Genomic DNA, 113,784 nt, shown 5'->3' with positions numbered 1-113,784 from the left:
TGGTGCGCTGCAGAGCCGTCCATTCAAGGAGCCGTTTCATGCGTGACCCCTTCTTCGCGCATCTGCGCAGCACGCTCGACCAGATTCGCGCCGATGGTTTCCACAAGACCGAGCGCGTGATCGCGAGCCCGCAATCGTCCGATATTCGTCTCGAGAGCGGCGCCGACGTGCTGAACTTCTGCGCGAACAACTATCTCGGCCTCGCGAACGACGCGCGCCTGATCGCCGCCGCAAAAGACGGGCTCGACCAGGACGGCTTCGGCATGGCGTCGGTGCGTTTCATCTGCGGCACGCAGACCGTGCACAAGCAACTCGAACGCGCGCTGTCCGCATTCCTGAAGACGGACGACTGCATCCTCTACTCGAGCTGCTTCGATGCAAACGGCGGCCTGTTCGAAACGCTGCTCGACGATAACGACGCCATCATCAGCGACGAACTCAATCACGCGAGCATCATCGACGGCGTGCGTCTGTCGAAAGCAAAGCGTTACCGCTACAAGAACAACGACCTCGCCGATCTCGAAGCGAAGCTGCGCGAAGCCGATGCAGCGGGCGCGCGCTTCAAGCTGATCGCGACGGACGGCGTGTTTTCGATGGACGGCATCATTGCCGATCTCGCGGGCATCTGCGATCTCGCGGACCGCTATGGCGCACTCGTGATGGTCGACGATTCGCACGCCGTCGGCTTTATCGGCGAACACGGACGCGGCACGCCCGAACATTGCGGCGTGCTCGATCGCATCGACATCATCACGGGCACGCTGGGCAAGGCACTGGGTGGCGCATCGGGCGGCTACATCGCGGCGCGCCAGGAGGTCGTCGATCTGTTGCGGCAGCGCTCACGTCCCTATCTGTTCTCGAACACGCTAACGCCGAGTATCGCCGCCGCATCGCTGAAGGTGCTCGAACTGCTCGCCAGCGACGAAGGCAAGCAGTTGCGCGAACGCGTACGCGCAAACGGCGCGCATTTCCGTCAGGCGATGAGCGCGCACGGCTTCACGCTCGTGCCGGGCGAACATCCCATCATTCCCGTGATGCTCGGCGATGCGCAACTTGCATCGAACATGGCCGACGCGCTGCTCAAGGAAGGCGTGTACGTGATCGGCTTTTCGTATCCCGTCGTGCCGAAAGGCCGCGCGCGCATTCGCACGCAGATGAGCGCCGCGCACACGGCGGAACAGATCGATCGGACCGTCGATGCATTCGCACGCGTCGGCCGTTCGCTTGGCGTGATTTGAAACGGGGCATCACTAGCAATGAAAGCACTGGCAAAACTCGAACGCGCACCGGGCCTCACGTTGACCCGCGTGAAGAAACCCGAAGTGGGCCACAACGATGTGATGATCCGCATCACGCGCACGGCCATTTGTGGCACCGACATCCATATCTGGAAGTGGGACGACTGGGCGCAGAAGACCATTCCCGTGCCGATGCACGTCGGTCATGAATATGTTGGCGAAATCGTCGAAATGGGCCAGGAGGTGCGCGGCTTTTCGATCGGCGACCGCGTGTCGGGCGAAGGGCATATCACGTGCGGATTCTGTCGCAACTGTCGCGCGGGACGTCGTCATTTGTGCCGCAATACGGTTGGCGTTGGCGTGAATCGCGAAGGCGCGTTTGCGGAATATCTCGTGATTCCCGCGTTCAACGCGTTCAAGATTCCGCCTGAAATCTCCGACGATCTCGCCGCGATTTTCGATCCGTTCGGCAACGCGACGCACACAGCGCTGTCGTTCAATCTGGTTGGCGAAGACGTGCTGATCACGGGCGCGGGACCGATCGGCATCATGGCCGTCGCGATCGCGAAGCACGTGGGCGCGCGCAACGTCGTGATTACCGACATCAACGATTACCGCCTGGAGCTTGCTCGCAAGATGGGTGCGACGCGCGCGGTGAATGTGGCGCGCGAATCGCTGCGCGACGTGATGAGCGACCTGCACATGACGGAAGGCTTCGACGTGGGCCTCGAAATGTCGGGCGTGCCGAGCGCGTTCACGTCGATGCTCGAAGCGATGAACCACGGCGGCAAGATCGCGTTGCTCGGCATTCCGCCTGCGCAGACTGCGATCGACTGGACCCAGGTCATCTTCAAGGGCCTCGAAATCAAGGGCATTTATGGCCGCGAGATGTTCGAGACCTGGTACAAGATGGTCGCGATGCTGCAAAGCGGACTGGATCTCTCGCCGATTCTCACGCACCGCTTCGCCGTCGACGATTACGAACAGGCGTTCGCCACGATGCTGTCAGGCGAAAGCGGCAAGGTGATCCTCGACTGGACCGTCTGACAGCACCACGCGCGTATAAATAGAATCAACTCGCAGCGCGCGGCCGCTCAGCCTCTGCCTGAATGATGAAGTGAATATCGTCGCCCACTGCGGGATACCACGTCGTCAGACCAAACTTCGAGCGGCTGAACTGGCCGTCCGCTGAAAAGCCGAGCGTATCGGCTTTCGTCAGTGGATCGACGCCGTAGCCATTGAACGTCACATCGAGCGTCACGGGCTGCGTCACGCCGCGTATCGTCAGATCACCCGTCAGCTTGCCGCGCGCGTCGCCCGTGCGCTCGAAACGCGTGCTGACGAAGCGGATCTGCGGATTGCGCTCCGCATCGAGCATATCCGTCCCCTTCACCATTTTGTCCAGCTGCGGGACATTCGTGTCGATGCTCGCCGCGTCGATCGTCACCGCGACCTGGCTCTTGTCGAGCCCGCCTTCCTTCCAGTCGATCTCCCCCGTCACGCGATCGAAGCGCATCGTGAAGCGCGTGTACTTGAAGTGATCGACGTTGAACGTGACACTCGTGTGATGCGGATCAAGCTTGTACTGGCCGACAGGCACGCGGGCCTCCGTTTGCGTGACCGTATGCGTGACGACCTGCAACGGCGTACATGCGCCCAGCGCCGCTGTCATCGCAACCGCGGCCACGGCGCGGCGAAAAATGATGCTCATGACACTCATCCTTTTGAACGGTTCTCCAACACGATAATGCCTGAAGCGCCGAAGTGACCGCAAATGCGAAGCGAGCGAATACTTGACGAAGGAGAATGATCGTTCTACCCTTCGCGCATGGCTACTCTCGACGACACGACTGGCAGCGCGCGCGAACGGCTGCTCGACGCCGCGGAAGCGCTGATTTACGCGGGCGGCATTCACGCAACGGGCGTGGATGCGATCGTCCGGCAATCGGGCACGGCGCGCAAAAGTTTCTACACGCATTTCGAATCGAAAGATGCGTTGGTGGCGGCCGCGCTCGAGCGGCGCGACGAACGCTGGATGAAATGGTTTATCGAAGGAACCTTACGCCGTGGCAAGCATCCGCGCGCGCGCATGCTCGCCATGTTCGACGTATTGCGCGAATGGTTCGTATCGGAAGATTTTCATGGCTGCGCGTTTCTCAACGCCGCGGGCGAGATCGCTTCGCCTGACGATCCGATTCGCGTCGTCGCACGCGAACACAAGGAGCGTCTGCTCGCCTTCGTGCGCGCGCAATGCGACGAATACGTCGCATCGACGGGCGGCGATAGCCGGCGCGCGGCGCGGCTGTCGCGGCAATGGCTGATCCTGATCGACGGCGCGATCGGCGTCGCGCTCGTGAGCGGCGACGCCGATGCCGCGCTCGACGCGCGCGCCGCAGCCGGGCATCTGCTCGATTCCAACAGTGCAAGCACCCGCTCGTCCAATGGGCGAGCGTCCACCTGACGCAGTTCAACGAGGAACCATCATGGCTGATATCGAAAGACGTCCTCCCGTCCCGCCCTTCACGCGCGAGACGGCCATCCAGAAAGTGCGCGCCGCTGAAGATGCATGGAATACGCGCGAGCCTGAGCGCGTGTCACTGGCTTACACGCCTGATAGCAAATGGCGTAATCGTGCGGATTTTCCCACGGGACGTCCGGAGATCGTCGCGTTCTTGCAGCGTAAATGGGCGAGGGAACTCGACTACCGGCTGATCAAGGAACTGTGGGCCTTCACCGACAACCGCATCGCCGTGCGCTTCGCCTATGAGTGGCACGACGACTCGGGCAACTGGTTCCGTTCGTATGGCAACGAGAACTGGGAATTCGACGAGAACGGACTGATGGCGTTTCGCCACGCGAGCATCAACGACAAGCCGATCCGCGAAGAAGATCGGCTGTACCGCTGGCCGCTGGGCCGCCGTCCGGACGATCATCCGGGGCTGACGGAGCTGGGCTTGTAATCCACGGTCATATCGACGGTGAACGCGCGCGCGGCGCGTTCACCGGACCGTAACCGTTTGTTCGCTATCGTTGGCGTTTGCGCGCGTGCTGTCGTTCCGAGCGCACACTCCATCTCACTGCAAGATTTGTGGGGTAGAGTGCGCGACTGGAGAGGAATTCGACACTAATCGCGACATTCAGACGCCGGCGCGCGACCGGTTGCGGAGAGCACATGCCGTTTGGAAAGATCAAGAACAAGATTCGTCGAGCATGCGCGGCGGCAGCGGTAGCAGGCATCGGTTTGATGGGAGCGTCGGGTGTGCAGGCAGCCGACTGGTGCAGCGGCGGCGTGTGGGTCGATGCCATGCTCGGCTCATATCACATCAACCCGGACCCGGGCACCGACTTCGAGCAGTTCAATCCTGGTCTTGGCGTCGAGTGCTGGCTCAACGGGCAATGGGCGCTGACGGCGGGCGGCTTCCGCAATTCGTTGCGTCGTCCATCGTGGTACGGCGGCGGCGTGTGGGCGCCCGAGTTCGTGCACTGGGGCTTCATTCGCCTTGCCGTGATGGGCGGCATTATCTCCGGCTACAACTACGGCAACTGGGGACTCGGCCACGATCACACGATTGGACCCGTGGCCGCGCCGATCGTGATGGTCGAATACAAGCGCGTCGGGGCTAACTTCATTGTGATTCCGCCTATCCCTTCCGATAACCTGCCTTTCACAATCGGGTTTCAGGTGAAGGTGAAGTTCTGAGATCGGTTCACTCGTCGTGATGGGTGAGGCTTTTCGGGAGTCACACATTCGGTGAGCGGGCGACGCAATAGTTGCATCACCTGACGCGCCAAAACCCCGCTATAAAGGCTGCAAAAGCACGCGCGGCATTCAAACAGGTGGCCTCGCAACGAGCATGCGCTCATCAAAGGTGAGGTTTTGCGGGATGCCAGATACCCATCCGACGTGCTCCTGAAACCTCTCACCTTCACGAGGCAACTGTGCAAATCCAGCGAGCACGACGATCACCGCAAGCTCGCCGACGCCGTTCATAATCGCAGGCAACGCGACCTATCGCATGCGGCTGAAGGCGTCTATGAATGATTCGAAACTGGACTGGAGCGACGTGCGGATCTTCCTTGCCGTCGCGCGCTGCGGCACGCTGGGCGCGGCCGCGCGCCAGCTAGGACAGACCCAGCCGACCATGGGCCGGCGTCTGCGCGCGCTCGAGGAAGCCGTCGGCCACACGCTGTTTCAGCGCACGGCTGAAGGCTTCGTGCTGACCGACGAAGGTCATGCCGTGTTGACCTACGCCGAGCGCATGGAAGAAGAAGCGCACGCGTTCATGCGTTCGCTTGCGGGCAACGAGCAGCAACTAACGGGCGCGCTGCGTGTCTCGTCGTCGGACTGGTACGGCATTCATGTGCTGACGCCGGTGTTCGCTGGCTTTCTTGCGCGCCATCCGCAGATGTCGATCGAACTGATCACCGATTCTCGCCGCTACAACCTCGCGCGCCGCGAGGCCGATCTGGTGTTCCGCATCACACCGTTCGACGAACCCGACGTCATCCAGCGCAAGCTGATGCACATGGACTACGCGCTCTATGGGCGCATCGATCTCGTCGCGCCCGCGCGCGGTGATGGCGCAGGCCAGTCGCTCATCACCATGGATACCGCGTTCGGCGAGTTGCCCGACGTCGCGTGGATCCGGCAGATGCTGCCGAACGCGCACATCGCGTACGCAAGCAACAACCGCGGCGTGCAGGCGCGCATGTGCGCCGAGGGCGGCGGCTTTGCGGTGCTGCCGTGTCCGCTCGGCGACAACACGCCGGGCCTGCGGCGCATCGATCTGGGCGAAGCGCCGCCGGGCCGCGACGTTTGGCTTGGCTACCATCGCGACCTGAAACGTCTCGCACGTCTGCGCGCGTTGCTCGATGTCGTGATCGAGCGGCTCGCGAACGTGTGAGCCGACCCGCCACCTTCATTCGATTTCAACCACGATCTTGCCGCGCGCAGTGCGCTCTGTGATCGCGTCATACGCGCGTTCCGCCGATGCGAGATCGAAGCGGCGCGGATCGAGATACGGCGCAAGCTTGCCCTGTTCGGCAAGACGCGTCGCCTCGGCGAGCATCTCGCCGTGATGCGCGCGATGCTGACCGGTGAGCAACGGATGCAGCGTGAACACACCGGAATACGTGGCCTCGCGGAACGACAGCGGCGCGAGCGCATGCGTGCCCCAACCGAGCGCGCTCACGACATGCCCGAAATGCCGGACGGCCGCGAACGATGCATCGAGCGTTGCGCCGCCGACCGTATCGACGACGAGATCGAAGCCTTCGCCCGCGGTCAGTTCGCCAACATATTGTTCGACCGTGCGCGCCGCGTAGTCGATCGGCGTCGCGCCGAGTCGCACGACGAGATCCTGATCGCGCGCGCTCGCCGTTGCGAAGATCCGTGCGCCGAGCGCGCGCGCCAACTGCACCGACACGTGCCCGACACCGCCCGCACCGCCTTGCACGAGCACGGTTTGACCCGCCTGCAAGTGCGCGCGGTCGACGATGCCCGCATACGAGGTGATGAACGCGAGCGGCAACGCAGCGGCTTCGCGCATCGACAGATTGGACGGCTTGTGTGCGAGCAGTTGCGCGTCGACGGCCGCGTATTGCGCAAGCGAACCCTGGATGCCGCCGACACCGCCCGTCATCCCATAGACCTCGTCGCCGATCTTGAAGCGCGTCACGTCCGCGCCGAGCGCGACGACCACGCCCGCGAGATCGATGCCGAGCACGAGCGGCAACGGATGACGCGCATGCGCGGCGCTGCCCGCGCGAATCTTCGTGTCGAGCGGATTGAGGCCGCTTGCGCTGATCCGCACGAGCACTTCGCCGCATGCCGGTTCGGGAATGGGCATCGTGGTCGGTACGAGGGGACCTTTGTACTGGCTGAGAACGAGGGCTTGCATGGACATGTTGTGCTCCGGCAGAAGATGAACGCAGTTGACGGAAGACATGATCGGCGAATCCAGAACCCTGGTAAATCAACGATTTAGCACGACGACCAAACAGAATTGCATGGTCGTGGACAAGCAAGTGGAAGCGCAGTTCATTACCTGGGTCTGCGAACAGAAGACAGCGGCAAGCGCGCCGCGTGGCGTAAAGGTGAGAACTTACGGGAGTGAGCGAAAAGCCCTCGGAACGCGCAACGCCACAAAGTGCAAGCCCTTGATGGATAAGGCTTTGCGGGCATCGTCAAAGATGCCGTGACGAGTGCGGATCGATCAATGGTGAGAGTTTGCGGGACCTCTGCAAAGTGACGTCGACGCGCACGTCCCGGCTCACCTTTAGCGCAAGCGGGATTAACGTCAGACAAGACCGCTGATGTTCCGGCCATCGCGATGCGACAGCACGTCGGCGAGCCGTTCCATCGAAACAGGCTTGGTCAGGTGATAGTCGAAGCCTGCCGCGAGCGCGCGCGACTTGTCGGATTCGGAGGAGTAGCCCGTCAGCGCGATCAGGAACATGTGCGCCAGCGCCTTGTTCGAGCGGATGGCGCGCGCCACTTCGAAGCCGTCCATCTCCGGCATGCCGATATCGATGATGCCCACCTCGGGCAAGGCCTGCGCCGCGACCTTCAACGCATCGCGGCCGCTGCGCGCGATGATCACATCGTGACCTTCGAGTTCGAGCAGCAGATGCAGCGCGTCGAGCGCGTCGGCGTTGTCGTCGACGAGCAGGATACGGCTTGGCTCGGCGCTCGCCGCGGCCGACGCCGCCGTTGCATCGTGCGCGACGCGCGTCTCACGGTCGAGTATCGGCAGCCGCAGGACGACGCGCGTGCCGAGCCCGACGCCCTGGCTGTCGAGCGTAATGGTGCCGTCGTGCAGTTCGATGAGCCGCTTCGCGACCGCGAGCCCGATGCCGAGTCCGCCTTCTGAGCGGCGCGCGCTCGATGGCGACTGCGCGAACAGTTCGAACACATGCTCGAGCGCGTCGGGACTCATGCCGACGCCGTTGTCCTCGATGACGATCGACACCATGCCGCTGTGCGCTGCCTCATCGGCGGCGCTATCCGTGTCGGTTTGCACGCGCAGTTGCAGTGTGCCGCCCGCAGGCGTGTATTTCGCCGCGTTCGACAGCAGGTTGCCGACCACCTGGCTCAGCCGTACATGATCGGCGCGCACATAAACGGGCTCATCGAGCCCTTCGATCACGAGGCGATGCTTGCGTGCGTCGATGTGATGCTTGAGCGCCGTGATCGCGTCGTACACGATTTCGTTCAGCGACGTGCGGCTGTACTTGATCGCGAGCTTGCCGTGCCGCAGGCGCGCGGCATCGAGCAGGTCGTCGACGAGCGTGCGCAGCTGGCGCATCTGCCGTTGTGCGATGGCGAGGACATCGTTGGCCTGCTCCTGGCCTGCGCACAGCAGCTTGAGCGCGGCAATGGAACTGTCGATGGGCGCCATCGGATTGCGCAGTTCATGGCCGAGCATCGCGATGAATTCGTCGCGCCGATGCGCTGCGTCTTCCAGCGCGCGCCGCGCCTGTTGCGCGGCCTCGGTTTCCGCTTCGGCGGCCTGTTGCGCGTCGAGCAGCGTGAGCGCCGCGCCCGCGAGCACGGCGAGATTGCCGAGCAGGCGCACGTCTTCGCGATCGAAACGATGTGCATCGTGTGACGCTACCCAGATCGCGCCGAGCGGCTTCGACGCGGGGCAACGAATGGGAATCGGCGTGATGATGCCTTCCGTGATGACCGCGCCCGCATCGCGCAGGCTCTTGAAGAAGGTGTGCGGCTCGACGAACAGCTGCGGCGCGCCGAGTTCGAGCGTCATCCCGCACGGACATTCGGCCCACGCTGTGGTTTTGCCTTCGAACGCCGCGCACGCGCCGGCGACCGCGCGCCAGCGGAAGACGGCTGCGCCTTCGGTCGTCGTTTCAAGCAGGCTGATGCCCGCGCTGCCTGCGCGGCACGCGCCGAGCGCCGCATCGGCGATGGCTTGCAGCAAGGTGTCGCGGCGTCCCGTTTGCGCGCTTGCGACGGTGACGAGCGTGCGGACTTCGGCGGCATGATCGGGTGCGCGCGCCGGCCGGTCTTTCAGATCGTCCGTGCGCAGTACGCCCGCCCGGCGGGCGCTTTCGATACCGTCACTCATAATGTGCGATAGAGAATGGTTCGCCGGGTGCCGTCGCGCCGGCACCCGGCGAACCGGAGTTTATCGATGCAGTATAGGCGTTGCGTCCGGGATGATTGCTGCGGAATTTCGCGGCATCATCATTGGTATGTTCCCTGCGTGTCAACAAAGCTCAACCTCAACGGAGAGACGCGATGAACCAGCAAAAGACGTATGGAGGCGGGTGCGCGTGCGGCGCCGTGCGTTTCCGCGCGATCGGTTCGCCGATGCGCGTCGGGATGTGTCATTGCATGACATGTCGGCAGGTGCACGGATCGGCCTTCAGCTCTTACGCGATCTTCGACCGCAGCGCCGTCACGTTGACGGGCGACACGCGCGAGTGGCGAAGCTCGGAACAGGGCCGGCGTCATTTCTGTCCGCTGTGCGGATCGGTGGCGTTCATGATGTACGCCGATCGCGATGAAATCGCTTTACCGCTTGGCGCTTTTGACGAGACGGGACTGTTCGAGCCCACGTATGAACTCTGGTGCAAGCACAAGGAACCGTGGCTGCCGCGCGGCGTGCGTCCCGAATACGACGAGGAGCGTGCGCACTAGTCTGTGCGGAACCACTTCACGCAGGCGCTGCGCGACCGGATCGATCCGCCCGCGCAGCGTCACATCGGATATCTAGCTGTGCTTCTTCGGAATCTTTGCGCCTGACTTGCGCGCCTGATTCAGCGCAATGGCGACAGATTGCTTCTGCGATTTGCCCGCCTTCTTTTCGGCCTTGACGTTGTGCCCGATCGTTTCCTTCGATGTGCCTCGCTTGAGTGGCATGTCGCTCTCCTTTTCCCATTGCAAAGACGCATGGCGTTGCGCTGCGGCTCATCTATTCGAGCATGCGCCGTTCCTGACGAGCGCCGTGCACATCGCACATGCGGCCAGACGTGCCGCGCATCGCGCTCGTGAAGCGTCGGCCGAAAAGCGGTACGTCGCTTGCTGAAAGGGAATGCAAGGACGTCAAACACAGGAGCATCTCGTGAATACCGTTTCGACAGCGGGCGTCGCGACAGCGGCAATTTTTGCCGCGTCGGCATGAACCGTCGCGCATTCGTGTGCATTCACTGCGCAGAGGAATGCGTCATTTCAACCGGTATGCCGACGAAAGCGCCGAGTCCGGCATCCACAGGGAGGGGAGTTGCAAGATGACAAGGCCACGGATGATTTTCCCGAAAGCGCGCAATGCTGTGGCCTCGAAACCTGAGTCGACGGACGACTATCAGATCTACGCCACGTACCGCCGCACGACTGAAGGTTCGTACATGGGCCAGTTGAAGGTTGTCCGCAAGACGGATGGCCGGTTGCTGTTTCCGTTCACGGGCGCGCCCGACATCGGTCCGTTCACCGACGGCGACCAGGCGCGCGAAGCCGCGCAACGTCACGGCGAAACCGTCGTGCAGTCGGATCTCGACAATCCTGAACCGTGAGGTCCCGGCACTAAACGGCCACTAGGCCGTCGCAGTCATGGCCGGCTGTGGATGGCTGGCCGGTTCGAGGGTCGAGAAAAAGCAGAGGTTGTTCTTGCCCATGTTCTTCGCGACATACATCGCACGGTCCGCCCGCAGAAGCAGTTGTTCCGCGTTGGCAGCGTCGTCGGGATACAGGCTGATGCCGATGCTTGGTGTGACGCTCACTGCGGCGCCGGGAAGCGCGATCGGCCGGCCGACTGCATTGAGCACTGCCCGCGCCACGGGTTCGATCTGCCGCATGCTCCCGACCTCTTCCAGAATGACGACGAACTCATCGCCGCCAAGCCGCGCGACCGTATCGCTTTCGCGGACGCTATGCACGAGCCGCTCGGCGACGGCTTTCAATACGTCGTCGCCGACGGCGTGCCCGCGCGTGTCGTTGACCTGCTTGAAGCCGTCGAGATCGATGAACATGACGGCGATGTGCATTCCATGGCGTTTCGCGCGGGAGATGGCGTGCTTCAGACGCTCGTCGAGCAGCACGCGGTTGGGCAGTCCCGTCAGCACGTCGTGCGTGGCGAGGTTGCGCAGACGCTGCTCGTGCTGATGGCGTTGCGTAATGTCGCTGAGGATCGCCACATAGTGCGTGTATCCGCCGTCGCGTCCTTGCACGCCTGCAATGGACAGCGCCTCCAGATAGATGTCGCCGCTCTTCTTGCGGTTCCACACTTCACCGTGCCAGTGACCCGTTTCCTTCAGGCTTCGCCAGAACACGCGATAGAACTCGGGCGACTGACGGCCCGAGCTCAGCAGCCTTGGATTGCGCCCCAGCACGTCCTGTTGCGTGTAGCCGGTGACCCGCGTGAAGGCAGGGTTCACCCGCTCGATATTGCCGTGCGAGTCAGTGATCATCACGCCGTCGCGCGTCAGGTCGAACACGCGATTGGCCAGCCACAAGTGATAGCGCGATTCGCTCAATGCGTCATCGCGCTGGCGCATGAGCCAGATCGACACGCTGACCGCGCCCGCCACACAGATCACGATGCACGCGAACGTCGCCCAGAACATCGCGCGAAAGATGGATTCGCTTTTGCCGGCAAGCTCCGTCGCCTGCAACGTGTTGGTGTCGATGCACTTGCCTACGAGCACATCGAAACCGTTGAGAAACTCGATGTTGCCGTCGAACCACTTGGCCGCCGCTTCGTAATCGCCTCGTTCCAGTAACGCGACAGCTTTTCGGAGAATCGCGCGGAACGTCGGCAGACTGTTCGCGATCTTGCCAGCGAGCAATGCTTCGGGCGGGGAACTGACGCCGGACGGAAAATACGCCCTCCATGCGTTCTCGATGCGCACCTCGTCTGCCTGGACCACCTTCAGCGATGCGGCCGTCCTCATGGGATCGCGAAACTGGTTCGCCTTCCAGAATTCGCGGCGCGCATCGAGCGAGGCCGCGCGGAGCTCGTTCAATTGCGCGATGGGAAGCATGTTCCCCCGATACAGCGTGTCCGTGTGCGCGTCGAGCCTGGAGAGCCCCGCCAGGCCGCAACTCGCGAGCGCAATCAGCACGGCGACGCTGGCGAACAGTATGCCGGCAATCCGGAAACGGTAGAGACGCGTGATGGTTTTCATGCAATGTCTAAAGGCGAGGGCAATACGGTGCGCGGCGGCGCGCAGTCCGCTCACGGCTTGCGTCGGTACGGTCGAAAAGGCCAGAGTGTCAGTGCGTGTGGTGCGAGGCCGCGAGAGGCGTCGCTGTTCGCATCGTGATCGTGCTGCTTACGAGGGTCTTTGCGAGCTGACCCTTTCATTCCCCCGCGAACCGGCGCGGACGGCATCGAGCGAACATGAGATTGACGAAAAATCGGGCAACGCTCAATGATTTTTGTCACTTCGCGGACACTGTGTGCATACGCGCTGCGCTCTCGCAGACACAGATCAGATTCGAGGCGCTGATGGGAGCGTGCAGTTCACGGGCAGCCGCTTGCATCCGCTGCCTATAATCACGCGACGATTCCCGCGCCGCATGCGCGAGAGGACAACGGAGACACACGATGAAGCGAAACAGCGCACTGGTGATCGGCGTCGGCGCGGAACTCGGACTGGGCGCGGCGCTGTGCAGGAAGATCGCCGCGAACGGGTATCACGTGTATGTCGCGGGCCGCACGCAGGCCAAACTCGACATCGTGACGAACGGCATTGCGAGCGGCGGCGGATCGGCGGAGTCGTTCGCGATGGACGGCACATCGGAAGCGGACATCATGCGTCTTTTCGACCGGGCGATGTCGCCGCCCGACGATATCGATGTGCCTTCGCTCGTCATCTATAACGTCGGCAACAACCGGCATGTTCCGTTTCGCGACCTGACGGAAGCGCAGATGCAGGACTTCTTGCGCTCCGGGCCGGTCGGCGGCTTTCTGGTGGGGCGCGAAGCGGCACGGCGTCTCGCGCCGCTCGGCCGTGGCACGGTGATCTTTACGGGCGCATCGGCGAGCTTGCGCGGCAAGCCCGGCTTCGCGCATTTTGCCGCGGCAAAAGCCGGGCTGCGGATGGTCGCGCAAAGCATGGCGCGCGAGTTCGGGCCGCTCGGGCTGCATGTCGCGCATGTGGTGATCGACGGCGGCATCGACGGCGAGCGCTTGCATGTCTCGCGTCCGCAGGCTGCCGCCGAGCGCGGCGAAAACGGACTGCTGAATGTCGACGCCATCGCCGAAGCATACTGGCAGCTCCATCTTCAGCATCCGTCCGCATGGACGCACGAAATCGATCTGCGTCCTTTTAAAGAGCCGTTCTGACCGCGCGGACGAGGCGCGCGCAGTTGCGATCAGCCCGTACCCATGCGGGTCTGATCGACGAATTTCTCGGTTGCGTCGTCGATCTTGCGGCCTTTGCGTCCCGCCGGGCCGTGCACATACAGCACCTTGACGTTGCTCTCTTCCGGCAGTTGCGCGGGCGGCGGCGTCATCTCGTAGCGCACTTCGCGCGCGTGATCGCTCAATTGCAGATTCGGATTGAACACCGAGTTGAAGCGCCACAGCATGCGCACGAAGTTGGTCTGTCCGCGCATCAGCAGCGAAGCCGCTTCGCCCGCCGCGCGATACAACGCGCCCCAGCCGAGATGTTTGCGGTTGAGCACCTGTTGCGTGCGTACCAGTTCCGCGTAGAACTCGGCTAGCGGCAGCTTGGTCGGCAGCACGGCATGCTGGATGTCGTAGAGCCGATAGTCGAGGCTCGTCAGTCGCCGTTGTTCGCGCAACCATATTTCCGTGCCCGGATACGGCGTGGTCACGCTGATGTTCACGATCTCGGGAATCTCCAGACACCATTGCCGGATCGTTTCGAAACGCTGGTGATCCCAGTCGGGATCGGCGATCAGATTGATCGCGACCGTGATGCCGAGCGAGCGCGCGAACGCGAGCGCCTCGAAGTTCTTGTCGACATCGATACGCTTGCGAAACGCCTTCAGCCCTTCGGCGTCGACGGCTTCGAGTCCGATGAACATGTATTGCAGACCGAGCGTGCGCCAATACTCGAACACTTCCTTGTTGCGCAAGAGCACGTCGCCGCGCGTCTCGAGGTAATACTTCTTGCGGATGCCGCGCCGCTCCACTTCGCGTCCGATCGCCATGCCGTGATCGGCATGTACGAAGGCGACGTCGTCGACGATGAACACGCCCGGTTCGCGAATCGACGCCAATTCGTCGGCAATGACTTCGGGGCTGCGCGAACGATAGCTACGTCCATAGAAGGTCCACGCGCTGCAGAACGTGCAGTCCCACGGGCAGCCACGCGCAAACTCGATCGACGCACACGGATCGAGCACGCCGATGAAGTACTTGCGCCGGTGTCGCAGCAGATCGCGCGCGGGGCGAATCTGGTCGAGGCTTTCGGTGAAGCCAGGCGGCGGACCTTCGCCCTTGCTCGTGACGACGCCCGGAATGCGTAATAGCTCGCCCTTGCGCGCAACGGCAGTGAGCAGCTCGACGACCTTCGCTTCGCCTTCGCCTTTGAGGATGCAATCGATCGCACCTTCCGCGTGTTTCAGCATGTCGCGCGCGGTGAACGACGCGCTATGTCCGCCGACAAATACGAAGCAGCCCGGCAAATGCGCCTTGATCGCCTTCGACAGATCGATGATTTCGGGGATATTCGCGAGATAGTTGGCCGAGAAACAGACCACGTCGGGCCGCCACGTGCGGACGAGATTGTGCAGCGCGCGATGGGATTCGACCTGCAGGTCGATCAGGCGGATATCGTGGCCGGCTTCGCGTATCACGGCGGCGACCGTTTCGAGTCCGAGCGGCTCGAGGCGCAGATACACGCGGGTGTACATCAGGCCACTGGGGTGAACAGCGAGCACCTTCATGAGATCTCCTTGCGGCGGAAAGGGCGCGCCTGCGTGCTGGGACGCTGCGTGCCGGGCTTTCGTGCTGGTATCCCTGGTACGGGTCGACTGCTGAGCCTGTGCGTCCTGCCGGACCTCACCGCAGTGGGCTCTACCCAATTCTACTTGTCATCGGGTGGGCTTGCTCGGTGGGGGCGTAGTGGGGAGGTGAGGGTTTTCGGGAGTCAAAGGGTGGCTTGCATGTGGCGGGCGCCGGCGGGGCAACCCTTTGCGTCAAACTCAGTCCGGCCTCCCGTCATGGTCGCCGAGCGGTCTGGTCGGCCAGTCCACCCAGCGATCCGGGCGAGTACGTTCATGCGCTTCGTTGAGCGGATAACGAATACGGTTATCGTCGCGCGGACGTTCGCCGATCACCATCAGCCTGACGTCCTCCTTCGTATTGTTGATGAAGGTATGGCAGATGCCAGTGCCTGCCGGAAACGCGACGGAATCGCCTTCAGCAATGGGATAAAGCGTGCCGTCGATCCATACGTCGGGCTTGCCTTCGAGCACGTACACGAACTCCTGCTCGGTACTTTCGGCATGTGGATACGACGTCCTTCGGCCAGGCAGAAGCCTTACGTGATGAATGCCAATACGCGTAATGCCGAGTGCGGCGGAAAGCGGCGCGTCCAGCGCCATTGGCTCGGTATCGCCGGGATAGGAATGCGCATCCGGTTGTTCGAGTTCAGTCCAGTGTTTGATGAAATCCGGTCGGCTCATCAGTGGTTCTCCTTTGGATTGAATTTCGATAATAGCGGCTTGCGGGAAGGACAAGACGCCTTCGTAGCGCGGGATCTTGCGTGCCGGTCAGGATGGTGAGATATCGCACCGCGATGCGGACTGAGAAACCCAGACGACCGGGCTCGCGCGGAGCAGAATCAGCACCTTTACGCATCGCAGCAGGATCGCAAGCGATGCCGAGAGTTCCCTCCCTCACTGAGCAGGATGCCGCCAGTCCTCCCACGCATCCCGCACCCGCAGCGCAATACGCTTCCACGGCGGATCGGCGAACAGGATCAGCGCCCCAAGCGCGAGGCATCCACAGACGAGAAACGTCCCCCGATAACCAAGACCCGCGACCAGCACACCCGACAATACACCCGACAGAATCGACCCAACCCGCGAAGCGTTGAAGAACAACGCCGTCGCCGCGCCGGGCGAACGCGGAATCAGGTCCTGCATATACGTCATGCCAAGACACGACGTGACGGCCACGACGAATGCATTGAAAGCCTGCATGGGGATCAGCACGTTGACCGTGCCCGCAGCCGCGACTGCAATGAAATACACCACATGCACCGCCGCGCACGCCGCGAGCCAGTTCAGCTTGTTGAGCGTCGAGCCGCGCGCGCCGAGCGCGAGCATCATCGGAATTTCGAGGAATGCGCCGAGCCCGAGCATGATCGACACATCGAGCCGCGTGCCCTTCAGGCCATGCACGACGTAAAGCGGCAGTACGATCATCGTCGCGTTCGCGGCGAGGCCGATCAGGGTCAGCGCGACGACAGAACGCCAGATCTGCCGCTGCGTGCCGGGCGCATGAGGCGGCGCGGGCGGCGGCGGCTCAGCGGGCTCGGTGACGGTCGTCACTTCAAGCGACGAGGCAGGGTCCCCCGCATAGTGCGCCGGCGTGCTGTGCGGATCGCCAGCGGGCGATTCGCGCATGCGCCACACGATCGCGCCGCATGCCGCGAAGCATGCCGCCGCGAACAGAAAGAGCCCGTAAAAGCCCGCGCCCGCCAGCACCAGCGCGCCGACGGACGGCCCGAACACCCACGCCATCGACAGCACCGTGCGCAGCGTCGCCAGCGCGAACGAGCGCTCCGCTTCGTCGTGCACGGGCAGCGCCGCGCGACCGAACGAGAACACCAGCGACATCGCCGAGCCGCCCGCGCCGAGAAACGCCACACCGATCACGAGTAGCGCCAGATAGTTGCGCACGAAACAAAGCAGCAGAAAGCCGAGCGAGGCCGCGATCAACGCCGCGAGCAACAGCGCGCGATGATGCCCATGCTTATCCGACCATTTACCCGCCCACGCGCTTGCGACCACACCGCTCGCCGCAATCAGCGTCATGAACAGACCGAGTTGCAACGGCGTCATGCCCGTCTGCTCGACGCCGAACAACGACAGATATGGCGCGGTGAACGACATCGCGATGCCCAGCATCAGCGTCGCGCCGGCAAGCGGCATGAAAGAATGAATGCGCGTGAGACTGGCGAAGCGGGAGTTCATCGAGGGCGCGTGTTCGAACTGTGGGATGCGGGCGCAAGTGGGGAATCGCACACGGAAGAGGCATTGTCGAACGCAAAGCGCATCGCGCGCAACGCAGTTTCGTCATGTTGTGCAAAGAATGCGCGCCGCATGCGTGAAAACAGCAGAAGCCCGCCCGGCATCAAGGGCAAGCGAAATGCAGCGACGTGAAGCGCTTAGACTGATTGGCTCGTTACGTTGACACGCTTTGACAGATGACTGAACTCAAAGGCTCGATCGAATCCTACATATTGGCGAAGGACGGCAACCGTCCGCATCTGTTGACGGATGCATTCGCGCACGATGCGTCTTTGGCGATGACCGTGAAAACGGCCGCCATCGCGTTTCCGCAGGAAACGCATGGGCGCGATGCGATTGCGTCCGTGCTGGTGAGCGACTTCGCGCTGAAGTACGAGAACGTGTACACGTTTTGCGTCGGCGCGATGCCCGCCGCTAACCAAAGCGAGTTCTCGTGCGACTGGCTCGTCTGCATGACGGAAAAAACGACGGGCGCGGCGCGCGTTGGTTATGGCCGCTATGAGTGGACGAGCGATGCGCGATCGTCGCGAGTGACGCGGCTGCACATCACGATCGAAGAGATGTCGACATTGCCCGCAGAATTCGCCGGGAGCATATTGAATTGGGCGAACCGCTTGCCATACCCGTGGTGCGCGCGCGACGCGCTGAGCAAAGACGCGCCCGGCATCGACACCGTTCAGCGCGTCATCACGCATCTGACGCGCTAACGCACCAGTTGATCGCCTTCGAGCGCTGCCGGCGCGCCATACGTCCACGCGTGATTGCGCGAACCGTGGCCGATCGGAAAGCCGGCGTAAATCGGCACGCCGTACGGCTTCAACAGATCGACCATCATGTCGTGTAACGTGAAGTCTGCATTCTCAGGCAGCGGACAGCGGATGAAATCGCCGAGCACGAAGGCACGCGCGCCATCGAACACACCCGCTTCGCGCAACTGCATGACACTGCGGTCGATTCGATAGGCAAGCTCGGTCACGTCTTCGAGCAGCACGATCGCGCCGTCGCAGCGCGCCTGCCATTGCGTGCCCGCAAGACTCGCGAGCACGGTAATGTTGCCGCCCCCAAGATGTCCTTCGACACGACGTGCATCCGAGCCATACAGAAGCTGCAACGGCACGGGCGCGGCGCGCTCTTCGTGCAGCTCGGCGAGCATGCTGGCGCGCGAAGCGTCGTCGAGTTTGGTCGCGAGCCCGTTCAACGTGGGACCGTGAATCACGCGCACGTTCGGCATGCCATGCAGCGCACCGAATAGCGCAGTCGCGTCGGAAAATCCCACGAGCGTTTTCGCGCACGGCACAGCATCGGGCAGCGCATGCAGCGTATAAATGCTGCCGTAGCCGCCGCGCGCAACCCAGACGATATCGATGGAAGGATCGGTCAACGCGCGATGCAGATCGGCGGCGCGGTCTTCATGCTTGCCCGCGTGATAGCGATAGCGGTCGCGCACATGCGCGCCGACCTGCACGCGCAGGCCCCAGCTTTCGAGCAATGCGATGCTTTGCTCGACGTGCTGCATGTCGGGCACGCCCGCCGGCGCGACCACGGCGACTGTCTTGCCTTCCAGCTTCATGCGCCCGCCTTTTTCGCGAGCAGCGCGGCCGTTTCCGGCGCGCCCATGCGGCTTGCGGCATCGGCGGCCGACACGCCGTTCGCATCGCGCGCGTCGGGATTTGCGCCATGCGCGAGCAACAGTTCGACCATTTCCGTGCGATTGAACATTGCGGCGATCATCAACGCCGTGCGTCCGTCCGGCGACGCGCCTTCGACGTCCGCGCCATGCGCGAGCAGTGTCTGAACGACATCCTTGAAGCCCTTGAAGGCCGCGCCTGCGAGCGGAGTCTGTCCGTTGTCGTTACGCAGGTTCGGGTCCGCGCCGCGTTCGAGCAGCACGCGCACAGCGTCCGCATGGCCGTGATAGGCGGCGAGCATCACGAGGCTGTCGCCTTTCTCGTTGCGCAGATTGGGTGGCGCACCTTTCTCGATGACGGCAGCCAGCATGTTCGCTTCGCCGCGCCGGGCTGCGTCGAATATTTCGCGCGCCACTTCGAGCAGATCAGGATCGATGTCGTCTGGGCTGCGCTTGTCGTCTGTCATGAAGCTTCTCCACTGTCGAACGAACGTCGCCGTTCGCACGGCGCGTCAGGTACAGCAGAGGATACAGGCAATGCCTGCTTGATGTTGCCCTTGGCCGGGTCACGCGTTGCCTGGCAAAGGGATGCGCAACGAAGACGGAAAGAAGCGTTGGTTCGCGCGTTTCGGTGACGGTGAGCGTTTTCGGGAGCTGGCGTCCCACAACCGTTACGCCTGCTTGCGGATGGTCGGCTCCGCGTCGCCGTTTGCCATGATGCGGTCGAGCCGGGCGCTCGCATCCGTCAGCGCGCTGAGCGGCGCGCGCTGCAATTGCGCGTCGTAAGTGCTGACGATGTGCGAGAGCAGCTCGATATGCGCTTCGTCGATACGCCACTCGTCGCTCGTACGGCCGCGCTCGAACGTGACGGCGAGCGCCTGATCCGCGGTGCGCAGCTGATCGTATGTCATCTCACCGTAGCCGAGGTCGCACAGAAAGCCGGTCAGCAGCATCGTCTGCGTGAGCGTCTGCGCGGCACTCATGCTGCCTGCGCCGCGACGCAGCGCGTCGAGGGCAATGTGCACGGGCAGGATCAGCTCGACAGCCATGCTGCGTGGGATGGGCAGAAGCATTGCTTTTGCTTGCCGCGCGCGCGTTGCCTGATTGCTGCCGGGAAACGGGATGGTCTTAGCCATATCGCCTGAGAAAAAATTGGGAATGCTCTAGCGATAACGGCGCAAGGCGGAAAAGATTAAGGGCTGATTTCCCTAATCCGCAAACGTTTGTCAAATCTCATATTTCCCTTTTTTGCGTAACGGTCGAGCGGCTGCTTTAAAGATGCTTGAAATAGAAGGTCGTGCCGCAGGACGATCCATCCGGCATCAACGCATAGTTCGGCACTTCACCGACGCGCTGCCAGCCCGCACGCTCATACACGCGCTCGGCCTCGCCGCCCGTCACGGTATCGAGGACGAGCACGGTCTTGCCTTCGTCGCGGGCCACGGCATCGGCGGCGGCCATCAGCCGATGCGCGACGCCTTGCCGACGCGCGCGGCGATGCACGAGCATCTTCGCGAGATCCGCGCGATGCGGCTGGTTGTCGGGCTGCGCGAGCACGAGCTGCACCGTACCGGCGATGCGCCCGTCCGCGTCTTCCGCGATCAGCAGCGCGCGCTCGCCGCGTTCGACGCCCGCCGCCACCATCTGCCAGAACGCGATCGCCTTGTCGCGCGCGAGCGGCCACATAAAGCTGACGGAAGCGCCGCCCGCGACGCAATCGATCAGCACATCGGCAAGGCTGTCGATGCACTGCGCGGCTTCGTGCGCGCCGACGCGCCGCACGCTAATCGTTTCCGTCATGCGTTTCTCCTCACAGATGAAAAGGGCAGCGTCGACAGCGCCACCAGATAGCGCGCCGGTTTGCGCGTCGGGTTGTGAAACACGGTCGGGCAATCGAGACGCATCGCCACGCAGTCGCCCGCTTCGAGCCGCCAGTGCGCGTCGCCGGCGCTGATTTCCATCGCGCCTTCGATGAGCCAGATCTGCTGATGGATTTCGGCGTCGCGCGCACCGGTCTCGTAGGCGACGCGCTGGCCGGCGGGAAAGTGAACCTCCACTAACTGGATCGGCGACGGCAGCGCCGGCGACAGACTGCGCCGCACATAGCCGGACCCGGGATCGGTCCAGACAGCCTGCTCTGCGGCGCGTGCGAGTGGCGATGGCGCCTCGGCGGGCGTCGCGGACGCTTCGAACAGCGACGCGAGCACGACGCCGAGCGCGGTGGCGAGCTTGTCGAGCACGGTTGCCGTCGGGCTGCTTTGTGCGCGCTCAATCAGCGAGATAGCCGAGCGGCTCACGCCGCTGCGTTCGGCGAGCGCTTCGAGCGACAGCCCGTGGCTGTCGCGCAGTTGGCGCACGCGGCGCGCAATCAGTGCGTTGATATCCATGGCGTCTAGCATACTGGATCAAAATTCCAGTATGTTGGATGGTCAGCGCTTTCGTTACAGTCGAATGCGAGCGTGCAAACTGCTTCGTGCACAATGCCCGGACGTCCCGATTCCCCGAACCACTACGAACCCGAACGATGAGCCGTCGTCCCGCCGTCGCAAGTCAGTCGTCAAGCAGATCGATCGGTAAATCCGTCGGCCTCGCCGCGCTCGTGCTGGCGGGCCTCGTCGTCACGTTGCTGGGCGCGGCGCTGCTCGGTGGCTGGCTGCTGCTGCGCGGCAGTCTTGCGCAGCTCGATGGCACGCAGCGTGCGTCGTTGCTGTCGTCGCCGGTGACGATCGAGCGCGACGCGCTCGGCGTGCCGACCATTCACGGCGCGACGCGAGACGATGTCGCGTACGCGACAGGCTTCCTGCACGCGCAGGACCGCTTCCTTCAGATGGACCTGCTCAGGCGCGTCGCGGCGGGCGAGATGTCGGCGCTGGTCGGCCCGAACGCGCTCGAACTCGACAGGCGCAATCGGCTGCACCGCTTTCGCGCTCGCGCGCATGCCATCGTCGAAGCGATGCCCGCCGATCAGCGGCAACTGCTCGAGCGCTACACGGCGGGCGTCAATGCGGGGCTGGCGGCATTGTCGTCGCGGCCGTTCGAATACTGGATGCTGCGCACGCAGCCCGAGCCTTGGCGTGCCGAAGATTCGCTGCTGGTCGTCTACGCGATGTACTTCGATCTGCAGTCGTCCGAAACGCGCCGGATCCTCGCACGCGCCGTATTGCGCGACCGTGTGGACGCCGATCTGTACACGTTCCTGCTCCCCGCCGCGAGCCATTGGGATGCGCCTTTCGACAGCGCATCGACGCCGCCCGTCGAACCCGCACGCATTCCTTCGACGCGCCCCGACTGGCTCTCGGCACCGAAACCCGCGAGCGTCGCAAGCGAGCAGACTGAGGACGTGAGCGAGTCCGCTGTGGGCAGCAACGGCTGGGTCGTCGACGGCGCGCACAGCGCGCATGGCGGAGCGATCCTCGCGAGCGACATGCACCTCGGGCTGTCGCTGCCGAACATCTGGTATCGCGTTTCGCTGATGTGGCCCGCCGGCGACGGACTGCCGATGCACGCGCTGACGGGTGTGAGCCTGCCCGGCGCGCCGCTCGTGATTGCGGGCAGCAACGGCAAGATCGCGTGGAGCTTCACGAACAGCTACGGCCGCTATATCGACCTGATCGAGTTGCATCGCAATGCTGCCGACCGGTTGCAGTACCGCACGCCCGATGGCGCGTGGGCGCGCGCGACCGTCTATCACGAGCGCATCGACGTGAAGGGCGGAGAGAGCGTCGACTTGCCGGTGGCAGAAACGCGCTGGGGACCGGAACTGACGATCGGCGCGCGCGCGTATGCATTGCGCTGGGTCGCGCACGATCGCGAGGCCGTGAACCTCAATCTGCAAAAGCTCGAAGACGCGAAGACGATCGGCGAAGCGCTGCGCGTCGCGCAAACCAGCGGCCTCCCGACCCAGAACATCATGGTCGCGGACTCGCGCGGCAAGATCGGCTGGACGCTGGCGGGGCCGCTGCCGCAGCGCGATCCGGCCGACGTGCAAAACGGCCCGGACAGCGACACACCGTATGACTCGGCGACGTATAAAGGCTGGCAGCACTATCTGCCGCCCGCGTCGTATCCGAAGCGCGTCGATCCGCCGCTCGGCCGTCTCTGGACGGCGAACAATCGCGTGGTGATGTCGCGCGACGCCATGCTGATCGGTGACTCGGGCGCCGACCTCGGTGCGCGCGCGTCGCAGATTCGCGACGATCTGCTCGCCGCGCCGAGCCCCGACGAACACGCGATGCTGTCGATCCAGACCGACGACCGCGCGCAATGGATCGAGGTCTGGCGGCGCGTGGCGCTCGAAGCGCTCGATGCTGGCGCGCTCGAAGGCCATCCGCAGCGCGCGGCGTTCCGGCAGCAACTGGTCGCATGGAATGGACGCGCGGATGTCGACGCCGTCGGCTATCGCCTCACCCGCGGTTTCTTCTTCTCGCTGTACGACGCGTGGTTCGGCAGGCTCGACGCCGAACTTGCCGGCGCGATGCCGGGCGGCGGCAACGGTAATCCGCCGCTTGGTCTGCGCGTTGCAAACTCGCGCTATGAAGCCGTGATGGAGACGCTCGCCGAGCATCACGCGTGGATGCCGGAAGGCTTCAGGGACTGGCGCGCGTTCGTGCTCGACCGCATCGATCGCACGATTGCTCAGTTGCCACCCGATACGCCGATCGAACAGGCGCGCTGGGGCGAGCGCAATCGTGCGGCCATCGAGCATCCGTTTGCGCGCATCGTGCCGGCGTGGCTGCCGTGGGTGCGCGGCTGGCTCGGCGCGCCGCACGATCCGTTGCCCGGCGATATCAACATGCCGCGCGTGCAGGGGCCGGCTTTCGGCGCATCGGAGCGGATGATCGTGTCGCCGGGACGCGAGCAGAGCGGCATCTTCGAAATGCCGGGCGGACAGTCGGGCCATCCGCTGTCGCCATACTTTCTCGCCGGTCACGAAGCGTGGGTGCGCGGCGAGAAGACGTCGTTCCTGCCGGGCGCGCCCGTGCATCGGTTGATACTTGGCCGGACGGGGCAATGATTCTGTGTTGAAGGTTTGAGTGGAGTGTCCGTATGGAGAAGGAACGCAGCAGCGATCTGCTCGCGGTGCGCGATCTGTTGAGGCAGTTCGTCGACGAGCGTGACTGGTCGCGCTTTCATTCGCCGAAGAATCTCGCGACGGCATTGAGCGTCGAAGCGAGCGAATTGCTGGAGCCGTTTCAATGGCTGCAGTCGGGCGAAAAGAACGAACTCGCCGATGACAAGCTCATCGCAATCCGTCACGAGATGGCCGACGTACTCGCGTATCTCGTGATGCTTGCCGACCGTCTCGACGTCGATCTGTATGCGGCGGTGCTGGAGAAGATCGAGTTGAATCGCGCGAAGTATCCGGCGCACAAGGTGCGCGGCGATTCGCGCAAGTATTCCGAGTACGGCGGCGATTAGCGGTTTATACCGTCGCAACGTCTTCCGCGAAGAAGCGGCGGCGCGCGTGTTCGTCGGTTGGATTGTCGGGGCCGCGGCCCTGCAGGTCGGGCACGCGCTGCGGCTCTTTCGCGAGATGCGGCAACACACGCGCCCTGCGCGCATCGGCGAGCGCGCCCGTTTCGTACATCAATTGCGTCAGCCAGTCTTCGATACGATGCAGCGCTGCATAGTACGCATCGTGCTGACGCGCATAGTCTTCGGCTGCTGCGTGCCAGTCGTCGTTCGATAGCAGACAGTCGCGCAACACGCGCACGTCGCGCAGCGTCAACGCGAGTCCGCAGCCGAACGACGGATCGGACGTCGCCGCCGCGTCGCCGATCAGCGCGACGCCATCGCGATATGGATGCTTGACCCAGCAATCGGCGCCAGGATAAGCCGCGAGCGGCCCCGTCGTGCGTGCGTCCGCGTACCATTCACGCGGCACGCCCGTTTCGACGGATAGGTCGATGAAGGTCTGCGCGTTGTGACTGCCGCTCAACGGATGCTCGCGCGTCCCCGCGCCGTAGATGAAATACGAGCGATAGCGCCGCTCGCCGAGTGGAAAGATCAACGCGCTTCGTGCTGCGGATGGCTGCTGGAAATAGTGAACGGTGTCATCGGGCGTATCGAGATCTTCATGCAGCACGCCGGCTATGATGAGGCGCGACGCGTCCTGATTCTGCGTGAAGCCTGCGAGCCGTCGCATGACGGAACGGCGGCCATCCGCGCCGATCACCAGCTTCGCCTGTAAACGCTCGTCGCCGTTCTCCGTACGTATCAGGAGAACCGGTGCATCGCCCGTTTCGAGTCCGACTACCGTCACGCCTCGCCTGATTACGGCGCCCGCATCGCGCGCCGCATCGAGCAGCGTCTGCTGCATTGACGGATGATAGAAGTTGAAGCAGCCGTTGTTCGTCGGCGTGGTGGCGATCAGATCGCGGGTGTCGCGTGCTGTGCCGTTCAGATAGCGTTTCCACCAGCGGACTTCGCACGCGCCGCTGTCGCGCATCAGCGCGTCGATGCCGAGCGCGCGCGCTTCCGCGACGCCCCACGGCAGCATGCCTTCGCCGCGCACGCGGTCCTTGAAGGCCAGCTCGCGCTCGACGATCAACACGCGAGCGCCGTGCATCGCAAGCGCGCGGCCGAGCGTTGCGCCGCCCAGGCCGCCGCCTGCTATCACGACATCCCAGTGACTCTGTGACATGTTCGACGATCCTCGACGGTAGCCGCTATCAGTTGAACGGACACCCGTCGCGCGTTTTGCAACCGTGGGCGTCGGGCGATTACGGCGTCGGCGGATGCAGGCGGCCGTCGTCGCCGAGTACGAGGCCTTGCCATGTCGCGGGCTTGCCGGACAGTTCCCACGCGGCGATCTGGGGCGGCGTTCTGCCGATGCCGCCGCGCACGTTCGCAAGCGCGGCGCGGTCGAGGGTTGCGTTGACGGACAGATCTTTGATGGTGAGCGTGTTCATCATCTTGCTCCTTCGGCGTGAAGCCCGCTTGCTTGCGGGATTGCCCATTCAAAGGCAGAGACCATGCCAGGCACGTCGAGCCCGCGGCGACAGGACTGTTCGCGCAGAAGTGATGGAAGTGGACCAACAAAAGCTCACTGCATGTCGGCGCGAAACCGTGGATAGGTGAGCGTTTACGGGAGCGGTTCGCGTTGGCGCTACGCAAAGGCCGAAGCATAAAAAAAGCCGCCCGAAGGCGGCTCGCGTAGCAGTCAGCTCGAAGCGCTTACTGCTTCACGCCTTCCGTCTGGATATGCAGCACGGTCTTCGTGTTGAAGCCATACGACTTGCCCCAGTCCATGCCGAAGTCCGCGCGATCGAACGTGGCCGTCGATTCCGCGCCGCACACTTCGCGCTTGAGCATCGGGTTGATGAAGCACTTGAACGATTCGATCTTCAGGTTCAGCGGCTTCGTCACGCCATGCATCGTCAGCGTGCCGATCACCTCGACGGGCGTGTCGCCGTCGAAGCGGATCTGCGTGCCCTTGTAGGTCGCCGTCGGGTACTTCGCCGCGTCGAAGAACTCGGGCGTTTGCAGATGCTTGTCGAGCTTGTCGTTGCCCGTATCGATCGACGTCGTGTCGATCGTCACGTCGACCGTGCCCGTCTTCGCTGCGCGATCGAGCGTCACCGTGCCGCTCGACTTCTTGAACTTGCCGCGCCACACCGAGATGCCGCCGAAGTGATCGGCTTCGAAGCTCGGGTACGTGTGGTTCGGATCGAGCTGGTACGTATCGGCTGCCATTGCATTGAACGACATGCCCGCGATCAGCGCGCCCGCTGCGATCAACAGTTGTTTCTTCACGTTATTCTCCTAAGTTGATGAGTGTGCCCCGCGCGCTTAATGCTGTGCGGCGACGATGTGAAACTTGATGACGACGTCGTCGGCGACCACCGACGTATCTTTCCATTCGCCCGAGCCGATGTCGTACTGCGTGCGTTTGATGGGCAGCGAGCCGTCGAACGTCTGCGTCGCGCCCTGCTGCGTGATTGAAACAGGCACCGTGACCGTCTGCGATTTGCCCTTGATGGTCAGCTTGCCCGTGACCTTGTACTGATTACCGCCTGCGGGCGCGATCGCTGTCGAAACGAAGGTCGCTTTCGGGAACGTCGCGCTGTCGAACCATTCCTTGCCGCGCACCTGCTTGTTGTATTCGGGGTCGCCGAGGTCGTAGCTGTCGGTGTCGATCGACAGATTCGCGCTGCCTGCCGTCGGCTTCGCGGGATCGAATGTCAGTTGTGCGTTGAACTTCTTGAACGTGCCGTCGACGGGCACGTTCATCTGCTTCGATGTCGCGACGACCGTGCTCTTGCCCGCATCGACTTGCGCGAACGCCGGCGACGCGGCGGCGAACAGAACGGCGGCGGCGCCCGCCAGCACGCGGCGATAAGAGTAGTTCTTCATGTTCATTCGATGATCCAGCGTAAGTTCAACGTGAAAGCGCCTTGAAAAGCGCGCTCATTTGAGGAAGGGAATCATGCGTGCCAGCAGTCCGTCGCGTTCGACGAACTGATGCTTGAGCGCCGCAAGCACATGCATTGCGAACAGCACGAGCAGCGTGTAGTTCAACGCGATATGCGTGGTGCGCAGAATGGCCTTCAGCGCCTGATCGGGGCCGATGAAAGTCGGCAGCGGCAGCACGCCGAGGTACACGACCTGCACGCCCGCCGCCGAGCTGAAGAAGTAGCCGGTGATTGGAATGGCAAGCATCAGCACATAGAGCAGCGCGTGCGTCGCGTGCGCGGCGGCCTTTTGCCAGGCGGGCATCGCGACGGGCATCGGCGGCGCTGCATGCGTTGCGCGCCACACGACGCGCAGCACGGCCAGCGCGAACACGGTGACGCCGATCCACTTGTGCCACGAGACGTATTTGAGCTTCGTCGGCGTGAAGCCCGGAATGTCCGTCATGATCCAGCCGAGATAGAAGCCGCAGATCATCAGCAGCGCGATCAGCCAGTGCAGCGCAATGGCCGTGCGGCTGTAGCGCAGACTCTTACCTGCGCTTTGAGAAGAAGCGTGGGACGTCATAGGCAATCGAGGACCTTCGCGTGTTCTGTTCACTGTGGAGTGCGACGTAATGACGCCGCTTCCGATTGAACGCGAATGGTAGTGGGCGAATCTGCCTATGAATAGCTAGGTGCGGGAGAACAGATCGTTGCGGTGATGCGAGCAATCATTTAACAATCACGTCGATTACTTGCACCTCGATTCACGATACGCGTTTTCGGCTTCCTGACGCCGGTAATAACCTTGCAAGGTGGTTTCCGGTTCACCGCTGTAGCCGCCGAACTTCGGAACGACGGCGTTTGCCCGATCTTGCTCCGGTGGACGGAAAGACTCGATATAGTTGTGGATGATCTCTCTACAGCGCCTTTCGAAGTCCGAGTCGTCTTTGGGTGGTGTGGCCATGGACCTGTCGAAGTTCTGCTGGAGCGGGCTGCGATACGTGTTGTTGGGAGAGTCGGTCGCACGTGGTTTCTCGGCGGCTTGCGCAATGGCGTTACACGACAGTGTGACGATGCAAAGCGGAATGAGTAAGACCCGGGCGTCCATGATCGTGGATAGTGGCCAGCGATGGGGCCGAGTATAGGCACCGAACGGTGCACTTCGACACTGAGAAAAATCAACGAATCGGCACTGTCAGCAAGAACATGCGTACATTGAACACATGCACGGGACGAGGCAAAGGATCGATGGATCACCGAACCTTTGCGCTTTAGCAATGTGGCGCGGCGCTTCAGCCAGAACGCGAAGCCCAAAAAGCGTGCTGTACCTGCATGATTTCTTCTTCTACTTCCGCGACAGGGCCGATCAGATCGACACGCTTCTGACAATGATCGTAGACGTATCGCGACGATACGCTCATCGTCGGATTTTCCGCATGATTGCCGGTGGCTTGCAACAGGCGCTCTTCCGTCATCCCGAACACCACGCGGCCGATGTTCGCCCAATACGCTGTACCTGCACACATGCAGCACGGTTCGACGGTCGTATAGAGCGTGCAACTCCACAGATATTGCGGCGTGAAGTTGAGCGCAGCAATGCGCGCAAGCACCGATTCCGCATGATTGACGGTATCGACGTTGCCTTGTTCGATCAGCACGGTCTCCTGATCCGGGCCGACGAGAATCGCGCCGAACGGATGATGGCCCATCAGTGTCGCGCGCTCCGCCACGACGCTCGCACGACGCAGATGACGCACGATCTGTTCGCGCGTCGGCGCAAGCCCCTGCTCGGGGAAGTCCGACGCGTTCTGTTTCGAGGGATTGGTCAGGCTCAAACGGTGTCTCCTCCGTGATTGTTCACGTGAGCGTTACTTCGGCAGCGATCCGTCGACGCCCTGCACGAACCAGTTCAGCCGTAACAGATCCGCATCCGACAGCGACTTGCCCGCTGCCACCTTGATCACGCCGCCTTGATCCTTGATCGGCCCGGAGAACGGGTCGAACTTGCCTGCGATGATGTCGTCGCGCTTCTGCGCCAGCGCTTTCTGCGCGGTAGGCGACACGGCTTGCGTGTTGATGCTCGCGAGGTCGATCGCTTTTTCCTTGAGACCCCACCACGTCGGCGCGTTGGTCCACTTGCCCGACTGCACCTGCTCGATCAGATGCGAATAGTAGACACCCCAGTAACTCACGCATGCGCCCAGTTGCGCGTTGGGCCCGAACTGCTTCATGTCCGAATCCCAGCCGAACGCATGCACCTTCTTCTGCTCGGCCGTCTGCATCGTGGCCGTCGAATCGGTGTTCTGGATCAGCACGTCGGCGCCCTGGCCGATCAGCGTTTCGGCTGCCTGCTTCTCCTTGCCCGGATCGAACCATGTGTTGATCCATACTACCTTCACCTTCGCGTTCGGATTGACCGAGCGCGCACCCATCGTGAATGCATTGATGTTGCGCACCACTTCCGGCACGGGCACCGACGCAACGAAACCGAGCGTGTTGCTCTTCGTCGTATAGCCGCCGACGAGCCCCGCGAGATAGGCGCTCTGATAGGTGCGCACGTCGTAGGTCGCGAAGTTCGCGGCTTTCTTGTAGCCGGTTGCGTGCTCGAAGACGATATCGGGGTAGTCCTTGGCGGTCTTCAGTTCGAAGTCCTGGAAGCCGAAGCTCGATCCGACGATGATCTTGTTCCCCTTGCTCGCGAGGTCGCGGAACACGCGCTCCGAATCCGCCGATTCGGGCACGTTCTCGACGCGCGTCACTTTGATCTTGTCACCGAACTTCGTCTCGATCGACTTCACGCCTTGCTCGTGCGCGTAGGTCCAGCCGGCGTCGCCGGGATTGCCGAGATAGACGAATGCGACGCCGAGCGGTTCCGCGGCCAGGGCGGCCGTGCTCAACACGGCAGTGGCGCCGAGGGCGGCCAGAAGCGCAGCAGGAAGACGCAGCGAGCGCATGACTGCGCGAGCCATTCTTATTTTCATGAAATCTCCGGAGACGGGAAAAGGGGAGTCAGCAGAGATGGTCGTAAGCCAATATCGAGGTCGAAATTGAAATCCGTTATGCGCTCTATAACGGAATTGATATGAAGGATGTCATGCCCGGGTCAGGGCAGGTTCAGTTGCCACGACACGCCGAAGCGGTCGCTGACCCACGCGAACCGGCGGCTGAAGCCGTAGTCGTCGAGCGGCATCAGTTGCGCGCCGCCTTCGGACAGCGCCGCGCACAGCTTCTCCTGCTGCGCTTGCGAATCGCAGTCGACGAACAGCGAGAACGCCGGCGTGAACGTGAAGTCGTGCCTCGCGATGCTGTCGGTGCACATCACCGTTTGCCCCGCGACATGGAACGTGCCTTTCATCACCGAACCTTCGTGCCCCGGCGCGTCCGACGCGTAATGGACGATTTCGACGATCCGGCCGTCGTCGAATAGCGATATGTAGAACTTCATCGCTTCTTCGGCGTTGTGGTCCTGGAACAGCAGGAATGGACGGGCGGTCGTCATCGCGATGTCTCCGGAATGGTGAGCTTGCCTGTCATCGATACGCTCACGATTGCGCTTCAGGTGAGACTATCCGGGAGCCGCGCAACGGTGAGTTGGCTCGCAACCCGCACGGCACTGTAGCGAAAGGTGAGGTTATTCGGGACCCGTTCGAACATTGCGTGCAGCTAGCCGGTGACGATCATCAGCACGCCCGTGACGGTCAGCGCGCCGCACCAGAGCCAGTCGAAATTGACCCAGCCACGGCGCAGCATGCCGAGCCCGAGATACTGATAGGCGGCAAGCGCGATCGCGCTTGCCGTCGCGAGCGTGACGACGGTATGCACAGCCGTCACCTGACCGACCGATTCGAGCGAACTGCCGACGGGCACCCCCGCGCCGCACAGCGGCAACAGCGCGGGCAGCAGCATCAATCCCGCGCCGTGCATCGTCGCCATCGCTGCCGACCACAGCGCGAGCCCGACGAAGCCAGCCGTCATGCCGACGCGCACGCGCTGCTTGTGTCCATAGAAATGGTGATACGCAGCCCACGCGATCAGCAGCACGCCCATCACCGTGCGCAGATGTTCGGTGTGCGTGAAGAGCCCGAGCGCGACGGCCGACGTCGTCACGAACATCACGGAGACGGCATGCCCGAGCGCGAGCGGCGGCAGCGCCATCAGCAGGGCCTTACGGCTGCCATGCTGAAGCCCGAGCGCGGCCGCGAACAGCCAGCCCATCGCTGGGTTCACGCCATGAAAAATGCCGCTGCCGATCACCGTTGCCCACACGCCGTTCATTGCATGCTCACGGATAGCAATATGAATCCGACGACGCATCGCCGCCTTCCAGCCGGATCTGATGCGGACGATGCGACTTCGGCCAGTCGACGAAGAAGTCGTTCGCCACGGTGAGGCCGCCGTTCTTCCCGGCGTCGAGCTTGACCATCCAGCCGTCGATCCCTTCCGTATAGAACTGCTCGTCAATCGCGCCGTACAGCGAGTTGGTGAAGTACACGCGGCTACCGTCGCGGCTCACTTCGACCATCTGCGGGCCGCCGTTCAGCGGGCGCTCGCCTGCTGCCGGATGCGTCGCCCGCGCGGCAATGCCGCCGATGCGCACCGTGCCCGTCAATTCAGGCTTCATCGGATCGGAGACGTCGTATTGCCTCAGGTCGCCCGTGCCCCAGCACGACACGTACAGAAAGCGGTCATCGAGCGACAGCGCGATATCCGTGACGAGCGGCGGCACGGCTCCGAAGCCTTTGAGCATGGGCGGAAGCAATGAGGCGTCGGCGGGCTCGGCGGGAATCTCGATCACCTTGCGCGCGGCCCATTGGTCGCCGTCGCGATACCACGTCCAGATCGACGCCGACAGGTCCTTGAGGCTGATCACCGAATTGACGAAGCCGTAGGCTTTGGTCGGATCGTGTGCGGGGCGCAGTTCGAACACCAGCTGGTTCTCCGCGCCGAAGTCGACGACCTGCTTGTGCTTGCGCGTATTCATGTCCCAGAAGTGCAGCCGATGCCCGTACTTGCCGCCCAGCAGCACTTCCGGCACGAGGCCATTCTCGAACGTCGCGGGCAGGCCCCATTCGCTCGTCACGACGGTGTCGTAGCCGAGATGCCACCAGCCGTCGTACGACAGCTCCTGCGGGCCGCGATCGATTTCCCACTGGCCGCGAATATCGAAGGTCTCGTGATCCATCAGGAAAATGCCGCCGGGCGCTTCGCCCTGCGCATTCGCGAGCGACACCACATAGATGCCCGCCGGCCCGCAGTGCACGGTATGCGGGCGCGTATAGCCCGCCTTTTCCGCGACTTCCGCAGGTTCGAGCACGCGTACGATCTGCGGCTGCCGTTTGTCGGGCTTCGTATCGAGAATATGGATGCGCGACGAGCGCAGCCCCGGCACGACGAGATAGCGACGCTCCGTATGCGGATGCGGCGCGTTCGGACACAGGCACGAGCTGCACGCGTTCCAGCCGAAGTGATGCAGCTCGTCGCCCGTATTGGGCATCGCCACGCGGCCGACGATGCGCCCATATTCCGCCGAGCCCGGATCGACATCGACGACGGCGAGCTCGTCGGGCGTTTCGCGCGACGGATCGAAGCTCGCCACATACGCGACAGTTTCCTTCGGCGCGCTGCTTGCCATGCGCGCGGAAGGATAGAAAGTCGGATCGGGTTTCCATGTCGCCATAACTCATCTCCGGAAGATGTTGCGATGCGGCACGCGGGTCGCGCGCGCCATCTATGAAAACGGCACGAGCGTTTGAACTTTTCACTGTAGGCAATTTCGCGGCGGCTTGCGGGATTGTTCGTAATGGCGTGAAGTGTTTTTATGCATGCGCTCAAGCGGAGCCGATGTTTTTGCATCGGTCTGGATGTCGAAGCGCCAGCCGGCTATGCGTAAACGCCGCGCAGATTAAAATGATGCGATTCCACGTTTTCTCTCGCCGCTTCTGGCCGTACTCCGATCATGCGTTCATGGCGTCTCGACCGTCCCGTTTCTCAAGGGCAGCTGGATCTCAGCCGTGCGACGGGCCTCGTATCGTCGATCGGCAGCGACGATTCGAATGCGCTCGCCGCAGAAGTGCTGAAACTGCTCGGCGACATCGCGGCGATTTCGCAGTGCACGATCTTCGCGTACGAGTTCGGTAACCGGCCGCGTACTGTTTCTGTGGCGGACCATCGCGGCGGGCGTTTTCTGCGCGACGTGGCGGATACTTACGCGCGCCACTTCTATGCGCTCGACGGCAACCAGAAGATCGTTTCGTCGGCGCGCAACGACAAGGCCGGCTCGACACTCGTGCTGCATCAGCAGACGAGCGAAGACATTCTCAACGAAGCGTATCGCGCGGCGTGTTATCAGCAGCCGAACGTGTCGGACCGCGTGTCGCTGCTCGTGCAGCCGACGCCCGATATCTGGCTCTCGGTGAACCTGTATCGCGACCGACGCTTCGGCAATTACCATCCGCGCGAGATCGCGTTGATCGAAGCGATGGCGCCGTTGATCGCGCACGCGGCGAAGCATCACTACGCGATCTGCGGCCAGCGTGATCTGGCGATCTCGCATCTGATGCTCGCGCGCGTGCGCGGCCTCTGTCCCGAACTGTCGAAGCGCGAACTCGACGTGCTGACGGGCGTGCTCGAAGGACGCACCGCGCAGGAAATCGGCGACACGATGGGCATCAAAGCGACGAGCGTCGTCACCTATCAGAAGCGCGCATTTCGACGGCTCGGCATTTCGAGCCAGCGGCAGCTGTTCGCGCTGTGCATTGGGCCGGGCAAGGCCTGACGCATTCCTCTGTTTTCAGCACGCATTTCCGCTGACCTATCCGCGTTTTCCCCAGGCCTTAACAGGCCCCACGTTGTACCCAAAATGAGGACAGGCAGCACATAGCCGCGCTCCATACTGCGACGCATCAGAAAGCGACAACATCGGAGACAACGGTATGGACACCTCCTCGCGAGCCGGCGCGCTGCATGCGACGCCTGCCACCACCGCGCCGCATGCGCACGAACAGCCGGTGATCGCCAAGGTATCGCGGCATCTGCTGGGGTTCCTGTTCGTGCTGTTTTTCTTCTCGTTTCTCGACCGCATCAACATCGGCTTCGCCGGCCTGACGATGATGAAGGACCTCGGGCTCACGAGCACGCAATTCGGTCTCGCGACGACGCTCTTCTACGTCGCCTACATCGCGTTCGGCATTCCGGGCAACGTCGTGCTGGCGCGCATCGGCGCGCGCAGGTGGATCGGCACGATCATGATTGCGTGGGGGCTTGCGTCGACGGCGACGATGTTCGCGTCGAGCCCCGGCACGCTGTACGTGTTGCGCGTGCTGGTCGGCGTGACGGAAGCGGGCTTTCTGCCAGGCATTCTGCTGTATCTGACCTACTGGTTTCCGGCCGCGTACCGGGCGCGCGCCAATGCGCTGTTCATGATTGCGATGCCCGTGACGGCCGCGGTTGGTTCGGCGTTGTCGGGCTTCATTCTTGGACTCGACGGGACGCTCGGGTTGAAGGGCTGGCAATGGCTCTTCCTGCTCGAAGGCTTGCCGTCGGCGATTCTCGGTCTTGTCGTGTATGCGTATCTCGACGACAGCCCGCAAAAGGCGCGCTGGCTCGATGATGAAGAGAAGCGCACGCTTGCCGCGGCACTTGCTGCGGAACATAAGCAGAGCGCTACTGTGAGTGCTCATACGAATGATCAGAAGAGCATCGTCAGTGAACTGCTGTCGCCGGCTGTCGTGAAGTTCGCGATTGCGTACTTCTGCCTCGTGAACACGCTGGCAATGGTTGCCGTGTGGACGCCGCTGATCGTGAAGAGCTTCAGCGCGGATGCGAGCAATCGAACGATTGGCTTGCTCGCCGCGATTCCGCAGGTGTGCACGATCGTCGCGATGATCTGGTGGGGACGCCGCTCGGACCGCAAGCAGGAACGCAAATGGCATCTGATGATTCCGATGCTGTTCTCCGCTGCGGGCTGGCTGTGCACCGCATACTCGACGAATCCGGCGATGCGCATGTTCGGCGTGTGCCTCGCGTCGGCGGGTTCGTACACGGCGATGTCGATCTTCTGGACCACGCCGGATCACGCGTTGAGCTTTCGCGCACGCGCCATTGGCATTGCCGTGATCAACGCGACGGGCAATATCAGTTCGGCGCTCAACCCGCTGATCGTCGGATGGCTGCGGGACGCGACGCACAGTTTCTCGGCGGGGCTGCTGTATTCGGCGGTGCTGCTGGTGATCGGCGTGGTCGTCGTCACGCTGCTGCCGATGGATAAACGCGAAGCGCCACCTGCGCGGCTCGCCTGAAGGAATCGATCTGGAGCATTCGATGAACAAGCAATTCAAACCGTATCCGTTCGCTGGGAAAAAGTACGCAGCGCGCTTGCCGCAACTGACGCAGGGTGTGGACGCGCAGCGTCACGCGGTGACGATTGTCGGCGGCGGGCCCGTCGGACTGGCTGTCGCCCTCGGTCTCGCAAATCACGGCGTGCGCTGCGTGCTGATCGAAGCGGACGATTCCGTTTGCTATGGCAGCCGCGCAATCTGTATTTCACGCCGTAGCCTGGAGATCATCGAACGGCTCGGCGCACTCGACGGCTTTCTGAAAACAGGCTTGCCGTGGACGGGCGGACGCAGCTTCTATCGCGATACGGAAGTGCTGCACTTCACGATGCCGCAGGACGAAAACCAGAAGCTGCCGCCGATGGTCAACCTCGCGCAATATCACATCGAACAGTTCTTGCTCGATGCAGCGGAGAAGCGCGCCGATCTGATCGATATCCGCTGGCAGACGCGGGTGAAGTCGATCGATTCGCGCGACGATGGCGCAACGCTTCAATTGACCACGCCTGATGGCGACTACGCGCTAGAGACGGATTGGGTCGTCGCCGCCGATGGCGGGCGCAGCACGATCCGCGAAGCGCTCGGCTTGCAGTTGCAAGGCACGAGCTACGAAGGGCGCTATGTGATCGTCGATATCGAACTGCAAAGCGATCGTCCGACGGAGCGTCTCGCGTATTTCGATCCTTCGTCGAATCCGGGCTCGACCGTGCTCGTGCACAAGCAGCCGGATAACGTGTGGCGTATCGACTATCAGTTGCGCGACGGCGAAGACGCGGAGCAGGCTGTGAAGCCTGAAAACGTGATGCCGCGTGTGCAAAGCCTGCTCGATATGATGGGCGAGAAAGGCGACTGGGCGCCGATCTGGATCACGATCTACAAGGCCAATGCGTTGACGCTCGAGCGTTATCGTCATCAGCGCGTGATGTTCGCGGGCGATGCCGCGCATCTCGTGCCGATCTTCGGCGTGCGCGGCGCGAACTCGGGTATCGATGATGCGGACAATATCGCTTGGAAGCTGGCGTTTGTTGTGAAGGGATTGGCATCGGCGAAGTTGCTCGATAGCTATTCGGATGAGCGTGTTGCCGCTACGCATGAGAACTTGAGTTATGGCACGAAGAGTACCGAGTTCATGGCGCCGCCGTCGTTTGCATTCGATCTGATGCGCAAGGCTGTGTTGAGTCTTGCTGTGAAGCATCCGGGTGTGCGCTCACTGATTAATCCGCGGCAGACGTCGGCGATTACTTATGTGCAGTCGCCGCTGAATGTCGCCGATGGCGATGCGTTTGCTGCGGGGCCTGTGCCGGGGGCGGTGCTTGCCGAGTTTCCGGTGACGATTGCTGAAGGTGGGCATGCGCGTGAAGCGCATTTGACTGATCTCGTCGGTGTGCGGTTTACGGCGCTGTGTTTTAGTGAAGAGGGCGAGGTGTCCGCTGATTTCACTGCGCTTGCGCAAGCGATGCGTGAACGCGGCGTGCCGTTCAAGGTCGTGTCGCTGAGCGCGCGTTTGCATCCGCAAGCGCAGGGCGTGCATGCGTGGGATCACACGGGACGCATCTTCGAGCGTTATGACGCGAAGCCGGGCACCGTGTATCTAGTGCGCCCGGATGGGCATGTGTTGGGGCGCTGGCGCAATGCGAGCGCGGATGATGTCGAGACCGCGATTGCGCGCGCGCTTGCTTGATCAACCGATTCAACGAATGGAGAACGCGATGACCGATGCAGAACTCGATACCGTCTATACGCGGCTGTGCAAGACGATGACTCAAGTCGGCGAGGCTAATGCGCCAATGTTTCTGGCGCGGTTTGCGCTGCTGGCGATTGAGAAGATTGGCGATGCGGATGCGTCGCTGAAGTTGATCGAGGCGGCGGGGGAGGGGGCAAGCGAATAGCCACATCTCCTTGCCGATCCCGTTGATGTCACGCGCCGCGCGTTTTCGCTGGCGCGTTCGTCTTACTCCGTTTCACGGCTTTCCCCCGCATCCAGTTCCCTGATCAACGCATCCACCGCCACATAGAGATCGCCGACAACCTTCGCACCAACTTTGTCTTCCAGCGCGCGATATTCCGCTTCGAGCATCGGCTTCATCCGCTCGACGATCTCCACACTCTGCGCAGTCAGCGACACGCGCACGCGCCGTTGATCGTCCTCAAAGCGCTCTTTCGTCACATGGCCAAGATCTTCCATGCGCGCAAGCACGCCCGCGAGACTCGGACTCGAAATCGTGCACAGCGCGCATATCTGCCGGGGCTCCAGCGGCCCGTTCTCGTGCAGCGCGCGAATGATGCGCCATTGCTGCTCGGTCAGCCCCTGCGCCGTGAGCAACGGACGAAAGCGCGCCATCATGAGTTCGCGCGCGCGCAGCAGCAGCATCGGCAGATTGCGATGCATCGCGAGAGGCGTGGCAGAGCGGGATCGGGTCGTCACCATTGATATCCAGGCGGGAAAAAGCAATTCGCTAGGATATAAGTAAATCTAGTTCGGTAACAGCCGGGTATTAAGGATTTTCTTTAGCGTGCCTGGTGTTCTGGAAGGCTTCGGCGGATTTTTGACGCTGACTACAATAAGGAAATCAGCGCCGCGTCCATGGAAATCCACGGACTGTCGCGTCCAGCCGACGAAAACGCCCAGGACAAACCCTCGGAAGTATTTTCCCGACCGCTTGGTCGGTTTATTCTACGCAACTTGGCGGTTTTTTTGAGATTGTGGGGGCACCGTGTACGTCCATCACCAGTTCTTCAACGATGCCGATGACCACGCGGCCGCGCTGCGGGGTTGGGATCAGCGTTACGACCAGATCGGTTCAGGCACGTTTCGCAGCGCGGTGAAGCAGATCGAGCTGGACGGCGTGCAGGTGTTCCACGAGTCGGCGAATCTGCGTGTCGTGCAGCGCGGGCAGTTGCCGGTCAATCATATGACGTTTGGCATTCCGCTCGCGGGCGCGGGGGCATTCTCGTTCGGCGGCGTGCGGATCGATCGCGGCGGGTTCGTGATGGCGCAAGGCGGCACGCCGTTCGAGTTCCATTCGCCCGACGACATGGCGCTGATCGGCGTCGTGGTCGATTCAGACATGCTGCAAGGCGTCGCCGATTGCGCGGGCGTCGAACTCGACGACAATCTCTTTCGCCGCACCGTACTCGATATTCCGAACGCCGCTTGCACGCGCGCGGGGCTGCAGCTCGCGACGCTGATCGAACGCGTGCTGGCGCAGCCCGACGCCTTCGACGACATCCGCGCGCAGCACGCGGTGCGCAATCAGGTGAGCGAGGCGCTCGTCGATCTGCTCGCGTATCACGTGCCCGCATCGTCAAACCGGCTGACATATGCGTGTCAGGCCGATATCGTGCGCCGCATTCACGACTTCGTGATCAACCATCCCGACGAGCTCATCGACATTCAAAGCCTCTGCACGCAATTGCGCGTGAGCCGGCGCACGGTGCAGAACAGTTTTCAGGCTGTCGTGCAAACCAATCCGCTGACCTACGTGCGCTCGTTGCGGCTCGGGCAGGTGCGGCGTCTGTTGCTCGATACGCGCCAGGCTGACCTCTCTGTCAGCGATGCCGCCGCGCAATGGGGATTTGTGCACCTCGGGCATTTCGCCAATGCGTACAAGGCGCAGTTTGGCGAGTTGCCTTCGCACACGGTTCGACGGTCGTCACGCGCGATTCCGGCGCGATGAGTGCCGCGCGAGCGCATCCGTTCGCAGTGCCTTCGCAACAAAAAAAGAATCCGCGTTCGCGAGAACGCGGATTCAAAGGCACGCTTGAGCGGAGACTGCAAGCGGCTTGATCGTCAACAGACCTTGACGAGGAGAGAGTGGTCAGTCGCGCTTAGCCGTGGTTGTGCGCGGGATTGCGGCACGCACCCGCCTGCACGTTCGAGTCGTTCCACGCCGAGCCGAGAATGATGCTGCAGAAGTTCAGGCGTTTGTATTCCGGGTCTTTCAGCGCGAGCACATCGGCCTTCACGTTGCCGAACGTCGTCAGCGGCTTGTGTTTCGTGCCGTTCGCGAACGCATCGATGATGTTTTCCTTGAAGCTCTCGCCGCGCGGATGCGCTGCGACGATCAGCTTGCGGTCTTCCGTCGAGAACTCGTCGTAGGCGAGACCCAGCACATCCATTTCGACGCCGGCCGTCACCAGCGCGACCACGGGTTTCTTGTACTGCGGAATGCCCGGTGTCGTGTGCAGCGCGATCGAGTCCCACACCATGTCGATGTCGTTTTCGTCGATGCCGTAGCCCTGCAGAAAATTGCGCGCAACATTCGCGCCGTCGACTTCGAAGCGATCGTGCGCGCTGCTGTATTTCTCCATCAGGCCCATGTCATGGAACATCGCGCCGATGTACAGCAACTCCGGGTCGTACTTCAGTTGCTTGCGCTCGCCTGTCAGCGCGCCGAACAGGAACACGCGGCGCGAGTGGTGATAGAGCAGATCGGTTTCGGTGTCGCGCACGAGTTGCGTCGCTTCGCGCGCCATCTTGCTGTCGGGGATCTTGATGCCTGCGATGATTTCGCTCATTTCGGGTTCTCCAGAACGTGATCGGTGGTGGCCGTTCGCTGTGTCGAAGTGAGCGATCGGCGTGTGATCAAAGTGTAGGGAGAGCCCTCGTGCGCGGCAAAAGCATTGATACACGCGATGCTGCCAACTGCGCGCGGTTTTCTGCCAGGGCCGGCGGAATGTGCTTCAGGTGAGGGTTTACGGGAGCCTGAACAGTGAGTGGTGGTTGCCGGCTCAACTATGTCCGATGATTTCGCGCACGCACGGTTCGCGTGTACGACGCGATCATTGTCGCGAGTTCCTGGGCGGCGGGTGTGAGCGGCGCGGCGGCGCGTTGCAACACGCAGACGTCCTGCGCGGCGACGCGCTCGCGCACGTCGATCGTGGTCAACACGCGCGCGAACGGCCCGCGCTTCGTCACCACGGCTGCCTCCAGCGACAGACAATCCGTCTCGCTCACCAGATGCAGTGACTCGAACAGCCCTTCGACGGTCGAGACGATTCTCGGCGGCGCGAGACGGTGACTCGCGAACAGATCGTTTAGGCGGTGCGCTTGCGGATCGTCGGTGAGATTGGGCGAGCGCGTCGCGATCCACGAGCAATCCGCGAGTTCGGCAAGCGACTTCGCATGCGCCATCGGATGACCGCGCCTGCATACGACGACGGGATCGGACGGATACAGCTTTGTCACGGAGAGGTCGGTCGTATCCGTGTGCTTCGAGACCAGCGCGACGGCGAAATCGAGCGTGCCTTCGCGTATCCACTGAATCATCATCCGCGACGTGCCCGTGCGCATGTGCGCGGCCACGCGCGGAAAGCGCTCGCGAAACTCGGTCAGCACGGGCGCGCCCGCGTCGATCAGTGGCTCGGTTGTCATGCCGAACGTGACCTGTCCGGTGTACTCGCCGCGCAGTTGCTGCGCTTCATGTTCGGCGCGCGCGCATTCGCCGAGGATCGTCGCCGCGCGTTGCAGCATGCGCTGCCCGATCGCCGTCAGCGCGATGCCGCGATTGGTGCGCGTGATGAGCGTGGCGCCGAGCATCGATTCGAGATTCTGCAATTGCTGCGTGATCCCGCTTTGCGCGATACCGAGCGCGCGCGACGCGGCGCGGATGCTGCCGTGCTCGGCCACGGCCGTGAACACGCGAAGTTGGGAAATGGTCAGGGCCATCGTCGACAGGGGCGGAAAAGCGGGCGATCAGAAGAAGTGATCATGATAGACAGATTTGCACTTTTTTGTATCACTGGCGCATCGTAGGATCGGCTCAGAATCCATCCCGTCACAGCCGACCGATAGGCCCGTTAGCCATGAAGACTTCGCTGATACTTCTCCTTGTCGCACTGGGCTTCGCAAGCCAGGGCGCGTTCGCACGCGATAACGACACGATTCGTCTCGGCATCGACCCGACCTATCCGCCGATGGACGCGAAATCCCCCGACGGCAGTCTCAAGGGCTTCGACGTCGATCTCGGCAATGAAATCTGCAAGCGCATTCACGCGCGCTGCGAATGGGTCGAACTGGAGTTCTCCGGCATGATTCCGGCGCTGCAGGCGCGCAAGATCGACGCGATCATGTCGTCAATGGCGATCACCGCGAAGCGCGAGCAGCAGATTCTCTTTTCGTCGAAGCTGTTCCAGTTCAAATCGCGGCTGGTGGCGAAGCAGGGCACCGCGCTGAACGGCAGCGCGCCCACGACGCTCGCCGGCAAGCAGATCGGCGTGCAAACGGGCACGCAGTTCGAGTCGTTCGCGCAGTCGCACTGGGCGCCCGCGGGCGTGCACGTGGTGGCGTACAAAGGCCAGGACGAGGTATTCAGCGACCTGGTCAACGGACGCCTGGACGGCGCGTTGCTCGGCACCGTCGAAGCCGACTACGGCTTCCTGCGCACGCCGCAAGGCAAGGGCTTCGCGTTCGTCGGCGAGCCGCTCGATATGGGCGATCGCGGCGTCGGCATCGGCTTGCGCAAGGACGAAGCCGCGTTGCAGACGTCGATCAACACCGCAATCGCGTCGATGCGCAAAGACGGCACCTACGCGCAGATCGCGCACAAGTATTTCGACTTCGATCCGTACGGTAACTGATCCGGTTACACGTCGAACGACATTCAGAAGAGTCACATGAACAGGCAATCGATTCCGCTTCTCTCGCCCGCCGTGGGTACGTCACGCGAACTCGTCGCGTTTCATTTCGGCCCGCAAAACAGCGGGCAAAAGATTTATATCCAGTCGTCGCTGCACGCGGACGAAACGCCCGCGATGCTCACGACGGTGCTGCTCAAGCGGCGCCTCGTCGAGCTCGAAGCGCAAGGCCTGCTGAAAGCCGAAATCGTGCTCGTGCCCGTCGCGAACCCCGTCGGGCTTGGGCAACATGTGCTCGGCCAGTTCATCGGCCGTTTCGAAACGGGCAGTGGGAAGAACTTCAACCGGCACTTCATGCAGTTCACGACGCTGCTGGATCGCGCGAAGGACCGCCTCGGCGCCGATGCGCGGGAGAACCGCAATCTGATCCGTGAGCTGGTGCGTGAGCAACTGGATGCGCAAAAGCCGCTCACCGAGTACGAGTCGTTGCAACTCGCATTGCTGAAGCTCTCTTATGACGCGGACGTCGTGATCGATCTGCATTGCTCGCTCGAAGCGGTGATGCACGTCTACACGAGCGAAGCGGGCTGGCCGGAGATCGAGCCGCTCGCGCGCTATCTGCGCTCGGAAGCGTCGCTGCTCGCAACGGACTCGGGCGGCCAGGCGTTCGATGAAACGCACAGCCTTTTGTGGTGGCATTTGCAGCAACAGATGCCCGCTGGGAAGCCGGTGACGACGGGCACGGTTGCGGTGACGATCGAATGCCGTGGACAGCGTGACGTATCGTATGAAGTTGCGCAGCAGGACGCCGACGCGCTCGTCGACTATCTGACACATCGCAAGGCGATCGAAGGCGGCGCGAAGCCGCTGCCGGAACTGCCGACGCCCGCGACGCCGCTCGCGGGCAGCGAGCAGTTCTACGCGCCCGTTAGCGGCATCCTCGTGCATCGCGTGAAGATTGGCGACTGGATTCGCGTCGGCGACGCGCTGTTCGATATCGTCGATCCGTTGACGGACGAAACCACGACGATCACCAGCAATACGGAAGGCGTGCTCTATATGCGGCGCGCGATCCGTTTCGTGACAGCGGGCGCACCGCTTGGCCGCGTGACGGGGAAACAGGCGTTCCGCACCGGCGTGCTGCTCGGCGCGTGAGGCGCGTCGAGTTTAGGCGCATAAACTCTGCGCCTCGGCGCCGGCTGGCCGTTCGCGGCGTCCGACGTTTTGGGCATGCGGTTTAGGCGCATAAACCCCGCGCCTCCGCGCGGGTTAGCTGTTCGCGACGTGCGGCGTTTGGGGCATGCGGGTCAGGCGCATAAACTCTGCGCCTCACCGCGTGCTGGCCGTTCGCGACGCGCTACGCTTCGAGCACATGGTTTAGACCCATAAACTCGCCGCAACCCGCACGGCAAAGCACAACGCGACGTGAAACCCCCATCGCGTCGCACCGCACTCACCTCACAACATCAAGCCACATTGAACCGCGCAGCCGGCGCCGTACGCGACAGATTCGGCCCAAGCGCGGTGCGCGCCGACTCGAACGCTTGCCAGTCGGCGTAATCCGGCAGCGACGGAATCGTCGCGAGTTCGCCCTGATCGAAGCCGACGAGCGACGCATCCACCATCTGTTCCGCCGACATCACGATGCCTCGCTCTTCGACGGCCTCGATCGGCACGCCCGCGACGCTCCAGAATTCGGTGCGCGTCGCGCCCGGCAAAACGGCTTGCACCTTCACACCCTTGCTCGCCAGTTCGTGATGCAGCGATTGGGTGAACGCCAGCACGAATGCCTTCGTACCACCGTAGACGCCATTCAGGATCTCGGGCGCCACTGCCACAATCGACGCAATGTTGATGACGTTGCCGCCGCCACGCGCGACAAAGCCGGGCGCGATGGCGTACGTGAGCCGCGTCAGCGCGACGACGTTCAGCTTGATCATCGCTTCCATCTTGTCGACGTCGGAATCCACCAGCGGCGCCGCGGCGCCAACGCCCGCGTTGTTCACCAGCATCGTGATGCTCGCGTCGGTGCGCAGCACGTTTTCGACGCGGCGGATATCGGCGTCGTCGTTCAGATCGGCGGCGACGATTTCTACCGAGCGGCCCGTTTCGTTCGAGATTCGCGTCGCCAGTTGTTCGAGGCGCGCGCGGTTGCGGGCAACGAGGATCAGGTCATAGCCACGGCGTGCGAGGCGATCCGCGTAGATTGCGCCGATGCCCGACGAGGCGCCCGTCACGACGGCCGTGCCGAGGTTCGCTGCGGTATTGGAAGAATTCGACATATCAATGCTCCTGAGGTCAGAGGGCGCAGGCGACGCGGCGTCGTCTGCATGACCGTCAGATTAGGTGCATACTCACATGGCCTCAATGTCGTAGATGCCTCTTTTTCAGACATCGCTGGAGCCAAACCATGCTGCGCGTCGGAATCGTTCTGTTCCCCGGTTTTCAGGTGATGAATCTCGGCATGACGAGCGTGCTGGAGTTCGCGAACCGCGAGATGAGCGAGCCCTTGTACGAGTACGTGTTGCTGTCCGAGCACGGCGGCCCGGTGCCGTGCTCGTCCGGTTTCGAGGTGTCGACCCAGCCGTTCGACGACAGCCGCTTCGACACGATCCTCGTCGTCGGCGACAACGATCTGCAGCCGTCGCCGCCGTCGCTGATCGCGTTCCTGAAGCGGGCGGCGCCGGCGGCGCGCCGTGTTGCCGCCGCCTGCACGGGCGCGTTTCATCTGGCCGATGCGGGCCTGCTCGACGACAGGCGCGCGACCACGCACTGGTACTACGCCGAAGACATGCGCAAACGTTATCCGGCTGTGAAAGTGGAAGAGGATCGCATCTTCATCATCGATAACGACGTGTGGACGTCGGCGGGTATGACGGCGTGCATCGACCTTGCGCTGGCGTTCGTCGAGAAGGACGCGGGCGTGGAGCTCGCGCGCCATGTCGCGCGCAAGCTCGTCGTGTATCACCGGCGCGCGGGCGGTCAATCGCAGTTTTCGGCGCTGCTCGAACTCGAGCCGAAGTCCGATCGCATCCAGACGGCGCTGTCGTACGCGAGGCGCAATCTGAACACGCTGCTTTCCGTCGAGCAGCTCGCGGACGCCGCGCATCTGAGCCCGCGGCAGTTCACGCGCGCGTTCAGGGAAGAAACGGGGCAGACGCCCGCGAAGGCGGTCGAGCGGCTGCGTGTCGAAGCGGCGCGCCTGATGCTCGAGACGGGGCGGCACGGCGTCGACGTGGTTGCGCGCGATGTGGGCTTCGGCGACCGCGAGCGCATGCGCCGGGCTTTTTTGCGTGCGTACGGCCAGCCGCCTCAGGCGATCCAGCGATTGACGCGCGGCATCGAATGACGGATTTAAAGCATCGGTAAGGCCGTGTAATTTACCGATTTCCGCTGAGAAACCCGCCATTTAAAGGGCTTGAGGCGGCACGCAAAGAACGTTTTAAATATTCACTAAAGATTTTCTGTGAGTGGTCCGTAATAAGACGGGTCTGGGACGCCGCCGCAACGCAAGGTCATTGCGTGTGACGGGCAATTTTTCCCGATACACGCGGCGTCAAGGTCAGGCGCCCTCCAGAACCCCGATGGAAAGCTCACAGATGAAAAGGCTGTTGGTCACGCTCGCGGCGGGCTTCGCGCTGTCCGCGCCCGTTGCACACGCTCACGAAATTTACGGTCAGGTCGGCACGGAAGGCCTCGGTATCGGCTTCTCCGAACCGCTCGGCACGCGCGACAACATCCGCGCCGAATTCAATGGCATTGCGTTCTCGCACAACTTCAGCGCCGGTGCCCTGAACTACGACGGCAAGGCCAAGATCTATCACGGCGGCCTGTACCTCGACTTCTTCCCGGCGCCCGCCACGGTGCCGTTCCGCATCACGGCCGGTATGTTGATCGGCGGGGATAACGTATCGGGCGATGCGATCAGCCCGAGCGGCACGGTCAGCATCAACGGCACCAACTACGCGACGAACGGTGAGACGGTTCACGCGGAGGCGAAGTATCCGACGGTGCGTCCGTATATCGGCATTGGCTTTGGTCATACGCCTGTCGCGCAGAAGGGCTTCTCGGCGTTCTTCGATGCAGGCGTCACCTATGGCCGCCCGCACGTGACGCTCGACGTCCCGGCGGACATCGTCGCCGAAGCGGGTCAGGCGAACGTCGACCAGCAACGCCAAGCCCTACAGGACAAGGCCGACAAGTGGCGCTGGTACCCCATCGTGAAGGTCGGCGTAACGTATCGCTTCTGATCGCCGCGTAGCAAGCAAAACGCAGACGGCTCGCCATTGGTCACGGCGAGCCGTTTGTGTTTCTACGGGCAGCGATGCGCGACGGCGGCGAGCGCGCCACGTCGCACGGCACCAAGCTCAGATGTTCAGCTTCGACACCTTGGTGCCCGCGAGCGACACGTCGGCCATCAGTCCGGAGTTCGTCATAATGATCGCCTCGACAGGCGCGGTTGCCGTCGTAGTATCGACTGCGCCGTTCGCCCCGACCTTGATGAGCGCCACCGACGCATCGGCGCCCGCCGACCAGCCCTTGGCGTTGCGGAATTTGTCGAGCGCGTCCTGCGTCATGAAGAGGAAGATGATCGCCTTCGACTGCGCGCCCGCCGTCAGGCCGAACGAGCCGGAGACCGTGCTGTAGTAGCCGGCCGTGCTGCCGTCGACGCGCAGCGCGCCTTCGCCATACTGCCCGCCCACCACGAAGCCCACCTGTAGCACGGAAGGAAACACGAGTACGCCGCGCGCCTTGGCGACCAGTTCACGCGAGCCCTTCACGGTCGTGTAGAGCTTCGCCATCGTGCCGTCGACGCTCGCGTCGATCGACTGCCGCTTGGACATGTCGGTTGCCGCCGATTCGCCGCTGCTCGTCGTCGTGCTGCAGCCCGACAACAGCAGACTGCCGTATGCGAGTGCAGCAGCACTTGCTGTCACGAAGTGTCTTCTTTGCATTGTCGTTCTCCGTCAATGAAACATTGGAAGGGAAATGCACGTTTGCACGCGTGATCTCGCGCAAGCGCAACAGCTACGCTTCCTCTACCAATATCAGAAACGTGTTGCGGTTGTGAAGTGCAGAGCTGAAATTGCCTTGCCTGAGCGCAAGGCCGGACGCAATTGACGACGCGAATGTGTCGCTTGGCGAAACGGTGCGTATGACCGTTTCGTTGTGTGATCAAATCGGGTGATCAATCCGCGCTGGAGCGAAGCAAAAAAAGCCGCGCGCTCCATTCGAAGCGCGCGGCTGAACACACGACATCGCGATCAATACGCGCTGCGCGTGCTTACCTTCAGTTTCGACACCACGTCGGGGATCGCTTCGCTTGCGGGCAGCGCTTCATCGATCGACGTGCGTCCGCCGTCGCGGAAGAACGCCTGTTCGGCGGCTTTGTTCAGCACCAGCACGCTGATGCGCCGGTTGGTTGGCTCGTCGGCGACGTTCGCGTTGAGCGGCAGCACGTCCGCGAGACCGCGCACCTGCAGCAGCTTGTCTTCGCGCATGCCGCCCGCCACGAGCGCGCGGCGCGCCGCGTTCGCGCGCTCCGACGACAGCTCCCAGTTCGAATAACCGGCCGGGCCGTTCGCGTACGTGGCGGCATCCGTGTGGCCCGCAATCGAAATGCGGTTATCGACATCGTTCAGCGACGCGCCGATCTGCGTGAGAATCTCGACCGCGTAGCTCTGCAGTTTCGCGCTGCCCGTCGCGAACATCGGACGCTTCAGCGAATCGACGATCTCGATGCGCAAGCCCTCGTTCGTAATCGAAATGCGGATCTGATCCTTGAACGCCTTCAATGCGGGCGTCTCCTCGATCAGCGCCGACAGCTTCGCCTTCAGCTGTTCGAGACGCGCGGTGTCGTTGGGCGCCATCGTCGCCTGCGTGAGCGTCGGTTTCGCGGGCTCCTGCTGCGCTTTCTTGCCGTCGCCGGGGCGCGTGTCGGAGATGTCGCGGCCGCCGCCCTGAATCACGTTCGGACGCGCTGCAGCCGTCCCTTCGTTGCCGCCTAGCAGGCTCGACAGCGGCGTGTTGAAGTAATCCTCGATGCCCTGCTTGTCGTACTTCGACGTCGAGCCGAGCAGCCACATCAGCAGGAAGAACGCCATCATCGCGGTCACGAAGTCCGCGTAGGCGATCTTCCATGCACCGCCGTGATGCGCGCCGTGCCCGTCGCCCTTCTTCGAGCGTCGCACGATGACGGGTGCGGCCTTCTCGCTCGCCTCTTCGCCGCGGGGTCGTCTTTCGGCCATGCTGATCCCCCTCTATGCGCGCATCAGGCCGACTTCGGCATCTTGGTGGCGCGCACGGCGTCGTCGAGCTCCTGGAAGCTCGGACGGTCGGCCGTGAACAGCACTTTGCGGCCGAATTCGATGGCGACGGGCGGCGCGTAGCCGGACAGCGACGCGAGCAGCACGGCCTTCACGCACTGATACGGCTTGGCTTCCGCACGGCCCTTCGCGTTGAGCAGATCGGCAACGGGGCCGATGAAGCCATACGCGAGCAGAATGCCGAGGAATGTGCCGACCAGCGCGCCCGCGATCATCTCGCCGAGCACGGCGGGCGGCGCGCCGACCGAGCCCATCGTGTGCACGACGCCCATCACGGCCGCGACGATGCCGAACGCGGGCAGGCCGTCAGCCATCTTCTGGATCGCGTTCGCGGCCACCGACGATTCGGCGTGATGCGTCGCCAGCTCTTCGTCCATCAGGTCCTGCACCTCGTGTACGTTGACGTTGCCCGTCGCCATCATCCGCAGATAATCGACGATGAAATCAAGCAGATGATGGTCCTTCAAAACGTGCGAATACTTCTGGAAAAGCGCGCTCTCTTCCGGCGCATTGACGTCAGCTTCGAGCGCCATCATGCCTTCCTTACGTGCTTTCTGAAGCAGCTCGTAAAGCAGTGCAATCAGCTCGAGATAAACCTCTTTCGAATAACTGCCGCCCTTGAAGCATCCGGGCAAAGCCTTGATGGTTTTCTTCAATACCGAAACGGGATTGCTGACGACGAACGCGCCCATTGCCGCGCCGAAAATACACAGCAGTTCGAACGGCTGAACCAGCGCGGGCAAATGGCCGCCCACTCCCACGAAGCTCCCGATCACAGAGCCGAGAACCAGCACCCAACCAATAGCGACAAACATGGACCCTCTCCAATTTTTAGCAACGTGCGGCACGCAAATGAATCGGCAGGTTTTACTGCCTGAAATTGCGTACCGTTTTGTTAATTCCGTGAAGGTAGTAACGGCTGGATCGATGCTGTGCTGAAGTGCGGGCAAAGCCCAAGCGGGAAAATATTTTCGACTATTTGATTTGTATCGATGCTTCGGTCGTTTTTGCTCAGAACGTTTTTACCGATCGGTGATTTAAACCAGATAATCGTTCGCGGTCGGCAAAATGGCTGAAATCTTGAGTGCGGGGTGAAAATAAAAATTGCGGCGTGAGTGGCAAAGCTGTCGGCAGTTCAGTCCGCAGCGCGAGAGTGACTATCGACTCATGATTTGAGTCGATTAAGCGTGCAATCGCCTCACGGTCGACCATCGCGACACAGCGCTTACGACCCGACAACGCAACGCGGCAATTTCACTGCGCCAAAGCCGCCGCATCCGAAGCCGGCGATTCGATGATCGCAGGCGTGCTATCGGGTGACGCGGCGGCGGCTTCGTGCGCGTGCGTCGTCGCGGAGACAGGCGCTGCCGAAGCAACTGGCGTCGCTGCCGCTGCAACCGGCGTGGTCGGTTCCTTCGAAGGCGCGGGCATGATGACAGGCGCCGCGTTGCCGCCGGGCGTGGATGACATCGGCGTGACGACCAGCGCCGGCGCGGGAGCGGGCATGGGCAGCGGCGTCGCGTCGACGGTATTGCCGGGCACAGGCATGCTGCGCACCACGTTCGCCAGATAGTGGCTGATCAGATTGAAGAAGCCGTCGTAGAACCTGCCCGACTGGATCGTTTCGCTCGAAATCTTCACCATCGCGTCGCTGTTCTGGCGGATCGGCAGCGACAGCGAGCCGAGCACGCTCAACCCGACGCTCGCCGACGTATCGCTCTTCTTGAGCGCGTAGCCGCTTTGCACCGCGTTCGCATAGACGATGCTGCTATTGGTCGCGTCGTCGCCCGCCGTGCAGACGATATGGAATTCGACGGTGAAGTGCGAGTCGCTGGCGGGCTGGAAGTTCTTGCTGGCGTCGACGGTATCGGGGCGCACCAGCGTCGTCATGTAGCCCTGGCTCAGCAGCGCGCGGCGCGCGCCTTCGCAGGCCTCTGTGCTCGTCACCTGAAACGTGCGCGTGTACGGACTCGTGCCGCTGCTGACGAAGTCTTCCTGCAGCTTCGCCTTCGGCGGCGTCGAGCACGCGCCGAGCGCGGCAAGCACGGGCAGGGTCAACGCGAGAGCAATACGGGAAGGGCGGCTGGACATGATGAAGAGGCGAACAACGGGGATCGGACGGCAAGCATTGTAGTGCGGTTTGATGGCAAGCCGTTATTACATCGGCTGACAGCCGCACACGCCAGGGCGGCGCACGAAACGGGGCGCGGACGCTTGCCCATGCCGCGCAAGGCGCCCACGCCGCCGGCGTATCTCTTACGAAGTATTTCAGGCGCGCGGCCTGCCGGCCGTCGCGCCGTGTCAGAGCACCCAGCTTTGCGCGGTGCGCGGCAGTTCGACCGTAAATACAGTGCCGACGATCTCGTCCGATTTGCCCGTCACCTTGCCGCCATGCATGTGCACGATCTTGTCCACGATGTGCAGCCCGAGGCCGAGCCCTTCGCGCGAGCGCTCGCCTGCTCCGTTCGAGCCGAAAGCTTCGAATAGATGTGGCAGCATCGCGGGCGGAATCGCGCCGCGATTGCTGACGGTCAGTCGCAGCCGGTTCGGTTCGTCGGCATTGAGGTCGACGGTGATCGGGCTGTCGTGCTCGCCGTGATGCAACGCGTTGCTGATCAGATTCGAAATGGCCTGCCACAGCAGGTCGGTGTCCCATGTGCCCGTCGTATTGCCGCGCGAAGTGAACACAATCTGGCCGGCGCGCTCGTGCGTCGCGAACTCTTCGATCACGCCGCGGCACAGCGCCGCCAGATCGCTCGCACGCGGCTGCAATTGCATACGGCCGCCTTGCAGGCGCGCGAGATTGAGCAGCTGATGCACCATCCGCGACATCCGCATCGTGCTGTTCCTGATGCGGCCCGCGACAGTTGCCGATTGCTCGTCGGAGGCGTTGCGCACCAGAAATTCCGCCGACGCCAGCACCGTGCCGAGCGGCGTGCGCAGATCGTGGCCGAGCACGGCCATCAGCATTTCGTTCGCTTCGAGCAGCTGGCGCGTGGTCAGCAGCTGATCGGCGAGTTGCCGCTTGTGCTGCTCCAGCTGCACGAATACATCGACCTTCGATTGCAGGATGCGCGGGTCGAACGGCTTGTGCAGAATCGACGGCGCCCGCTTCGTAGCCGCGAAACGTGCGCGACGCGTCTTCCGCCGTGGCCGTCAGAAAGATGATAGGCACGTGCGACGTGCGCGGGCTGCCGCGCATCAGCGATGCAAGCTCGAAGCCGTTCATGCCGGGCATGTTGACGTCGAGGATCGCGAGCGCGGCTTCATGCTTGAGCAGCAGGTCGAGCGCGGCCGTGCCCGAGTTCGCGACCAGCAGCTCGATCCCCGGACGCGCCAGCAGCGCTTCGAGCGCCGTGATGTTATGCGCGATATCGTCGACGATCAGAATGTTGACGGGTGAGTTCCTCATGTCATCGTTCTAGTGTGAGGCGGCAAACCGGCGAGCCGCCGGGCCATCAGGGTTGGAGAAAGCACTTCGTCGACGGCCCCGCGCGCGATGGCCGCGCGCGGCATCGTCGCGGAGACAGCCGTTTGCGGGTCCTGCACCCACGCGAGGCCGCCCATCGCGCGGATCACTTCGAGGCCGTGCGCGCCGTCGTCGTTCGCGCCCGACAGCAGGATGCCGAGCAACCGCTCGCGGTACACGTGCGCGGCGGATTCGAACAGCACGTCGATGGACGGCCGCGAATAGCGCACCGTCGAATCGATCGACAGCGCGACCGTGCGGTCGTCGTCGATCAGCATGTGATAGCCGGGCGGCGCGAGATGCACGCGGCCCGGCAGCAGCGGCTCGCCCGCATCCGGCTCGACGACGGGCAGCGCGCAGCGATAGCCGAGCGTTTCGGCCAGACGGCTCGGTGAATCGGCGGGCACGTGCGAGACGATCAGCACCGCGAGCCCGAACGACGCAGGCAGCGCGGGCAACAACACGTTCAACGCGTCGATGCCACCCGCCGACGCGCCGATCGCCACCGCCTCGAACGCGCGCGTATCCACCGGCGCGGTTGCGCCCAGTGGAGAAGGTCGGCGAGGTGTGTTCATACGCGTCGATCGATCGTTCGTTCGGTGTTGGAGGGCACGGGCAGTCTAGCGTTTCTGATAGATCCGCTCGCGCTCGCGAAATTCTTCAAATGCATCGTACTGCGTCGAAAAGCGCAGGCTTTCCTTGCTGCCGAGCCCGAGAAAGCCGCGCCGCACCAGCGTGTCCTTGAACAGCCCCAGCGCGCGGTCCTGCAGGCCGCGATCGAAATAGATCAGAACATTGCGGCACGACACGAGATGCGCTTCGAGAAACACTTCATCGGTCGACAGGCTGTGGTCCGCGAATACCACGCGCTCTTTTAGCGGGCCGGAGAAGCGCGCGCCGCTATACGCCGCATGATAGTAATCGGCGAGCGAGCGCTTGCCGCCCGCGGCCAGATAGTTGCGCGTGAAGCCCGCGATCCGGTCGAGTGCATATATGCCCGCTTCGGCCCGCGCGAGCGCGTCGGGGTTGATGTCGGTTGCGTAGAAGAGCGTGCGCTCGGTGAGACCCGCTTCGTCGAACAGGATCTTCAGCGACCACAGTTCCTCGCCTGTGCTGCAGCCGGCCACCCACACCTTGATCGACGGATACGTTTGCAGCACGGGCAGCACATGGTTGCGCAGCGCGAGAAAGTAGCCCGGGTCGCGGAACATGTCGCTGACCTGCACCGTCAGGTAGTGAAAGAGCCGCACGAAGTCCGCCTCGTTGCGCATGATCCTGTCCTGCAACTGCGAGAGCGTCGTCACGCCGAACTCTTCGAGCGCCTGCGCGAGACGCCGCCGCAGCGACGACATCGAGTAGTGACGGAAGTCGTGCTGGTACTTCAGATAGATCGCTTCCAGCAGCAGCTTCAGCTCGATATCGAAATCGTGCATGCGTTGCGGCGAATCGTCGTACGAGATACGGCTCATGGCTGACGGTTCCTCGCGCCTAGCGTTGCCGCAGCCAGACGCGGCAAAGCGAGATCAGCTTGTCGACGTCGATGGGCTTCGAGATGTAGTCGTCGGCGCCCGCTTCGAGGCAGCGCATGCGGTCTTGCGCCATTGCTTTCGCCGTCAGCGCGACGATGGGCAGATGCGCGAAGCGCTCGTCGCGGCGGATGTGTGCGATCGCCGTCAGGCCATCCATCTCCGGCATCATGATGTCCATCAGCACGAGGTCCACCTCGCGTCCGCTGTTCAGCGCTTCGAGCCCGTTGCGCGCAATTTCGAGCTTCGCGCCAAGCGGCTCGAGCACATGCGACAGCGCGAAGATATTGCGCACGTCGTCTTCCGCGAGCAGGATGGTGCGCCCTTCGAACTGGTTGTCGCGCTGGCGCACGGTGCGCAGCATGCGCTGCTGCTCGGGCGCGAGCGACGACTCGACGCTATGCAGGAACAGCGTCACTTCATCGAGCAGACGTTCCGGCGATTTCGCGCCTTTGATGATGATCGATTTCGAGTAGCGGCGCAGCCGGTGCTCCTCGTCGCCCGACAGCATGCGGCCCGTGTAGACGATGACGGGCATCGCCTGATGCGTGACGTCGGCGGCGAGCTGTTCGAGCAGATCGTAGCCGGTGCCGTCGGGCAGCGCGAGGTCGGTCACGACGCAATCGAACAGCGTTGTGGACAGTTGCTCCAGCGCGCCCGCGAGCGTCGCGACGGCGACGATTTCCGTGGTGTCGCTCCGCAGCAGCGCGCGGATGCTCTCGCGCATCGCCGCATCGTCCTCGATCACCAGCACGCGCTTCATGCGCTGCTGCAGGCGCGACTCCAGCCGCCGGATCGCGGCTTCGAGCGTGGTGCGCGCAGTGGGCTTCAGCGTGTAGCCGACCGCGCCTAGATGCAGCGCCTTTTCAGCGTGATCGGTGGCGGAGACGATGTGAATCGGAATGTGACGCGTGGTGGGATCGTTCTTCAGCCATTCGAGCACCGTCAGCCCCGAGCGGTCGGGCAGGCCGACGTCGAGCAGCACAGCCGTCGGCTGCATGTCGCGCACGAGCGTGAGGCCTGTCGTCGCATCGCTGGCATGGACGAAATCGAATTCGAGTTCGTGCGTGAGATCGCGCAGGATCTCGGCAAAGACGAGATCGTCTTCGATCGCGAGAATCAGGCGGTCTTCGTGGCGCAGGTTGTCGCGGTCGTCGCCGATAGTCGGCTGCGCGTTGCCCGCCTGCACGGGCGCGGGCTTGGACACAGACGCGGACGCGGCTTGTGCCACTGGCGACGGCGCGGGCTTGCTGCGCACGGGCAGCGTCAGCGGCTCGTTCACCTGCGTCGCGCGGGCCTGCACCTCGGCGATGCCTTGCAGCGGTAGCCATAGCGTGAACACGCTGCCCTTGCCAGGTTCGCTCGCGACGTTCACGCGGCCGCCCAGCAGCCGCGCGAATTCGCGCGAGATCGACAGGCCGAGGCCGCTGCCGCCGTAGTGGCGGCTCGTCGAGCCGTCCGCCTGCTGGAAGGCTTCGAAGATCAGTTCGAGCTTGTCGGCGGCGATGCCGATACCCGTGTCGCGCACGTCGAAGCGCAGCGTGTCCGAGTCGCCGGCGGCGACCGTCAGCGCGACTTCGCCGTGCTCGGTGAACTTCAATGCGTTCGACAGCAGATTACGCAGAATCTGCGTGACACGCTGGCCGTCGGTGACGAACGTCTCGGGCACGCCGGGCGCGCGTTCGACCGAGAACTGCAAATGCTTCGCCGCCGCCATCGGCTCGAACATTTCGCGCAGCGATTGCAGCATCGAGTCGACGGGCACCGTTACGCTGTCGATTGTGATCTGCCCGGCTTCCACTTTCGACAGATCGAGAATGTCGTTGATCAGCACCAGCAAGTCGCTATTCGACGCGTGAATCGTTTCCGCGTAGCGCACCTGTTCTTCCGACAGATTGCCCGTGCGGTTCTCCTGCAACAGACGCGCGAGAATCAGCGAGCTGTTCAACGGCGTGCGCAGTTCGTGCGACATGTTCGCAAGGAACTCGGACTTGTAGCGGCTCGACTGCTCCAGCCGCGCGGCGTTCGCGGCGAGTTCGTCCTGCGCTTCGAGCAGATCGGCCTTCTGGCGCTCCAGGCGCTTCGCGTAGTCTTCGAGCTGCACGTTGGTCTGCTCGAGTTCCGCCTGCTGCGCTTCGAGCCGCGATTGCGATTCGACGAGCGCGCGACCGCGTTCTTCGAGCCCTTCGTTCGACACGCGCAATTCTTCCTGCTGCACCTGAAGCTCTTCATTCAACTGCTGCGTTTCGGCGAGCGCATCCTGCAGGCGCTCGCGATACAGTGCGGCCTCGATGGAGTCGCCCATGCTGTTCGCGATCAGTTGCAGAAACTCGTGATCGCGCGGCGCGATGTTGCGCATGAAGCCGAGTTCGACGACGCCGTTCACGATGCCGTCGTTTTCGATAGGCAGCACGACGAGATTGCGCGGCGGGCTCATGCCCGTGCCGGAGACGACTTTCACGTAGTCGTCGGGGACGTCGTGCAACACGAGCGTGCGGCGCGACACGGCCGCCTGGCCGATCAGGCTTTCGGCTTCGCGGAATGTGCGCGTCGCCTGTTCGCTTTCCTGGCTAAAGCCGTAGGTGGCGATGCGTTTGAGGCTGTTGGTCGCGCGGTCGCGCACGTACATGGCCGCGACCGCGACGTCGAGATACTCGGCGAGAAAGTCGAGGATCGCGCGGCCGACGAGAGGCGAACTCGACTGGCCGACGATCTTCTCCGCGAGCAGGCGCTGCCCGGAGCGCAGCCATACCTGCTGCTGCAAGACTTCCGTGTGCTCGGCCTGGCGCGCGAGCACGCCGTCGTACGACTCGGACAGATTCACCAGATCGCGCCGCCCGCGATAGGCGATGAAGCCGCTGATCGACAGGCTGAACAGCAGAAAGACGCCCACCAGAACGAAGGTGACGCTGCGCGCGTCGCTGGAGCGCTGTTGACGCAGCGCTTCCTCGACAGCGAGAAACTGCCCGAAGAGCCGGCGCGTTTCGTCGAACTCGATTTTCCCGCGTCCACTCTTCACCTGGTCGGTGTAGTCGAGGTTACGCCGGCGTAGATCGATCATCTCCTGCGCGAACTGGTCCCAGCGCTGCTGCACGCCGCGAATGCGTTTGAGCTGTTCGACCTGGGAAGGATTGTCGGACACCAGTTGCATCAGCGTGTTGATCTCGGTTTCGAAACGCGGCTGACCGAGCTGATACGGCGCGAGGAAAGTCTCGTCGTCCGTAATCAGGAAGCCGCGCAATGCGGACTCGCGATCGACGGCAAGCCGTAGCATTTCATTCGCGTTGCCGATCACGCGCTCCGAATGCTCGACCCAGCTCATCGTATTGACGAGATAGGCGATCAGCGCGACGAACAGCGCCATCGTGACGACCCCGAGCGCGAGCGGCAGCGCGATATTGCGGCGAATGATGCGGCGAAAACTGATCTGATCGACAGCGCCGACAGCGGTCAATTTTTCTGCGCGGCGGGCAGGCTCGTGTGATGGATTCGGCATTTTTGACTGGAGAAAGCGTTGGCGTCTTTAGTTGTAGCCGGAATGTGCGACTGCACAGCTATGCCCAGGTTGTAGCGATGCAATTCGTTGTATGGACAAGCGCTGGAAAGTATCACATAGCGTCAGGCGTTCGTGGAACAGGACGCTGAAACGGCGGCGGCCGGACAGAAAGTGAGCGCTTAGGGAGGACTGGCGGAAAAGGAATAACAGCGACTATCGACACTGCGAGAACCGGCACGGCCGCACGCAGACAACGCCGCGTGCGGCCGACTCAATCAGACGATGTTTATTGGCTCGCGCCCGTGCCAATACCTGCCTTTTTCTGCGCGTCTTGCAAATCCTGCGGGTAGTTCGGGTCGTTCGCGCGGCCAGGCTGGTAGCCCGCGTCTTCGAGCTTCTTCAACTCGGCGTTCTTCTTCGCGCGCGCTTCCTTGCGGGCCTGCTTTTTCTGCTGCTTGGTCGGCTTCGCGGCGGAGGCGGCCACGCCCGCCGCGCCCGTGCCTGACGACGCGTCGTTTTGCGCAAATGCCGGAGCAGCCGCGCCGATGCCCAGCGAGGCCGAGGCGAGGAGGACGATCAGTTTCCTGGCGATGTGCATTTCTTTTCTCCTGTCGTAATGGCTTTACGATCGATTCCGCTTGCGCGGCCTGATTCGGATAAACCCGGTCAGATAAACCCGGTCGGATACCCCCGGCCCGATGCAACCGGGCGCCGGGTGAATCCAATGTACTCGACACGCACGTATCGCGCCTGGCAGGGTTGTAGAATCCGGCGGCATGTTCTGCCGTTGCGCAGACCGAACCGAACACATAAGGAGACCGGGATGTCCGTTGCTGCAACCGTCTATCGCGGCGATATCGTCGAGAACACGCATATCGCGCATGTGGCCGTCGTAGATACAGAAGGAGCGCTGCTGTATTCGTACGGCGACCCGTCGCGCTTCACGCTGGTGCGATCGGCAGCGAAGCCGGCGCAGGCGCTCGCCGTGGTCGAGTCGGGCGCGCTCGAGCGCTTTGGTTTCGACGACGCGGACCTCGCGCTGATGTGCGGCTCGCACAGCAGCGAAGATCGACACATCGAACGCGCGCGCCGCATGCTCGCAAAGTCGCAGGCAACAGAAGCCGATTTGCGTTGCGGCGGCCATCCGCCCATTTCGGATGCCGTCTACCGCGAATGGATCAAGCGCGACTTCATTCCGGGCGCCGTGTGCAGCAACTGTTCGGGCAAGCACGCGGGCATGCTGGCGGGCGCGCGGGCGATCGGCGCGGCGCTCACCGACTACCATCTGCCGGAACATCCGTTGCAGCGGCTCGTGAAGCGAACGGTTGCCGACGCCTGCGATCTGCCCGACGACGGCGTGCAATGGGCTGTGGACGGCTGCAATCTGCCGACGCCCGCGTTCCCGCTCGACCGGCTTGCGCGTCTTTACATGAAGCTCGCGCGGGCCGCTGACGGGCATGTGTCGACAGATTCGACAAGAGACGCGGCGCTCGCGCAGATCTTCCGCGCAATGACGGGCTATCCGGAGATGGTCGCAGGCGAAGGGCGGTTCTGCACCGCGCTGATGGGCGCTTTCGAAGGCGCGCTGGTGGGCAAGGTCGGCGCGGACGCGAGTTATGCGATCGGCGTGCGCGCGTCGGCGCAGACGGCGAAGCTCGGCGCGAAGGGCGCGCTCGGCATCGCGGTGAAGGTGGAAGACGGGAACTCGACGATCCTCTATGCGATCGTCGCTGAATTGCTCACCAAGCTCGGCATCGGCGACGACGCTGCGCATCGCGCACTCGATGGTTTCCGTTTGCGCGCCACCCGCAACACGGCCGGTCTCGAAACGGGCCGGGTCGAAGTGACCGTGCCGCTCGTCAGAGCCGGCTGAGCACGTTGATAAGCGCGGCTAGCTCGACGACTGGCTGCCGCTGTCATTGTCAGGCGGGTCGAACATCGCCTGGCATTTCGGCGACAGCTTGTCGTAGTGCTGCTTCATGCACGCTTCGATCTTCTCCTTGTTGGGGATATGGATCGCGCAGAACTTGATCGCGTCGTGCTTGCAGGCCTTGGTCTGCTCGTCGCGTGTAGCGGCCGTTCCGACGTTCGCCGCCGCCACGCATGCGACCAGCAGAAGTAGCGGTTTGAGCTTCATTGCCGTGGTCCATGTCGAGTTGAATGCACGGGTTTTCCGGGCTGCCTTTGAGTAAAGCAGCCCGTCCACAAACGATCAAGCAAAAAACGAACCCAACGCGGCGCAACGCACGCATGACGACATCAGGCCCGCGCGATAATGGCGGCGCGTCGTGCTGCGTCAAAGCGGAAGGCGGGGCGTGCGCCCCATGCTATGCTTGCACAGCCCGCAACGGGAACGGTACAGCTATCCGCATTCGCACGGCCACAACAAATACATCATGGACTACCGGCATCTTCAGAAACGCAAAAGCCTGCATGCGCGGATCGTGCAGGAACTCGGCATCGAGATCGTAAGCGGCAGGCTGGCGCCAGGCGAACGCCTGCCCGCCGAAGCGACGCTGTGCGAAAAATACGGCGTGAGCCGTCCCGTGCTGCGCGAAGCGACGCGCGTGCTGGTCGCCAAAGGGCTGGTCGTTTCGAAGCCGCGCGTGGGCAGCGTCGTGCGGCCGCGCGAAGAGTGGCACATGCTCGATCCCGACGTGCTCTACTGGACGCTCAACAGCATTCCCGAAGGTGAGTTCTTTCTGTCGCTGATGACGGTGCGCCGCATCATCGAACCGGCTGCGGCCGCGCTCGCCGCAACGGCGGCCACGGACGAAGATCTGGTGCGGATCGGCTCCGCGTACGACCGCATGGAGCACGCGCAAAGCGCCGGCGATCTGCTTGAGCCGGACCTCGAATTTCACCGCGCGATCATGGCCGCGACGCATAACGACATGCTCGCGTATATCGGCAACATGATGTCGCTGGCTTTGTCGGAGTCGATCAAGCTGACGAGCCGCCATCCCGACACGCATGCGCTATCGCTGCCGCGCCATAAGGCGATCCTCACCGCGATCCAGAATCGCGATGCATTGGCCGCGCGTCAGGCGAGCCTCGTGCAGCTCGAAAACGCGCGCGTCGATGCCGATACGATTCTCGGCATCGCCGCGCACAGCCTGAGCTGATTCGCTACGCTGCGTAGCGCGGCGCGTTCAATGCGAATGCGCCGGCACTTCCGCGCCGCGACAACCCACCAGAAAGTCGAAATCGCAGCCCTGATCGGCCTGCAGCACATGGTCGATATAGAGGTTGCGATAGCCGCTCGCATCGGCGGGATTGCGTTGCTGCGACTCCTTCCATTCGGCGAGACGCGCGGTCATTTCCTTCTCGTCGATATCGACATGCAGACGGCCCGCGTCGCAATCCAGCTCGATCCAGTCGCCGTCGCGCACCACAGCGAGCGGCCCGCCCGCACGCGCTTCGGGCGCCACGTGCAAAACCACCGTGCCATACGCAGTGCCGCTCATGCGCGCATCCGACACGCGCACCATGTCCGTCACGCCCTGCGCGAGCAGCTTCGGCGGCAGGCCCATGTTGCCGACTTCCGCCATGCCGGGGTAACCCTTCGGTCCGCAGTTCTTCATCACGAGCACGGAGTCCGCCGTCACATCGAGTTCGGGATCGACGATGCGCTTCTTGTAGTCGTCGAAGTTCTCGAACACCACGGCGCGGCCGCGATGCTTCAACAGCGCAGGCGTGGCCGCCGACGGCTTGAGCACCGCACCATTGGGCGCGAGATTGCCGCGCAGCACGCACAGGCCGCCGTCTTCGCGTAGCGGCTTCTCTAGCGGCCGGATCACTTCGTCGTTGTAGATCGGCGCGTCGATGCTGTTTTCCCACAGCGTCTTGCCGTTCGCGGTCAGCGCATCGGGATGCGGCAGCAGACCCGCTTCGCCGAGCCTGCGCAGCACGGCGGGCAAGCCGCCCGCATAGTAAAACTCTTCCATCAGGAAACGGCCCGAAGGCTGGAGATCGACCAGCGTCGGCGTGCCGCGTCCGATACGGGTCCAGTCGTCCAGTTCGAGCGTCACGCCGATGCGGCCCGCAATCGCCTTCAGGTGGATCGCCGCATTGGTCGAACCGCCGATCGCCGCATTCGCGCGGATCGCGTTTTCGAACGCTTCGCGTGTGAGCAGCTTCGACAGCCGCACGTCCTGCAACGCCATCTCGACGATACGCATGCCCGACAGATGCGCGAGCACATAGCGGCGCGAATCGACGGCGGGAATCGCCGCGTTGTGCGGCAGCGTGACGCCGAGCGCTTCCGCCATGCAGGCCATCGTCGACGCCGTGCCCATCGTGTTGCAGGTGCCCGCCGAGCGCGACATGCCCGCTTCCGCCGACATGAACTCGTGAATCGAGATCTTGCCCGCCTTCACCTGTTCGCTCAGTTGCCACACGACCGTGCCCGAGCCGATGTCGCGGCCTTCATGCTTGCCGTTGAGCATCGGCCCGCCGCTCACCATGATCGCGGGTACATCGCAACTGGCCGCGCCCATTAGCAGCGCGGGCGTGGTCTTGTCGCAGCCGGCGAGCAGCACGACAGCGTCGATGGGATTGCCGCGAATCGATTCCTCGACATCCATGCTCGCGAGATTGCGCGTGAACATGGCCGTGGGCCGCAGGTTCGACTCGCCATTCGAGAACACCGGAAACTCGACGGGGAAACCACCCGCTTCATACACGCCGCGCTTCACGTGTTCGGCGAGCTTGCGAAAGTGCGCATTGCACGGCGTGAGTTCGGACCACGTATTGCAGATGCCGATGATCGGCTTGCCAGCGAATTCGTGATCGGGGATGCCCTGATTCTTCATCCAGCTGCGGTACATGAAGCCGTTCTTGTCGGCGGTGCCGAACCAGGCGGCGGAGCGCAGTTTGCGGGGTTGGTCGGTCATGGTGTCTCGTCCAGTATTGTTCAAATATAGTAAGACTATATGCGTGGCTCGCGTCGATGTCCATTAGGGCTTACAAGCAAACTTTTGAAAAGTCTATTGTCGGCAGAATGTCTTAAATAGCGGGTACGTAGTGCGCTGTAATACTTCGTACGCGTTGCTGAACTTGATAAATAGAATGACTTTTGGGTGTTGTGCATGGGGGAAAACACCAATCACAACGTATCGACTCCGCGAATATAGTTTGGCTAATTCGTCGGCGGCATGTTGAAAGGCGAGTCGGCAGCGTGATGAAAATGAGGAGTCTCAAATAGTGGCAATGTCGGGCAAACGCTTCTTCAAATCCCACGTTGTGCGACTCGCTCTGCAGGTCGACTCGATGTCGAATGCCGCTCGCGTCGATTCATGCGAACTCGTACGCGTGTTGAATACGCTTGCGTTACGCTGAGGCCGCTAACAATCCGTTAGTCCCTCGAAGCTCACTATATGAACAACAGACTTTCCATTGGCATCGTCGGCGTCGGCAAGATTGCGCGCGACCAGCATCTTCCCGCTATCGCCGCGCTCGACGGCTTCGAACTCGTTGCGTGCGCGAGCCGCAATGCGCAGGTCGACGGCGTGCGCAACTACAAGACCATCGAAGAGATGCTGGCCAACGAGCCGCAACTCGACGCCGTGTCGCTGTGCGCGACGCCTCAGGTGCGCTTCGACCAGGCGCGCGTTGCGCTCGCAGCCGGCAAGCACGTGATGCTCGAAAAGCCGCCCGGCGCGAGCGTGCATGAAGTGGACGTATTGCGCGCGATGGCACGCAACGCGGGCCGCACGCTGTTCGCGACATGGCATTCGCGTTACGCGCCCGCTGTCGAAACAGCGCGTGAATGGCTCGCCTCGCGCACGCTGCAGGAAGTGCAGGTGCGCTGGAAGGAAGACGTGCGCCGCTGGCATCCGGGCCAGGCGTGGATCTGGACGCCGGGTGGACTGGGCGTGTTCGATCCGGGCATCAACGCGCTGTCGATCATCACGCACATGCTGCCGCGCGAAGTCATTCTGCGCGAGGCGACGCTCTCGGTGCCCGCTAACGTGCAGACGCCTATCGCCGCCGAGCTCGATTTCATCGACGAAGCGGGCGTGCCCGTGCGTGCCGAATTCGACTGGCGTCATGGTCCCGTCGAGCAATGGGAAATCGAAGTGAAGACGACGGACGGCGTGCTGCATCTGAGCGAAGGCGGCAAGAAGCTCGCGATCGCGGGCAAGCCGGTCGAGCTCGGACCCGAGCGCGAGTATCCGTCGCTGTACGAGCGGTTCCACTGGCTGATCACGCATGGCGAGCACGACGTGGATGTGCGCCCGCTGCGGCTGGTCGCCGATGCATTCCTGCTTGGCCGTCGTCACGAGGTCGAGCCGTTTCACGACTAGAGCCTGAGAGATGCGCGGGCCTGGTCGTCCCGTTAGACCTGTTAAGCGCTGATTCGAACAACCACAAGCAACGACCTGATCCAAGGAGACAAGCATGACCCGCAAGCTTAGACGCCTCACTTTGTCCGCGATGGCCGCCGCGCTGTTGGCCGCGCCGTTCGCCGTGCAGATGACTGCACACGCGGATACGCCGCTGAAAATCGGCGTGCTCGTGAAAATGCCGGAGCAGGCATGGTTCATCAACGAGCAGAAAGCGGCGGCGGCTTTGGGCCAGAAGGAAGGCTTCTCGGTCGTGAACATCGGCGCGCCCGACGGCGAGAAAGTGCTGGCCGCGATCGACAACCTCGGCGCACAAGGTGCGCAGGGCTTCGTGATCTGCCCGCCCGACGTGCGTCTTGGACCGGCGATTCAGGCGCGTGCAAAGCGCTACAACATGAAGTTCGTGACTGTCGACGATCAACTGGTCGATTCGACGGGCAAGCCGCTCGCGAACGTGCCGCATCTGGGCATGTCGGCGTTCAAGATCGGCAATCAGGTTGGCACGGCGATCACCGACGAAATGAAGAAGCGCGGCTGGAAGCCGGAAGAAGTGGGCGCGATCCGCATCACCGACTACGAGCTGCCGACGGCCAAGCTGCGCACCGACGGCGCAACGGAATCGTTGCTCGCGAACGGCTTCAAGAAGGACAACATCTTCGACGCGCCGCAAAAGACCACCGACGACGAAGGCGGCTTCAACGCAGCGTCGCCCGTGCTGTCGAAGCATCCGAACATCAAGAAGTGGGTGATCTTCGCGCTGAACGAAGAGAGCGTGCTGGGCGGCGTGCGCGCCACCGAGCAGCTGCACATTCCCGGCGCGGACGTGATCGGCGTGGGCATCAACGGCGCGGGCGAAGCGTTCGCCGAGTTCCAGAAGAAGGAACCGACGGGCTTCTACGGCACGATCGCCGTCAGCTCGACGAACCACGGCAAGCAGAGCACGCAGAATCTCGTCGACTGGATCAAGTCGGGCAAGCAGCCGCCCGCCGATACGCAGACCACGGGCAAGCTGATGACGCGCGAGAACTGGAAGGACGTGCGGACGGAACTCGGAATCTGATGCGGTAGAACGGATGCAAAACACGATGAACGCGAATGACGCCGCCAGCGCCACCCATGCAACCGACGCCACCTACGTTGCTCCTTCGGAACAGCCGTTGACGGCGTCCGCCACGCATCTCGAACTCGACGGCATTACCGTCGCGTTTCCGGGCGTGAAGGCGCTCGACAACGTGTCGTTCGACGTGCGCGGCGGTGAAGTGCACGGCCTGATGGGCGAGAACGGCGCGGGCAAGTCGACGCTGCTGAAGGTGTTGTCGGGCGTGAACCAGACGCAGGCGGGCGCATTGCGCCTCGCCGGCGTCGAACACAAGTTCACGACGACGAAGGCCGCGATCGAGGCGGGCATCGCGATCATCTATCAGGAACTGCATCTCGTGCCCGAGCTGACGGTCGCTGAGAACCTGATGCTCGGGCAGTTGCCGAACCGCTTCGGCGTGCTCGACGAGAAAGCGCTCGTCAAACGCGCGGTGACCGAGTTGGAGCGGCTGGGCGAATCGATCGATCCGAATACGCAGGTGAAGAGCCTGTCGATCGGTCAGCGACAGATGATCGAAATCGGCAAGGCGCTGATGCGCGACGCGCGCGTGATCGCCTTCGACGAACCGACCAGTTCACTGTCCGCGCGCGAGACGGAACGGCTCTTCAAGATCATCAATGCATTGCGCGCGCAGGGGCGCGCAGTGATTTACGTCACGCACCGGATGGACGAAGTCTACGAACTGTGCGACCGCGTCACCGTGTTTCGTGACGGCCGCCGGATCGAGACGTTCGATTCCGTTGCGGACCTGGATCGCGACCGGCTCATCAGTTGCATGGTGGGCCGCTCGATTCGCGATGTATATGGGTATCGTCCGCGTACGGCGGGCGAGGTACAGCTTGAAGCGAAGCAGTTGATGGGGCCGGGGCTTTCCGCTCCGGTCTCCTTCACTGCGCGCAAGGGCGAGATCGTCGGCTTCTTCGGGCTCGTGGGCGCGGGGCGCTCCGAGTTGATGAAGCTGCTCTATGGCGCGACGCGGCCGGCAAGCGGCCATGTCGAACTGAACGGCAAGCGTGTGTCGTTTGCGACGCCGCGCGACGCGGTGCGCGCAGGCATTGCGCTGTGCCCGGAAGATCGCAAGCAGGAAGGCATCGTTGCGATTGCTTCCGTGGCCGACAACCTGAACATCAGTGCGCGCCGGCATTTCAGCCCGTTGAGCTTTCTGCTGAACGGCAAGCGTGAACGCGACCTGACGCGCGAATACATCGACAAGCTGTCGATCAAGACACGCAATACGGAAACCGTGATCGGCACGTTGTCGGGCGGCAACCAGCAGAAGGTGATCCTGTCGCGCTGGCTGGCCGAACGCATCGACGTGTTTCTGCTCGACGAACCGACGCGCGGCATCGACGTCGGCGCGCGCGCGGAAATCTACGACCTGCTGTACGACCTCGCGGAAGCGGGGCGCACGGTGATCGTCGTATCGAGCGATCTGGCGGAAGTGATCGGCATTGCGGACCGCGTGCTGGTGATGAAGGAAGGGCGCATCGTCGGCGATCTGCCGAAAGCGCAGGCCACGCCCGATCAACTGATCAAACTTGCTTTGCCGCAATGACGCAACAACGCACCACGTAGACCACGGAACTGGAAGAACATGCAAACACCGAGCACACGTCCGGCGACCGAGCCGGCAGCCAATCACGCCGCCTCGCCCGGCGCGGCCGCGCACGCGGCGCGTACGTGGGACCTGATCAACAAGTCGGGCATCGTGATGGTGTTCGTCATTCTGTTCGCGGTGCTGTCGTTCGCAGTGCCCGACTTTCTGACGACCCGCAACATGCAGGGCCTGTTGCTGTCGGTCACGCTGATCGGCTCGATCTCCGTGACGATGATGTTCGTGCTCGCGCTCGGCGAAGTGGATCTTTCCGTGGCGTCGATTGTCGCGTTTTCGGGCGTGGTTGCATCGACGCTGATTACAGCGACCCATAGTGTGATGCTCGGCGTCGCTGCGGGCGTGCTGGCGGGTGGCGCGGTCGGGATGGTGAACGGCGTGCTGATTGCGCGTTACAAGATCAATTCGCTGATCGTCACGCTCGCGATGATGGAAGTGGTGCGCGGCCTTGCGTTCATCACGTCGAACGGCGATGCAGTGATGATTTCGGAAGAGAGCTTCTTCGATCTCGGCGGCGGCTCGTTCCTCGGTATTTCGTTTCCGATCTGGAGCAATATCGTCGGCTTCGTGCTGTTCGGCTTTTTGCTGCGCAAGACGGTGTTCGGCAAGAACGTGCTGGCAGTCGGCGGCAATAGCGAAGCGGCGTTGCTGGCGGGTCTGCCGGTTACGCGTATCAAGATCACGGTGTTCGTGCTGCAAGGGCTCGTGACGGGTTTCGCGGGTGTGATGCTCGCGTCGCGGATGAGTCTCGGCGATCCGAAGACGTCGGTGGGTCTGGAACTCGGTGTGATTTCGGCTTGCGTGCTGGGTGGCGTGTCGCTGACGGGTGGTGTTGCGACGATTTCGGGCGTGCTGGTCGGCGTGCTGATTATGGGCTCGGTGCAGGACGCGATGAGCCTGTTGAATGTGCCGACGTTTTATCAGTATCTGATTCGCGGTGGGATTCTGCTGCTGGCGGTGCTGTTCGATCAGTTCCGGCGGAGCAAGCGGCGCGTTTGAGGTTGCCGCTTACTCAAGAGGTTGCGCTGATCTGAAAAGACAGGTCAGCGCAACATGAACGACATCGCCGACAGGCAATTCAGCGTGCGCACCGCATGCTCGACAGAAGGCGTAGAAAAGCGCAACGTCACGCCGTCCATGCGTTCCAGCGACGGCATCTGAGCGAATAGATCGGCGAGCGCGGTAGTTTGCACGCGCAGTTCGATGTCGACGGGTTGGGGCTTGAGTCGTTGCGCAGCGGCCAGTCCTTCAAACTTCGCGACAACATTTCGCGCCGATTCTTTGATCGCAGCGCACGCACGCTCCGGCGTCTGTGTCGTGCCGCTTCCAAAACCCATCGCGTTCTTGGTAATCACGAACGTCGCATCGGGGAACATGGGCTGCGTTTCTTCGGCAAACACATCATCGCCCGAAAGCAGCACGACGCTCGCGCCGTGCTCGCGAGCCAGCGCGCCATAAATCCCCGCTTCACCTACCTCGCGCCCGTTCATCGTCACGCGGGCGAAAGCAAAGCTGTTGATCGTATGCGCGAGAATGCCGCGACTTTGCGCCATCGCGTGATAGCCGATCATGAACACGAGTTGCGGCCCGTATTCGAGGCCCGCCATCATGCCGAGCGTGCGCGGCTTGCCGAGTATTACGTTCGCGCGCGCGTCGAGCATGTCGGGCAGCAGGTTGCGAAAGCCGCCGTGCGAATCGTTGACCCAGACGTCCGTTGCGCCGCCCGCGAATGCGCCTTCGATAGCAGCGTTCGCTTCGAGGGTCATCCAGCGGCGGGCGCGTTCATATTCGCCATTGCCCGCGCGCGTCTGCTCCGAATTCACAACGCCTGCCACGCCTTCGATATCGACAGAGATCAGTACTTTCATGTTGTGTGCCGCTTCAACAGTTGTGCGAGATTGGGCGCCGCTTCACGCAGCGAATGACGTGTGTGTGCGTCGCGCCCCGTGACCGAGGTGGCTGACCACAATGCATCGATAATTGCCTGTTCGACGCTGTCCGCGCATGCCTGAAACAACGGATCGAGACGCGCGTCGCTGAGCAGCGGTGGCGTTGCGACGAAGTCGCCTTCATGCGGAACAGTCCACGCCGTCGAGAACGCGAGCGCGATATCGCCGCTGCCATGTCCATAAACCGAACCGGTGCGCGCGAGACCTGCGGCGGCGCGCATCGAAAGGCGCTTGAATTGGCGCGAATCGAGAGGCGCATCGGTGGCGACGATCATGATGATCGAGCCTTGCTCGGGTTTTGCCGTCGTGGCTGACTGCTTGCGTCGATGCAGTTCGCGCCCAAGCGGCATGCCATCGATAGTCAACATCGGCAGCCGCCCGAAGTTCGCGAGCACCAACGCACCGACAGTGAAATCCTTGCCCGTCACATTCGCCACGCGCGACGCCGAACCGATGCCGCCTTTCAGATCGAAGCACGACATGCCGCGCCCCGCACCAACCGAGCCGCGTTCGAACTCAACCCCTGCCGTGTCGAACGCTTGCGCATAGTGCGATTCTTCAATCGCCAATGCCGGAATATCGTTGAGATAGCCGTCGTTACATTCGAACACGAGCGGATTGACGGTCGACCACTCGCGCCCGATCTGCGGATTGCTCGCAATGGCGGAGCGAATCTGCGCCTGCGCGACGGCCGCGACGCCGAACGTATTGGTCAACGCGATCGGCGTTTCGAGCACGCCGAGTTCTTCGACCTGTACGAGTCCGATGCTCTTGCCGAATCCGTTGATCACGCTCGCAGCTGCAGGCACCTTGTGACGATACGGATCGTCCGGATGCGCACGGACCACGGTCACACCTGTCTGTATCGGGCCATCGGCGAGCGTGCAATGCCCAACCGTCACGCCGGGGACATCGGTAATCGTGCCCAACGCGCCTGCGGGCAACACGCCGACATGCGGCATCGAAAGCACATTCATGGCCGGTCCAGCTTCGGATCGAGCGCGTCGCGCAAGCCGTCGCCGAGCAGGTTGAACGCGAGCACGGTCAGGAAGATCGCGAGGCTCGGAAACAGCGCGATATGCGGCGCCGTCACCATATCGGCGCGTGCTTCGTTGAGCATCGCGCCCCACTCGGGCGTTGGCGGCTGCGCGCCCAGGCCGAGAAACGACAGGCTCGCCGCCGTGATGATCGACGTGCCGATGCGCATCGTCAGATACACGACCACCGACGAAATCGTGCCCGGCAGAATATGCCGCATGATGATGGTCCAGTCCGACGCGCCGATGCTGCGCGCCGCTTCGATATACGTCAGCTGCTTGAGCATCAGCGTATTGCCGCGCACGAGTCGCGCGAACGCCGGAATGCTGAACACGGCGACGGCTGCGATCACGTTGATCATGCCATTGCCGAGAATCGCGACGATGCCGATGGCGAGCAGAATGCCGGGGAACGCGAACAGCACGTCGGCGACGCGCATCGTGATGCGGTCCCACCAGCCCTCGTAATAGCCCGCCAGCAAGCCGAAGAACGTACCGATAATCGCGCCGATCGCCACCGACATGAAACCCGCCGCAAGCGAAATGCGCGTGCCCGCGACGATGCGGCTGAAGATATCGCGGCCCAGTGAATCGACGCCGAACCAGTGCGCAGCCGATGGCCCCGCATTCAGCGCGTCGTAGTCGAAATAGTTTTCGGGGTCGAACGGAACGATATGCGGGCCCGCAATCGATACGACGATGAGCAGCAACACGAACACACCCGCCGCGAGGGCGACATGCTGCTTGCGGAACTTGCGCCAGAACTCGCTCCATGGCGTGCGGATCGCGGGTTCTTCGTGGGTAGAAGAGACGGCGCGGGTGTTGTCGGCGGTCGTGCTCATGCGGGCCTCACTTGAAACGGATGGTCGGATTGATGACGGCGTACAGCACGTCGACGACCAGATTGATGACGATGAATTCCAGCGAGAACAGCAGCACTTCCGCCTGAATCACGGGGTAATCGCGCATCGCGACGGCGTCTACCAGCAGGCGTCCCATGCCCGGCCAGTTGAACACCACTTCGACGACGATCGAGCCGCCGAGCAGAAAACCGAACTGCAGGCCCATCATCGTGACGACGGGAATCATCGCGTTGCGGAGGCAGTGCTTGATGACGACCCATTGCTCGGCGACGCCTTTTGCGCGCGCAGTGCGAACGAAGTCCTCGTTCAGCACCTCGACGAACGATGCACGCGTGAAGCGCGCCATCACAGCCGCGACAGCCGCGCCGAGCGTGATGGACGGCAGCACGTAGCTGCGCCACGAGCCGTCCCCGACGATCGGTAGCCAGCCGAGCTTCACCGAGAACACTTCCATCAGCAGCATGCCGAGCGCGAACGCGGGGAACGAGATGCCCGACACGGCGATGGTCATGCCGAGCCGGTCGGGCCACTTGTTGCGCCACACGGCCGACACGATGCCGATCGTCATGCCGAAGATCACGGCCCACACCATGCTGACGAGCGTGAGCATCAGCGTCGGCATGAAGCGCTCGCCGATCTCGGCGGAGACGGGGCGCTTGCTGCGCGTGGAGATGCCGAAGTCGGCATGCGCGGTGCGCATGAAGAAGTTCACGAACTGCTGCGGCATCGGCTTGTCGAGGCCAAGATCGGCGCGCACGAGCGCGACGGTTGCATCGTCGGCTTCGGGACCGGCTGCGAGCCGCGCCGGGTCGCCGGGGAGCATGTGCACGAACAGGAACACGAGGCCAGCGACGATCACGAGCGTCGGCAGCAGGCCCAGCAAACGTTTGACGAGAAAATTCAGCATGAGAGCGATCCGCTATCGAAGAGCATGGGCGGCATGAAGCGAGGGCGCTGGTCTCGAAACGCACGCTTCGAGACCAGCGCTGTGCGAGCGATTACTTCAGCGCGATTTCGTCGAAGTTGAACGAGCCGTCCGGCGCGACGTACGCGCCCGCAAGCCGCTTGCTGCGTGCGTACACGACCTTCTCCTTGACGAGGAAGAGCCACGGCGCGTCGGCCCAGATGCGCTTTTGCGCGTCGCCATAGAGCGCGGCCTTCTGCGTGCGGTCCGTGGTTTCGAGCGCCTTCGACAGATCGCTGTCGACGGTATCGTTCTTGTAGTACGCGGTGTTCACGAGCTTCGGCGGAATCGACGACGACGCGAGCAGCGGCGTGATGCCCCAGTCCGCTTCACCCGTCGACGACGACCAGCCGATGTAGTACATGCGCACGGGTGCCGTCGCCGGATCTTGCGCGCTTTCGACCTTCGCGACGCGCTGGCCCGCCTCGAGCGCTTCGACGCTCGCCTTCACGCCCACTTGCGCCAGTTGCTGCTGCACGAACTGAATCGCTTTCTGCGAAGTCGAGTTGTTGTACGCCGACCAGAGCGTCGTCTCGAAGCCGTTCGGATAGCCCGCTTCCTTCAGCAGCGCACGTGCTTTCGCGGGGTCGTACGGCCAGGGGCCGAGCTTCGTCGCGTAATCGACGCCTTCGGGAATCACGCCGTCGGCGGGCACGGCATAACCCGAGAACGCGACCTTCGCGAGCGCTTCCTTGTTGATCGCGTAGTTCAGCGCTTCGCGCACCTTCGGGTTGTCGAACGGCTTCTTCGTCGTGTTCAGGCTGACGTAGCGGTTGATGATCGACGGCGTGGCGATGATGTCGACTTTCGATTCCGATTGCAGCGCGGCGGCCTGCTCGAACGGAATGCGGAACGCGAAGTCCGCTTCGCCCGTGCGTACGAGCGCGGCGCGCGTGTTGTTGTCGACCACGGGCTTCCAGTCGATCTCGTCGATCTTCGGATAACCCTTCTTCCAGTAACCGTCGAACTTCTTCACGGTCAGATCGCCCGCCGGGTCCCACTTCACGAGTTCGAACGGACCTGTGCCAACGGGGTGAAACGCGAGATCCTTGCCATACTTCTTCATTGCGGCGGGCGAGATCATCACGGCGGACGGATGCGCGAGCACGTTGATGAACGCCGAGAACGGCGCCTTCAGCGTGACCTTCACCGTGTACGGATCGACCACTTCCGTCTTTTCGATGCGGCTGAACATGTTGTAGCGCTTCAGCTTGTTCGCCGGGTCCGTCACGCGGTCGAACGTCGCTTTGACTGCTGCTGCATTGAAGTCGGTGCCGTCCTGGAACTTCACGCCCTGGCGCAGCTTGAACGTGTAGACGCGTGCATCGGCGCTTGCCTCGTAGCTCGTCGCGAGCACGTTGACCAGCTTCATGTCCTTGTCGAAGCCGAACAGCCCTTGATAGAACGACTTCGATACAGCTTGCGAAAGGGTGTCGTTGGCGTCGTACGGGTCGAGCGTCGTGAACGTCGAATCGACGGCCATTACGGCCGTCGTTGCCGCGTGCGCGGCGCCCGACGCGAGCATCGCAAAGACCAGCGCGCCGCTCGTCACGAGCGAACGCAGGCGCAACGGTTGAGAGAAGAGAAGCGTAGTCATCGTTTCAGAACTCCACTGAGCGAGGGAACTGCCTGTTGTTATGCCGCGGGTCTGCGCGGCTAAGGGGTTGTTACCGGTAATACTGTGTCTAGTAAGCGCCGCCAATCCGGTGCGCGGCCACGAAATGATCCGGACCGACGGCGACGAGCGGCGCGACGACGGGCTCGTTGTCGAGCGCGCGAATCGGGCTGGGCAACTCGTCGGCGGCGAGCATGCGCTTCGCGTGGCGGCGCGCGGGATCGGCGACGGGCACGGCGCCCATCAGCTTCTTTGTGTACGGATGCTGCGGCGATTCGAACACCGCGCGACGCGGTCCGATCTCGACGATCTGGCCGAGATACATCACCGCGACGCGATGACTGATGCGTTCGACGACGGCCATGTCATGCGAGATGAACAGATACGCCACACCCAACTCGCGCTGCAGATCCAGCATCAGATTGACGATCTGCGCCTGCACGGAGACGTCGAGCGCCGACACTGATTCGTCCGCGATCACGACTTTCGGATTGAGCGCGAGCGCACGCGCAATCGCGATGCGCTGACGCTGGCCGCCGGAGAATTCATGCGGATAGCGGCGCGCGGCGTCGGCGGGCAGGCCGACCTTGTCGAGCAGCCACGCGACGCGCTCCTGTGCTTCCTTACCGCTCGCGACGTTGTGCACGAGCAGCGGCTCCATGATCGAGAAGCCGACCGTCAGGCGCGGATTGAGCGACGCAAACGGGTCCTGAAAAATGAACTGGATATCGCGGCGCAAAGCCTGTAACGAAGGGCCGGTGAGCGAACTGATGTCCTTGCCGTCGAACTCGATGCTGCCGCTCTGGCTTTCTACGAGCCTCAACAGTGAGCGCCCGGTCGTCGATTTGCCGCAACCGGATTCGCCGACCAGTGCCAGCGTTTCGCCTGCGTGCAGATCGAAGCTGACGCGCTCGACGGCATGCACGCGGCCTGTGAGCTTGCCGAACGGACCGCTGCGCACAGGGAAACGCGTGACGAGATCGCGCACGCGGAGAATTGGCTGAGCCTGCTTCGATGATTCCGATGTCGTGTCGTCTTTGGGAAGCGGCTGCTGTGCATGCTCGCCGTCGAGCTTGAGCAATGAAAACTTCGCGGGCGCGTCCGTGCCCTGCATCGAGCCGAGCTTCGGCACGGCCGCGAGCAGCGCTTTCGTATATGGATGCGTGGGCGCCGCGAACAGTTTCGCCGACTCGCCTTCTTCAACCTTGTCGCCGCGATACATCACGAGCACGCGATCCGCCACTTCCGCGACGACGCCCATGTCATGCGTGATGAAGATCACGCCCATGTTCATCTCGTCCTGCAGGCCGCGTATCAGTTGCAGGATCTGCGCCTGGATCGTCACGTCGAGCGCGGTGGTCGGCTCGTCGGCGATCAGCAGAGACGGCTTGCACGACAGCGCCATCGCGATCATCACCCGTTGCCGCATGCCGCCCGACAACTGATGCGGATAGCGCGCGGCCACGCGGCGCGCTTCGGGAATGCGCACGAGATCGAGCAGACGCAGCGTTTCAGCATGCGCCTGGCTGCGGTTCATGTTCTGATGCAGCGCGATCGCTTCGCCGATCTGATCGCCGACCGTGAAGACGGGATTGAGCGACGTCATCGGTTCCTGGAAGATCATCGCGATGTCCGCGCCGCGAATCGACCGCATAGTGGATTGCGATGCCCGCGCAAGATCGAGCACGCTGCCGTTGCGCCGGCGAAACGCGATGCTGCCGTTCGCAATGCTTCCGCCGCCGTGTTCGACGAGGCGCATCAAAGCGAGCGACGTCACCGATTTGCCCGAACCCGATTCGCCGACGATGGCGAGCGTCTCGCCGCGATCGACGGTGAGCGACAGGTCGCGCACCGCGTTGAACGTGGTCTCGCCGCGACGGAACGCGACTGTGAGGCGATCGATATCGACGACGCGTTGCGGCGGCAGGTTGTCGAGCGGGCGTGGCTGGTGTGGCGTGTTCGGCACGATGATGTCTCCCGGCATCTGAAACAGGGGATTTGCGTAAGCGTGGCGGCGGACTAGCGATAGATCGCCGTGACTGGCGTTTCGCCGACGCGCGCATAGCCGCGATACATGCCCTCGGTATTGAAGGGCAGCACGACGTTGCCGTGCGCGTCGACGGCGATCAGGCCGCCGCGACCGTCGATGCGCGGCAAGCGGTTCATCACGACATCGTTTGCCGCCTCTTCGAGCGAGACGCCGCGATAGGCCATTTGCGCGGCGACGTCGTAGGCGGCGACCATACGCATGAACATTTCGCCCGAGCCCGTGGTCGAGACGGCGCAGGTTGCGTCGTCGGCGTAGCAGCCCGCGCCGATCATCGGCGCATCGCCGACACGGCCCAACTGCTTGTTCGTGATGCCGCCCGTCGAGGTCGCGGCCGCGACGTGGCCGTACAGATCGACGGCGACTGCGCCGACCGTGCCGAACTTTTTGTTCGGATCGATGGGCTCGTGAGGCAGCGCTTCTTTGTTTGCGGACGATGCTTCTTGCGCGGCAAGCGTCGCGCCGTCATGGTCGAGCATCACGCGCTGCTGCTCGCGTGCGAGTTGCCACTGGCTATAGCGCGCATCCGTATGGAAGTACGACGGATCGACGAACTCCAGACCTTGCGCCTGCGCGAACGCTTCGGCGCCTTCGGCCGTGAACATCACGTGCTCGCTGTATTCGAGTACGTGGCGCGCCGCGACGATGGGATTGCGCACGCGCTTCACGCACGACACGGCGCCTGCTTCGAGCGTGCGACCGTCCATGATCGACGCATCGAGTTCGTGCGTGCCCGCCGACGTAAAAACGGAACCATGCCCCGCGTTGAATAGCGGACAGTCTTCGAGCAGCCGCACGGCTTGCGTGACGGCATCGAGCGCGCTGCCGCCGTCGGCGAGCACGCGTTGCGCGGCGACGAGCACGGCGCGCAATTCGGCGTGATAGCGGGCTTCCGCATCGGAGGCCATCGACGCGCGCACGATCGTGCCTGCGCCGCCGTGAATTGCGATTACTGCCTTGGTAGTCATTGCTTCTTCTTTGCCTGTTTAGGAGTGGGCCGCGTGGCGGTCTTCGAATGGGCTGACAGCGTGGATGTGTCGGTGAGCCACGGCAACACGAACTCGGTCATGTTGGCGGCGGCCTGCGCGGAGCGCTTTGCGCGGAATGCGACGGCGTCGCACAGCGCTTCGATCACGGCGAGCACGGTCGCTTCCGATGTCGCGGCGAGACGTCGCTCGGCGCGGATGAAGAGCGAGCGTGTGGCGAGCGTGGCGAGCGGCGACGTCGGGCCGTCCGTCAGAGCGAGCACGTCTGCGCCGAGGCTGGCGGCGCGGCGTGCGAGCTCGATCGTGTCGTCGACATAGCGCGGAAACGCGATGGCGATCACCAGATCGCCCTTGCCTGCATTGAAGAGGCGGCGCGCCGCGTGTGTCGGTCCGCCGATCAAGGCGAGCGACTGCACGTTGTCGTGATACGGCAGCAGGTTGTGCTCCATCAGGCTCGCGAGAAATGCGCTCGCGCCGGAGCCGAGGATAAACACGCGCCGTGCGGCGATTATCGCATCGACGGCGGCTTCGGCGGCTGTGCCGTCGATCGTGCTGCGCGTCGTGCCGAGATTGGTGGCGGCTTGTTCGAGCGACGCGCTGAACAGTTCGTCGCCATTCGTCTGCGATTCCTGCGCGGTGCGGAGGCGCTCGACAGGGGCGAGCGTCGCTTCGAAGCCGCGCACGAGCGCCTCGCGAAACGCCGGATAGCCGTCGAAGCCGAGTGCGCGCGCGAAGCGGTTCGCCGTCGCGATGGACGCGCCGACGGCTGTGGCCAGTTCGTCGATACGCATGGTCGCGGCGCGAAACTGGTTGGCCAGCACGAACTCTCCCATGCGCCGGTGGACAGGCGTGAGGATCGGCATCGCGGCCGTGATGCGGGCAGCGATGGCGGGCTCGGCGGCGGTGGGTGGGTTCTGACGTTGGCGGGCCATGGGTGTCGGAGTGGATCTGTGAGGCTGAACTGGAATGAAAGTGAATTTACATGAAAATCATGTTGTGAAAATAAATTTTCTTTCAGATGGGGGTTTGTACGGAGGGAGAGGTACCGAGTGCTTTTGCAGCACCGTCGATCGTTCACATCAGATTTGGGGATGGCGCAGCACCGTGTGTGCTGCAATGGGACGAAAAACGTGCTGCTCAACGACAGCTTGCGAAGCGGCATCGCCGATAGGCGATGCCGCGTTGAAGGCAGATCGACCGTCGGTGCGCGCGCGCGTCGACGGGCAAAGCGCGGTTAGCCTTCGACCGGCTGAACCACCGTGATTGACCCCGTCGTGATCGACGCAGCGGCCTTTGCTTTTGGCGTCCCCGTAGCGGGAGCACTGGCCGCATTGGGCGCGCTCTGCTGCGGCGCATCGCGCTTGACGGGCTCTGGCTTCGCATCCACGAGTTCCATCACATTGCCGCGCACGACGATCTTCACGGGATCGGTTTTCTTCCACTGCTTCTTCGGGACCAGCAGCTTCCACGTCGAATCGCGGTCGGGATTGCGAAAGAACGCGACGACACCTACGTACTGCGCATCGTCTTTCATCGGCTCGTTGATGCTCGCGCTGGCGTTGGGGCGCAGCACGACGTCTCGGGTTGCCAGCAGATCGGCCTTCAGCGCGTCCAGATCGTTGGTCTGCAATTGCGCGTACTCGAGTTGCTGGAAGTTCTGCGCATCCTTCAACTGGTACAGCCGCACGACCGTCGACAGCGATTGCCCGGCGGCATTCTCGTTCAGTGAAGCGCGGCTGACGAGATCGACGCTCATGGTCTTGACCTGAGTCGTGAAAACCCATTTCGCGGCATCCACCGTGTTATCGGACACCGCCTGAGTGAGTCCGCATCCTGCCAGCGTCAACGCAGTCAACAGCAATGCGCTCATGCAGGGCGCGTTTATTTTCCAGTTCATGGTTTCGACTTCGTTTGATGTGTTCTGTCGATCAATGCATCGGCGTGCGATCGCCGCTGCTGCCCGTCCATACGCCCAGTTGCACGCGCGTTCGCCAGCCGTTGCGGCTTGACATGCCCGCGCCGGCCAGCCGTGTCGTGAACCCGAGCCGCACTTCATCCGCGCTGAGCTTCTGTTGCGGCATCAGATCGGGAGCGACCTGCATTTCCAGGTTGGCTTGCGCTTCGTAGCCAAGGTAAAAGCGCAGCAGCATCATCACCTCGCGATGCGCGGTGTGACCAGGGAGCAGCGCAAGCACGGATTCGCGCGTGTTCGGCGTGAGCACGATACGCACGCTGTTGCTTCTGTCGTAGAAGCCGCGGCCGAGCAGACAGGACTCGCCGAGCGCCGCCCGTTGATCGCCGTTCGCGTTGACCCAGACGGAATGAAATTCTTCGACGTCGACATCCGTATCGGGTACCGCGTGCCGAAGCACGCCTGCGAGCCCTTCGGCCGTGCGCGTCTTCTGACCTGCGAGACCGAGCATCGACAGCAGCTTGCGCGTGCCGACATCGCGCGCTACATCAGGCGTGCCGATGCCGAGTCCGGCATAGCTGAGCAGGTAGCGCGAAACCTCGTCGGTGCCGTCCTTTCTGAAGCCGGCCGGATAGCGATACTTGCGCCATACGCGGTAATACTGCGTGACGATACGGTGATGGAAGAGATCGAGAAACGCGGCGAGCGGTTCGGCGCCTTCCCGGTTCTGCGCGACCTCGTCGGCGAAGTACGATGGCATGCGCGCATCGACACCATAGAGCCCAAGAAAGGTCGTCACGACGGCAGGTGGTTTCAGCGGATCGTCGGGATCGCTTTCGATCGCATCGATCTCACGACGCGGAAACCCCAGACGTGCGCGCGAACGAAAGCGGACAGGTTCGTCCGTTGGCGAATCCGTTGTCCCGATGGGCGGGCGATCCGGAGCGGCCAGTTCGATGAGCTGGCAGAAGCGGAAGAAGTTCATCTGCATCGCATGGTCGAGCAGCGCGGGCAGCAGCGGGCGGTCGGCCTCGATGGCGTCGATCCCGTCGTGATGGGCGGATCGCAAAAGCGCGGAATGCGGGTCGTTCAAAACGGTGCTCCTTCACCCTTGGTGTCGGGCCATTCGATGCGCCGCCCGGTCGGCTGCGAGACGATCACGAGCTTCGTATAGAGGTTGAGCGACGCGTACAGCCCGAGGAACCGGTTCAACATGCCGCCGAACAGTGCGAGATCGCCGTCGCCCGCAAAGCGGCCGCTGTCGATCGTTACGATTATCTCGACGCCGCGTTGCACACCGCCCCGCACCAGTTTCTGCAAGAGCCGATGCTGGACATCGGTGATGGCGTCGATGCGCCGACGGTTCAACTCCCCGTCCGTCCAGTCGTAGAGCGCGAGACTGCCGCGCAGGATTTCAGCGTTAAGCAGCGACAGGTAGTTCGGTGCGAGATGCGACAGCACGCGCCACTGGAAGCGGTCGCCCGTCGGCGGATATCAGGAAGCGCATACCGTATCGCAACTCAAAGGCTCGCCGCCTGGCTATGTCGGCTACGGACAGGGCGGGGTGCTGACAGAGGCAGTGCGTCAGCGACCGTACAGCGTGATCTTGCTGGATGAGGTCGAGAAGGCGCATCGGGATGTGTTGAATCTGTTTTATCAGGTGTTCGACCGTGGCTTCATGCGCGACGGCGAAGGCCGCATCATCGACTTTCGCAACACGGTGATTCTGATGACGTCGAATCTGGCCAGCGAGCAAATCGTGACCGCGATCGACACTGCAAATGAAGGCACGAGCCAAGCTGCACCGGACACTGCTCCTGACCGTGTACTTCTCAGCGACGCGCTGTTGATGGAGCGTGTTCGTCCCGTGCTGGTCGAGCACTTTCAACCGGCCTTGCTCGCACGGTTTCAGTCGGTGATCTATCGGCCGCTTTCGACTGCGGCGCTTGGGACTATCGTGCGCATGAAGCTCGATAAGGTCGCGCACCGGATCGCGAAGCGTTTCGAAGTCGCGCTGATCTGCGACGACACGCTGATCGATGAAATTGTCCTTGCCTGTCAGACGCCGGACTCGGGCGCACGGAATATCGACAGCTTGCTCGATCAACAGATTCTGCCCGTGCTGTCGCGTGAGTTGCTGGTGCGCTCGGCGAAAGGCAAGTTGCCGGCCACGATACGGTTGTCGGTGAGCGAGACGGAAGGCGTGATGGTGGATTTCGAAGAAGCGTTGCTTCTCGATGAGGCCGCCGCGTGAATGGAGGCGGCGGAGGCGGTCCCGGGCTGTTCGAAATGGTGACCGGGCACTTTGCGAACGGCGCGGCCATCGACGAGTTCGACGCCCAGACACAGACGTTTCTGTCCGTGCAGGACAACATACATCGCATTCTGAATAGTCGCCGCGACGGACTCGTGCATCTGCCGGACTATGGCCTCGCGGATCTGTCGGAGATTTACCGGCATTTGCCGGCGTCGGCGCACAAACTCCGCCGCGAGATCGAGGTGACGCTGCTCAAATATGAACCGCGTCTGGCACGCATCGATATCACGATCGAAGAGACGGAGGCTGGCATGCTGCTGAGTTTCACGATGTCGTGCCATCTTCACAAGCAAGGGCTCGTGCGATTCGGCACACACTTCACGCCGGACGGACGTACCCGGCTGAAGATGTTGAACCGGGATATCGACCAGTATTGACTCTCGCCGCCCCACCCACCCCTTCGCGCTATCATCTCTATCTTCCACGGTTCAACGACACAGCCGGACATGGCAAGAGAAAACACGACAGGAGTGGGACACCGGCCTGCGGGACCGCAGGCGGCGCGCGCATCGGCCGACGAGGACACCGCGCGCAGCACGGAAATCGCGGAATCCGCCGAAGAGGAAGCCGGCGGCGGCTCGACGTATCTCGTCCCCGGCCTCGAACGCGGCTTGCGCATTCTTGCCGAGTTCTCGGCACGCGAACCCGTGCTCGGCGCGCCCGAGCTGTCCAAGCGCATCGGCATTCCGCGCACAACCACATTCCGTTTGCTGCAAACGCTCGAAGCACTCGGTTTTCTCGAACGCGCGAATGGCGACCGGCATTTTCGTCTCGGCGTCGCGGTGCTGCGCCTTGGCTTCGAGTATCTGAGTTCGCTGGAATTGACCGACTTCGGTACGCCGATCCTCGAACGGCTGCGCGATCAAACGGGTTTGAGCACGCATCTGCTGATACGCGACGAGCGCGACGTCGTGTTCGTCGCGAAGGCGCAGACGCATGATCCGATGTTCAGTTCGGTGAAGGTGCATGTCGGCACGCGGCTCCCCGCGCACGCGACTGTCCACGGCCAGGTGCTGATGGGCGATCTCTCGTTGATGCAGTTGCGCCAGCTTTATCCCGAGCAGCAGCTCGAACGCTTCACCGACCGCACACCCGCCACCGTCGACGAACTGTACGAACGAATCCGCGAAACGGCCGCGCAGGGCTATGCGATCAGCGAGGCATCGTTCGAGCGCGGCATATCCGTGGTCAGCGCGCCCGTGCGCGATCAGACAGGCAAGATCGTCGCGGCGATGACGACGACAGTGCCGCGTTCCGACATCGGTGACGATGATCGCGCGCCGCTCGTCGCGAAGGTGTGCGGCGCGGCGCTCGATCTGTCGGCGCGTCTGAACTATCGTCCGTCCGCCGACGATCCGACGCTCGCGCAAACACGTCGCTAGAAGCGGCCTCGCTCTCGCGTCGCAATAGCGCGGCAAAAAACGGAAACAGGCGGCCTCGATGGGCCGCCTGTTTCATTTCGAGCCTTAAAAAAGGCCTCAAACCATCGCTCAGAACGAGTGATGAATGCCCGTCAGCACGATCGCCTGATTGCGGCCGCCCGACACACCCGCCGTGAAGAACGCAGCGTTCGCATTGTCGTTTGCATGCTCGTAGAGCACGTTCACATAGACCTGCGTGCGCTTGGACAGCGCATAGATATCGCCGATTTCGAACTGCGTCCAGCGGCGGCCCGACAGCGTCGTCGTCGCGGCCCCGCCCGCGAGCGTGTTGGCCGGCGTGAACTGATAGTTCGCGCCCGCGTCCCAGCTCTGATACGTGTCCGAGAATCCGTTCGACTGCAACTTCACGCGCGTGTACAAGGCATGCACGAGCAGCTTGCCGAGCTGGTACGACAGGCCCGCGCCCATGTTCTCGACCTTCTCGGCGGAGTAGGTTGCGGCCGGCACGCCCTGGAACGTGTTGATGCCCGTCGTGATGATCGAAGGCGTACGGTTGTGCTCGTTCGAGTAGACGGCCGCCGCCTTGAACGGGCCATTCGCGTAGTTCACGCCGAAACTCAGCGTCTTGCCCGTCGAGAAGTTCGTCGTATTGCCGAGGCCCATCATCGCGCCGACCGTAAAGCCCGCGTAGCTGGCCGACTTGAATTTCACCGAGTTGTCGAACGGTACGACACCCGTGTCGGCCAGTTCGTCGATGTTGCCGGGGTGGAACGCAAACCAGCTCGCCGCGAGGTAACCGGTGCTGAGCGGGCCGAGCATGTCGAAGTTGAACGGCGTCTGATGGCCGAGCGTGATCTGCCCGAACTGGTCGGAACTGATGCCCACGTACGCCTGCCGGTTGAACAGCGTGCCCGCTTTCGCGAAGTTGCCGGTGTTCGTATAGAAGCCGTTTTCCAGCTGGAAGATCGTGTGCAGACCGCCGCCCAGATCTTCGACACCGCGCAGGCCCCAGCGGTCCGGCTGCATGTTGCCCTGTTCCTCCATCCACTTCGTATGCCCGCCGACGTTGCTCACGTAAGCAATGCCGGCATCGAGGCTGCCGTACAGCGTGACGCTGCTTTGCGCCCAAGCCGTCGATGTCACCACAAGTCCTGCCGCGCCGGCAGCGATGATGCGTTTCACCCTTGGTACTCCTGATCGTGTAGTCGAGAGCCGGACGCGCCGGTTTCTCTTCCTTTGCCTGTCATCTCTCTGGATGGCCTTCTGGTCGCCTGCTACGTTGGCTATCCGCTCTATGTTCCACCTATGGGCATATGTATCGCCTATGGAAAGTATAGAGAGTCAATTGAGCGATCAAAAAAGTTTTTGCGATGGTGAAAACCCTCATTCATCCGATCACCTCGGCGCCGTACGCGCGCGCTCTTTATGCGCAGCAACCCCTTGATTTGGCCCGGTTTACGGGCTTCTTACGTTGCAAAAAAGCCGCTGTTGGTGTTTTCCCTGGAAGCGCAGAATTTTTATTTTGTTCGTCCAAACATGTTTCTATAATGACCATACATAAACTGATGTTCCTTAGGTGGAACATAAAACGGTCGGAACCGGTTGGTCGGAGAAGGTGAGAAATGAGTGAACAGTGGCTTTGCGCCGGACACGCCGGCGCGTTATCCGAAGACGCGCCCGTCGAGTTCAAGCTCGGCGACGGCAAGGAAATCGGCATCTACAAGGTGGGCGATGAGGTCTACGCGCTCGAGAACGTCTGCCCGCATGCGTATGCGCTGCTGACACAAGGCTTCGTCGACGGCGACACGGTCGAATGTCCGCTGCACGAAGCCGTTTTTCACATCCCGACGGGCAAGTGTCTGAAAGAGCCGGGTGGCCGCGACCTGAAGGTGTACGCGGTGCGCCTCGCGGGTGAAGAAATCCAGATCAAGGTGGAATGACATGAAAGAAGCCGTCGTGAACTTCAATCCTTTCCTGAAGCCGTGGCTCGCGCCGCAGCCGAACAACGTCGCCGGCAAGGGCGTGATCGAAAAGCCGGGCGAAACCGACAACATGATCTGGCAGACGCGCAAGGCGGAGCCGACGCAATACGAAAACGACTTCGGCAACGCGCTGGAACAGGTGTTCGAAGCAGGTGCGGTCGAGCTGCATGAAGTGGTGGCGGGCCTGAACGGCGTCGGATTCCGCACGCCGGAAGGCGCGCAGTGGAGCGAAGAGCGTCTCACCGCGGAACTGCGGCTGCTCGCCGAGTAACGCCGCGCGATTCGACGACCCAGCGCACGACCCAAGCGAACACGGAGTTTCCCCATGACGTCCCTCAATACAACGAACCCCGCAGCCGATCCGATTCAGGCTTATCTCGACCGCGGCATCAAGAACTACTGGTATCCCGTCGCGCCGAGCTGGCAGGTAGGCAATGCGCCCATCGGCCTCACGCGACTCAGCGAGCAGATCGTGCTGTGGCGCGATCAGGACGGCAATGTCCACGCGCTCGAAGACCGTTGCCCGCATCGCGGCGCGCGTCTGTCGCTCGGCTGGAATCTCGGCAATCGCGTCGCGTGCTGGTATCACGGCATCGAAGTCGACGGCTCGGGCACCGTGCAGGCCGTGCCTGCCGTGTCGGCCTGTCCGCTCGAAGGACAGAAGTGCGTGAAGTCGTATCCCGTCGAGGAACATGCGGGCGCAATCTTCCTGTGGTTCGGCGACGACGCGCACAAGGAGCCGACGTCGCTCGCACTGCCCGAAGAGCTGGTCGGCGCGGAGTACTCGCAATTCCTGTGCGTATCGAACTGGAAGTGCAACTATCAATACGCGATCGACAACGTGATGGACCCGATGCACGGCGCGTATCTGCACGCGACGTCACATTCGATGGCCGAAGGCGACAAGCAGGCCGACATGCGTGTGCGTAAAACCGAGACTGGCCTCATGTTCGAGAAGGTCGGCCAGCGCGACGTGAATTTCGACTGGGTCGAACTCGGCGAAACGGGTTGCTTGTGGATGCGTCTCGCGATTCCGTACAAGAAGAAGTTCGGCCCTGGCGGCAGCTTCGGCATCGTCGGCTTTGCGGTGCCCGTCGATAACGACAACTGCCAGGTCTACTTCTGGCGCACACGCAAGGTGAGCGGCTGGCAGCGCGACGCATGGCGCTTCCTGTATCGCAATCGTCTCGAAGGGCTGCACTGGGCGGTGCTCGAACAAGACCGCTATGTGCTCGAAAGCCTCGCACCGAACGCGCGCGCTCACGAATTCCTTTATCAGCACGATGTCGGCATGACGCGCGTGCGCCGCATGCTGCGTCAACGCGCGCAACAGCATTTCGCGGATCTCGAAGCGCTCAACGCGAAGCACGCGGAAGCGGGCGCGCAAGCATCGACGGGACACGCTCATGCGTGATGTCACGGTCTCCAGCCTGAGCGGACGGCGTGTCGTCGTGACAGGCGGCGCGCGTGGGCTTGGCGCAGCGTTCATCGAAGCGCTTGCCAAAGCAGACGCGCATGTCGTGTTCGGCGATGTGCTCGAAGCGGAAGGTCGCGCGCTCGCGGAGAAGCTCGGCGCGAACGCGCATTTCATTCCGCTCGATCTCGCAAGTCCCGACAGCATCGATGCGTTCGTCGCGCAGGCCGCACAGAAGATGGGCGGCATCGACGCGCTGATCAACAACGCCGCCATCACCAACTCGGGCGGACGCTTCGCAGAAGAGTTGACCACGCAAACGTGGGACGCCGTGATGAACGTCAACGTGCGCGGTACGTGGCTGATGTGTACGGCAGCGCTGCCGCATCTGCGCGACTCGAAGCGCGGCGCGATCGTGAATATCGCTTCGGACACGGCGATGTGGGGCGCGCCGAAGCTGCTCGCGTACGTCGCGAGCAAAGGCGCGGTCATTGCGATGACGCGTTCGCTCGCGCGCGAGTTCGGCGCGCACGGCATCACGGTGAATGCGATTGCGCCCGGCCTCACGGAAGTCGAAGCGACCGCGTACGTGCCAGCCGAACGCCACGAGTACTACCTGAAAGGCCGCGCGTTGAACCGCGCGCAAGTGCCCGACGACGTGACGGGTCCCGTGCTTTTCCTGCTGACGGATGCCGCCCGCTTCGTGACTGGCCAGTTGCTGCCCGTGAACGGCGGCTTCGTGATGAATTGACCTTGCTCGAACCAGCAAACCACATGGAGAAAACAATGGCCGACGCCGATCTCGAACGCAAATCGTGGGATCAACCCACCGACGCAAGTTTCGAACAATGGATGGACACGCGCGTCGCGCGGTTCGAAACGCGCCGCTACGACTGGGACGCGCTGAAGTTCCAGGCCGACTACGACCCGAAATACCGTCGCGCGCAAATGCGCTATGTCGGCACGGGCGGCACGGGTGTCGCCAAAGACATGAACACGGTGCCCGCCGGCAACTTCACGTTCTCGACGATGGTAATTCCCGCCGGCAACATCGGGCCGAGCCACATTCATACCGACGTCGAAGAAATTTTCTTCGTGCTGCGCGGCAAGATGAAAGTGATCTGCGAGCGCGACGGCGAAACGTGGGAAGCCGTGCTCGGCGAACGCGATCTGATCTCGGTTCCGCCCGGCGTGTATCGCACGGAAATCAACATCGGCGAAGAAGACGCGCTGATGTGCGTGATGCTCGGTTCGTCGAAGCCGATCACGCCGACGTATCCGCCCGATTCGCCGCTCGCGAAGATCAAGCGCGATCTCGCGAAGTAAGTCCACCGCTCACGAACCGAAGCCCATGTCCGCAGCCTTGCCCGTTACTGTCGATCGAAACGCCACACTGGAAACGCGCCTCTCGCACTTCCCGGCACAGCGGATCGCGATTGCGCCGCAACGTACGATCGGTTATCGCGAAGCGGGTGCCGCACACGCCGATGCGTTGCCGCTCGTGCTGTTGCACGGCATTGGCTCGGGCGCGGCTTCGTGGGTGCAACAGTTCGAAGCGCTCGGCACGACGCGCCGCGTGTTCGCGTGGGACGCGCCGGGCTACGGCGAATCGACACCCGTTGCGTCGGCTTCGCCGGAAGCACATGAATATGCTGGCGCGCTCAACGCATGGCTCGACGCGCTCGACGTAGAGCGTTGCGTACTGGTCGGGCATTCGCTCGGCGCGATCATCGCGGGCTCGTTCGCAGCGTCGCACGCGGAACGCGTCGCGGGGCTGTTGCTGATTTCGCCCGCAGCGGGCTACGGCGCGGCATCCGAAGAAGTGCGCGCGTCGAAGCGCGACGGCCGTCTCGCGATGCTCGCCGAACTCGGCCCGCAGGTACTCGCGGAAAAACGCAGCGCCAACATGCTCTCGCCGCACGCCGACGACGCATCGCGCGAGTGGGTTCGCTGGAACATGTCGCGCATCGTGCCGAACGGTTACGCGCAGGCGACGCATCTGCTCGCCAACACGGACCTCGCCAGCGATCTCGCGAAGTTCAACGGCCGTATCGCTGTCGCGGTCGGCGCGGAAGACTCGATCACGCCGCCGTCGTCATGCGAGCGGATTGCGCAGGCGGCGCGCACGCGCCTGCAGATCATCCCGCGCGCGGGTCACGCGGGCTATATCGAAGCGGGCACTGAATACACCGCGCTCATCGACGCATTCTGCCGCGCGAGCGACGGCCAATGGAGCAAAGCATGACCCCCGAATTGACGGGCAGTGCGCCTGAAGCAGAAGACGACCGCAACGATGCGAACTATCGCGTGCCCGGACTCGAACGCGGCCTGCGCATTCTCACGGAGTTTTCGCCGCGCGAGCCGGTGCTCGGCGCGCCCGAGTTGTCGAAGCGCCTCGGCATTCCACGCACGACGGTGTTCCGTCTGCTGCAGACGCTCGAATCGCTCGGCTTTCTGGAGCGCGCGGATCGCGACCGCAACTATCGCCTGGGCGTCGCGGTGCTGCGCCTCGGCTTCGAATATCTCAGCTCGCTCGAACTCACCGATCTCGGCTTGCCGCTGATCGAAGGTTTGCGCGACGCAACGGGCCTGACCACACACATCGTGATCCGCGACGGCCGCGATGTGGTGTTCGTCGCGAAGGCGCAGAGCCACGCGCCCGTGTTCAGCTCGGTGAAGGTGAACGTCGGCACGCGGCTGCCCGCGCATGCGACCACGCACGGTCATGTACTGATGGGTGATCTCTCGCTCGACGAACTGCGCGCGCTGTATCCGGAGAAGACACTTGAACGCTTCACGAAACACACGCCCGCTACCGTCGACGAACTGTACGAGCGCGTGAAGGACGACGCGGTGCGCGGTTTCGCAATCAGCGAATCGTCCTTTGAAAACGGCATTTCCGTGATCAGTGCATCCGTGCGCAACGACACGGGCCGCATCGCCGCCGTCATCACGACGACGATCCCGCGTCCGCAGATCGACGCGGCGCTGCTGGATGGCGGCCTGATCGACAAGGTGCGCAGCGCGGCGGAGCAACTGTCGCTGCGGCTGAACTATCGGCCGTCGGCGGAAAGCAGGTACATGAAGGCATTGGGGCTCTGATGATTCAAATCGATCTCACAGGACAGGTTGCAGTGGTGACGGGCGGCTCGTCCGGCATCGGCCTCGCAACGGCCGAACTCTTTCTGCGCGCGGGAGCATCCGTGGCGATCTGCGGTCGCGACGCCGATCGGCTCGCGAGCGCTGAAGCTTCGCTGCGCGTTCAGTTTCCGCAAGCGCAATTGCTCGCCGCGCGCTGCAACGTGCTCGACGCGAACGAAGTCACGAAGTTCGCAACCGATGTACAGCAACGCTTCGGCCGCACCGACATGCTCGTCAACAACGCAGGCCAGGGCCGCGTATCGACCTTCGCCGATACCAGCGACGAAGCATGGCGCGAAGAACTGGACCTCAAGTACTTCAGCGTCATCCGACCGACCCGCGCATTTCTGCCGATGCTCACGCAAGCCGCGCAGCAAGGCAACGGCTCGATCGTCTGCGTGAATTCGCTGCTCGCATTGCAGCCCGAGCCGCATATGGTCGCGACCTCGTCGGCGCGCGCGGGCGTGCAGAACCTGATCAAGTCGCTGGCCGTCGAGCTTGCGCCGCAGCGCATTCGCGTGAACTCGATTCTGATCGGCATCGTCGAGTCGGGCCAATGGCGTCGCCGCTACCAGACGCAGGCGCAGCCGGGTCAAAGCTGGGAAGACTGGACCAGCGAACTCGCGCGCATGAAGAACATTCCGCTCGGCCGCTTCGGCCGTCCTGAAGAGGCCGCACAAGCGCTCTTTTATCTCGCTACACCCCTGTCGTCGTACACGACGGGAAGCCATATCGATGTCTCCGGAGGCGTTGCACGTCATGTCTAACAAAACCACCGTCGGCGAGCTGATCGCCGCTTTTCTCGAGCAATGCGGCGTCAAAACTGCATTCGGCGTGATCTCGATTCACAACATGCCGATCCTCGACGCGATCAATACGCGCGGCAACATCCGCTATGTCGGCGCGCGCGGCGAAGCGGGCGCACTGAACATGGCCGATGGTCTCGCGCGCGTGTCGGGCGGCCTCGGCGTCGCGTTCACTAGCACGGGCACGGCCGCGGGCAACGCAGCGGGCGCGATGGTCGAAGCGCTGACGGCAGGCACGGCGCTCGTGCATATCACCGGCCAGATTGAATCGACGTATCTCGATCAGGATCTCGCGTATATCCACGAAGCGCCCGATCAACTGGCGATGCTCTCGTCGATTTCGAAGGCCGCGTACCGCGTGCGTTCCGTCGAGACCGCCCTGGCAACGATCCGCGAAGCCGTGCGCGTCGCGCAAACCGCGCCGAGCGGCCCTGTCAGTGTCGAGATTCCTATCGACATCCAGGCCGCCGAAATCGAATGGCCCGTCGACATGGCCGCCCCGCACGTCAGCACGCTGACGCACGACACGAAGCGCGTCGAGCAGCTCGCCGACGAACTCGCGAAAGCAAAGCGTCCGTTGCTGTGGCTCGGCGGCGGTACGCGGCATGCGCGTGCGCAGGTCGAGCGCCTCGTGAAGCTCGGCTTCGGCGTCGTGACCAGCGTGCAGGGCCGCGGCGTGCTGCCCGAAGATCATCCGGCGACGCTCGGCGCATTCAACGTGCAGCCGACCGTCGAGAAGTTCTACAAGACCTGCGATGCGCTGCTCGTGGTCGGCTCGCGTCTGCGCGGCAACGAGACGCTCAAGTACAAGCTCGCGCTGCCGCAGCCGCTGTTCCGCGTCGATGCCGATGCGCTTGCCGACAACCGTGGCTATCGCAACGAGCTGTTTGTTCATGGCGACGCAGTCGCCGTGCTCGATCAACTCGCGACGCTGCTCGAAGGCCGCATGAAGATCGACCCTGCGTTTGCAGGTGATCTCGCAGCCACGCGCGAAGTGGCCGTCGCTGAAACGGGCAAGGGCCTCGGACCGTACAAGCGCCTTGTCGACGCGCTGCAACATGCCGTCGGCCGCGACTACAACTGGGTGCGCGACGTGACGATCTCGAACAGCACGTGGGGCAACCGCATGCTGAAGATCTTCCAGCCGCGCGCGGGCGTGCATGCGCTGGGTGGCGGCATCGGCCAGGGTATCCAGATGGCGATCGGCGCGGCGCTCGCGGATGCGGCGGCGAAGACCGTGTGCCTCGTCGGCGACGGCGGCCTGATGGTCAACGTCGGCGAACTGGTGACGGCCGTGCAGGAAAACGCGAACGTGATGATCGTGCTGATGAACGATCAATGCTACGGCGTGATCCGCAACATTCAGGACGCGCACTACGGCGGCCGCCGCTGCTACGTGCAACTGCATCAACCCGATTTCGCGCAGTTCTGCGCGAGCTTCGGCCTCACGCACTACCGCATTTCGTCGCTGGACCAGGCCGACGACGTGATCCGCGAAGGCATCGCGAAGAACGGGCCGGTGCTTGTCGAGGTGGACATGCTGTCGGTCGGTTCATTCGCTACGGCCTTCGCCGGCCCGCCCGTGCGCAAACAGGAGCCTGAACATGCCTAACATTGCGGGCATCAATCATCACGCGCCCCTCGACATCGCGATGATCGGTTTCGGCGCGATCGGTCAGACCGTATATCACGCCGTTGCCGCCGATCCGCAAGTGCATGTGTCGCATGTGATCGTGCCCGAGCATCAGGCCAACGCCGTGCGCGAGCAGGTCGGGCCGGATGTGGATGTCGTGTGGTCCGTCGACGCGTTGAAGTCGCGTCCGCAGTTCGCGCTCGAATGCGCGGGACACGGCGCGCTGGTGAGCCACGTCGTGCCGCTGCTGAAGGCGGGCACGGATTGCGCGGTCGCGTCGATCGGCGCGCTGTCGGATCTGAGCCTGCTCGAAGCCCTGAACGCCGCCGCCGATGAAGGCCACGCAACCGTGACGCTTTTGTCGGGTGCAATCGGCGGTATCGATGCGCTCGCCGCCGCGAAGCTCGGTGGCCTCGACGAAGTGCAATACATCGGCCGCAAGCCGCCGACGGGCTGGCTCGGCACGCCCGCCGAACAACTCTGCGATCTGCAGACGCTGACTGAAGCGCGCGTGATCTTCGAAGGCAGCGCACGCGAAGCGGCGCGGCTGTATCCGAAGAACGCGAATGTCGCGGCGACCGTCGCGCTCGCGGGTCTCGGTCTCGATCAGACGATGGTGCGTCTGATCGCCGATCCCGCTGTGACGCGCAACGTGCATCGCATCGTCGCGCGCGGCGCGTTCGGCGAGATGTCGCTCGAAATGAGCGGCAAGCCGCTGCCCGACAATCCGAAGACCTCTGCACTGACCGCGTTCAGCGCGATCCGCGCGCTGCGCAATCGCGCGGCCCGCTGCGTGATCTGAAGATCTGATAGTCAAAGGAAGTACGACATGCCCCACACCGACATCATTTCGAGCCTCGTGCCCTCCGGCGATATCTTCGTCGGCGGCGAGTGGAAACGCGGCCGCGGCGCACTGTACGCGAGCATCTATCCCGCCGACGGCTCGGTGAACACCGAAATCACGACGGCCGATGCCGACGACACGCGCGAAGCCGTCGAAGCCGCTGACATCGCGTGGCGCAAGCCGAACTGGTCCGGTCTGAAGCCGCATCAGCGCGCGCTGATCCTGTATCGCATCGCCGATCTGATCATGGCGAAGCACGAAGCGCTCGCGCAACTGCAACGCCGCGACAACGGCAAGCCGATTGGCGAGACGCGCGTGCTGGTCGCGAGCGCGGCGAACACATTTCGCTATTTCGCGGCGTGCCTCGAAACACTCGACGAAGAAGTGACGCCCTCGCGCGGCGACTATCTGACGATGAGCGTGCATGAGCCGATCGGCGTGATCGCGGCGATTACGCCGTGGAATTCGCCCATCGCTTCCGATGCGCAAAAGCTCGCGCCCGCGCTTGCGGCAGGCAACGCCGTCGTGTTGAAGCCCGCTGAAATAACGCCGCTGGTGTCGCTCGCACTTGCACGTATCTGCGAGGAAGCGGGCGTGCCGAAGGGTGTGCTGAGCGTGCTGCCCGGCAAGGGCTCGGTGATCGGTGATGTGCTGGTGCGCCATCCGCTCGTGAAGAAAGTGTCGTTTACGGGCGGCACGGAAGTGGGACGCGGCATCGCGCGCATCGCAGCGGACAAGCTGATGCCCGTGTCGCTGGAACTCGGCGGCAAGTCGCCGACGATGGTCTTCGAAGACGCCGACCTTGATCATGCGGTGAACGGTGTGCTGTACGGCATTTTCAGTTCGTCGGGCGAAGCGTGCATTGCGGGCTCGCGCCTGTTCGTGCAGCGCTCGATCTATCCCGAGTTCATGAAGCGGCTGACCGCGAAAGCGCGTGAATTGCGCGTCGGCGATCCCGCGAGCGAGAACACGCAGATGGGTCCGCTGATTTCCGCGAAGCATCGCGAGTCGGTTGAGCGTTATGTGGCGCTCGGCCTCGAAGAAGGCGGGCGTTTGCTGTGCGGCGGCGAGCGGCCTGTAGGCAACAACCGTGAGCAGGGCTTCTTCTATCAACCGACGATTCTCGAAGGCCTGTCGAACAACGCACGCATTTGCCAGGAAGAAATCTTCGGACCGGTCCTCGTCGCGATGCCTTTCGACGACGAAGCATCGCTGCTGAAAGAAGCGAACGACAGCGTATTCGGTCTCGCCGCCGGCATCTGGACGCGCGACTACAAGCGCGCATGGCGCGTCGCGCGTGCGCTCGAAGCGGGCACCGTATGGATCAACACGTACAAGCTGTTCTCGATTTCGACGCCGTTCTCAGGCTGGAAAGAAAGCGGCATGGGCCGCGAAAAAGGCCGCCTGGGCATTCGTGAATATATGCAGCAAAAGAGCCTTTACTGGGGCTTGAACGACGCGCCGCTGGCGTGGGCGAACTGAAGAGGCACGCAACATGAGCATTCTCGGCATTGAACAGATCACGTACGGCGTGACGGATCTTGAGACCTGTCGGCGCTTTTTCGCCGACTGGGGCATGAAGGAAACCGCGCACGACGAAACGCGCGCGCGCTTCGAAACGTTGAACGGCTGCACGGTGCTCGCGGTGATGGCGAACGATCCGTCGCTGCCGCCCGCATTCGAAGAAGGTCCGACGCTGCGGGAAGTGACGTGGGGCGTGGCCGCGCCCGCTGACCTCGACACATACCGCGAGAGCCTGAAGGGCACGCCGGGCTACTACTCGAACGATGAAGCCGTCGGCTGCATCGATCCGAACGGCATGGCGATCCGCATCGAAGTGACGCGCAAGCGCGCCGTCGACGTGCATGGCTCGCCGTCGAACGTGTGGGGTCAAACGCTGCGCGTCGATACACCGAGCCCGGTCTATGAACGCGCGGAACCCGTCGAAGTGGGCCACGTCGTGTTCTTCACGAACTGCCTCGCGGAGCAGGAGAAGTTTTATCAGGAACGACTCGGCTTCGAAATGTCGGACCGCTATCCAGGCCGTGGCGCATTCATGCGCTGCGCGCCGCACGGCGGCCATCACGACATCTTTCTGCTGCAACTGCCGACGGGCAAGCGCGGACTGAATCACGTCGCGTTCACCGTGCGCGACATTCACGAAGTATTCGGCGGCGGCATGCACGTCAGCCGTTGCGGCTGGGACACGCAACTCGGGCCGGGACGTCACCCCGTTTCGTCCGCGTATTTCTGGTACTTCCAGAATCCGGCGGGCGGCCTGATCGAGTACTACGCCGACGAAGATCAACTCACGCCCGAATGGCAGCCGCGCGATTTCGAACCGGGTCCGACTGTGTTCGCCGAATGGGCGATCGACGGCGGCATCGACGGCAACACACGCCGTCAGAAGAACGCGAAGGCGCCGGAAGGCAAGTTCATGACGGAGCGCAAACATGACTGACGCTGCCATTTCAAACGCTGCGAGTAACGCGGACGCGCCGCAAACGATCGTCGTGATCGGCGGGGGCCAGGCTGCGGGTTGGGTCGTGAAGACATTGCGCAAGACGGGCTTCGAAGGCCGTCTGGTGATGATCGCGGATGAAATTCATCTGCCGTATGAGCGGCCGCCGCTGTCGAAAGCGGTGCTGTCGGGTGATGCCAATATCGACACGGTGCGCCTCTTCGCCACCGACGATTTCGCTTCGCTCAATGTCGAAGCATGGCAACCGGACGTTGCGACGCAAATCGACCGCGCGCAACGCATCGTGCGCACGCAATCGGGCCGCGAAGTGCAGTACGACCGGCTCGTGATCGCAACGGGCGGGGCGGCGCGCAAGCTGCCGGCGTCGTTGGTGAAGACGGATCACATCGCGTATCTACGCACTTTGGACGAAGCATCGGCGCTCGGCGAGCGTTTGCGCGCAAGCAAGCACGTGCTCGTGATCGGCGGCGGATGGATTGGTCTCGAAGTCGCGGCGACAGCACGCAAGCTCGGGGTTGGGGCGACGGTGGTAGAAGGCGCGCCGCGTCTGTGCGCGCGTTCGGTGCCGCCTGTCGTGTCGGAGTTCCTGCTCGATCTGCATCGTTCGAATGGCGTCGACGTGCGTTTGTCCGCCGCATTGACGTCGCTCGACACGCATCCTGAAGACGCAAGCAAAGTGCGCGCGACGCTCGCAGATGGCTCGACCATCGATGCCGATTTCGCCGTGGCGGGCATCGGCCTCACGCCGCATACATCGATTGCCGAAGCGGCGGGCTTGCCCGTGAACGACGGCATCGTCGTCGACGAACACGGCATGACGAACGATCCGCGCATCTTCGCTTGCGGCGACGTCGCGAATCATCCGAGCGCGTGGTTGAAGCGGCGCGTGCGCCTCGAATCGTGGGCAAACGCGCAGAACCAGGCGATCGTCGTCGCGAAGGCCGCACTCGGCCAGTTCGAGCCGTATGCGGAGATTCCGTGGTTCTGGTCGGATCAATACGACGTGAACCTGCAGATTCTCGGCGACATTCCCGCCGATGCCGAACTCGTCGTGCGCGGCGATGTCAGCGCGCGCCGCGCGACGCTCTTTCATGTCGCGGACGGTGGCGTGCGCGGCGTGATCGCGATCAACACGCCGCGCGACCTGAAGCTCGCGCGCAAATGGATGACCCAGGGGCGCACGGTCGACGTCGCGGCTCTGGCCGACGCCGACAAAGCGCTTGCCTAATCACAGTAGGGGCGGAGAAACGACGCATGAGCACTATCGACAATACGTTTGAGGCACACAGCAGCGCCGGTGTCTCCCATCCCGCGACGCGCGGCTCGATCATTGCGCGGCTCGAACGATTGCCCGCGAACGCGATGCTGGTGCGCGCGCGCATTCTGATCGGCCTCGCGACGTTCTTTGACGGCTTCGACGTCATCGCGATCGCCGCGACGCTGCCGATCCTGATCGGCAAATGGCATCTGACGCCGTGGGACGTGGGCCTGATGATCGGCGCGAGTTCGGTTGGTCAGCTGATCGGCGCGTTTCTGTTTCCGTGGTATGCGGAGCGTCACGGCCGCGTGAAGGCGATCGCGCTGAGTTCGGGGTTGATCGGCGTGACGAGTATTGCGTGCGGCTTCGCGCCTACGTTTGCGGTGTTCTTCGTGTTGCGCATCGTGCAGGGCATCGGGCTGGGCGGCGAGTTGCCCGTGGCCGCGACGTACATCAATGAAATCTGCCGTGCGCATGGACGCGGGCGCTTCGTGCTGCTGTACGAGATCGTGTTCCCGGTTGGCCTGCTCGCGTCGAATGCGTTGGGCGCGTGGATCGTGCCGCGTTTTGGCTGGGAGGCGATGTACTTTATCGGCGGCATGCCGTTGATTCTGTTCTTCGTGCTGCGCAAGCTCGTACCCGAATCACCGCGCTGGCTGGCTGAACGCGGCCGCATGAACGAAGCCGCCGATGCCGTGCACGCGTTCGAGCGTACTGCCAAAACCGCGCTGCCGCCGATGGAAGATCCCGCCGGTTTTGAAGCGATGGCTGCGCGTCACCCGAAGCGCAAGATGAGCGACCTGTTCGGCAAGGCGTACTGGAAGCGCTCGGCGGCTGTCGCGATGCTGTGGATGACGTGCGGCGTGATCCAGTATGGTCTGTCGACGTGGCTGCCGACGATTTATCGCACGGTGTATCACGCGCCGTTGCAGCTGGCGCTGAATCTGGCTGTTGCCGCTTCCGTGCTCGGTGTGCTCGGTTCGCTGCTGTGCGCGATGTTGGTCGATAAGGTCGGACGCAAGCCGATCATCAACTGGTCGTTCATGTTGTGCGCGTTGTCGCTGGTGTTGGCGGGCGTGTTCCATGACGCTTCCGTTTATGTGGTGGCGACGTGTTGTGCGTTCGCGCTCGGCTGGCTGGCGTGTGGGTTCATCACGGCTTATGTGTACACGCCTGAGTTGTATCCGACGAGTATTCGCGCGTTTGGGTGCGGCGTCGGCGGCGCGTGGTTGAAGCTTGCCGCGATCTTTGCGCCGACACTGGTGTCGAAGACGATGGTAGGCGGGAATCTGGATATGGCGTTTTATCTGCTGGCTGTCGTGCCGTTTTGCGCGGCGCTCGTCGTGAAGTATCTGGGGATCGAGACGAAGGGGAAGGTGCTGGAGCAGTTGGAGGCTTAAGCTTCTCTGACGTGTTTGATGTCGGGCCACGATGCGCGGGTGATTGCGTGTCGTGGCCCGTGTTGCTTTGAGGTGAGGGTTTTCGGGAGTGAGGCGAGTGAGATGATTTTCACTCACCGCTCGGCCTCGTCCGACGCGATCGCTGAATGAAAAAACCCGGGTTTCCCCGAAATTCCGTACGTTTTGATGCAATGACCGGATAGAAACTGGCTCCGCATGAACGTCGTGGGAATCGCAACTCGACTCAAAGGTGAGGCTTTTCGGGACTCATCATACGGGCCGCTTTTTCAGTTTCGGTGACACGCATTCTCGCGAAAAATATACCACTAAGTGGTATATTTTGTCGGCTCATGAATTGACCATAAGAAGACTCAAGCGCTGACGGAAACCGCTTGATTCGCCAGTAAGACTGCGCTGCGACGTTGGAAGCGAAGGAACTAGTGGAGATCTGCAATGGCTAAGACACGTTTCAGAAGCGATGCGTCGGAAGCTATTCATAGCGCTGCTTCCGGCTTGCATCGGGCGAATGTCATCGACAAGAAAACGATGCGCGAGTACGACGAGCTCTGTATCGAAGAAGTGCCGGAGTTCAACGCTAAAGATATCGCGCGCATCCGTAAGGGCGTGAACGTCAGCCAAAACGTGTTCGCGCTCTATCTCAACACGACGGTGTCGACGGTGCGGCAATGGGAGCAGGGCGACAAGAAGCCGAGCGGGATTGCCGCGCGGCTGCTCCAGCTCATTCAGAAGAATGGATTGGCGATTTTCGGGTAACGAGGGCGAACCGTTCGTCGAATAGTTCTGCGCGCAAGTTTGGGCAGAACCTTCACCCCTGCGGCAACTCCCTCACATCCGCCGTCGCCACCGCCCCAAATGTGTCGCTCAACACATAATCAACCAGCTTGCCCGCCGACTCTTCCGGCGTCGCCAGCTTCCCGCTGCGCTTCAGTTCTTCGAACTTCTCGCGCATCGGGAATTTCTCCAGGCCTGTCGAGCGAATCTCCGCCTGCATGTTCGTATCGACGACACCCGGCGCCACGCTGCAAATGCGCAACGCGCGATTCTGGTCGAGCGCGACGGAGCGCGCATGATGATCGAGCGCGGCCTTCGTCGCGCAGTAGATGCTCCAGCCCGGATACGGATGGCGCGCCGCGCCGCTGGAAATATGGACGATGCGCCGGTCGCTCGCGTCCGGGCTCGCCGTGGCGAACGCGCTCGCCAGCATCAGCGGCGCCGACACGTTCAGCGTCACGGCTTGCGCAATCGCGGCAACGTCTTGCGCTTCGATGGGACCGATCGGCTGCACCATCCCCGCATTGTTGAACAGCAACGCGGTTTGCGCGCCTTTCAGGAAGTTGCGCAACGTGTCGCCAGCGAGAAATTGCGCCAGGTGTTCAGCATCCGCCAGATCGACCGCGACCTGTTCGAAGCCTGCCTGATTCGCGAGCGTTTCGTTGCGCGAGCGCGAAATGCCGAGCACGGCGATGCCTTGTGCAAGCAGCCGTTGTGCGAGCGCTTCGCCGAGGCCGCGCGTATGACCCGTGACGATGGCGCGAACGGAAGTAGTAGCGTTCATGTCGATATGCCCGATATTCAATTAGACCGTTGACCAGCCCATCATTTTCTCACGCGCATTCGACGTGTGCAGCCGCTTCGCCTATTCGTGCCGAAAGCGCTCGCGGTATTGCTTCGGCGTCGCGCCGATGCGCTTGGTGAACACGATGCGCATGCGGTCCGCCGTGCCGAAGCCGCAATCGTAGGCGATCGTCTTGAGCGCCGCGCCGCTGCTTTCGAGCAGCTTGCGCGCCGCATCCATCCGCGCCCGCTCGACGAACTCATGCGGCGTCACGCCTGTTTCCTGCACGAAGATGCGTGCGAAATTGCGCGCGCTCATGCCCGCCACATCCGCGAGTTGCCTGACCGTGAAGTTGTCGCGGATGTTCGCCATCACATGGGTCTGGATCTTCGCAACGGGCGATGCTTCGTCGGCAGGCGCGGTGAGGTACGGGCTGAATTGCGACTGCCCGCCCTGGCGCTGCGAAAACACCACGAGGCGTTTCGCGACCTTCAACGCCGTCTGCGGGCCGTGATCTTCGGTCACGAGCGCCAGCGCGAGGTCGATGCCCGCCGTCACGCCCGCCGACGTCACGAGCCGCTCGTCGCGCAGATAGATGCGGTCGAAATCGACGCGCGCTTTCGGAAACTGCGCCGCAAGCTGCTGCGCGTGCTGCCAGTGCGTCGTGACGTTGCGATCGTCGAGCAGGCCGGCGTGGCCCAACGCGAACGCGCCCGTGCAGATCGAACCGTAGCGCTCGCATTGCGACGCGACGTTTGCGAGCCAGGCCGTCAGGCGCGTGTCGGGCGTGCTCTCCGGCAACGCGGGACCGCCTGCGATCAACGCGAGATCGAACGTGCTGCGCTGCTGATCGAAGGTTTCGTCGGCGACGAGCCGGATGCCGTTGGATGCGCGCAGCGGCTCGCTGTCGGCGGCGAGCAGCGCCACTTCATAGCGGTCCTTGCCGTCGATGAACAGATTCGCCTCGGCGAACACATCGAGAGGACCGGCGACATCCAGCGCCTGGACGCCCGGAAAGATCGCTATGGCAACGCTCGGCATTCAGTGACCTCGCAGACAACGCGTAATGGAAAACGGCAGCAGACGACTTGCACGCTGACCGGTCAGGACGGCCCAGGCAAGTCGATGACGATGGAAGAGGATAGCAAATATGCTTATCAGCCGATTCGGCGCAAGCAGAAGGCCAGATCCCGTGTCGCACGAGACCCGGCCTTGGATGACCCGACGTCAGACTGCCCGCCCTTGCAGGATCGGTTGCAGTCTCGCCTGGAGATCTTCCGATGGATCGCGCTTCTCAGAAGGTCGAAAGGGTGAGCGCATTCTGCACGGAAGCCACGCCGGGCACGCCTTGAGCGACGCGCGTTGCCTGTTCAAGTTGCGCCTCTTCGGGTACCCAGCCTTCCAGCAGGATTGCTCCGTTGTGCGAGCGCACGGTAATGCCCGTCGCACGCAAACCCTTTGCGCGCGCAAGCGCTGTCAGCACGCGCTTGCGCAGCGCGCGGTCAGCTGTCTTGCTCGATACCGTGGCCGGGCTCGCCACCGTTCCGGATGCGCTTGCGGCACTGCTCGCCTGCGCGCACACGTGACACGACATCGCGACGGCCATGGCGCCAGCGACAATATGAGCGGCTCGAATGATCTTCAATTTGCGGTCCTTTTATCGATTGAATGGTTGAGCGGCGCGATTCGCGCTCAGAAGCGATGCGTCATCCCGGCCACCGCGAGTGTCTGGCTAGTGCCAGGGCCCGACACCGCGACACCCGGCCAGCTCATCGTGGCCGTTCCGTTGTTGCGCATGTAGCCGCCGCGTGCATACAGCGCTGTGCGTTTGGAGAGACTGTGGTCCGCGCCGATCTGCACGCCCCATGTGTTGTCATGCACGCCGCGCACGACGCGCTGGAAGCCCGCGATTTCGAGAGCATCGGCGGGTGTGGCCTGGATCGTCGCGCCAAGCTCGGAGATGCTGAACGAATGGGCCGCGTTGAGCCGCGCGGCGAGGGACCCGGCGGCCGCATTTTTGGGCCGGTGATAGCCGTAGTTGAATTGCAGATTGACGATGCCGACTCGATAGCTGAGCGCGCTCGTGAAATGCTCGGTGGACAGCGACGGAAGCATGGCCGGCAAACCCGGCACCGTCTTCGAGCCCGGATGCTGGTTCTGATACGCCAGTCCGACATAGAGGCCGTAGCCGGAATAGGTTGCGGCCAGATCGAGCATGTTGCCCGTGGATAGCGGCAGCGGCTGGGTGACGCTGGCTGCGAGCGCATACATGCCCCAGAACTGCGCGCCGCCCACGTTCGGGCTCTTGTAGATGACGGCGTTGCTCGAACGGCCGCCCGCGCTTTGCACGGCGAGTGTGTTGCGGTCCACTGTCGTTGCGGCGGCAGCCAGCGGCGACAGCACTTCGTTCGCGCGGAACGGGTCACTCGGATAGAGCGCCCAGAATGTCGGCTGATACTGGCGTCCGAAGGTGATTGAGCCGTATTTTTCGTGCGCGAGACTCACCCACGCCTGGCGATAGAACATCGCGGTCGAATCGCCGAAGAACGCGCCGTTGTTGACGTTGTAACCATTTTCGACGTTGAAGACCGCCTTCATGCCGCCACCCAGATCCTCGGTTCCCTTCAGCCCGAAGTACGAGCCGCTGTTGCCACCGCTGCGCTCCGACCACGACCCCTTGCCGCCGTTGTTCAGGTATTGGCCGAAGACGTCGACCACGCCGTACAGCGTCACACCGGTTTCCGCCGCAGCCCCGCTCGCGGCCAGGAATAGCATCGCGCCCATCATGCTTCGCCTGCTTGAACACATACATGTCTCCCGTTATGGAACAGGCAGGCCGGCCGTCGTGCGACAGCGTCCTTACGCCCGCCTTTCGAACGACAGTGTGTCAGGCGAATTAATCAGGATAACTACCCTGAACGAGGGGGTGCGCAAACGTCCTTTGTTGATAACCATTGCTCACTTCGGAGCACCCGGACGCCATTTGCCGCACAATTACGAATATTCTGTCAGTACGATCCGACTGCCGCCATGGTCCTTAAGAACCTGCTTCGCCGCCTCGACCTCACCACGCTGCAACTGTTCATCGCCGTTTATGAGGAAGGCACGCTGACGCGCGCCGCGGAACGCGAGGCTATCGCCGTCTCCGCAGCGAGCAAGCGGCTGCTCGAACTGGAGCAGGCCGTCGGGGCGACGCTGTTTCAGCGCAACGCGCGCGGCATGACGCTCACGCCCGCGGGCGAAACGCTGCTGCATCACGCGCGCCGCGTGATGCGCGGTATCGAGAACATCGGTATCGAACTCGCGGGCCACGCCAGCGGCGTGCGTGGCTACGTGCGGATGATGGCGAACCTCTCTGCGATCGTCGAGTTCCTGCCCGAGGATTTGCGCGCGTTTCTCGCCGTCAACGACCGCGTGAAGATCGATCTCGAAGAGCGGCCAAGCGGCGGCGTGGTCGAGGCCGTGGCCGACAGTCTCGCCGATCTCGGCATCTGTTCCGGCGAAGCGGATGCGCGCGGCCTCGAAGTGACGCATTACCGGCACGACACGCTGTGCGTCGTGATGCGCGACGACCATCCGCTGGCCGGCCGCGCGAGCGTCGCGTTCGAGGAAACGCTCGACAGCGATCACGTCGGCCTGCATTCGGCCAGTTCGATCAACGCGCGCACGCATATGGCCGCGCGCCAGGCGGGCAAGGCGCTGAAGCTGCGCATTCACGTGCCGGGCTTCGATGCCGTGTGCCGGATGGTGCAGGCGGGCATGGGCGTCGGCGTGCTCCCCGTGAACGTGTATCGCATCATGGGGCGGCCGTTGGGCCTCGTGTCCGTCGCGCTCGAAGACGAATGGTCCGAGCGCAGCCTCATCATCGTGACGCGCGATTCGGCGCGTCTGTCGCCCGTCGCGAGGCTGTTGTTCGACCATCTGAGTTCCGTGGAAGCCTTGTCCGGCAAGGCTTAGCGCCGAGCGTTCGCGGATCGCGAACGGTCCTTGGCGAAATGCGGTTGGACGCTCTGGCGGCGCCCCTTCTAACCTTGTCTCCAACCTGAAACAAGATTGGAGACAGCATCATGAGTGGTCCGTTACAGGGTATTCGCGTCGTCGAAATCGGCACGCTGATCGCGGCGCCGTTCGCCGCGCGCCTGCTCGCCGAGTTCGGCGCCGAAGTCATCAAGATCGAAGCACCCGAAACGGGCGACCCGCTGCGCAAATGGCGCAAGCTGCATGAAGGCACCTCGCTCTGGTGGTATCTGCAATCGCGCAACAAGAAGTCGATCTGCGTGAATCTCAAGTCGCAAGAAGGCGCCGACGTAGTCAAACGTCTGGCCGCCGATGCCGACGTCGTCATCGAAAACCTGCGCCCCGGCGCGCTCGAAAAGCTCGGCCTCGGCTGGGACGTGCTGCACGCAATCAATCCCAAGCTCACGATGGTCCGCATTTCCGGCTACGGCCAGACGGGCCCGTATCGCGATCGTCCGGGCTTCGGCGCGATCGGCGAAGCAATGGGTGGCATCCGTTATACGACGGGCGAAGTCGATGGCGCGCCCGCTCGCGTCGGCGTGAGTCTCGGCGATTCGCTCGCGTCGCTGCATGGCGTGATCGGCGCGCTGATGTCGCTGCTGCGCGTGAAGACGGGGCAGGGCGATGGACAGGTCGTGGATGTGTCGCTGGTCGAAAGCGTCTTCAACCTGATGGAAAGCCTCGTGCCCGAATACGATCTGCTCGGCCATGTGCGCGAGCGCAGCGGCGGCGCGCTGCCGGGCATCGCGCCGTCAAACACATATCGGACGGAAGATGGCGGCTTTGTCGTGATCGCAGGCAATAGCGATCCGATCTTCAAGCGCCTGATGCATGTGATCGGCCGTGCCGATCTCGCCGACGATCCCGCGCTCGCACGCAACGACGGCCGCGTCGCGCAAAGCGCGATGCTCGATGCCGCGATCACCGCATGGACCTCCCATCAATCGATCGACGACGTGCTGGACGCGCTCGAACGCGCCGAAGTGCCGTCGGGCCGCATTTATTCGGTGGCCGACATCGTCGCCGATCCGCATTATCAGGCGCGCGAGATGTTGCTGAAGGCCGATTTGCCGGGCGGCGCGTCGGTGAAGATGCCGGGCATCGTGCCAAAGCTGTCGGAGACACCGGGCGAAGTGCACTGGCAAGGTCCGATGCTCGGCGAGCATACGTCGAGTGTGCTCTCTGATCTCGGCTATGAGCAAAGCGAAATCGAGCGGCTGCGCCGCGAAGGAGCCGTGCAATGAACTTCGAATGCGAAACATTCGACAAGCTGATCGTGCAGGAAGTCGCGCCGCGCGACGGCTTGCAGATCGAACCGACATGGGTCGACACGGCCGACAAGATCGCGCTGATCGATCAGCTGTCGACAGCGGGCTTCACGCGCATCGAGGCGGGCTCGTTCGTCTCGCCTAAAGCGATTCCCGCGTTGCGCGACGGCGAAGCGGTATTCACGCAGATCCAGCGCCGCGCAGGCGTGGTCTTCGTCGCGCTGGTGCCGAATGTGAAGGGCGCCGAGCGCGCGCTGAATGCACATGCGGATGAGCTGAATCTCGTCATGTCCGCGAGCCAGACGCACAACCGCGCGAACATGCGGATGAGCTGCGAAGCGTCGCTGGTCGCATTCGGCGATATCGTGCGGCTCGCGAAGCATTTCCCCGTGTCGTTGAATGCGACGGTGGCGACGGCGTTCGGTTGCCCGTTCGAAGGCAAGATCGACGAAGACCGCGTCGTGTCGATTGTCGATACGTACCGTGAAATGGGTATCGACGGCATCACGCTCGCCGATACGACGGGCATGGCGAATCCGCGCCAGGTCGCGCGGCTCGTCAAGCGCGTGCTGCAACGCGTGCCCGCCGAAGCGCTCACCCTGCACTTTCACAACACGCGCGGCCTCGGCCTCGCGAACGTGCTGGCCGCGTATGAAGCCGGTGCGCGCCGTTTCGACGCGGCGCTCGGCGGCCTGGGCGGCTGCCCGTTCGCACCGGGCGCATCGGGCAACATCTGCACGGAAGACCTCGTCAACCTGTGCGACGAGATCGGCATTCCGACAGGCATCGACCTGCCGAAGCTGATCGCGCTGTCGCGCACGCTGCCTGCATTGCTCGGTCATGACGTGCCAGGCCAACTGATGAAAGCGGGCCGCAATTGCGACGTGCATCCCGTACCCGATTACGTGCGCGCTATCTGAACATCACCCGACTGAACAACACCGACGACCGGACGACGAATCCGGCTAACAAGGAGACAACCATGAGCACACCAGGCGCAGTCGCGGCGGGCAGCCGTGACGACAAACTAGCGGCCGCGGCCGACATCATCAAGAAGGTCACATGGCGGCTCATGCCGCTCATCATGATCTGCTATCTGTTCGCGTTCTTCGACCGCATCAACATCAGCTTCGCGAAGTTCCAGCTGCAAAGCGATCTCGGCTTTTCGGATACGGCATACGGCCTCGGCGCGAGTCTCTTCGTGATCGGCTACGTGCTGTTCGAAGTGCCGAGCAACATGCTGCTGTACAAGGTTGGCGCGCGCAGGTGGATCGCGCGGATCATGATTTCATGGGGTCTCGCGACGGCCGCGATGGTGTTCGTCCAGAACGAATGGCAGTTCTACGGTCTGCGTTTCGTGATCGGCGCGATGGAAGCGGGTTTTGCGCCCGGCGTGCTCTACTATCTGACGCTGTGGTTTCCGGCGAGCTATCGCGGACGCGTGACGTCGCTGCTGTTTCTCGCGTCGGCATTCTCGGGTCTGGTCGGCGCGCCGCTCTCGGGTCTCGTGCTCGGTCAGATGGACGGCGTGTTCGGCATTCGCGGCTGGCATTGGCTGTTCCTGCTCGGCGGCTTGCCTTGTATCGTGCTCGGCATTCTCGTGCTCAAGGTGCTGAAGGATCGCATCGAAGACGCGGGCTGGCTGTCGCCTGCCGAGAAGACGTATCTGTCGAGCCAGATCGCGCAACAGGCGCAGCCGACCACGCATGGCAACTCGCTGCTCGGCGCGATCCGCACGCCCGGCTTTCTTACGCTCGGCCTGATTTACTTCCTGATTCAGATCGCTTCTTATGGCCTGAATTTTTGGGCACCGCATCTGATCCGCGTCGCAGGTACGCAAAACCCGACGATCATCGGTCTGCTGACGGCCGTGCCTTATATCTGCGGCGCGATCTGCATGGTGATCGTGGGCCGTTTGTCGGATGCATCGGGCGAGCGCCGCAAGTTCGTGAGCGGACTGCTCGTGATGGCGGCGGTCGGCTTCTTTGCTGCGGGCTTCTTCGACAAGCAGACGGTGATGCTCGTCGTCGCACTTGCCGTGCTCGGCGCAGGCGTGATCGCTTCGATTCCCGCGTTCTGGGCGCTGCCGCCGAAGCTCGTGACGGGCGCGGGCGCTGCGGGCGGTATCGCGCTGATCAATACGCTGGGTCAGTTGGGCGGGATCGTCAGCCCGGTGATGGTGGGCCGCGTGCGCGACGTGACGGGCAGCACGACGCCCGCGCTGTATGTGATCGGCGGGTTGAGCCTGGTCTGCGCGTTGATCATTCTGTACGGCCTGCCGCAATCGCTGCGTCAGAAGGACCATACGGGGAGCGCTGGCGCGTGACGCGTCGGTGATGCGATAGAAGAAACGCACGGCATCGAGCCGTGCGTTTTGCTTTTAAGCCTTCAGTTTCGCAGCCGCCGCATCTTCGCGCGACTGCACCTGCAGCACCGCATCACGCTTGTCGAGCAAGTGCTGCCGCAAGATCGCACTGAGGCGTTTGCCGTCGCGCGCCTCCAGCGCTTTGAGCATCTCGTCGTGATCGTGGATCGCGCTGTCCCACTTCGGAATCTGGAAGTTCGAGCGAAAGCGCAGCGCCTGCAAGCGGCGGTTCACCGCGATGTACGTCTGACGCAGCGCCGAGTTGCGCGCGGCCTCGTTGATCTTGTCGTGAATCGCCTGATTACGGCTGTAGTAACCGGCCAGATCGTTCTGCGCGCGGCACGCGAGCATCGCGTAGTGCAGCGCCTTGATCTCGGTGAGTTCGACGGCCGTCATGCGTTCCGCCGCAAGTTCGCCGGAAAACGCTTCGAGCCCGCTCATCAGCTCGAACGTCTCGCGCAGTTCCGCTTCCGACATCTTCGACACCGACGCGCCGCGATTCGGCTCGATATCGATCAACCCCTCCGCCGCGAGCACTTTCAGCGCCTCGCGCAACGGCGTGCGCGAAATGCCGAGCGTTTCGCACAGTTCGCGTTCGTTCAGTTTCTTGCCCGGCTCCAGCGTGCCTTCGACGATGAAGCGCCGGATGTGTTCGACCACCGTGTCGTGCAAACGCTGGCGTTCGACCTTCGGCATCAGGGGAGGCGGTGTCAAGCCTGCATCAATGTCCGAATTTTGCATACAAAAATCCTCAAGCACGATTTGCACCGATTTTAAAGCATGCAACCCTCTAGCTGGCTGCGAGGGTAAACACCGCCTTGGGATTGTCACGAATCGTTTGTTATAGTTTTTTGCATGCAAAATTCAATCGAGGAGATCGACCGATGCTGAAACTCGACTTTCATCCCGCAGGCCGCCACTTTTTGCAGATTCCGGGTCCGAGCCCGGTGCCCGACCGCATCTTGCGGGCGATGAGCTATCCGACCATCGACCATCGCGGCCCGGAATTCGGCGCGCTGGGCCTGAAAGTGCTGGACGGCATCAAGAAGATCTTCAAGACACAGCAGCCTGTCGTCATCTATCCCGCGTCGGGTACGGGCGCATGGGAAGCGGCGCTGTCGAACACGCTGAGTCCCGGCGATCACGTGCTGATGTTCGAGACGGGCCACTTCGCGACGCTGTGGAAGAAGATGGCCGAGAACCTCGGCCTGAAGCCGGAGTTTCTGGGCTTGCCGGGTATCGAAGGCTGGCGGCGCGGCGTGCAGCCGCAAATGATCGAAGCGCGGCTGCGAGAGGACACCCAGCATGCGATCAAGGCCGTTTGCGTTGTGCATAACGAAACCTCGACGGGCGTGACGTCCGACATCGCGGCCGTGCGCCGCGCGATCGACGCGGCGGGCCATCCGGCGCTGCTGCTCGTCGATACGATCTCGGGCCTTGCGTGCGCCGATTATCGTCATGACGAATGGGGCGTCGACGTCACCGTGTCGGGTTCGCAGAAGGGCTTGATGCTGCCGCCCGGCATCAGCTTCAACGCCGTGTCGCCAAAGGCGATCGAAGCGGGCAAGCAGGCGAAGCTGCCGCGCGCGTTCTGGGACTGGACCGAAATCATCGAAATGAACAAGAGCGGCTACTGGCCGTACACGCCCAATACGAACCTCCTGTATGGGCTGTACGAGGCGCTCGACATGATTCTCGGCGAAGGGCTCGACAACGTATTCGCGCGCCACGACCGTCTTGCCGAAGCCTGCCGCCGTGCGGTGCGCGCATGGGGCCTCGAGATTCAATGCGCCGATCCGGCTGTGTATAGCCCGGTGCTGACGGGCGTGATGATGCCCGATGGCGTCGATGCCGATGCCGTGCGCAAGGTCATTTACGAACGCTTCGACATGTCGCTTGGCACGGGCCTCGGCAAGATGAAAGGGCGCATGTTCCGCATCGGGCATCTTGGCGACTGCAACGACCTCACGCTGATGGCGACGCTTGCCGGCGTCGAAATGGGCTTGCAGATCGCGGGCGTGCCCGTCGCGGCGAGCGGCCTGCCTGCTGCGATGGAGTTCCTGATGTCGCAGCCGAACGCACCGAAGCTCAAAGCAGCCGCTTGATTGGCCGCCTCATTGGCCACTTAAGCAACCGCATAAGCTGCCGATAACCAGACGACGAAGGAAGCGCAAACGGCGACACGTTGCTTCCTTCATCTCAGACGCAATCCTCGAAGCACCCACGCGCCCGGCCAGCGCGACGCACAGCAGCGAACAGAAAGACAAAGACGCAAGCGAACCACAAACGCGACCAACGCCAACGGCAGACCCTGCGGACGGCGGCTCGCGCGGCATGAAGGCCGAACACGCCGTGTGAATGCCCCGTCCGCCAGCAACGGAGACAGACGATGAAGCGGTTTCGTGTAACCAGTGCGACCAGTATCGTTCTACTGATGCTATGCATCATGTACTTCATCACCTACCTTGACCGCGTCAACGTCAGCACGGCGGCCGCGGGTTTCGGCAAGGAGTTTCATCTTTCGCATACGGAAATCGGCCTGGTTTTCTCGGCCTTTGCGTATCCGTATCTCGTGTTTCAGATCATCGGCGGCTGGGTGAGCGACCGTTTCGGCGCGAAGCGCACGCTGATTGCGTGCGGCGCGATCTGGGCGCTCGCGACGCTGCTGACGGGCTTCGCGGGCGGTCTCGTCTCGCTGCTCTTTGCACGCGTGCTGCTCGGCTTCGGCGAAGGCGCAACGTTTCCGGCCGCGACGGCCGCGATGTCGCGCTGGGTCGCGAAAGAAAAGCGCGGCTTCGCGCAAGGCATCACACACGCAGCGGCGCGCATCGGCAATGCCGTTGCGCCCGGCGTGATCGTGCTGGTGATGACGACATGGGGCTGGCGCGAGTCGTTTTATATCTGCGGCGCGTTCAGTCTGCTGTGGGTCGTCGTCTGGGCGATGACGTTCACCGAGTATCCGAAAGAGCATCGCCGCATTACGCAGGAAGAACTCGACTTCTTGCCGCCGCCCAAAGCGAAGATGGCGAACGTGCCGTGGAAAGCGCTCTTCAAGCGCATGGCGCCCGTGACGATCGTGTACTTCTGCTATGGCTGGACGTTGTGGCTGTTCCTGAGCTGGATTCCGCAGTACTTTCTGCATAGCTATCAACTCGACCTGAAGAAGTCGGCGATATTCGCTTCAGCGGTGTTCTTCGCGGGCGTGATCGGCGACACGCTGGGCGGCATCGTTACCGACAAGGTCTTCGAGCGCACGGGCAACCTCAGGCGCGCGCGCAGCTGGATGGTGTCGATCTGCATGCTGCTCACGCTCGCGTCGCTCGTGCCGCTGATGCTCACGCACAATCTTTATGTATCGATGGTGTGCCTGTCGGCGGGCTTCTTCTTCGCCGAAATGACGATCGGCCCGATGTGGGCGATCCCGATGGACATCGCGCCCGAATACTCGGGCACGGCAAGCGGCATGATGAATACGGGCTCGGCGCTCGCGGCGATCATTTCGCCCGTGCTGTCGGGCTATCTGATCGATACGTTCGGCAGCTGGGAGTTGCCGTTCGCGGGCAGCATGCTGCTGATGGCGATCGGTGTCGTGCTTGCGTTCCGCATGCAACCCGAAAGCCGTTTCGAAACCGGCGCAGAGCCGAGTGCACAACCCGCCACGCGCTTCAACACGTGAGCCTCCCTAACGTTTGAATGACCATGCTGACTCAACAACTTGCCGACGCACGCGCCGATCACACGACGCTCGCGTCGCTGTCGCCCGAACTGATTCCCGCCGACATGAGCGCCGCCTACGCGATCCAGCACGAGTTGCTGGCGATGCGCGGCGCGCGCATCGGCGGCTGGAAGATCGGTGCTAAATCCGCTGAAGGCGCGATTCAGGGCGCGCCGTTGCCTTCTACCGATTTGCATGCGGACGGCGCACGACTGCCTCGTGCGCATTACACGCCGCTGGGCCTCGAACTGGAAATCGCGTTTCGCTTCGGCCGGCATTTCGAGCCGTCGACCAACGCTTATCACGAAGTCGAAGTGCTCGATGCAATCGATTCGATGGCCGCGACCATCGAAATCGTTGCGAGCCGCTTCGCGCAGTGGCCGAACGTCGACAAGCTCGCGCAACTCGCGGACTTGCAGAATCACGGTGCGTTGATCGTCGGCGAGTTCACGAAGTACCGGCGCGATTTTCCGTTCGTTGCGCCCGCGCTGGGCTTCACGTTCGAAGGGCAGGACGTCGTGAAGGCGACGCCTTCAAATCCGTGCGGCGATCCGCGGCGCCTACTGACGTGGCTGGTCAATCACTGCACGCAGCATCATCGCATTGCGGTGACGCCCGATATGATCGTCACGACGGGTTCGTATACGGGCATGTTCTTTCCGCAGCATGCGGGCACTGCGCGTGGGCAGATCGATGGGCTCGCGCCCGTCAGCGTCACGCTCGAATAGTTTCGTACTACCCGCCTCGCTTTTTATAGGCCGAAGCACATGTCGAACGCCGATTCTCTGCTGGTCAAGCCGATTCACCTCGTGCCGTCGTCGGCGCGCCTGAGCACGCCGCTTGCGAACCGCCTGCGCAAGGAATTGCGCGGTGATGTACTGTTCGATGCCGCAAGCCGTGGACGCTATTCGACGGACGCGTCCATCTATCAGATCATGCCCATCGGCGTGGTCGTGCCGCGCGATCAGGATGATCTGCTCGTCGCGCTCGACGTTGCGCGCAGCGAACGCGTGCCGCTGCTCGCGCGCGGCGCGGGTTCGAGCCAGTGCGGGCAGACGGTCGGCGAAGCGCTCGTGATCGACACCAGTAAATGGCTCAATCAGGTCATCGCGTTCGACAAGGAAAAGCGCACCGTGACGGTCGAGCCTGGCATCGTGCTCGATCACCTGAATGCGTGGCTGAAGCCGCATGGTTTGTGGTTCCCTGTCGATGTATCGACGGCGGCGCAATGCACGATTGGCGGTATGGCGGGCAACAATTCGTGCGGTTCGCGTTCGATCGAATACGGCAACATGGTTCACAACGTCGACGCGATCGACGCGATTCTCGCGGACGGCACGCAAGCGCATTTCGCTTCGCTGCGCGATGCGCCGCAGGGCGCGCGTCTGCAGCAGATTGTCGAAGATGTGAAGGCGATAGCGTTGCGCGAACGCGATGAGATCGTCGCGCAGGTACCGAAAGTGTTGCGTCGCGTGGCGGGCTACAACATCGATCTGTTCGATTGTCAGAATCCGCGCGCCTATACCGACGATGGCTTCGCCAATCTCGCGCATCTGCTGGTCGGCTCCGAAGGGACGCTCGCGTTCAGCCGCCAGTTGACGCTGAAGCTCGTGCCGCTGCCTGCGCATAAGGCGCTGGGCGTCGTGAACTTCCCGACGTTCTGGCAGGCGATGGACCTGACGCAACACATCGTCAAGCTCAAGCCCGTTGCCGTCGAACTGGTCGATCGCACGATGATCGATCTCGCGATGAGCAATCCTGCGTTCCGGCCGGTGATCGAGAAGGCGCTGGTCGGCAGGCCCGAGGCGATTCTGCTTGTCGAGTTTGCAGGCGAGAACCGCGACGAACAATTCGCGTCGCTCAAGCAACTCACCGAACTGATGGCCGATCTCGGTCTGCCTGACTCGGTCGTGCAGATGCCTGACGCAGGCGAGCAGAAGGCGCTGTGGGAAGTGCGCAAGGCGGGCCTGAACATCATGATGAGCATGAAGGGTGACGGCAAGCCTGTGTCGTTCATCGAAGATTGCGCGGTGCCTTTAGAACATCTTGCTGAATACACGAGCCGGCTGACCGAGGTGTTTCATCGCAACGGCACGGAAGGGACGTGGTACGCGCACGCGAGCGTCGGCACGCTGCACGTGCGGCCGATTCTCGATATGCGCCGCGACGGCGCGACGAAGATGCGCGCTATTGCCGAAGAAGCGGCGGCGCTGGTGCGCGAATACAAGGGCGCGTATTCCGGTGAACATGGCGACGGCTTGTGTCGCGGCGAATGGGTTGCGTGGCAGTACGGTCCGCGCATCAACCGGGCGTTCAGCGAGATCAAGGCGCTGTTCGATCCGAACAACCGGATGAACCCGGACAAGATCGTGCGTCCGCCGAAGATGGACGATGCGAGTAACTTTCGCTTCGCTCCCGGCTACAAGGCCCAGTCGTTGACGCCTGCGCTCGACTGGTCGACCTGGAATGTGGAGCGCGATCCGATGACGGGCGTGGAGACTGCGCGTGGCACGGGCAACGATCTGGCGGGCGGTCTCGCGAAGGCCGTCGAGATGTGCAACAACAACGGCCATTGCCGCAAGTTCGATGCGGGGACGATGTGCCCGAGCTATCGCGTGACGAAGGACGAGCAGCATGTGACGCGCGGACGGGCGAATACGTTGCGGCTTGCGCTGTCGGGGCAGTTGGGTGATGAAGGGCTTGCTAGCCAGGACGTGAAGGACACGCTTGATCTGTGCGTCTCGTGTAAGGGCTGCAAGCGCGACTGCCCGACGGGCATCGATATGGCGAAGTTCAAGATCGAAGCGCGCGCTGCGTGGACGCGGAAGAATGGCTTGCGTTTGCGGGAAAAGATGATCGCGTTTATGCCGCGTTATGTGGCGATGGCGGCTCGCATGCCGGGCGTGTTTTCGTTTGCGGCTGATATGCCATGGTTCAAGCGGGCGTTGGGATTTGCGCCGCAGAGGTCGTTGCCGCGGTTTGTGAAGCCTTTTTTGAGTAGTGGATATGTGAAGGCTGCTTCGTTGAGTGCGCAGAGCGCGCAAAAAGAAGTGCTGTTATTCGTCGATACGTTTAACAACAGCATCGAGCCGGAGAATGCACGCGCTGCGCAACAGGTGCTTGAAGCGGCTGGTTATACCGTGCACTTCAATACGGTTGAGGGCGAGCGTCCGCTTTGTTGTGGAAGAACTTTCCTCGCGGCAGGGCTCGTCGATGAGGCGAAGCACGAGGCCCGCCGGATGCTCGATGCGTTCAGACCTTTTGTCGAGCGTGGTGTGCCTGTTGTTGGGTTGGAGCCTTCTTGTTTGCTGTCGTTGCGGGATGAGTTTCTTCAGTATGGTTTTGGGGAAGAGGCAGAGCGTCTGTCTAAACTCGCGATGCTATTTGAAGAGTTTCTTGTGCGTGAGCACAAGGCTGGTCGGTTGAAGCTCGATTTGAAGCCGCTTGACGACGCGAGCCAGGCTTTGGTGCATGGGCATTGTCATCAGAAGGCTTTTGATGTTTTTTCGCCTGTGCAGACTGTGTTGAAGTGGATTCCCGAGTTGAAGGTATCGACCGTTGAATCGTCGTGTTGCGGGATGGCTGGGAGTTTTGGGTATGAGGTGGAGCATTATGAGGCTTCGATGGCCATGGGTGAGTTGTCATTGTTGCCTGCGGCGCGTGCGATCGATGCTCGTACTTTGATGGTTGCGGATGGGACTAGTTGTCGGCATCAGATTTTTGATGGAGCAGGGGTTAGGGCGATGCATGTCGCGAGGGTTCTGGTGCGGGCTTTGAGGTAGTGGTTTTTTTCGTCTGCGACGATGGGTGGTGGTTTTGGTTTTTCGCTGGCATTCGCGATGCGGTGTTTGCTGCGTATGCCGTTTGGTGTTTTATCTTTTCGCTGGCATCCGCGTATTGCCGTCGTGCTTCATGCGTTGCCCCTGTGCGGGGCGGCACCTACTTTTCTTTGCCGCCGCAAAGAAAAGTAGGCAAAAGAAAGCGGCTAACACCGCCAATCTTTCTTCTTGCCTGAGGGCCCCCAAAGGGTCTTAAGCTTCACACGGCAGCATTTCTGTTCGCGTTCGTTGCCAACGCTTCGAATACATGCCTCACCCACTTCACACACCCGCACAAGGGCAAGCGGCAGCGAATGGTATGTGCCGCCCAGGTGGCAAACGGTGTGTAGGTTGTCGCGACGTACACGTTAGCGCTCTTACATGGTGGGACGCGTGCGCTATCGGTCCGGAGTCTCAGGATTACCCACATCTTGCGAGCGGAGTAATGAATGATCGCTTGTAAACAGTCGATGTCGATGTTAGCTTTGGCCCATTCTGTTCGCAACGGTAGTCGGGATTGGTCGACGAGAACGAGACAGATGACTGGGCAAGTGCCGAATTTGGCGAGGCTGATCTGGGTGATGCGCGCCTGGCGCAGCGTCTTGTTGCGCTGGCTCGCCGACTCGCGTGCAGTCCGCAAGGTTCGTTTCCACAATCGCTCAAGCCGGCCGAACTGAAGGCTGCCTACCGTTTCTTCGATAATACGCAGGTCGACACGAACGGCATCCTCGCGCCCCACATTGCGCAAACACTTGA

107 protein-coding genes and 3 pseudogenes are annotated in these 113,784 nt (G+C 62.7%); 54 read left to right on the top strand and 56 right to left on the bottom strand.

Features of this window, described 5'->3' with window-relative positions:
- Nucleotides 1–38: 38 nt before the first annotated feature.
- The gene (locus tag SB822_RS05030) at nt 39–1,238 is read left to right on the top strand and encodes a glycine C-acetyltransferase (RefSeq protein ID WP_410854189.1); all 1,200 of its coding nucleotides are present in this window, start codon (nt 39–41) and stop codon (nt 1,236–1,238) included.
- Nucleotides 1,239–1,256: 18 nt separating this feature from the next.
- On the top strand, nt 1,257–2,285 hold the full coding sequence (tdh, locus tag SB822_RS05025; protein WP_079500567.1) for an L-threonine 3-dehydrogenase: 1,029 nt from the start codon (nt 1,257–1,259) through the stop codon (nt 2,283–2,285).
- Nucleotides 2,286–2,310: 25 nt separating this feature from the next.
- Here the strand turns inward: tdh and SB822_RS05020 are convergent, their stop codons facing one another.
- Nucleotides 2,311–2,949, bottom strand: coding sequence for a YceI family protein (locus SB822_RS05020; protein WP_410854188.1), 639 nt, complete (start codon nt 2,947–2,949; stop codon nt 2,311–2,313).
- A 117-nt stretch (nt 2,950–3,066) separates the two neighbouring features.
- Between SB822_RS05020 and SB822_RS05015 the strand changes: the two genes are divergently transcribed.
- The 4 genes from SB822_RS05015 (at nt 3,067) to SB822_RS05000 (ending at nt 6,142) form a co-directional block, all read left to right on the top strand.
- Nucleotides 3,067–3,699: a TetR/AcrR family transcriptional regulator gene (locus SB822_RS05015; RefSeq protein ID WP_079487582.1), complete on the top strand. Its 633-nt coding sequence runs from the start codon at nt 3,067–3,069 to the stop codon at nt 3,697–3,699.
- 22 nt (nt 3,700–3,721) lie between these two features.
- Nucleotides 3,722–4,198 carry a DUF1348 family protein gene (locus SB822_RS05010; RefSeq protein ID WP_007732839.1) on the top strand — a complete coding sequence of 159 codons (477 nt, stop codon included), beginning with the start codon at nt 3,722–3,724 and terminating at the stop codon, nt 4,196–4,198.
- 212 nt (nt 4,199–4,410) lie between these two features.
- Entirely contained in the window at nt 4,411–4,938 is a 528-nt protein-coding gene (locus SB822_RS05005; protein WP_410854187.1) for a hypothetical protein, read from the top strand.
- A gap of 334 nt (nt 4,939–5,272) precedes the next feature.
- Entirely contained in the window at nt 5,273–6,142 is an 870-nt protein-coding gene (locus SB822_RS05000; protein ID WP_054933261.1) for a LysR family transcriptional regulator, read from the top strand.
- Nucleotides 6,143–6,157: 15 nt separating this feature from the next.
- Here SB822_RS05000 and SB822_RS04995 read toward each other — a convergent pair whose 3' ends face one another.
- The gene (locus SB822_RS04995) at nt 6,158–7,144 is read right to left on the bottom strand and encodes a zinc-dependent alcohol dehydrogenase family protein (RefSeq protein WP_410854186.1); all 987 of its coding nucleotides are present in this window, start codon (nt 7,142–7,144) and stop codon (nt 6,158–6,160) included.
- 393 nt (nt 7,145–7,537) lie between these two features.
- Nucleotides 7,538–9,325: an ATP-binding protein gene (locus SB822_RS04990; protein ID WP_410854185.1), complete on the bottom strand. Its 1,788-nt coding sequence runs from the start codon at nt 9,323–9,325 to the stop codon at nt 7,538–7,540.
- Between the two features lie 173 nt (nt 9,326–9,498).
- Between SB822_RS04990 and SB822_RS04985 the strand changes: the two genes are divergently transcribed.
- Nucleotides 9,499–9,900, top strand: coding sequence for a GFA family protein (locus tag SB822_RS04985; protein ID WP_007582876.1), 402 nt, complete (start codon nt 9,499–9,501; stop codon nt 9,898–9,900).
- A gap of 72 nt (nt 9,901–9,972) precedes the next feature.
- Here the strand turns inward: SB822_RS04985 and SB822_RS04980 are convergent, their stop codons facing one another.
- Nucleotides 9,973–10,122, bottom strand: a complete 150-nt coding sequence (locus SB822_RS04980) for a DUF6496 domain-containing protein (RefSeq protein ID WP_007582875.1) — start codon at nt 10,120–10,122, stop codon at nt 9,973–9,975.
- 368 nt (nt 10,123–10,490) lie between these two features.
- Here SB822_RS04980 and SB822_RS04975 point away from each other — a divergent pair, with 368 nt between their 5' ends.
- On the top strand, nt 10,491–10,772 hold the full coding sequence (locus tag SB822_RS04975; RefSeq protein ID WP_007732825.1) for a DUF6723 family protein: 282 nt from the start codon (nt 10,491–10,493) through the stop codon (nt 10,770–10,772).
- Nucleotides 10,773–10,793: 21 nt separating this feature from the next.
- Here the strand turns inward: SB822_RS04975 and SB822_RS04970 are convergent, their stop codons facing one another.
- A complete protein-coding gene (locus SB822_RS04970) occupies nt 10,794–12,383 on the bottom strand; it encodes a diguanylate cyclase domain-containing protein (protein ID WP_410854184.1) in 1,590 nt (529 codons plus the stop codon).
- Between the two features lie 422 nt (nt 12,384–12,805).
- On the opposite strand from SB822_RS04970, the gene SB822_RS04965 reads away from it, so the two are divergent.
- Nucleotides 12,806–13,546, top strand: coding sequence for an SDR family NAD(P)-dependent oxidoreductase (locus tag SB822_RS04965; protein ID WP_007732823.1), 741 nt, complete (start codon nt 12,806–12,808; stop codon nt 13,544–13,546).
- Nucleotides 13,547–13,575: 29 nt separating this feature from the next.
- On the opposite strand, the gene hpnR is transcribed toward SB822_RS04965, so the two are convergent.
- From hpnR to SB822_RS04950, 3 genes are all read right to left on the bottom strand, one after another.
- Nucleotides 13,576–15,117, bottom strand: a complete 1,542-nt coding sequence (hpnR, locus tag SB822_RS04960; RefSeq protein ID WP_114222089.1) for a hopanoid C-3 methylase HpnR — start codon at nt 15,115–15,117, stop codon at nt 13,576–13,578.
- A 258-nt stretch (nt 15,118–15,375) separates the two neighbouring features.
- Nucleotides 15,376–15,858, bottom strand: coding sequence for a cupin domain-containing protein (locus SB822_RS04955; RefSeq protein WP_079487587.1), 483 nt, complete (start codon nt 15,856–15,858; stop codon nt 15,376–15,378).
- A 213-nt stretch (nt 15,859–16,071) separates the two neighbouring features.
- Nucleotides 16,072–17,373 carry a sugar efflux transporter gene (locus SB822_RS04950; RefSeq protein WP_079500560.1) on the bottom strand — a complete coding sequence of 434 codons (1,302 nt, stop codon included), beginning with the start codon at nt 17,371–17,373 and terminating at the stop codon, nt 16,072–16,074.
- Nucleotides 17,374–17,606: 233 nt separating this feature from the next.
- Here SB822_RS04950 and SB822_RS04945 point away from each other — a divergent pair, with 233 nt between their 5' ends.
- Entirely contained in the window at nt 17,607–18,137 is a 531-nt protein-coding gene (locus tag SB822_RS04945) for a hypothetical protein (protein WP_086918303.1), read from the top strand.
- Here the strand turns inward: SB822_RS04945 and SB822_RS04940 are convergent.
- The 5 genes from SB822_RS04940 to SB822_RS04920 all read right to left on the bottom strand — a co-directional run bounded on the left by SB822_RS04940 (nt 18,134) and on the right by SB822_RS04920 (nt 21,444).
- Entirely contained in the window at nt 18,134–19,000 is an 867-nt protein-coding gene (locus SB822_RS04940; protein WP_410854183.1) for an LD-carboxypeptidase, read from the bottom strand. The genes SB822_RS04945 and SB822_RS04940 overlap by 4 nt on opposite strands.
- Nucleotides 18,997–19,524 carry an ankyrin repeat domain-containing protein gene (locus SB822_RS04935; RefSeq protein WP_007582862.1) on the bottom strand — a complete coding sequence of 176 codons (528 nt, stop codon included), beginning with the start codon at nt 19,522–19,524 and terminating at the stop codon, nt 18,997–18,999. The genes SB822_RS04940 and SB822_RS04935 overlap by 4 nt, the downstream gene beginning before the upstream one ends.
- A 204-nt stretch (nt 19,525–19,728) precedes the next feature.
- Nucleotides 19,729–20,193 (bottom strand): hypothetical protein, encoded by a 465-nt coding sequence (locus SB822_RS04930; protein ID WP_007582861.1) that lies wholly within the window; start codon nt 20,191–20,193, stop codon nt 19,729–19,731.
- A 136-nt stretch (nt 20,194–20,329) separates the two neighbouring features.
- Nucleotides 20,330–20,857 carry a GNAT family N-acetyltransferase gene (locus tag SB822_RS04925; RefSeq protein WP_007582859.1) on the bottom strand — a complete coding sequence of 176 codons (528 nt, stop codon included), beginning with the start codon at nt 20,855–20,857 and terminating at the stop codon, nt 20,330–20,332.
- On the bottom strand, nt 20,854–21,444 hold the full coding sequence (locus SB822_RS04920; RefSeq protein WP_410854182.1) for a helix-turn-helix domain-containing protein: 591 nt from the start codon (nt 21,442–21,444) through the stop codon (nt 20,854–20,856). The genes SB822_RS04925 and SB822_RS04920 overlap by 4 nt, the downstream gene beginning before the upstream one ends.
- Nucleotides 21,445–21,581: 137 nt before the next feature.
- Here SB822_RS04920 and SB822_RS04915 point away from each other — a divergent pair, with 137 nt between their 5' ends.
- Together SB822_RS04915 and SB822_RS04910 are read left to right on the top strand one after the other, a co-directional pair.
- Nucleotides 21,582–24,071 carry a penicillin acylase family protein gene (locus SB822_RS04915; protein ID WP_410854181.1) on the top strand — a complete coding sequence of 830 codons (2,490 nt, stop codon included), beginning with the start codon at nt 21,582–21,584 and terminating at the stop codon, nt 24,069–24,071.
- Between the two features lie 32 nt (nt 24,072–24,103).
- Nucleotides 24,104–24,475, top strand: a complete 372-nt coding sequence (locus tag SB822_RS04910; protein ID WP_079487606.1) for a nucleotide pyrophosphohydrolase — start codon at nt 24,104–24,106, stop codon at nt 24,473–24,475.
- 4 nt (nt 24,476–24,479) lie between these two features.
- Here SB822_RS04910 and SB822_RS04905 read toward each other — a convergent pair whose 3' ends face one another.
- From SB822_RS04905 to SB822_RS04855, 11 genes are all read right to left on the bottom strand, one after another.
- Nucleotides 24,480–25,700 (bottom strand): FAD-dependent oxidoreductase, encoded by a 1,221-nt coding sequence (locus tag SB822_RS04905; RefSeq protein WP_114222081.1) that lies wholly within the window; start codon nt 25,698–25,700, stop codon nt 24,480–24,482.
- Nucleotides 25,701–25,779: 79 nt separating this feature from the next.
- Entirely contained in the window at nt 25,780–25,968 is a 189-nt protein-coding gene (locus SB822_RS04900) for a hypothetical protein (RefSeq protein ID WP_007582851.1), read from the bottom strand.
- A 265-nt stretch (nt 25,969–26,233) separates the two neighbouring features.
- A complete protein-coding gene (locus SB822_RS04895; protein ID WP_007732781.1) occupies nt 26,234–26,812 on the bottom strand; it encodes a YceI family protein in 579 nt (192 codons plus the stop codon).
- 36 nt (nt 26,813–26,848) lie between these two features.
- Nucleotides 26,849–27,412: a YceI family protein gene (locus SB822_RS04890; protein ID WP_007582849.1), complete on the bottom strand. Its 564-nt coding sequence runs from the start codon at nt 27,410–27,412 to the stop codon at nt 26,849–26,851.
- A 54-nt stretch (nt 27,413–27,466) separates the two neighbouring features.
- Nucleotides 27,467–28,036, bottom strand: coding sequence for a cytochrome b (locus SB822_RS04885; RefSeq protein ID WP_007582848.1), 570 nt, complete (start codon nt 28,034–28,036; stop codon nt 27,467–27,469).
- A 165-nt stretch (nt 28,037–28,201) separates the two neighbouring features.
- Complete coding sequence (locus tag SB822_RS04880; protein ID WP_086918309.1) at nt 28,202–28,561, bottom strand: hypothetical protein; 360 nt, start codon at nt 28,559–28,561, stop codon at nt 28,202–28,204.
- Between the two features lie 184 nt (nt 28,562–28,745).
- A complete protein-coding gene (locus SB822_RS04875; protein ID WP_410854180.1) occupies nt 28,746–29,288 on the bottom strand; it encodes a nucleoside deaminase in 543 nt (180 codons plus the stop codon).
- Between the two features lie 33 nt (nt 29,289–29,321).
- Nucleotides 29,322–30,434, bottom strand: a complete 1,113-nt coding sequence (locus tag SB822_RS04870) for a BMP family ABC transporter substrate-binding protein (RefSeq protein ID WP_085954613.1) — start codon at nt 30,432–30,434, stop codon at nt 29,322–29,324.
- 122 nt (nt 30,435–30,556) lie between these two features.
- A complete protein-coding gene (locus tag SB822_RS04865) occupies nt 30,557–30,952 on the bottom strand; it encodes a VOC family protein (protein ID WP_079487609.1) in 396 nt (131 codons plus the stop codon).
- 164 nt (nt 30,953–31,116) lie between these two features.
- The gene (locus tag SB822_RS04860; protein ID WP_236674237.1) at nt 31,117–31,767 is read right to left on the bottom strand and encodes a hypothetical protein; all 651 of its coding nucleotides are present in this window, start codon (nt 31,765–31,767) and stop codon (nt 31,117–31,119) included.
- A complete protein-coding gene (locus SB822_RS04855; protein ID WP_410854179.1) occupies nt 31,736–33,130 on the bottom strand; it encodes a selenium-binding family protein in 1,395 nt (464 codons plus the stop codon). The genes SB822_RS04860 and SB822_RS04855 overlap by 32 nt, the downstream gene beginning before the upstream one ends.
- 279 nt (nt 33,131–33,409) lie before the next feature.
- Here SB822_RS04855 and SB822_RS04850 point away from each other — a divergent pair, with 279 nt between their 5' ends.
- The 4 genes from SB822_RS04850 to SB822_RS04835 all read left to right on the top strand — a co-directional run bounded on the left by SB822_RS04850 (nt 33,410) and on the right by SB822_RS04835 (nt 37,675).
- On the top strand, nt 33,410–34,228 hold the full coding sequence (locus SB822_RS04850; RefSeq protein ID WP_007582841.1) for a helix-turn-helix transcriptional regulator: 819 nt from the start codon (nt 33,410–33,412) through the stop codon (nt 34,226–34,228).
- Nucleotides 34,229–34,385: 157 nt separating this feature from the next.
- Nucleotides 34,386–35,750 carry an MFS transporter gene (locus SB822_RS04845; protein WP_079487611.1) on the top strand — a complete coding sequence of 455 codons (1,365 nt, stop codon included), beginning with the start codon at nt 34,386–34,388 and terminating at the stop codon, nt 35,748–35,750.
- A gap of 22 nt (nt 35,751–35,772) precedes the next feature.
- Complete coding sequence (locus tag SB822_RS04840) at nt 35,773–37,467, top strand: FAD-dependent oxidoreductase (RefSeq protein ID WP_007582837.1); 1,695 nt, start codon at nt 35,773–35,775, stop codon at nt 37,465–37,467.
- A 28-nt stretch (nt 37,468–37,495) separates the two neighbouring features.
- The gene (locus tag SB822_RS04835; RefSeq protein WP_007733968.1) at nt 37,496–37,675 is read left to right on the top strand and encodes a hypothetical protein; all 180 of its coding nucleotides are present in this window, start codon (nt 37,496–37,498) and stop codon (nt 37,673–37,675) included.
- Nucleotides 37,676–37,737: 62 nt separating this feature from the next.
- Here SB822_RS04835 and hpaR read toward each other — a convergent pair whose 3' ends face one another.
- Entirely contained in the window at nt 37,738–38,214 is a 477-nt protein-coding gene (gene hpaR / locus SB822_RS04830; protein ID WP_207633946.1) for a homoprotocatechuate degradation operon regulator HpaR, read from the bottom strand.
- Between the two features lie 286 nt (nt 38,215–38,500).
- Here hpaR and SB822_RS04825 point away from each other — a divergent pair, with 286 nt between their 5' ends.
- Entirely contained in the window at nt 38,501–39,463 is a 963-nt protein-coding gene (locus SB822_RS04825; RefSeq protein ID WP_007582831.1) for a helix-turn-helix domain-containing protein, read from the top strand.
- Between the two features lie 151 nt (nt 39,464–39,614).
- Here SB822_RS04825 and SB822_RS04820 read toward each other — a convergent pair whose 3' ends face one another.
- Together SB822_RS04820 and SB822_RS04815 are read right to left on the bottom strand one after the other, a co-directional pair.
- Nucleotides 39,615–40,304, bottom strand: coding sequence for an HD domain-containing protein (locus SB822_RS04820; RefSeq protein ID WP_086918312.1), 690 nt, complete (start codon nt 40,302–40,304; stop codon nt 39,615–39,617).
- Nucleotides 40,305–40,521: 217 nt separating this feature from the next.
- Nucleotides 40,522–41,454 (bottom strand): LysR substrate-binding domain-containing protein, encoded by a 933-nt coding sequence (locus tag SB822_RS04815; protein WP_007582828.1) that lies wholly within the window; start codon nt 41,452–41,454, stop codon nt 40,522–40,524.
- 137 nt (nt 41,455–41,591) lie between these two features.
- Here SB822_RS04815 and SB822_RS04810 point away from each other — a divergent pair, with 137 nt between their 5' ends.
- Nucleotides 41,592–42,365, top strand: a complete 774-nt coding sequence (locus SB822_RS04810) for a transporter substrate-binding domain-containing protein (protein WP_007582827.1) — start codon at nt 41,592–41,594, stop codon at nt 42,363–42,365.
- 36 nt (nt 42,366–42,401) lie between these two features.
- Entirely contained in the window at nt 42,402–43,517 is a 1,116-nt protein-coding gene (locus SB822_RS04805; RefSeq protein ID WP_007733974.1) for a succinylglutamate desuccinylase/aspartoacylase family protein, read from the top strand.
- A gap of 311 nt (nt 43,518–43,828) precedes the next feature.
- Here SB822_RS04805 and SB822_RS04800 read toward each other — a convergent pair whose 3' ends face one another.
- A complete protein-coding gene (locus tag SB822_RS04800; protein WP_007582824.1) occupies nt 43,829–44,644 on the bottom strand; it encodes an SDR family NAD(P)-dependent oxidoreductase in 816 nt (271 codons plus the stop codon).
- Between the two features lie 128 nt (nt 44,645–44,772).
- On the opposite strand from SB822_RS04800, the gene SB822_RS04795 reads away from it, so the two are divergent.
- Entirely contained in the window at nt 44,773–45,711 is a 939-nt protein-coding gene (locus SB822_RS04795) for a GlxA family transcriptional regulator (protein ID WP_007582823.1), read from the top strand.
- A 250-nt stretch (nt 45,712–45,961) separates the two neighbouring features.
- Nucleotides 45,962–46,612: a hypothetical protein gene (locus SB822_RS04790; RefSeq protein WP_007582821.1), complete on the top strand. Its 651-nt coding sequence runs from the start codon at nt 45,962–45,964 to the stop codon at nt 46,610–46,612.
- A 117-nt stretch (nt 46,613–46,729) separates the two neighbouring features.
- Here the strand turns inward: SB822_RS04790 and SB822_RS04785 are convergent, their stop codons facing one another.
- From SB822_RS04785 to SB822_RS04745, 9 genes and pseudogenes are all read right to left on the bottom strand, one after another.
- Nucleotides 46,730–47,317 (bottom strand): YSC84-related protein, encoded by a 588-nt coding sequence (locus SB822_RS04785; RefSeq protein ID WP_007582819.1) that lies wholly within the window; start codon nt 47,315–47,317, stop codon nt 46,730–46,732.
- Nucleotides 47,318–47,626: 309 nt separating this feature from the next.
- Nucleotides 47,627–48,610 (bottom strand): flagellar motor protein MotB, encoded by a 984-nt coding sequence (gene motB, locus SB822_RS04780; protein WP_410854178.1) that lies wholly within the window; start codon nt 48,608–48,610, stop codon nt 47,627–47,629.
- 23 nt (nt 48,611–48,633) lie between these two features.
- Nucleotides 48,634–49,503 (bottom strand): flagellar motor stator protein MotA, encoded by an 870-nt coding sequence (gene motA, locus SB822_RS04775; protein ID WP_007582817.1) that lies wholly within the window; start codon nt 49,501–49,503, stop codon nt 48,634–48,636.
- Between the two features lie 439 nt (nt 49,504–49,942).
- Nucleotides 49,943–50,779 (bottom strand): DUF2242 domain-containing protein, encoded by an 837-nt coding sequence (locus tag SB822_RS04770; RefSeq protein WP_410854177.1) that lies wholly within the window; start codon nt 50,777–50,779, stop codon nt 49,943–49,945.
- 210 nt (nt 50,780–50,989) lie between these two features.
- Nucleotides 50,990–52,100: pseudogene (locus SB822_RS04765) on the bottom strand (response regulator).
- The gene (locus SB822_RS04760) at nt 52,097–52,732 is read right to left on the bottom strand and encodes a chemotaxis protein CheB (protein ID WP_039900667.1); all 636 of its coding nucleotides are present in this window, start codon (nt 52,730–52,732) and stop codon (nt 52,097–52,099) included. Before SB822_RS04760 ends, SB822_RS04765 begins: the two are co-directional and overlap by 4 nt.
- A gap of 45 nt (nt 52,733–52,777) precedes the next feature.
- A complete protein-coding gene (locus SB822_RS04755) occupies nt 52,778–53,626 on the bottom strand; it encodes a CheR family methyltransferase (RefSeq protein WP_410854176.1) in 849 nt (282 codons plus the stop codon).
- 19 nt (nt 53,627–53,645) lie between these two features.
- Entirely contained in the window at nt 53,646–57,137 is a 3,492-nt protein-coding gene (locus SB822_RS04750) for a response regulator (protein ID WP_410854280.1), read from the bottom strand.
- Nucleotides 57,138–57,465: 328 nt separating this feature from the next.
- Nucleotides 57,466–57,777, bottom strand: coding sequence for a DUF4148 domain-containing protein (locus SB822_RS04745; RefSeq protein WP_007735805.1), 312 nt, complete (start codon nt 57,775–57,777; stop codon nt 57,466–57,468).
- Between the two features lie 225 nt (nt 57,778–58,002).
- Between SB822_RS04745 and SB822_RS04740 the strand changes: the two genes are divergently transcribed.
- A complete protein-coding gene (locus SB822_RS04740) occupies nt 58,003–59,052 on the top strand; it encodes an asparaginase (protein WP_410854175.1) in 1,050 nt (349 codons plus the stop codon).
- Nucleotides 59,053–59,070: 18 nt separating this feature from the next.
- Here the strand turns inward: SB822_RS04740 and SB822_RS04735 are convergent, their stop codons facing one another.
- Nucleotides 59,071–59,316 (bottom strand): hypothetical protein, encoded by a 246-nt coding sequence (locus tag SB822_RS04735; protein ID WP_079487624.1) that lies wholly within the window; start codon nt 59,314–59,316, stop codon nt 59,071–59,073.
- 259 nt (nt 59,317–59,575) lie between these two features.
- Here SB822_RS04735 and SB822_RS04730 point away from each other — a divergent pair, with 259 nt between their 5' ends.
- Nucleotides 59,576–60,304 carry a FadR/GntR family transcriptional regulator gene (locus SB822_RS04730; protein ID WP_035538213.1) on the top strand — a complete coding sequence of 243 codons (729 nt, stop codon included), beginning with the start codon at nt 59,576–59,578 and terminating at the stop codon, nt 60,302–60,304.
- Between the two features lie 27 nt (nt 60,305–60,331).
- Here the strand turns inward: SB822_RS04730 and SB822_RS04725 are convergent, their stop codons facing one another.
- Nucleotides 60,332–62,074, bottom strand: coding sequence for an IlvD/Edd family dehydratase (locus SB822_RS04725; protein ID WP_007735808.1), 1,743 nt, complete (start codon nt 62,072–62,074; stop codon nt 60,332–60,334).
- Nucleotides 62,075–62,557: 483 nt separating this feature from the next.
- Here SB822_RS04725 and SB822_RS04720 point away from each other — a divergent pair, with 483 nt between their 5' ends.
- The 4 genes from SB822_RS04720 to araH all read left to right on the top strand — a co-directional run bounded on the left by SB822_RS04720 (nt 62,558) and on the right by araH (nt 67,236).
- The gene (locus tag SB822_RS04720; protein ID WP_007582804.1) at nt 62,558–63,487 is read left to right on the top strand and encodes a Gfo/Idh/MocA family protein; all 930 of its coding nucleotides are present in this window, start codon (nt 62,558–62,560) and stop codon (nt 63,485–63,487) included.
- Nucleotides 63,488–63,581: 94 nt separating this feature from the next.
- Nucleotides 63,582–64,586: an arabinose ABC transporter substrate-binding protein gene (locus SB822_RS04715; RefSeq protein ID WP_007582801.1), complete on the top strand. Its 1,005-nt coding sequence runs from the start codon at nt 63,582–63,584 to the stop codon at nt 64,584–64,586.
- Nucleotides 64,587–64,611: 25 nt separating this feature from the next.
- Complete coding sequence (gene araG, locus SB822_RS04710; RefSeq protein WP_242684346.1) at nt 64,612–66,180, top strand: L-arabinose ABC transporter ATP-binding protein AraG; 1,569 nt, start codon at nt 64,612–64,614, stop codon at nt 66,178–66,180.
- A gap of 39 nt (nt 66,181–66,219) precedes the next feature.
- Nucleotides 66,220–67,236, top strand: coding sequence for an L-arabinose ABC transporter permease AraH (gene araH / locus SB822_RS04705; protein WP_042304458.1), 1,017 nt, complete (start codon nt 66,220–66,222; stop codon nt 67,234–67,236).
- A gap of 44 nt (nt 67,237–67,280) precedes the next feature.
- Here araH and SB822_RS04700 read toward each other — a convergent pair whose 3' ends face one another.
- From SB822_RS04700 to SB822_RS04650, 11 genes and pseudogenes are all read right to left on the bottom strand, one after another.
- Complete coding sequence (locus SB822_RS04700) at nt 67,281–68,105, bottom strand: M55 family metallopeptidase (protein ID WP_410854174.1); 825 nt, start codon at nt 68,103–68,105, stop codon at nt 67,281–67,283.
- Complete coding sequence (locus SB822_RS04695; RefSeq protein WP_410854173.1) at nt 68,102–69,163, bottom strand: P1 family peptidase; 1,062 nt, start codon at nt 69,161–69,163, stop codon at nt 68,102–68,104. Before SB822_RS04695 ends, SB822_RS04700 begins: the two co-directional genes overlap by 4 nt.
- Entirely contained in the window at nt 69,160–70,065 is a 906-nt protein-coding gene (gsiD, locus tag SB822_RS04690) for a glutathione ABC transporter permease GsiD (RefSeq protein WP_007735822.1), read from the bottom strand. Before gsiD ends, SB822_RS04695 begins: the two co-directional genes overlap by 4 nt.
- A gap of 7 nt (nt 70,066–70,072) precedes the next feature.
- On the bottom strand, nt 70,073–70,993 hold the full coding sequence (gsiC, locus tag SB822_RS04685) for a glutathione ABC transporter permease GsiC (protein ID WP_007582789.1): 921 nt from the start codon (nt 70,991–70,993) through the stop codon (nt 70,073–70,075).
- 91 nt (nt 70,994–71,084) lie between these two features.
- Entirely contained in the window at nt 71,085–72,647 is a 1,563-nt protein-coding gene (gene gsiB / locus SB822_RS04680; protein ID WP_114222067.1) for a glutathione ABC transporter substrate-binding protein GsiB, read from the bottom strand.
- A gap of 88 nt (nt 72,648–72,735) precedes the next feature.
- The gene (locus tag SB822_RS04675; protein WP_410854172.1) at nt 72,736–74,649 is read right to left on the bottom strand and encodes a dipeptide ABC transporter ATP-binding protein; all 1,914 of its coding nucleotides are present in this window, start codon (nt 74,647–74,649) and stop codon (nt 72,736–72,738) included.
- A 35-nt stretch (nt 74,650–74,684) separates the two neighbouring features.
- Entirely contained in the window at nt 74,685–75,680 is a 996-nt protein-coding gene (locus tag SB822_RS04670) for an isoaspartyl peptidase/L-asparaginase family protein (protein WP_007735829.1), read from the bottom strand.
- The gene (locus SB822_RS04665; RefSeq protein ID WP_007582781.1) at nt 75,677–76,630 is read right to left on the bottom strand and encodes a MurR/RpiR family transcriptional regulator; all 954 of its coding nucleotides are present in this window, start codon (nt 76,628–76,630) and stop codon (nt 75,677–75,679) included. The genes SB822_RS04670 and SB822_RS04665 overlap by 4 nt, the downstream gene beginning before the upstream one ends.
- 302 nt (nt 76,631–76,932) lie before the next feature.
- The gene (tssJ, locus tag SB822_RS04660; RefSeq protein ID WP_410854171.1) at nt 76,933–77,595 is read right to left on the bottom strand and encodes a type VI secretion system lipoprotein TssJ; all 663 of its coding nucleotides are present in this window, start codon (nt 77,593–77,595) and stop codon (nt 76,933–76,935) included.
- A 31-nt stretch (nt 77,596–77,626) separates the two neighbouring features.
- Complete coding sequence (gene tssG / locus SB822_RS04655; RefSeq protein ID WP_114222064.1) at nt 77,627–78,703, bottom strand: type VI secretion system baseplate subunit TssG; 1,077 nt, start codon at nt 78,701–78,703, stop codon at nt 77,627–77,629.
- Nucleotides 78,700–79,104 (bottom strand): annotated as a pseudogene (locus SB822_RS04650) (type VI secretion system baseplate subunit TssF); the annotation flags it as partial. The gene tssG and the pseudogene SB822_RS04650, both read right to left, overlap by 4 nt.
- On the opposite strand from SB822_RS04650, the pseudogene SB822_RS04645 reads away from it, so the two are divergent.
- The 3 genes and pseudogenes from SB822_RS04645 to SB822_RS04635 all read left to right on the top strand — a co-directional run.
- Nucleotides 79,103–79,864 (top strand): annotated as a pseudogene (locus SB822_RS04645) (AAA family ATPase); the annotation flags it as partial. The pseudogenes SB822_RS04650 and SB822_RS04645 overlap by 2 nt on opposite strands.
- Nucleotides 79,861–80,304: a type VI secretion system baseplate subunit TssE gene (tssE, locus tag SB822_RS04640; RefSeq protein WP_007735834.1), complete on the top strand. Its 444-nt coding sequence runs from the start codon at nt 79,861–79,863 to the stop codon at nt 80,302–80,304. The pseudogene SB822_RS04645 and the gene tssE, both read left to right, overlap by 4 nt.
- A 69-nt stretch (nt 80,305–80,373) precedes the next feature.
- Nucleotides 80,374–81,309 (top strand): IclR family transcriptional regulator, encoded by a 936-nt coding sequence (locus SB822_RS04635; protein WP_079500533.1) that lies wholly within the window; start codon nt 80,374–80,376, stop codon nt 81,307–81,309.
- A gap of 108 nt (nt 81,310–81,417) precedes the next feature.
- Here the strand turns inward: SB822_RS04635 and SB822_RS04630 are convergent, their stop codons facing one another.
- Nucleotides 81,418–82,491 (bottom strand): porin, encoded by a 1,074-nt coding sequence (locus SB822_RS04630; RefSeq protein WP_410854170.1) that lies wholly within the window; start codon nt 82,489–82,491, stop codon nt 81,418–81,420.
- A 440-nt stretch (nt 82,492–82,931) separates the two neighbouring features.
- Between SB822_RS04630 and SB822_RS04625 the strand changes: the two genes are divergently transcribed.
- The 15 genes from SB822_RS04625 (at nt 82,932) to SB822_RS04555 (ending at nt 97,043) form a co-directional block, all read left to right on the top strand.
- Nucleotides 82,932–83,249, top strand: coding sequence for a non-heme iron oxygenase ferredoxin subunit (locus tag SB822_RS04625; RefSeq protein WP_007587796.1), 318 nt, complete (start codon nt 82,932–82,934; stop codon nt 83,247–83,249).
- Nucleotide 83,250: 1 nt separating this feature from the next.
- Nucleotides 83,251–83,562: a recombinase-like helix-turn-helix domain-containing protein gene (locus SB822_RS04620; RefSeq protein WP_079487635.1), complete on the top strand. Its 312-nt coding sequence runs from the start codon at nt 83,251–83,253 to the stop codon at nt 83,560–83,562.
- A 54-nt stretch (nt 83,563–83,616) separates the two neighbouring features.
- A complete protein-coding gene (locus SB822_RS04615; RefSeq protein WP_410854169.1) occupies nt 83,617–84,705 on the top strand; it encodes a Rieske 2Fe-2S domain-containing protein in 1,089 nt (362 codons plus the stop codon).
- Nucleotides 84,698–85,456, top strand: coding sequence for an SDR family oxidoreductase (locus SB822_RS04610; RefSeq protein WP_410854168.1), 759 nt, complete (start codon nt 84,698–84,700; stop codon nt 85,454–85,456). Before SB822_RS04615 ends, SB822_RS04610 begins: the two co-directional genes overlap by 8 nt.
- A gap of 35 nt (nt 85,457–85,491) precedes the next feature.
- Nucleotides 85,492–86,031 (top strand): cupin domain-containing protein, encoded by a 540-nt coding sequence (locus SB822_RS04605; RefSeq protein WP_007587792.1) that lies wholly within the window; start codon nt 85,492–85,494, stop codon nt 86,029–86,031.
- 25 nt (nt 86,032–86,056) lie between these two features.
- A complete protein-coding gene (locus SB822_RS04600) occupies nt 86,057–86,950 on the top strand; it encodes an alpha/beta fold hydrolase (RefSeq protein WP_410854167.1) in 894 nt (297 codons plus the stop codon).
- Nucleotides 86,947–87,807 (top strand): IclR family transcriptional regulator, encoded by an 861-nt coding sequence (locus SB822_RS04595; RefSeq protein ID WP_410854166.1) that lies wholly within the window; start codon nt 86,947–86,949, stop codon nt 87,805–87,807. Before SB822_RS04600 ends, SB822_RS04595 begins: the two co-directional genes overlap by 4 nt.
- Entirely contained in the window at nt 87,807–88,613 is an 807-nt protein-coding gene (locus SB822_RS04590; protein ID WP_079500529.1) for an SDR family oxidoreductase, read from the top strand. The genes SB822_RS04595 and SB822_RS04590 overlap by 1 nt, the downstream gene beginning before the upstream one ends.
- The gene (locus SB822_RS04585) at nt 88,606–90,264 is read left to right on the top strand and encodes a thiamine pyrophosphate-binding protein (RefSeq protein ID WP_007587787.1); all 1,659 of its coding nucleotides are present in this window, start codon (nt 88,606–88,608) and stop codon (nt 90,262–90,264) included. Before SB822_RS04590 ends, SB822_RS04585 begins: the two co-directional genes overlap by 8 nt.
- Nucleotides 90,257–91,087: an aspartate dehydrogenase gene (locus tag SB822_RS04580; RefSeq protein WP_114222060.1), complete on the top strand. Its 831-nt coding sequence runs from the start codon at nt 90,257–90,259 to the stop codon at nt 91,085–91,087. The genes SB822_RS04585 and SB822_RS04580 overlap by 8 nt, the downstream gene beginning before the upstream one ends.
- Nucleotides 91,088–91,114: 27 nt before the next feature.
- Complete coding sequence (locus SB822_RS04575; protein ID WP_410854165.1) at nt 91,115–92,611, top strand: aldehyde dehydrogenase; 1,497 nt, start codon at nt 91,115–91,117, stop codon at nt 92,609–92,611.
- A gap of 13 nt (nt 92,612–92,624) precedes the next feature.
- A complete protein-coding gene (locus SB822_RS04570; protein WP_007587777.1) occupies nt 92,625–93,590 on the top strand; it encodes a VOC family protein in 966 nt (321 codons plus the stop codon).
- Complete coding sequence (locus tag SB822_RS04565; protein WP_410854164.1) at nt 93,583–94,839, top strand: NAD(P)/FAD-dependent oxidoreductase; 1,257 nt, start codon at nt 93,583–93,585, stop codon at nt 94,837–94,839. The genes SB822_RS04570 and SB822_RS04565 overlap by 8 nt, the downstream gene beginning before the upstream one ends.
- 26 nt (nt 94,840–94,865) lie before the next feature.
- Nucleotides 94,866–96,269, top strand: a complete 1,404-nt coding sequence (locus SB822_RS04560) for an MFS transporter (protein ID WP_079487642.1) — start codon at nt 94,866–94,868, stop codon at nt 96,267–96,269.
- Between the two features lie 453 nt (nt 96,270–96,722).
- Nucleotides 96,723–97,043, top strand: coding sequence for a helix-turn-helix domain-containing protein (locus SB822_RS04555; RefSeq protein WP_007735864.1), 321 nt, complete (start codon nt 96,723–96,725; stop codon nt 97,041–97,043).
- Between the two features lie 52 nt (nt 97,044–97,095).
- On the opposite strand, the gene SB822_RS04550 is transcribed toward SB822_RS04555, so the two are convergent.
- From SB822_RS04550 to SB822_RS04535, 4 genes are all read right to left on the bottom strand, one after another.
- Nucleotides 97,096–97,845 (bottom strand): SDR family oxidoreductase, encoded by a 750-nt coding sequence (locus tag SB822_RS04550; protein ID WP_410854163.1) that lies wholly within the window; start codon nt 97,843–97,845, stop codon nt 97,096–97,098.
- An 81-nt stretch (nt 97,846–97,926) separates the two neighbouring features.
- Complete coding sequence (locus SB822_RS04545; protein WP_091781049.1) at nt 97,927–98,886, bottom strand: GlxA family transcriptional regulator; 960 nt, start codon at nt 98,884–98,886, stop codon at nt 97,927–97,929.
- A gap of 253 nt (nt 98,887–99,139) precedes the next feature.
- Nucleotides 99,140–99,490: a BON domain-containing protein gene (locus tag SB822_RS04540; RefSeq protein WP_410854162.1), complete on the bottom strand. Its 351-nt coding sequence runs from the start codon at nt 99,488–99,490 to the stop codon at nt 99,140–99,142.
- Between the two features lie 47 nt (nt 99,491–99,537).
- The gene (locus SB822_RS04535) at nt 99,538–100,653 is read right to left on the bottom strand and encodes a porin (protein WP_410854161.1); all 1,116 of its coding nucleotides are present in this window, start codon (nt 100,651–100,653) and stop codon (nt 99,538–99,540) included.
- 222 nt (nt 100,654–100,875) lie between these two features.
- Between SB822_RS04535 and SB822_RS04530 the strand changes: the two genes are divergently transcribed.
- From SB822_RS04530 to SB822_RS04515, 4 genes are all read left to right on the top strand, one after another.
- Nucleotides 100,876–101,802 carry a LysR family transcriptional regulator gene (locus SB822_RS04530; RefSeq protein ID WP_007587770.1) on the top strand — a complete coding sequence of 309 codons (927 nt, stop codon included), beginning with the start codon at nt 100,876–100,878 and terminating at the stop codon, nt 101,800–101,802.
- Nucleotides 101,803–101,912: 110 nt separating this feature from the next.
- Nucleotides 101,913–103,106, top strand: coding sequence for a CaiB/BaiF CoA transferase family protein (locus SB822_RS04525; protein ID WP_410854160.1), 1,194 nt, complete (start codon nt 101,913–101,915; stop codon nt 103,104–103,106).
- Nucleotides 103,103–104,050, top strand: a complete 948-nt coding sequence (locus SB822_RS04520) for a hydroxymethylglutaryl-CoA lyase (RefSeq protein WP_410854159.1) — start codon at nt 103,103–103,105, stop codon at nt 104,048–104,050. Before SB822_RS04525 ends, SB822_RS04520 begins: the two co-directional genes overlap by 4 nt.
- 62 nt (nt 104,051–104,112) lie before the next feature.
- Nucleotides 104,113–105,456 carry an MFS transporter gene (locus SB822_RS04515; RefSeq protein WP_007587766.1) on the top strand — a complete coding sequence of 448 codons (1,344 nt, stop codon included), beginning with the start codon at nt 104,113–104,115 and terminating at the stop codon, nt 105,454–105,456.
- Between the two features lie 54 nt (nt 105,457–105,510).
- On the opposite strand, the gene SB822_RS04510 is transcribed toward SB822_RS04515, so the two are convergent.
- Nucleotides 105,511–106,236, bottom strand: a complete 726-nt coding sequence (locus tag SB822_RS04510) for a GntR family transcriptional regulator (protein ID WP_007587762.1) — start codon at nt 106,234–106,236, stop codon at nt 105,511–105,513.
- 143 nt (nt 106,237–106,379) lie between these two features.
- Here SB822_RS04510 and SB822_RS04505 point away from each other — a divergent pair, with 143 nt between their 5' ends.
- The 5 genes from SB822_RS04505 to SB822_RS04485 form a co-directional block, all read left to right on the top strand.
- Nucleotides 106,380–107,600, top strand: coding sequence for a pyridoxal-phosphate-dependent aminotransferase family protein (locus SB822_RS04505; RefSeq protein WP_410854158.1), 1,221 nt, complete (start codon nt 106,380–106,382; stop codon nt 107,598–107,600).
- 284 nt (nt 107,601–107,884) lie between these two features.
- A complete protein-coding gene (locus SB822_RS04500) occupies nt 107,885–109,171 on the top strand; it encodes an MFS transporter (RefSeq protein ID WP_079487650.1) in 1,287 nt (428 codons plus the stop codon).
- Between the two features lie 17 nt (nt 109,172–109,188).
- Nucleotides 109,189–109,938, top strand: a complete 750-nt coding sequence (locus SB822_RS04495) for a 2-keto-4-pentenoate hydratase (RefSeq protein ID WP_410854157.1) — start codon at nt 109,189–109,191, stop codon at nt 109,936–109,938.
- A gap of 39 nt (nt 109,939–109,977) precedes the next feature.
- On the top strand, nt 109,978–112,992 hold the full coding sequence (locus tag SB822_RS04490) for an FAD-binding and (Fe-S)-binding domain-containing protein (protein WP_007587756.1): 3,015 nt from the start codon (nt 109,978–109,980) through the stop codon (nt 112,990–112,992).
- 553 nt (nt 112,993–113,545) lie between these two features.
- Nucleotides 113,546–113,784, top strand: a 239-nt coding sequence (locus SB822_RS04485; protein WP_410854156.1) for a transposase DNA-binding-containing protein, incomplete at its 3' end; no start/stop codon positions are given.

It is taken from the genome of Paraburkholderia sp. SIMBA_054, from assembly GCF_046534875.1.
In the GTDB taxonomy this organism is placed as follows: Bacteria; Pseudomonadota; Gammaproteobacteria; order Burkholderiales; family Burkholderiaceae; genus Paraburkholderia; species Paraburkholderia hospita.
This window is presented reverse-complemented; position numbering and strand designations above follow the sequence as displayed.

Excerpts from the sequence above, each read along its gene's own strand:
- SB822_RS05030 (WP_410854189.1), top strand. The coding sequence starts at position 39 with ATGCGTGACCCCTTCTTCGCGCATCTGCGCAGCACGCTCGACCAGATT.
- tdh (WP_079500567.1), top strand. The coding sequence starts at position 1,257 with ATGAAAGCACTGGCAAAACTCGAACGCGCACCGGGCCTCACGTTGACC.
- SB822_RS05020 (WP_410854188.1), bottom strand. The coding sequence starts at position 2,949 with ATGAGCATCATTTTTCGCCGCGCCGTGGCCGCGGTTGCGATGACAGCG.
- SB822_RS05015 (WP_079487582.1), top strand. The coding sequence starts at position 3,067 with ATGGCTACTCTCGACGACACGACTGGCAGCGCGCGCGAACGGCTGCTC.
- SB822_RS05010 (WP_007732839.1), top strand. The coding sequence starts at position 3,722 with ATGGCTGATATCGAAAGACGTCCTCCCGTCCCGCCCTTCACGCGCGAG.
- SB822_RS05005 (WP_410854187.1), top strand. The coding sequence starts at position 4,411 with ATGCCGTTTGGAAAGATCAAGAACAAGATTCGTCGAGCATGCGCGGCG.
- SB822_RS05000 (WP_054933261.1), top strand. The coding sequence starts at position 5,273 with ATGAATGATTCGAAACTGGACTGGAGCGACGTGCGGATCTTCCTTGCC.
- SB822_RS04995 (WP_410854186.1), bottom strand. The coding sequence starts at position 7,144 with ATGTCCATGCAAGCCCTCGTTCTCAGCCAGTACAAAGGTCCCCTCGTA.
- SB822_RS04990 (WP_410854185.1), bottom strand. The coding sequence starts at position 9,325 with ATGAGTGACGGTATCGAAAGCGCCCGCCGGGCGGGCGTACTGCGCACG.
- SB822_RS04985 (WP_007582876.1), top strand. The coding sequence starts at position 9,499 with ATGAACCAGCAAAAGACGTATGGAGGCGGGTGCGCGTGCGGCGCCGTG.
- SB822_RS04980 (WP_007582875.1), bottom strand. The coding sequence starts at position 10,122 with ATGCCACTCAAGCGAGGCACATCGAAGGAAACGATCGGGCACAACGTC.
- SB822_RS04975 (WP_007732825.1), top strand. The coding sequence starts at position 10,491 with ATGACAAGGCCACGGATGATTTTCCCGAAAGCGCGCAATGCTGTGGCC.
- SB822_RS04970 (WP_410854184.1), bottom strand. The coding sequence starts at position 12,383 with ATGAAAACCATCACGCGTCTCTACCGTTTCCGGATTGCCGGCATACTG.
- SB822_RS04965 (WP_007732823.1), top strand. The coding sequence starts at position 12,806 with ATGAAGCGAAACAGCGCACTGGTGATCGGCGTCGGCGCGGAACTCGGA.
- hpnR (WP_114222089.1), bottom strand. The coding sequence starts at position 15,117 with ATGAAGGTGCTCGCTGTTCACCCCAGTGGCCTGATGTACACCCGCGTG.
- SB822_RS04955 (WP_079487587.1), bottom strand. The coding sequence starts at position 15,858 with ATGAGCCGACCGGATTTCATCAAACACTGGACTGAACTCGAACAACCG.
- SB822_RS04950 (WP_079500560.1), bottom strand. The coding sequence starts at position 17,373 with ATGAACTCCCGCTTCGCCAGTCTCACGCGCATTCATTCTTTCATGCCG.
- SB822_RS04945 (WP_086918303.1), top strand. The coding sequence starts at position 17,607 with ATGACTGAACTCAAAGGCTCGATCGAATCCTACATATTGGCGAAGGAC.
- SB822_RS04940 (WP_410854183.1), bottom strand. The coding sequence starts at position 19,000 with ATGAAGCTGGAAGGCAAGACAGTCGCCGTGGTCGCGCCGGCGGGCGTG.
- SB822_RS04935 (WP_007582862.1), bottom strand. The coding sequence starts at position 19,524 with ATGACAGACGACAAGCGCAGCCCAGACGACATCGATCCTGATCTGCTC.
- SB822_RS04930 (WP_007582861.1), bottom strand. The coding sequence starts at position 20,193 with ATGGCTAAGACCATCCCGTTTCCCGGCAGCAATCAGGCAACGCGCGCG.
- SB822_RS04925 (WP_007582859.1), bottom strand. The coding sequence starts at position 20,857 with ATGACGGAAACGATTAGCGTGCGGCGCGTCGGCGCGCACGAAGCCGCG.
- SB822_RS04920 (WP_410854182.1), bottom strand. The coding sequence starts at position 21,444 with ATGGATATCAACGCACTGATTGCGCGCCGCGTGCGCCAACTGCGCGAC.
- SB822_RS04915 (WP_410854181.1), top strand. The coding sequence starts at position 21,582 with ATGAGCCGTCGTCCCGCCGTCGCAAGTCAGTCGTCAAGCAGATCGATC.
- SB822_RS04910 (WP_079487606.1), top strand. The coding sequence starts at position 24,104 with ATGGAGAAGGAACGCAGCAGCGATCTGCTCGCGGTGCGCGATCTGTTG.
- SB822_RS04905 (WP_114222081.1), bottom strand. The coding sequence starts at position 25,700 with ATGTCACAGAGTCACTGGGATGTCGTGATAGCAGGCGGCGGCCTGGGC.
- SB822_RS04900 (WP_007582851.1), bottom strand. The coding sequence starts at position 25,968 with ATGAACACGCTCACCATCAAAGATCTGTCCGTCAACGCAACCCTCGAC.
- SB822_RS04890 (WP_007582849.1), bottom strand. The coding sequence starts at position 27,412 with ATGAAGAACTACTCTTATCGCCGCGTGCTGGCGGGCGCCGCCGCCGTT.
- SB822_RS04885 (WP_007582848.1), bottom strand. The coding sequence starts at position 28,036 with ATGACGTCCCACGCTTCTTCTCAAAGCGCAGGTAAGAGTCTGCGCTAC.
- SB822_RS04880 (WP_086918309.1), bottom strand. The coding sequence starts at position 28,561 with ATGGACGCCCGGGTCTTACTCATTCCGCTTTGCATCGTCACACTGTCG.
- SB822_RS04870 (WP_085954613.1), bottom strand. The coding sequence starts at position 30,434 with ATGAAAATAAGAATGGCTCGCGCAGTCATGCGCTCGCTGCGTCTTCCT.
- SB822_RS04865 (WP_079487609.1), bottom strand. The coding sequence starts at position 30,952 with ATGACGACCGCCCGTCCATTCCTGCTGTTCCAGGACCACAACGCCGAA.
- SB822_RS04860 (WP_236674237.1), bottom strand. The coding sequence starts at position 31,767 with ATGCGTCGTCGGATTCATATTGCTATCCGTGAGCATGCAATGAACGGC.
- SB822_RS04855 (WP_410854179.1), bottom strand. The coding sequence starts at position 33,130 with ATGGCGACATGGAAACCCGATCCGACTTTCTATCCTTCCGCGCGCATG.
- SB822_RS04850 (WP_007582841.1), top strand. The coding sequence starts at position 33,410 with ATGCGTTCATGGCGTCTCGACCGTCCCGTTTCTCAAGGGCAGCTGGAT.
- SB822_RS04845 (WP_079487611.1), top strand. The coding sequence starts at position 34,386 with ATGGACACCTCCTCGCGAGCCGGCGCGCTGCATGCGACGCCTGCCACC.
- SB822_RS04840 (WP_007582837.1), top strand. The coding sequence starts at position 35,773 with ATGAACAAGCAATTCAAACCGTATCCGTTCGCTGGGAAAAAGTACGCA.
- SB822_RS04835 (WP_007733968.1), top strand. The coding sequence starts at position 37,496 with ATGACCGATGCAGAACTCGATACCGTCTATACGCGGCTGTGCAAGACG.
- hpaR (WP_207633946.1), bottom strand. The coding sequence starts at position 38,214 with ATGGTGACGACCCGATCCCGCTCTGCCACGCCTCTCGCGATGCATCGC.
- SB822_RS04820 (WP_086918312.1), bottom strand. The coding sequence starts at position 40,304 with ATGAGCGAAATCATCGCAGGCATCAAGATCCCCGACAGCAAGATGGCG.
- SB822_RS04815 (WP_007582828.1), bottom strand. The coding sequence starts at position 41,454 with ATGGCCCTGACCATTTCCCAACTTCGCGTGTTCACGGCCGTGGCCGAG.
- SB822_RS04810 (WP_007582827.1), top strand. The coding sequence starts at position 41,592 with ATGAAGACTTCGCTGATACTTCTCCTTGTCGCACTGGGCTTCGCAAGC.
- SB822_RS04805 (WP_007733974.1), top strand. The coding sequence starts at position 42,402 with ATGAACAGGCAATCGATTCCGCTTCTCTCGCCCGCCGTGGGTACGTCA.
- SB822_RS04800 (WP_007582824.1), bottom strand. The coding sequence starts at position 44,644 with ATGTCGAATTCTTCCAATACCGCAGCGAACCTCGGCACGGCCGTCGTG.
- SB822_RS04795 (WP_007582823.1), top strand. The coding sequence starts at position 44,773 with ATGCTGCGCGTCGGAATCGTTCTGTTCCCCGGTTTTCAGGTGATGAAT.
- SB822_RS04790 (WP_007582821.1), top strand. The coding sequence starts at position 45,962 with ATGAAAAGGCTGTTGGTCACGCTCGCGGCGGGCTTCGCGCTGTCCGCG.
- SB822_RS04785 (WP_007582819.1), bottom strand. The coding sequence starts at position 47,317 with ATGCAAAGAAGACACTTCGTGACAGCAAGTGCTGCTGCACTCGCATAC.
- motB (WP_410854178.1), bottom strand. The coding sequence starts at position 48,610 with ATGGCCGAAAGACGACCCCGCGGCGAAGAGGCGAGCGAGAAGGCCGCA.
- motA (WP_007582817.1), bottom strand. The coding sequence starts at position 49,503 with ATGTTTGTCGCTATTGGTTGGGTGCTGGTTCTCGGCTCTGTGATCGGG.
- SB822_RS04770 (WP_410854177.1), bottom strand. The coding sequence starts at position 50,779 with ATGTCCAGCCGCCCTTCCCGTATTGCTCTCGCGTTGACCCTGCCCGTG.
- SB822_RS04760 (WP_039900667.1), bottom strand. The coding sequence starts at position 52,732 with ATGAACACACCTCGCCGACCTTCTCCACTGGGCGCAACCGCGCCGGTG.
- SB822_RS04755 (WP_410854176.1), bottom strand. The coding sequence starts at position 53,626 with ATGAGCCGTATCTCGTACGACGATTCGCCGCAACGCATGCACGATTTC.
- SB822_RS04745 (WP_007735805.1), bottom strand. The coding sequence starts at position 57,777 with ATGCACATCGCCAGGAAACTGATCGTCCTCCTCGCCTCGGCCTCGCTG.
- SB822_RS04740 (WP_410854175.1), top strand. The coding sequence starts at position 58,003 with ATGTCCGTTGCTGCAACCGTCTATCGCGGCGATATCGTCGAGAACACG.
- SB822_RS04735 (WP_079487624.1), bottom strand. The coding sequence starts at position 59,316 with ATGAAGCTCAAACCGCTACTTCTGCTGGTCGCATGCGTGGCGGCGGCG.
- SB822_RS04730 (WP_035538213.1), top strand. The coding sequence starts at position 59,576 with ATGGACTACCGGCATCTTCAGAAACGCAAAAGCCTGCATGCGCGGATC.
- SB822_RS04725 (WP_007735808.1), bottom strand. The coding sequence starts at position 62,074 with ATGACCGACCAACCCCGCAAACTGCGCTCCGCCGCCTGGTTCGGCACC.
- SB822_RS04720 (WP_007582804.1), top strand. The coding sequence starts at position 62,558 with ATGAACAACAGACTTTCCATTGGCATCGTCGGCGTCGGCAAGATTGCG.
- SB822_RS04715 (WP_007582801.1), top strand. The coding sequence starts at position 63,582 with ATGACCCGCAAGCTTAGACGCCTCACTTTGTCCGCGATGGCCGCCGCG.
- araG (WP_242684346.1), top strand. The coding sequence starts at position 64,612 with ATGAACGCGAATGACGCCGCCAGCGCCACCCATGCAACCGACGCCACC.
- araH (WP_042304458.1), top strand. The coding sequence starts at position 66,220 with ATGCAAACACCGAGCACACGTCCGGCGACCGAGCCGGCAGCCAATCAC.
- SB822_RS04700 (WP_410854174.1), bottom strand. The coding sequence starts at position 68,105 with ATGAAAGTACTGATCTCTGTCGATATCGAAGGCGTGGCAGGCGTTGTG.
- SB822_RS04695 (WP_410854173.1), bottom strand. The coding sequence starts at position 69,163 with ATGAATGTGCTTTCGATGCCGCATGTCGGCGTGTTGCCCGCAGGCGCG.
- gsiD (WP_007735822.1), bottom strand. The coding sequence starts at position 70,065 with ATGAGCACGACCGCCGACAACACCCGCGCCGTCTCTTCTACCCACGAA.
- gsiC (WP_007582789.1), bottom strand. The coding sequence starts at position 70,993 with ATGCTGAATTTTCTCGTCAAACGTTTGCTGGGCCTGCTGCCGACGCTC.
- gsiB (WP_114222067.1), bottom strand. The coding sequence starts at position 72,647 with ATGACTACGCTTCTCTTCTCTCAACCGTTGCGCCTGCGTTCGCTCGTG.
- SB822_RS04675 (WP_410854172.1), bottom strand. The coding sequence starts at position 74,649 with ATGCCGGGAGACATCATCGTGCCGAACACGCCACACCAGCCACGCCCG.
- SB822_RS04670 (WP_007735829.1), bottom strand. The coding sequence starts at position 75,680 with ATGACTACCAAGGCAGTAATCGCAATTCACGGCGGCGCAGGCACGATC.
- SB822_RS04665 (WP_007582781.1), bottom strand. The coding sequence starts at position 76,630 with ATGGCCCGCCAACGTCAGAACCCACCCACCGCCGCCGAGCCCGCCATC.
- tssJ (WP_410854171.1), bottom strand. The coding sequence starts at position 77,595 with ATGAACTGGAAAATAAACGCGCCCTGCATGAGCGCATTGCTGTTGACT.
- SB822_RS04635 (WP_079500533.1), top strand. The coding sequence starts at position 80,374 with ATGGCAAGAGAAAACACGACAGGAGTGGGACACCGGCCTGCGGGACCG.
- SB822_RS04625 (WP_007587796.1), top strand. The coding sequence starts at position 82,932 with ATGAGTGAACAGTGGCTTTGCGCCGGACACGCCGGCGCGTTATCCGAA.
- SB822_RS04620 (WP_079487635.1), top strand. The coding sequence starts at position 83,251 with ATGAAAGAAGCCGTCGTGAACTTCAATCCTTTCCTGAAGCCGTGGCTC.
- SB822_RS04615 (WP_410854169.1), top strand. The coding sequence starts at position 83,617 with ATGACGTCCCTCAATACAACGAACCCCGCAGCCGATCCGATTCAGGCT.
- SB822_RS04610 (WP_410854168.1), top strand. The coding sequence starts at position 84,698 with ATGCGTGATGTCACGGTCTCCAGCCTGAGCGGACGGCGTGTCGTCGTG.
- SB822_RS04605 (WP_007587792.1), top strand. The coding sequence starts at position 85,492 with ATGGCCGACGCCGATCTCGAACGCAAATCGTGGGATCAACCCACCGAC.
- SB822_RS04600 (WP_410854167.1), top strand. The coding sequence starts at position 86,057 with ATGTCCGCAGCCTTGCCCGTTACTGTCGATCGAAACGCCACACTGGAA.
- SB822_RS04595 (WP_410854166.1), top strand. The coding sequence starts at position 86,947 with ATGACCCCCGAATTGACGGGCAGTGCGCCTGAAGCAGAAGACGACCGC.
- SB822_RS04590 (WP_079500529.1), top strand. The coding sequence starts at position 87,807 with ATGATTCAAATCGATCTCACAGGACAGGTTGCAGTGGTGACGGGCGGC.
- SB822_RS04585 (WP_007587787.1), top strand. The coding sequence starts at position 88,606 with ATGTCTAACAAAACCACCGTCGGCGAGCTGATCGCCGCTTTTCTCGAG.
- SB822_RS04580 (WP_114222060.1), top strand. The coding sequence starts at position 90,257 with ATGCCTAACATTGCGGGCATCAATCATCACGCGCCCCTCGACATCGCG.
- SB822_RS04575 (WP_410854165.1), top strand. The coding sequence starts at position 91,115 with ATGCCCCACACCGACATCATTTCGAGCCTCGTGCCCTCCGGCGATATC.
- SB822_RS04570 (WP_007587777.1), top strand. The coding sequence starts at position 92,625 with ATGAGCATTCTCGGCATTGAACAGATCACGTACGGCGTGACGGATCTT.
- SB822_RS04565 (WP_410854164.1), top strand. The coding sequence starts at position 93,583 with ATGACTGACGCTGCCATTTCAAACGCTGCGAGTAACGCGGACGCGCCG.
- SB822_RS04560 (WP_079487642.1), top strand. The coding sequence starts at position 94,866 with ATGAGCACTATCGACAATACGTTTGAGGCACACAGCAGCGCCGGTGTC.
- SB822_RS04555 (WP_007735864.1), top strand. The coding sequence starts at position 96,723 with ATGGCTAAGACACGTTTCAGAAGCGATGCGTCGGAAGCTATTCATAGC.
- SB822_RS04550 (WP_410854163.1), bottom strand. The coding sequence starts at position 97,845 with ATGAACGCTACTACTTCCGTTCGCGCCATCGTCACGGGTCATACGCGC.
- SB822_RS04545 (WP_091781049.1), bottom strand. The coding sequence starts at position 98,886 with ATGCCGAGCGTTGCCATAGCGATCTTTCCGGGCGTCCAGGCGCTGGAT.
- SB822_RS04535 (WP_410854161.1), bottom strand. The coding sequence starts at position 100,653 with ATGTGTTCAAGCAGGCGAAGCATGATGGGCGCGATGCTATTCCTGGCC.
- SB822_RS04530 (WP_007587770.1), top strand. The coding sequence starts at position 100,876 with ATGGTCCTTAAGAACCTGCTTCGCCGCCTCGACCTCACCACGCTGCAA.
- SB822_RS04525 (WP_410854160.1), top strand. The coding sequence starts at position 101,913 with ATGAGTGGTCCGTTACAGGGTATTCGCGTCGTCGAAATCGGCACGCTG.
- SB822_RS04520 (WP_410854159.1), top strand. The coding sequence starts at position 103,103 with ATGAACTTCGAATGCGAAACATTCGACAAGCTGATCGTGCAGGAAGTC.
- SB822_RS04515 (WP_007587766.1), top strand. The coding sequence starts at position 104,113 with ATGAGCACACCAGGCGCAGTCGCGGCGGGCAGCCGTGACGACAAACTA.
- SB822_RS04510 (WP_007587762.1), bottom strand. The coding sequence starts at position 106,236 with ATGCAAAATTCGGACATTGATGCAGGCTTGACACCGCCTCCCCTGATG.
- SB822_RS04505 (WP_410854158.1), top strand. The coding sequence starts at position 106,380 with ATGCTGAAACTCGACTTTCATCCCGCAGGCCGCCACTTTTTGCAGATT.
- SB822_RS04500 (WP_079487650.1), top strand. The coding sequence starts at position 107,885 with ATGAAGCGGTTTCGTGTAACCAGTGCGACCAGTATCGTTCTACTGATG.
- SB822_RS04495 (WP_410854157.1), top strand. The coding sequence starts at position 109,189 with ATGACCATGCTGACTCAACAACTTGCCGACGCACGCGCCGATCACACG.
- SB822_RS04490 (WP_007587756.1), top strand. The coding sequence starts at position 109,978 with ATGTCGAACGCCGATTCTCTGCTGGTCAAGCCGATTCACCTCGTGCCG.